Here is a 115343-nt window from a genome sequence, read left to right on the forward strand (position 1 = left end):
CCCACACCCGTCAATCACAAAATTTCAAAAAAATGACACCAACTCAAAAAAACTTCGAAAGCCGAGCATTCGTGAGGCCCTACCCACATAGCGGAAAGGGAGCCGCAGCTCCCTCTCCTTACCTTCACAATCTGCCATGTCCTTCAGAAGTCCACGCTTGCGGTGCCTCCGACGAAGAATGGCGATGCGACATAGTAGGTGGAACTCGCGGCTGAGATCTTGCTGCCATAAACGCCGGTCGTTGCCTTTCCGTTTGCCGTCACACCATTCACGAAGCCCAAATAATGATTATTCGTGATGTTCTGGATGTTCAGCTGCAGGACCGGGTTTTTCATGAAGGCAAAATTCTTGAAGCGATAACCCGCATGAACATCCATCGTGACATAGCTCGGGATCGAGGTGTCGTTGTTGAATGTCGCATATTGCTTGCCGACATATTTGAGCGAGAAGCCGCTAAACAGATGCCCGTCATCATAATCCAGATTAAATGCAACCTGCTGCTTCGCTGTCTGGGGCGCAAATTTGCCTTTGCTGTTGACGTAATCGCCGGTGCTACCTGCTGCGATATTACTGTCGGTGCGGGCGTTGATATATTCCGCCGAGACATAGGGGCGCAGATGGTAAAGGATCGGACGGGTTCCGATTTCGAAGTCGACACCATCGGCGTGTGACCCGCCACCATTGACGCTCTGCGAATAATAGGAGCCGTTTGGCAGCACCACAGTCTGGGAATAGAGGCGGTTCGTGAAGTTGTAGTGGAAGTAGGTCAGGGTGCTGTTGAAGAGACTCCCCTGATAGCGCACGCCAGCTTCTTCGGAGATCGAGATTTCCGGCTTCTGGTTGGGGTTCGCTTTCGTGCTGTAGCCCACGCCCTTTGTGTATGTGCCGGCGTCATAAAGGGACGTATTCATCGGAATACGGAAATTGGTCGTGCCTGATGCGAAAAGCTGGAACTGATCGTTCAGCTTGTAACGGATGGAAGCCGCTGGCAGAGGCTCATTCCAGTTGCCGTTGATATAGGGCCCCGTCGAGGTATCAGGCAGGTAGTTCTGACCCTGACGCGTGATCATTGCGTATTTGAGGCCGCCTTCAATGGTCAGACGATTGTTCAGCAGCGACAGCGAGTCATCAATGAAGAGCGTGTGGATGCGCGTCTGGGTCAGTGTGTCACGGTATTGCGCCGTCTGACCGTTCGAGAGGACAAGATTGGGGCCACCACCATATTCATCCAGCGGCGCGCCAGTTTCGGGATTCACAAGGCTGTAGGGTGAGGTCTGGATCTGCTTCGAATATTCGAACCAGTACCCGACCATGAGGCGGTTCGCGCCCGTGTGCAGGGCAAGCTTCGTTACCGCACCAGGACGGTAGGTCTGCGTGTTGGACGGGTTATAAAGCAGCAGGCTCTTGGTGTTCGATGTATTGTACTGCCCGATGGAGCTGCTCAGGGTCTGGGCGCCGTATTGCTGACTTGCCAGGCTCTCGCTGTAGGCACCACCGCCATTGCCGTTGCCGTACCAGAAATACGGTGTTTCGGTCAGAGTCAGATTATCGGTCAGAGTGAAGGTTGAGGGAGCGCTGGCATAGATGTTTGTAAACGGGTTCTGATGCAGCTTGTAATAGTTCCCGCTCGGACTCTTCGGATTCCACTTTGAGTCGTAAGTATAGCTCGTCCCGTATTTCTGCCAGTTTGCCAGAGACATGGATGGGAAGAGCGTGCTGTCGCTCTGATTGCCAACGATAGCGAGCGAAATGCGGTTGCCCTGCCCCCATTCATTGACCCATTTGGTCTCGCCATGCAGCTTTTTCTGCGCACCCGGCCCGCGCCATGAATCCTCATGCGCAGCCGAGAACGAGATATAGCCTTTCAGATGCGTATTGCCTATACGACCCGTATCAACACGGCCGAAGATGCGCCGGGAATTGTAGCTGCCATAGGTACCATCAAGGTGGCCGCCGAAACGCTCTGCGGGATCAAGCAGATACATATTGACCGCACCGCCCGACGCACTGATGTGCGGGCTGTCGAGATCGGCCGACCCCTGCTCTACATTAATCGTACGCAGGTTTTCTGAATCGACGATTTCCTGCGGATATACGGCGTAATTGCCGATATCGTTGATCGGAAAGCCTTCAAGCGTGAAGCCGATCTGACTGGCATTCAAACCGCGCAAGGTCAGATTGCCGCCGTTGAGGCCGAGCGGATCGACAGATGTTGTATTCACCCCGGGCAGCATGGCGATGAGCTGCATTGGGTTCAGCCCCGGCGTCTGCTTCGCAATAAACTCCTGTGTCACGGTCGAGCGCGATTTGGCTGCATCTTCATGCACCATCAACCCGCCACCCGGCGCCTTGTGTCGGCTGCCCCGCACCTGCACGGTTTCGTTACGCGCTGCATCGGTCGGTGCGGTGGACCCCATCATGGAAGGCCCCGTATCCGTGTTCTGAACTGCCTTTGGTGCGGCAGTCTTGCGCGTGGTCTGGCTTTGCTCCGCCTGAGCGGCGGAGACACTCAATGCAAGAACTGACGTCGCACATAAAAAGTAGCGGGCTCTCAAGCGCATCATATATCCCGAAGAACGTATTGGATGATTAACGAAAATTACTCGTTTCGTTAATGTGCCTATCACAGCAGCGAGAGAAAGACGGATGAAAATTTGATGACGATACGAAATATAAAAGTCGTTTTAGATCAGTTACGTACGGTTAAATTAAGATACAATCAGCTTTTTTCTGGAGAAGTATGAAATTATGGTCGCAATGAAATTAACGGAACTCGATGAATTTTACGTAGGGTATTAACGATATAAATTACAGATCATAATACAAGATTTCATATACAAAGTATTTTCTAGTATAATTTGTTTATAAACAGACTGTATTATTGTATTTTATTCACGTATCAGAAAGACGAACTGCAATGAATGCATAAGGATACTGACGTGCTTCTGATACTGCGCCGGGCGGCGCTCCTGACGGTCCTGTGTCTCTCACCTATCCCCGCCCTCGCTGACTCCCCTCCCGATAACACTGAAGCCACGTCCAACTCCCTGGGACAGCAGATCGCATCCCTTCCCTGGACCCACGGACCTGCCGCAGTGCACGTCAATGGCGGCTCTGTATTCAGCATACCCGCCGGTTACGAGATGCTCACCCCGCCTTTCGGCAAGAAGTTTCTCGCTCTGGTCGGCAATCTCGTCGATGCCTCAGATTCCATGAGCTACATCATGCAGCCAGAGGCGCAGGATAAGAGCTGGTTCATGGAACTTCGCTATTCCCCCTCCGGTTACGTCACGGACACGGACAAGATCGACGCCAAGGAACTCCTTGATTCCATGCGCCAGACATCGATCGAGACCAACAAGGCGCGTCGCGAAGCCCATCTTTCCGGCCTGACGCTGCTCGGCTGGCAGCTCGAGCCGCATTATGACCAGCAGTTGCATCGCCTGGAATGGGCCTACAAATTCCGCGACGATGACGGCTCACTCATCACTAACCTGAACACACGCATTCTGACGCGCGGTGGCTTCTATCGCGTCATGCTGGTGAGCGACGTTGAAACATTCCTGAGCGATCGCACCGACTTCAACACGGCCCTGCAGGGGCTTCAGCCCACCACGGGCAATCGCTACAGCGACTACAAAGCTGGTGACAAGATTGCCGAATACGGTCTGATGGGGCTGATCGGCGGCGGCGCCGCTGCCGTAGCCATCAAGACGGGCCTGGTGGGAGCGGCTCTCGCCTTCGTCGCCAAGATTTTTGGGGCGCTTGGTGCAAAGGGTCTCTTTGCAGCCATTTTCGGCTTCTTCGCTGTGCTCTGGACGAGCGTCAAGAAGCTCTTCGCACGCAAGAAACAGGACTGACCGTGCAGTATCTCACCGCCCCGATTGCTTTCTTCACCCGATTGCTTTCTTCATCTGTGCCGCCCTGGGATTCTGGGCGGTACTGCAACTCGTGCCCGCCAGAAGCCGTCCTCCGGCGCGTTTTTCAGTCAAAAGCGAAGAGAGCAATCCGGAACAACCCTGGGACGGAGGCAGTTCCCCCCCATCGGTTCGGCGACCACCCGGACGCGCACTGAAACCGGCACGGTTCGCACAGACGTCAGTCCGAGACCGGCATCGCAATCTGCGGTGCCGTAGAGTATACTTTTTTTCAGAAGTTTTGGCTGGGGGACCTGGATTCGAACCAGGGCTGACCGGGTCAGAGCCGGTAGTTCTACCGCTAAACTATCCCCCAGCATCTTTGCAGAAGCTGATTGCCTTGCGGTGGCGGTGAGATAGCACCCACCCGGATGGGCCGCAACCCCCTTATTCGCTTTTTTTTTCATAAATTGGACATGAGCAGCGCATAAAATGCTTGCTGCGCCACCGTGGCACTATCACATTGTTTTTGACGTAAGATTTCATGCCGCGATCAGGACAAGGGGAGGACGATCATGGGCTATAGCCGTAGCGAGACGCTGTCATCCCACACGCCTGAAGGCGCACCGTTCAGACATTTCGCTGCGCTGGACCTGGGCACCAATAATTGCAGGCTGATGATCGCGCGGCGCACTGCCAGTGGCGTGCAGATTCTCGACCGACAGAACCGCATGGTCTGCCTTGGAGAGGGCCTCATCGAGACGGGCGAACTGAGCGCACGGGCGATGGACCGGGCGGTGCGCACGCTCGATAGTTTCGCCGCGCGTATGAACGGCCTCCCCTCTCTGCAGATTCGGGCTGTCGCCACCGAGGCCTGCCGAAGGGCGCTCAACCGCGAGAGTTTCCTGTCGCGTGTCCGTTCCGAAACGGGTCTTTCACTCGAAATCATCTCTCCCAGAGAAGAGGTGGAACTCGCTGTCGAAGGGTGCCGTACGCTGCTGCATCGCGCACAGAAACCGGGCGAGCGCGCTATTGTCTTCGATATTGGCGGCGGGTCGACCGAAATCGCCTGGCTGCGCTTGAACCCTGAAACACGCGGGCATGAACTGGTCAGCCTTGTCAGCCTGCCCTACGGCGTCGTGACGCTCTCTGAGCAATTCGGTCGCCAGCGTCAGGCAGACTCATCCTCCGACAAGGACGATCTGTACGAGACCATGGTGGAGACTGTGCGCAAGCCGCTGCTCGCCTTTGAGGAGGTTCACCAGATCGGCAGGGAGATGCAACGCGGAGCTGTGCAGATGCTCGGCACCAGCGGAACAGTCACCACTCTGGCGAGCATTGCGCAGAACCTTGCGCGTTACAGCCGACACGCAGTCGATGGTTTTTCGCTGTCGGCGCAGGCGGCTCACGACGCTATCGCGCTCGTTCGTGGCGCATCCTCAGGGGCGCAACAACCTCCTTCATCCTTGCCGCCCGACAGGCAGCATTTCATGTTGCCGGGCTGCGCCATTTTCGAGGCGATCCACAGTTTCTGGCCGTCGCAGCAGATCATCGTCGCCGATCGCGGCCTGCGAGACGGCATGGTGGCGCGCATGGCAGCCCAGGCGCGCAACAGCCGCGTCATCTCGCATGGCCATTCCCGCCATGGCGTCAACCGCCGAAGCAGCGCGGATTATCGTGGCCATGTGGCACCGTCTTCCTTTATGTGACGCCCATGAGCAAAAACAGTGACAAGCGCGGCGGCAAGAGCGGCAAATCTTCCGAGAAGAGAGTTCCCGGAAAAGCCCTCAAGAGTTCGACCGCACCAGGCCAATCAGACAGCACGCTCGACGGAAGCTCTGTTCAGAACGCGCGCAACAAGACCGTCATGCTGCGCACGGCGCGGGGACGTTCGACCGCGCAGCAGCGCTGGCTGAACCGCCAGTTGAATGACCCTTATGTTGCAGCAGCCCGCAAGCAGGGCTGGCGCTCTCGGGCCGCGTTCAAGCTGATCGAGATTGACGACCGACTGAACCTGATCAAGCCGGGCATGAAGATTATCGATCTCGGCGCGGCGCCGGGCGGCTGGACACAGGTTGCGGTCAAACGCGGCGCAAGCGCCGTGGTCGGGGTTGATCTGCTGCCGGTCGATCCGGTGAGTGATGCCACGATCATCGAGGGAGATTTCACCGATCCCGACATGCCCGCACGTCTGATCGAGCTGCTGGGCGGCCCGGCCGATCTGGTCCTGTCCGATATGGCCCCCAACACTACCGGCCATGCACCGACCGACCATCTGCGTATCATGGGGCTTGCGGAAGGCGCACTCGACTTCGCCATGCAGGTGCTGGCAGTCGGTGGCGGGTTTGTTGCCAAGGTGTTCCAAGGCGGGTCGGAGCGTCAGATGCTCGAACCCATGAAGCTCGCCTTTTCGAATGTCCGACATCTGAAGCCGCCGGCATCGCGCAAGGAATCGAGCGAGCTTTATGTCGTAGCGACCGGGTTCAGACCCGATCGCCTCAATCAGGACTAATTATTCAGTAACATCCCACAGCCAGGCGGCTCCGCGCACGCCTGAGCTGTCGCCATGCTTATTGCGCACGATCGGCGTTGTGCAGGTCGGCGTAATGACATGGCGCGCCAGAAGCGGCGGCACACGCTCGTAGATGCTGTCGAGATTGGACACGCCACCGCCCAGCACGATGATGTCGGGATCGAGGAAATTGATCGCGAGCGCGCAGGCGCGTGAGAAGCGATCCATATAGCGGTCAAGCGCGCCGATAGCGGCGATATCGCCACTGGCCGCAGCCTCTTCGATACCCGCCGTGTTGTGGTGACCGATCCCCTTCCAGTCCTTGGCCAGTTCGGGGCCGCAGAGATAGCGCTCGAGACACCCCTCATTGCCGCAGAAACATTTCGGCAGCGGGAATTCCTCAAGGCGCGTCCAGGGAAGCGGCGTATGCCCCCATTCACCGGCGATGCTGTGACGGCCACCGATGACTTTTCCGTCGACAACGATACCAGCGCCCATGCCGGTGCCGATGATGATACCGAAAACGGTGCGATTGCCCTCGCCTGCACCATCTGCCGCCTCGGAAAGGGCGAAGCAGTTGGCGTCGTTCTCGACGCGCACGGAGCGACCGAGCGCACGGTCAAGGTCGATGCCGAAGGGCTGGTTGTTCAGCCACGTCGCGTTGGCATTCTTGATAAGGCCGGTCTCGGGCGAAATCGAGCCGGGGATGCCGATTCCAAGAGTCGAGCTAAGCTGGCCGGGCTTCGCAAGATGCGATGCAACACTGCCGAGGCGCTGGTCAACGCTCGCCACAAGATCGCGCACAGCGATCACGGCCTCCTCGTAAATTCCCGGGTTCGGGACACGCTCGCGCAGTTGCAGATCGCCAGCGCGATCAAGAACTGCGATTTCGATTTTCGTCCCACCGAAATCGATGCCGAGGCGATAATCAGCCATCTCATGCCTTACTGAATGTTGCTTCTGAAAACTGCGGCGCATGTTGCGGACGAATGCGGTCCGAGTAAAGATGTAATGGCAAAACAACGCCCGATCTTGAAACATGCCCTCGGCTGCGCGCATAATCTTCCCAATGACACTGCCGGCTTCCGAAACCCTCCTTGACGTGCGCGGGCTTGCCTGCCCCTTACCCGTGCTCCGCGCGCATCGCAGCCTTCGCGCCATGCAGGGCGGTGAACGACTGCGAGTTCTCGCAACAGACCGGGCAAGTGTTGCCGATTTTCAGGCATTCTGCCGCGAGACGGGACATGCATTAGTTGCATTCTCGGAAGACGGCGAAACGCTTTCTTTCGTGATCCGTCGCAAATTGGACACAGCTGTGTCATCTCCTGTTACGGAATAATCATAGTCATTACTTCCTTGGGCTTGGAGAATGGAGTGCGACACGCTATCCCTCCTCCCATCGAGCCGTTTTCCTTGACGGCGATTTTCCGAAACAGCGGAGCGGGACGGCATTTACGGCATGGACGCACAGCTTTCACAGCTCTCTTTCGAGGAGGCCCTGTCTGAACTCGACAGGATCGTACGCGGCCTCGAAAGCGGTCAGATGAAACTCGAGGACGCCATAAGCGCCTATGAGCGCGGTGCCGCCCTGCGCCGCCATTGCGAAACAAAACTCTCGGAAGCGGAAATGCGTGTTCGTGCCATCACACAACGTGACGGCACCACGACGACCGCACCCCTTTCCGAGTTTGACGAGAATTCTGGCGGAAAAGCCCAATGACCACCTCATCACCCACCCTAGTCGCGTCCCCCGAGGCGCTGGCCACCTCGCTGGGTACTGCAGCCCGCGCCATTGAGGGGACGATTGATCGTCTGCTTCCCATGGTCGATGGTGACGAATCGATGCTGCTCGAAGCCATGCGCTACGCCGCCCTTGGCGGTGGCAAGCGTCTGCGCGGTTATCTCGTAACCGAGGTCGCGGCGATCTTCGGCGCAGAGCTCGAGGGCGCGTTGCGCGTGGCAGCATCGGTCGAGATGCTGCACGCCTACAGCCTCGTTCATGACGATCTTCCGGCCATGGATGATGATGATCTGCGTCGCGGCCAGCCCTCGACGCACAAGCAGTTTGATGAGGCGATTGCCATTCTTGCGGGCGATGCCTTGCAGACGTCGGCTTTCGAGATCCTGGCTGACGAGGCGACTCATTCCGACCCGGCCGTGCGCATAGCGCTGGTTGCTGCCCTTGCGCAGGCTTCTGGCGCTGCCGGCATGGTCGGTGGGCAGGTTGTCGATATTCGTGGTGAGGGCAAGTCCCTCCCCCTCGATCAGGTGCGTCGTCTTCACGCCATGAAGACCGGTGCCCTCATCCGCTACGCTGCCGAAGCCGGTGCCATTCTGGGCGGCGCTGACCGCGTACAGCGCGATGCGATCATCGCCTATGGGCGCGATATTGGCACAGCCTTCCAGGTTGCCGATGACGTGCTCGACACGACGGCAAGCGCCGAAGAACTCGGCAAGACCGCCGGCAAGGACGAAGCCTCCGGCAAATCCACCTATGTCTCCCTGCTTGGAATTGACGGCGCACGCGCCGAGGCCGCGCGCCTTTCCGGGCAGGCCACACAGGCCCTGACCTCTTTCGGGACCGAAGCAGCCGCGCTCAGAGCCCTGGCACAATACATCGTCGAGCGCAGGAATTGAGAGAATGAGCGATACCACCAAGCCGAACCCCAACGCCTCTATCCCGACGATGGGCCGTTTTCCGCATCTCGATCGCGTGGTTGTTCCCGCCGATCTGAGGAACTTCTCGACCGAGCAGCTCAAGCAGCTCGCAGAGGAACTGCGCTCTGAAACGGTTGATGCCGTCTCGACCACAGGCGGGCATCTCGGGGCTTCCCTGGGCGTTGTCGAGCTGACGGTCGCCATGCATGCCGTGTTCAACACGCCTGATGATCGTATCATCTGGGATGTTGGTCATCAGGCTTATCCGCACAAGATCCTGACCGGACGTCGCGACCGCATCCGTACGCTGCGCCAACCCCATGGTCTGTCCGGCTTCACCCGCCGTTCGGAAAGCGAGTACGACCCGTTCGGCGCCGCGCATTCCTCGACGTCGATCTCGGCTGGCCTGGGCATGGCGGTCGCGCATCACCTGCGCGCCACCGAAGATCCCTCCTATCACGAGCGCAACGTCATTGCGGTCATCGGCGACGGGTCGATCTCGGCTGGCATGGCCTATGAAGCCATGAACAACGCAGCCGTGGCTGGTGCAGGCGCCAAGCGTCTGATCGTCATCCTCAACGACAACGAGATGTCGATCGCACCGCCAGTCGGCTCAATGTCAAACTACCTGTCGCGTCTCATGACGTCACGCAAGTTCCTGAGCCTTCGCGATCTGGCTGGCAAGCTGGCCAAGCGCCTGCCGGCTGGCCTCGAACGCACCGCCAAGCGCGCAGACGAGCTGACCCGCGGACTGATTACAGGCGGCACGCTGTTTGAAGAGCTCGGGTTCTATTATGTCGGCCCCGTCGATGGTCACGACATGAACCAGCTCGTGCCGATCCTGCGCAATCTGCGCGACGCAGATGAAGGCCCGGTCCTGCTGCACGTCATCACCGAAAAGGGTCGTGGCTACACGCCTGCTGAATCGGCCGGTGACAAGTATCATGCCGTCAGCAAGTTCAACGTCGTCACGGGCGAACAGAAGAAGGCGCCTGCTGGCCCGCCGAGCTACACCTCGGTCATGGCACGCGAATTGCTGCGTCATGCCGAAAAGGACGAGCGCATCACTGCCATCACGGCAGCGATGCCGTCCGGCACCGGTCTCGACAAATTCGCAACCAGACATCCTGACCGCTTCTTCGATGTGGGTATTGCCGAACAGCACGCCGTGACGTTCGCTGCGGGCATGGCCTCCGAAGGCCTGCGTCCGTTCTGCGCCATCTACTCGACCTTCCTGCAGCGCGCCTATGACCAGGTTGTGCATGACGTCGATCTGCAGAACCTGCCGGTGCGTTTCGCCATTGACCGCGCCGGTCTGGTTGGTGCGGATGGGGCGACCCATGCCGGTTCGTTCGACCTGAACTATCTTTGCTGCCTGCCCAACATGGTCGTGATGGCACCGAGCGATGAGGTCGAACTCACCCATATGACGGCAACGGCCTGCGTCTATGATGCCGGTCCGATCGCTTTCCGTTACCCGCGCGGCAGCGGCACGGGTCTTGAACTGCCGGAAGCTGGCGAGATTCTTGAAATCGGTCGCGGCCGCATTGTGCGGGAAGCCGTGCGCCAGCCGGGTACGAAATCGGGCGTCGCAATCCTGTCTCTGGGCACGCGTCTGACCGAATCCCTCAAGGCTGCCGATCACCTCGGCGCACAGGGTATCGCCGTGACCGTGGCCGATGCCCGCTTCGCCAAGCCAATCGACACGGCTCTGGTCGAGCGTCTGGCTCGCGAGCATGAAGTACTGATCACCATCGAAGAAGGTGCCGCCGGTGGCTTCAGCAGCCTGGTCGTGCGCCATCTGGCAGAAACGGCCCTGCTCGATCAGGTCAAGTTCCGCCCAATGGCTCTGCCCGACACCTATATCGACCACAACCTGCCCGACGTGCAGTACGATGAAGCCGGGCTCAATGCCCCGCAGATCGTCACGGTCGCCCAGGCGGCTCTGGGTGCGCAGAACGCTCAGCAGACGGCCTGATGGCAAAGAAGCGGGCTGACGTCCTTCTGGTTGAACGCGGGCTTGTCGAAAGTCGAGCCCGCGCGCAGGCGCTGATCATGGCGGGCCTTGCGTTCACCAAGGATCGTCGCATTGCCAAGGCGGGCGACATGCTCGCCGAAGATGCCCCGCTCGACCTGCGCGGGCAGGACCATCCCTGGGTGTCTCGTGGCGGGCTCAAGCTCGACCACGCTCTCGCCCATTTCGCCCTTGACCCAACAGGCGCCACGGCGATCGATGTCGGGGCCTCGACGGGTGGCTTCACCGATGTTCTGCTGACCAAGGGCGCGACCAAGGTGTTCGCCGTGGACGTCGGGCACGGGCAGATCGCCTGGAAGCTTCGCTCCGATGAGCGGGTCGTGGTGATGGAAAAAACCAACGCCCGCACGCTCGACGCGACAATGATCCCTGATGCGATTTCTGTTGTCGTCTGCGATGCCAGCTTCATCGGTCTGCGCACTGTTCTGCCTCCGGCACTGGCGCTCTGCCAGCCGGGCGGCTGGGCCGTCGCCCTCATCAAGCCGCAATTCGAGGCAGGTCGTGCCGAGATTGGCGCCAAGGGTGTCGTGCGTGATCCGGCAGTGCATGAGCGCGTCTGCGCAGACATACGCGGCTGGTGGGAAGGGCTTGAGGGTTGGGAAGTGCTCGGTATCGAGCCGAGCCCCATCACCGGTCCGGAAGGCAACCGTGAATTTCTGATTGCGGCAAAACGGGTTGCCTGAAGCGGGATAACCCCGAGCGAAAATACCTTCGGGCCTGTAGTTAACGTGCGTCGTCAGCGAGACGCCGACGGGCCTGGCCTATCCTGCGCCGCACTCCGGTCGATCAGACCGGACATGGCCGGGTGCTTCTCAAAAGCCGCGCATGGTTTTCCTTGCGTTTGAGGGGCTCTTCCATGATAGAGCAGCCCCATGTCCGACATTTCGACCCCTCTCGACCTGAATGAGCAGGAGCGCGCGCGCATCCTGGCCAAATCTGCTCTTTTCGCACCCCCGCCTGCGGTTCTGCCGGATGGACGTCGCGACCTCGTGGGCCTGTCACGCGAAGAGCTGATTGCTGAGATGGCTGCGTTCGGCGAGAAGCCGTTTCGCGCCAAGCAGCTCTGGCACTGGATCTATCATCAGGGCGCGACCGACTTCTCGCTCATGAGCAGCATCGCCAAGCCGCTCCAGGCAAAGCTTGCCGAACATTACGTCGTCGGGCGTCCCGCCACGTCTCTCGAACAGACCTCGAATGACGATACGCGCAAATTCCTGTTCCGCTTCCGTGACGGGCAGGAAGCCGAGACGGTCTATATCCCCGATCGTCGTGAAGATCGCGGCGCCGTCTGTATTTCTTCTCAGGTCGGCTGCACCCTCTCCTGCACCTTCTGCCATACAGGCACGCAAAAGCTCGTGCGTAATCTCGGCGCTGCCGAGATTGTCTCGCAGTTCATGGCTGCGCGCGATTCCTATGGCGAATGGCCGAGCCCCAGAGGGGAAACCCCTCGCCTGCTCTCCACCATCGTGCTGATGGGCATGGGCGAGCCGCTCTATAATTACGACAATGTGGCCAAGGCGATGCGCATCGTCATGGATGGCGAGGGCATCGCCCTGTCACGCCGACGCATCACCCTCTCTACATCGGGTGTCGTGCCCATGATGGATCGCTGCGGCGAGGAACTGGCGGTCAATCTCGCCATCTCCCTGCATGCCGTCACCAACGACCTGCGCGACAAGATCGTGCCGCTGAACCGCAAATATCCGATCGAGGAACTGATGGCGGCCTGCCGTCGCTATCCGGCCGCATCGAATTCGCGACGCATCACATTTGAATACATCATGCTGCGCGGGATCAATGACAGCGAAGCCGATGCCCGTGAACTGGTGCGCCTGATCAAGGGCCTGCCTGCCAAGGTCAATCTCATCCCGTTCAATCCCTGGCCGGGTTCGGAATTCAAACCTTCTACCCGTGAGCAGTTGCAGAAATTCGCGGCCATCGTGATGGATGCCGGTTTTGCCTCGCCGATCCGCATGCCGCGCGGCCGTGATATTCTTGCTGCCTGCGGTCAGCTGAAGACAGAAAGCGAGCGTCTTCGCCGCAATGTGACTGCCGAGGCTGAATAACAGGTCAGGGCCCGCCCCCAAGACTGGTCTGATCGGCTGACGGGTGGTAAGAAAGCCGCTGAACGCGTCATCTTTACAGAGGGAAGCTCGGCCTTATGACCGCCCGGGACATTAAAAAAGTCGTTCTCGCCTACTCGGGCGGGCTGGATACTTCCGTTATCCTTCGCTGGCTCCAGAAGGAATATGGCTGCGAGGTCGTGACCTTCACCGCCGATCTCGGCCAGGGTGAAGAGCTCGAGCCCGCACGCCGAAAGGCCGAAATGTTCGGCGTGAAGGAAATCTTCGTCGAAGATCTGCGTGAGACCTTCGTGAAGGATTTCGTCTTCCCGATGTTCCGCGCCAACGCGCTTTACGAGGGCCAGTATCTGCTCGGCACCTCGATCGCGCGCCCGCTAATCGCCCAGCGCCAGATCGAAATCGCCAAGATAGTTGGTGCCGATGCCGTTGCACATGGTGCTACCGGCAAGGGGAATGACCAGGTTCGCTTCGAACTCGGCTATTATGCCCTGCAGCCGGACATCAAGGTGATCGCGCCGTGGCGTGAGTGGAACCTCACGTCGCGTACCAAGCTTCTGGCATTTGCCGAAGAAAACCAGATTCCCGTCACCAAGGACAAGCGTGGCGAAGCGCCGTTCTCTGTCGATGCCAATCTTCTGCACTCGTCTTCCGAAGGCAAGATTCTCGAAGACCCCGCGATCGCGCCTGACGAGATCGTCTTCCAGCGCACGATCTCGCCCGAAAACGCGCCCGATGTCGCCACCGAAATCGCCATCGATTTCCATGAGGGCGATCCGGTCGCGCTCAACGGCGTCACGCTTTCCCCTGCCGAACTGCTGACGCGCCTCAACAAGCTCGGTCATGATAACGGTATCGGCCGTCTCGACCTGGTCGAGAACCGCTTCGTCGGCATGAAGTCACGCGGCATCTACGAGACGCCAGGCGGCACCATTCTGCTGACCGCACATCGCAGCATCGAATCCATCACGCTCGACCGCGAGGCCATGCACCTCAAGGACAGCCTGATGCCGCGCTATGCCGAGATCATCTATAACGGCTTCTGGTTCTCGCCCGAGCGTTACATGCTTCAGGCGCTGATCGATGCCAGCCAGAAATCGGTTACCGGCCGCGTCCGCCTCAAGCTCTACAAGGGCAATGTGATCTGCGTGGGTCGTGAAAGCCCGAACAGCCTGTATGATACCCGCGTCGTCACGTTCGAGGATGACGAGGGCGCCTATAATCAGGTCGACGCCCAAGGCTTCATCAAGCTCAATGCCCTGCGCCTGCGTCTTGGGGGCCAGATCGGCCGCACCGGCGGCAAGCCCTGATCGCAAGACGGCGATCAACTGCCCCCGCTGACCCTCTCCGCACTGCGCGAGGTCGGGCAGCGGGGGCTTCGCAAGTTTCAAGAGGTCCAGACATGCGTATGTCCCGCTCCATCAAGACCCTCGTTGCCGGGGCGTCTTTCGTCGCTCTGACTGCCTGTGGCGGCCCGAAAGAAGAGCCGGAGCTGACACCCGAGCAGTTCATGGCCAAGGTTCGTGCGGAACCCGGGGTCAAGACCCTGCCTGACGGACTGGCCTACAAGGTTCTGAAATCCGGGCCGAAGGACGGCGAACAGCCATCCAAGGGCCGTATGATGATGCTGATCTATGAAGGGCGTCTGCCCGATGGCGGCATTTTCGACAGTTCCGAGCAGCATGGCAACGGCGCCTATATGCAGATGGCGCTCGACGGTCTCGTGCAGGGCTGGATGGAAGCCCTGCCGATGATGCATGTGGGTGACACCTGGATGCTCTATGTCCCGCCCGCACTGGGCTATGGCAAGCGCTCCATGGGCATCATTCCGCCCAACAGCCCGCTGGTCTTCAAGATCCAGCTTCTGGGTCTGGGTGGGCAGGAGCAGTAAGACGCTCTCCATGCGTGCCCCCCTCGCTCTGGCGCTTATTGCCACGCTCGCTCTGGCGGGTTGTGGCAAGAAGAGCGCGGGGCAGAAGCTCTATGGCCCGAATTGCGGCATCTGCCATCACGGCGGCTCCGGCCTGCCCGGCGAGGTGCCGCCTCTGGCCGGACGCCTTGATATAATCGCGAAAACGCCTGAGGGCCGGGACTATCTGGCACGTGTCATGCTCAACGGGCTCGATGGCCCGATAACAGCCAATGGCGGCCATTATAACTTCTCGATGCCCAGTTTCCGTCGCCTGACTGACGAACAGCTGAGTCTGATCCTGAACTGGCTCATTTCCCGAGGCACCACGACACCTGCACCGGTCATCACCCCCGACATATTTGCGGCTGCCCGCAAGGAAGAAATCGGCTCGAACCGCGTGCATGATCTGCGCGAGCATCTGTCCACACAGGGCAAGATCCCCTGATATCTGCCTTCGACGAGCGGAACAGCGCCTAGTCGGGTGGCGCCCAATGAGCGTCGCAACGGGCCTCGTATAGATCGTCGTCGCCGGTTTCAAGCACATGGCCTGTCTGGCGCTTCTTTGCCGTCCATCGCGCAGGTGCTTCGCAGACATGACACCGTGCGGTGAGCGGCACGTAACGGTCTGCCAGAACACGAAGCCGGGCCATGACATCGAAATCATGCTGCATGAAATCCGTATCAAGCCCGGCCACGCTAATATCGATTCCTGCCTCCAGGCTTTTCGCAATATCGGCTACCACATCGCCCGTATAATGCGGCGCAATCATGAAATGCCCCTCATCGAGCAGAATATGCCTGAAGCGCGCAAAATCGCTGGGCCAACATGAGATTGAACGCGCAGGGCGGCGCAACCCGACACGGCTGTGAATGCTTGCCCCCGAGCGCGTGTCGAAGGCGGGTGCAAGACAGAGAGTGCCCTCCTGATCGGGGTGGTCCTGGAGTAGATGCGCCGATTTGCCGGCAAACATCGGACCCGCATAGACAGTCAGAATTCCCCTCGGCACCATGCTCTCCCCGTTCAGACACGCCGTTATGCAAAACGACGCCGCGCAGCCCTTACAGGCATTTGCGCTGGCTCGGCAATCTTTCCCCTTGACCGTTTGTCAGACGCATTCGACAACATCGGCCATGCAACGTGTATTTTCCGGCATTCAGCCGACCGGCGTCCCCCAGCTTGGCAATTATCTTGGCGCGATCCGCAACTGGGTGCGGTTGCAGGAAGATCATGACTGCGTGTTCTGCCTGGTCGACATGCACGCCCTCACCGTCTTTCGTGAGCCCGAGCAATTGCGACGCGACAATCTGGCCCAGGCCGCCTGTCTGATCGCCTCTGGTATCGATCCCGAAAAACATGTGCTCTACAACCAGTCTGCCGTAAGCGCCCATGCGCGCCTCGGCTGGATTTTCAATTGCGTCGTGCGCCTCGGCTGGCTCAACCGCATGACGCAGTTCAAGGAAAAGGCAGGCAAGGATCGCGAACAGCATTCCGCCGGGCTTTTCGTGTATCCCGCTCTGATGGCTGCCGATATTCACGCGTTTCATGCCACCCGCGTACCAGTGGGCGAAGACCAGAAGCAGCATCTCGAAATCGCCAATGATATCGGTGCCAAGTTCAACCATGATTACGGGGTCGATTTCTTCCCCATGATCGAACCCCTGATCCCGCCTTCGGCAGCCCGCGTCATGAGCCTGCGCGATGGCACCAAGAAGATGTCGAAATCCGACCCTTCCGCCCAGTCACGCATCGAACTGACCGACACAGCGGATGATATCGCCCTCAAGATACGCAAGGCGAAATCGGACACCGAGGCCCTGCCCTCCGAGGCCGCCGGGCTGGAAGGCCGCCCAGAAGCGCGTAATCTGGTGACGATCTACGCCGCCATGGCCAATCAGAACGTCGATGACGTGCTGGCACGTTTCGGCGGTCAGGGCTTTGGTCCCTTCAAGGCCGCTCTTGCCGAAGTGCTGGTCGAAACGCTGTCGCCGGTTGCCAATGAAACACGCCGCCTGCTTGAGGACCGCCCGCATCTGGAGAGCGTTCTGAGACAGGGGGCAGCACGCGCCAATGCCCTGGCCGAGCCGATTGTGAGCGAAGCGGAACGGCTGGTTGGCTATCTGCGCTGACACTGGAACCAGAGCGAGACAGGATACCCGACATGCAGCAGGCCTTTCACCGTCTTTCCATTCGTACACGGGGCAAGGGCCTGACCATGATCACCGGGCCGGTGCTCGACTGGGTCGCCTCAACCGGTATTGAAGACGGGCTCCTGACGCTCTGGTGTCGCCACACCTCGGCATCGCTCATCGTTCAGGAGAATGCCGATCCGACCGTCCAGCATGATATCGCCAGCTATTTCGACGACCTCGTTCCGGAAGCACGCGCCTATCGTCATGATTATGAAGGGGCGGATGACATGCCCGCCCATATCCGTTCGGTTCTGACCAATGTGCAGCTTACCATTCCTGTGATGGGCGGTGAGCCCGTCCTGGGCACATGGCAGGGCGTCTATCTTTTCGAGCATCGCCGTGCGCCGCATAGCCGCGAGATCGTGCTGCACCTGCTTGGCAACTGACATCGTGACCCGCGCGGGTGCTGCTCTTGGCGTCGCTATCGGGCTGTGGCTGGGTATCCCTGTTGCTGCACATGCTGAAACCGGTCTGGATGTCGCGCAATTCGGGGCGCGCTGCGATGACGCAACCGATGACACGAAAAGCTTTCAGGCCGCGATAGACGCCGCTACGACAAGGAATGTGCCGCTTTCCCTGTCCGGCACCTGTCGGGTGAGGACACTGAGAGCGCCTGCGACCGCGAAAACCTTCATACTGGAAGGCAATAACGGCACGCTGCGCTTTCTCGACGGGGGATTGGTGCTCAGTGCCCCGAAGCCTGGCACGGCGGTGATCCCCTATATCATTCGCAATCTGCGGTTGCGCTCGGTCAACGCCTACACGGATACAGCCATCAGCGTCACCGGCGCTTTCAAGGGAGTGGTCGAGAACGTCAATATCGATCGCTTCCGGAACGGCGTCGAGCTTATTGCGACTTCGGATAACGTCATCAGGGGGTCGTTCTTCGACTCCTTTGGCGATTCCAATGCAGTCGTGATCAGTGGCACCATGGCAGCCAACAACACCGTCTCGGCTTATGCCTCGAATAATACCGTGTCCGATGTGACGGATATCCACGGCACAGGAATCTTCATCGGGCCAGGCGTGCAAGGCACGAAAATCCGCAACCTGCGCGTGCTGGAGGCCTGGTACGGCATGTACGCTGTCGACGGCAAGGACGACGAAGATCTCAGCGTCTCCGATTCCTATCTCGAGGGGAAACGTGCCGGTATTTTTGCTGATGGGGTGGACCTGACCCGCGTGGTCAATTGCAGCGCCGACCTCCCCTCAAGCGGGGCCGACCCCGGCTGGGCCGGCTTTCATCTGGACCGCATGTATGGCGGTATCCTGGCCAATTCCTCTGTCTGGGGAGCCGCAGCTGCCCGGTCTCCGGTCATTGTTGCCGGAGGCAATATCAATGTGATCGGCAATCAGGTCACCGGCATAGCCAATGGCCCCTGCATGAGACTGATACCCTTTCCTAAGCCCGATGATTCACCTCTTCTGGTGTCGAACAACACTTGCTGGGCGTCCGGTGGCTATGAGGTGGTCGGGCACGGGCCCATAGCGGGCAGTAACAATCTCTGGTCACGACCCGGTGACCATCACCTCATGATACGCAACTTCCCCGCGCCCTGAGCGTGCCAAAACCGGGCACGCCCAGAGAAGGCTGTCACCAGTTTCTGAGCCAGAAACTTGCAGGGCAGTTATCCTGCATCTGAGGGGAGTCCAGATAACTTCCGGCGCTCGGGAATTGCCCCATCCGCTTCGGATCGAGCGTGAACCAGAGCTGTGTCAGCACCACGCGTTTGGCCTGATCCGTCTCGCAACGGAGCTGAAGCGCTCTTGGCTGGGTTGCGCCTGTCGCCGTGCGGAAAAACGCCAGCACCTCGTCATGTCCCACCACAGTACCGGCGCGGGCCGCCAGAAATTCCATCATGGGTGAGTGGGCGAAACGGCTCTGGAGCCCGCTCGCCTTTGCGAAGAAGGCACCTGGATCATAGCCGAAACAGGCCCCGTGCTTGACCCATTCATGGGTCAGCAGCGACGGGTTGGTATGCGGCATGATCTCGCCAAGCGTTTGCAGCATGGCGTTGTCGAGCACAGGTGGCGGCGCGTCAGGACCAAACAGGCCACAGCCTTCACGCCACCAACGCTCGACCGGCACGTTCTGCGCTTCGAGCGAATGGGGCTCGGAGGCCCATAGCCCGTGCAGACCGACAAGCGACTGGCGCGGCTGATCGGCGGTGCAGCCACTTCCGGCACTGCAGAACCCGGGCTGCCAGGTGAGCGCCAGCGTATTGTGATCGAAATCGCCATGCGCAAGCGGAACAAGCGCGGAGGGATGCGGCTCTGACCCGACACACCCTGCGAGAAACAGCACCGAGACGGCGACAAGCTTGCGTATCATGAACGCGCTCCCAAAAGCCGTGCGTGGTGAGCGACATGATCGCTGATCACACTCTGAATGAACCAGTAGGAATGATCATAACCCTCATGATAGCGCAGCGTCAGCGGCTGCCCCGCCTCCGCTGCGGCATTCTCGATGAGATCGGGACGCAGCTCCTGCGCCAGAAACTGGTCAGCAGTCCCTTGATCAATGAGGATCTCGTTCGGATGGCGCCTACCAGACGCGATCAGCGAAACAGCATCCCAGGCAGCCCAGCTTTCCCGGTCTTCACCGAGATAGGCCTTAAACGCTCTCGTGCCCCACGGTACCACTGAAGGATGCACGATAGGCGCAAGGGCGCTGACGGATTGCCAGAGGGAGGGGTTGCGCAGCCCATGAACGAGCGCCCCATGACCGCCCATCGAATGCCCCATGATACCGAAAGCCGATCCTTGCTGCCCGAAACGGGTGCGGATCAGCTCCGGCAACTCGTCCGCCACATAGCTGCCCATGCGATAATGCGACGCCCAGGGCTGCCGGGTCGCATCGAGATAGAAACCGGCCGCCGTGCCAAGGTCGTAGGTGTCATTTTCTCCCTCGACACCGGCACCGCGTGGCGAGGTGTCGGGTGCGACCAGCGTGAGGCCGCAAGCTGCTGCCTCGGCAATGATCGTGGATTTCTGCAGGAACGTCTCATGCGTGCAGGTCAGCCCTGCCAGCAGAAAAAGCACCGGCGTCCTGTCGCCGCGCAATGCCTCTGCAGGCTGGAACACCATGAGCTTCGCATCGAGGCCGAGACTGGTCGATTTATGCGCGACCGTGCTGACAGCCCCACCATGACATAGCTGCTTCGAGAGTATCTCGACGCTCATGCGTCGAATTCCACAACCGAGCGGATCGATTTGCCCTGACTCATCAGGTCGAAACCATGATTGATCTCCGACAGCTTGAGATGCTGCGTGATCAGGGAGTCGATATTGATCCGCCCTTCCATATACATATCGACGATCTTGGGCACATCGGTGCGTCCTCGCGCGCCGCCGAAAGCCGAACCGATCCAGCGACGCCCGGTGACAAGCTGGAAAGGACGCGTGCTGATTTCCTGCCCTGCTCCGGCCACACCGATCACGCAGGAAACACCCCAGCCGCGATGCGCGCATTCAAGCGCCTGACGCATGAGCTTGACGTTACCAACGCATTCGAACGTGTAGTCAGCGCCCCCACCCGTCAGTTCGACCAGATGCCCGACCACATCGCCATCGGGACCAAGATCAGCAGGATTGACGAAATCGGTCATGCCAAACTGACGGGCAATTTCGGCACGCTCCGGGTTGAGGTCGACGCCAACGATCTGGCGCGCGCCAACCATCTTCGCCCCCTGGATGACATTGAGACCGATGCCACCGAGACCGAACACGACAACCGTGGAATTGGCCTCGACCCTGGCCGTGAACAGCACTGCACCGATACCCGTGGTCACGCCGCAGCCGATGTAGCAGATCTTGTCGAGAGGCGCGTCGCTACGCACCTTCGCCAGAGCAATTTCGGGCAGCACGGTGAAGTTTGCGAAGGTCGAGCAGCCCATATAGTGGTGCACAGGCTTGCCGCGATAGGAAAAGCGCGTGGTGCCATCGGGCATGAGCCCCTTGCCCTGCGTTGCCCGGATGGAGGTGCAGAGATTGGTCTTGCGCGACAGGCACGACGGGCAGGAACGGCATTCGGGAGTGTAAAGAGGAATGACATGGTCACCCGGCCTGAGCGAGGTGACACCGGCACCGACCTCACGCACGATACCCGCCCCTTCATGCCCGAGGATCGCCGGAAACAGGCCTTCCGGGTCGGCGCCTGACATAGTGAACTTGTCGGTATGGCAGAGCCCTGTCGCTTTGATCTCGACCAGAACCTCGCCTGCGCGCGGCCCTTCCAGCTGAACGGTATCGATTTCAAGCGGGCGACCGGCCTCAAGAGCCAGAGCGGCAATCACATCCATTGACGGAAACTCCAGTGAAAGAAGATGATTCACGATACGTCACAAAACAGCGACAGTTTTAACGAGTTTTATGCACAGCGTCTTGGATAAGATGCCCCCTATTTCCAACATGTAGACTGAGGACCGACAAACCTTGATCGTCGACAAGACTTACGGCCTGTGGATTCTCCTTCGCGAGACTGCCCTGCCCCTTGGTATTCTCGCTCTGTGGGACCTCGTTGTCGTTATCCTCTATCAGGTGTTCCATCAGGAATGGATGGAACAGCCTGCCTTGCCGATCTCGCTCATGGGCTCGGCCCTCGCCCTGTTTCTGGGCGTGCGTAACAATGCCGCCTATGCACGCTGGTGGGAAGGACGCTCGCTCTGGGGCCTGATCACGAACAATTCCCGCTCTTTCGCCCGTGAGGCCGCAACGCTGCTGGGCGGTCGCCCCGACCTGGCAAAGGCCATGGCGGCTTATCCCTATCTGCTCCGCACGGCGCTCTCGAACACCGAGCAGGGCCCCGATGCAAAGCGCCTGCTTTCGCCGGAAATGTATGAGCGCATCATGGCGCGCACCAACAAGCCCAACGCGCTGCTCTATGAAATCGGCCTTTGCGTCGCAGAGGAAGTCGAGCGCAAGAAAATCGATGGCGCCGTTCATGGCACGATTGATCGCATTCTCTCCGATCTGGCCAATGCGCAAGGTGGCCTCGAGCGCATCAAGAACACCCCCCTGCCTGTGCAATACTCGGTGCTACCCCTGCTGGTCGTGCATGTTTTTTGCATCGTTCTGCCGTTTTCGGCCGTGCAGACACTTGGCTGGATAACCCCGCTCGGGTCGAGCCTTGTCGGCTTTCTGTTCCAGGCGCTCGACAAGAGCGGTCGCGATCTGCAGGAGCCTTTCGTGCCCAGCAGACATGCCCTGCCCATGCTGACCATGGCCCGCACCATCGAGATCGACCTGCTGCAGCCGATCGGTGAAGCCGTTGGCGGCCCCATTCCGCCGCAGGGCGGTGTTCAGCCCTGACGAGACCACAAGACAAGCTGTGGAATTTCTGATATAAGCTGTCGCCATGAGCACGTTCAAAACCCCTCCCAAGGGAGGCATGACAGACGCGATGGCGCGTAGCGCCGCTGCGCTGACCGCAACTCAGGCTGACTCTCATGGCGGAGATGATGATCCGTTTCAGGAAGGGGATTCCATCGTCTATGCCGCACATGGTGTGGGCCGCGTCGACCGCATCGGTGTAGACGAGATTGCCGGAACCAAGCTGGAGATCATCCAGATCTCCTTCCCCGGCAACCAGATGACCCTGCGTATTCCGCTTTCGAAGGCCCGCAAGTCCGGCCTGCGCAAGATCGTGACGCGCGATATCGTCGAAAAGGCGATGTCGATCATCAAGGGCAAGCCCCATGTCAGCAAGGGCATGTGGGCACGCCGTGCGGTCGCCTATCAGGAAAAGATCAATTCCGGCGATCTGATCCAGATTGCCGAAGTGCTGCGCGACCTGCGCCGCAACGTCGACAGCCTCGACGGCAGCTTCAGTGAGCGCAAGCTCTTCGAAGCAGCGCAGGAGCGTTTTGTCAGTGAAGTTGCCGTCCTTGAAAACAAGGACCCGACCGCTGTCCTGCAGGCTCTGACCGAGACCATGAAGGCAGCCTGATCCGTCAGGCATCCTTTTCCGTTCACCGGCGTTTCATCCTCCGATCTGATGCGACAGCCCTCTAAGGGCTGTCCTTTCCCACGGAAAAGGAGAGCGCCGCGTGACGGAGCACAAGACCAAACGGTTCGCGAACAAGAAAATCCTCATCACCGGGGCCTCTCAGGGCATCGGCGAGGATGCAGCCCTGCATTTCGCCCGTGAAGGCGCACAGGTCGCCATCAACGCGCGCAAGGCCGAAAAACTCCGCCCCCTTCTCGATCGCCTTCCCAAACCCGTCTCCGGCGAACATCTCATTGTCGCAGGTGATATGGCCGTGGAAGAAGATGTCGATCGCGTCGTGAGAGAGACGATCGAGGGCTTCGGTGGTCTCGACGTTCTCATCTGCAATGCAGGCATGCAGATCGAATGTCCGTCTGAAGATATTTCCCTCAAGGACTTCAACGCTGTCATGGCCGTGAATGTCACGGGCGTGGTGCTCTGCGCGCGTGCAGCCCTCAAATACTGGCGGGCAAACGACCAGAAGGGCAATATTCTCGTCAACAGCTCGGTCCACCAGCAGGTGCCAAAGCCGCATTATCTGGGCTACTCCGCCAGCAAGGGTGCGGTCGGCAACATCGTGCGTACCCTCGCGCTGGAATATGCCCGCTACGGTATTCGCGTGAACGCGGTCGCGCCCGGTGCCATCGTGACCCCCATCAACGATGCCTGGACCAAGGATCCGGAGAAATACGAGGCAACGGCAAAGCATATCCCGATGCGCCGCCCGGGTGAGTGCCGCGAAATCTCTGACGCAATGGCCTTTCTCGCTTCGGAAGAATCGAGTTATATTACGGGGCAGACCCTGTTTGTTGATGGCGGGCTCACGCTCTATGCCGATTTCGAGCAGAACTGGTCTTCCTGAACCGACCGAGATCCGCGCTTATGTCCACCCCGCCTACCGTCCTCGTCGTCGAGGACGATTTTCTGATCAGAACCTGTCTGATCGAATTCCTCGAAGACAGCGATGTGTCGGTGCTCGAGGCGGAGAATTGTGCGACGGCGCGCGGTTTCCTGCATAGTGACCGGGCGCTCGATCTTCTCATCATGGATATCTCCCTCCCTGATGGAAGCGGCGCCGACCTTGGCCAGGAAAGTCGGCAGATCCGCCCCGATCTGCCGATCATCTATACGACCGGCCATGGCATTAACCTTGATGGTGCCTCGCCGATCGACAGGGTCATGACAAAACCCTATCAGCTTGATGCCATTCTCAACGTCGTTCACGAGCTGGTGCCCACGAGCTGAGCCATGGGCATGCAGGAGCAGACGACGCAGGCCAGGCTGAGCGAGGCCTTTCTTTCCGGTGATCTGGAAAAATGCCTCGAAATGGCCCGGACCCTTGCGGTGGTTTCCGGTATCGGTCCGCACCCTCTGGAAACGCTGCTTCCTGTCGCAGAATCTCATGATCGCCGGGCTGAACTGCTCGCTCTGAGCGATCGTCTCGCCCAGGCTGCACCGCAGGATTGTCGCCTGCTTGAGCTTGGCGCGACACTCCTCATGCAGCTGGGCTTTCTCGATGAGGCCGAATCACGCCTCAATGACGCCCTGCAGAGACGACCCGGCCATCTTCCCGCCCTGAGCACGCTCTCCTGCGCGCTCACCCAGGCTGGCCGTTTTGCCGATGCCTGTGCCGTATTGAAGCGCATGCAGGCACTCGACCCCAGGGACCCGAGCGCTCTGTCGAATATCGCCTATATTACGGCCGCCAGTGGCGACGTTCATGAGGCGATCAATCTCTATCGTCAGGCGATCCAGATCAAGCCTGACCATCCGCAGATGCGCCTCAACTATTCCATCGCCTTGCTCAAGGCCGGGTATTTCCAGCAAGGCTGGTCCGAGCATGAATGGCGCTTTCGTCTGCCTGGCCATACCAGCCTGCCCATGGCCCAGCTCCTGCCCAACATCACCGAGAAACTCGATCTCCGCGGCAAACATGTTCTGGTGACGCAGGAGGAAGGCTACGGCGATACCTTCATGTATCTCCGGTATCTGCCCCTTCTGGCGCAGAAGGGGGCCATTATTCGTGTCTGGGGCGCTGACATCATGAGCGATCTCTGCGCACGGGTTGAGGGCGTCGATACTGTGCAAAGCGGTGGCACGACGCCCTATTATGACTATCACTGCCCCTTCATAAGCCTGCCGAGAGCCTTCGCGGCATCGCCAAATCCTTTTGGTGTCACCCCGCCCTATATCGCACCCGACGCAGTGAAGTCGGCGCATTTTGCAGCGCGCTTGCGGGACGACCATAACCTGAAGGTCGGGCTGGTCTGGTCGGGTGCACCAAGGCGCGACCAGACAGAGCCTTTCATGCTCGATCAACGCCGATCCATGACGCTCGAAACATTGCGCCCTCTGTTCGATCTGCCGAAAACGAGTTTTTACAGCCTGCAGAAGGGGGCTGCCTCCGGTCAGCTTGACGAGAGCAAAACCCCGATCATCGATCTGATGCCCGAATGCCTGACGATGGACGATACAGCGGCCCTGATCGATAATCTGGATATTGTCGTTTCGGTCGATACCTCAGCGGTTCATCTCGCAGGCGCCATGAACAAGTCTGTTCTACTGATGGACAGGGTCAATCCCTGTTGGCGCTGGATGACGGACCGCGCCGACAGCCCGTGGTATCCGTCGCTGCGCATTCTGCGTCAGACACGCGCCTGGGACTGGAGCGACGTCGTCTCTTCCGTGCGCGCCCTTCTTCACGACGAATCGGAACGAAAGAAATCATGACGTCCAGCTATCAGACTGCAAGACAGCGGCTCGACGCGCTTCTCTCCCGCCCCGGCCGGGTCATTCTCGGTCTCGTCGGCGCACCAGGCGGGGGCAAATCGACCCTCGCGGCTCGCCTTGCCGCAGATTATGCTGAGCACGCCATCGTCGTGCCGATGGACGGCTTTCATCTGGCCAATTGCGAGCTGAAGCGTCTCAACCGCGCAGGACGCAAGGGGGCTCCTGACACATTCGATGCGGCGGGCTTCACCTCGCTGCTCGACCGTATCCGTCATCAGCAATCCGATATCGTCTATGCCCCCCTCTTCGCCCGCGAGATCGAAGAGCCTATCGCAGGGGCCATACCGGTATTGCCTGATCGCAAGCTGATCATCGTTGAAGGTAATTACCTGCTCTGTGACGGCCCGTGGTCGGAAGTGCGCCGCTATCTCGATGAAAGCTGGTTTGTCGCAACCGATGAAGCGCTCCGCAATCAGTGGCTCGAAGCGCGCCATGTGCATTTCGGTCGCACGCCGGAAGAGGCCCGCCACTGGATTGCCGTCACCGATGCTCCCAATGCCCGGATCATCCTGCAGACACGAGACAAGGCAGACTGGCAGTACGTTCCGGAAACCGTAACGCTCTGACCGTTCCGCCCTCCGGGCCCTGAACGTGGAAGGAGGCCTTGTGCCCCCTCCCTGTTCTGCTCCTAGTAATCAAAGCCGTAGCTGAGGCCGACACTTGACCCCGGATCGTTTTCCGGCGTGGTAAAGCCGGTTACCTGCCCGCCCGTGCCAACGGTCGTATTGAGCTTGAGGCGCTTGGTGAGATCGACCTGCACCTGAGCCTGTGTACCCGATCCACCTGTTGCCTGTTTGGCGCCAACATAGACGCCCTTCATCACATATTTGCCAGCTTCAAGGCTCGCGCCGCCATTATTGACGCCGCTCCCGCCACCGACAGCAAGGCGATCAAGCCCGAGCAGACCGCGCACCTTGTTGAGCGGATCGAAGCTCGACCCACCCGTAATCTGGGCAACAGCCGCAGCGAGGCTCGCAAGCTGTGTCGGTGAAAGTGACGCGGTCGAGCTGCCGAAAAGCAGCATGGACAAAACCTGATCGCGCGGTAGCGACGGCTGCGACATGAAATCGATCTTCGGCGAACTGGCATAGCCCCCCACAACAAGGCTTGCGAGTGTGCCCTGCACATTGCGGTCTGCACGGAAATCGAGCGACGGATCGAGCTTGTGATCCACCCCAGATCCGTCAAAGGCCACACGCCCCTTTGTAAAGTTCAGATTCACCCCTGCGAGGTTGAAGAAGCCGCGCTTGAGATCGAAGCCGCCCGAAATATCAGGAGCTGTGCTGAGCCCGCCGATATGCAGCTTGCCGGACATTTCAGCATCCAGACCGTGACCACGCACGAAGAATTCGCCGGGCGAGAGCACCCCGATATCGAGCCCGATCACGAGCGCACCGGTGCTGCTTTCCCGTTTCTGGCCCGGTCTGATGACGGTGAGTTGTGGCACCGAAGCCGGCATGGAGCTCGGAATATTGACCACGACCGACGGCAGACGGATCGTGCCATCGACATCGAGACGCGTGGACAACTGGCCATGCGCGCGCAAATCGGTATCAATCACGGCGGTCAGCAGATCGCTCGTGATCGGCTGTGCCTTGCGGGCAACGATCCTGATGTCCAGCGGCAGGCCCGGACGCAGAAACCCGACCGAACCATTCAGCCCGATCACGCCCTTGCCCGCATGGGCCTGCACGTTCTGCAAGTTCAAACTGTCATCATTGGCGAGAATGACGCCATTGATATCGGTCAGCCTTACCCCTTGGCCGTAATGCGCGAAATTGATCGCCTCAAGCGTGATGCGTCCGGTCGCCTTTGGCGCCGTTGCCACGCCGTTCAAAGCCAGATCGATGGCCGTCTTGCCGCTCAATGCCATTCCCTGAGCGCCGATAACCGCATTGGCGACCGAGAGATCGAGCGCACCATTGACGTGCAGCCCAAGCGATCCAGTCGCAGAAAGCGGAACAGCGCCATTGGCACGCAGGGTAATCTTGCTTCCTGCATCGGCCTGCGCGGTCAGTTGTGCTGACTGCCCCGTCAGAAGCGCATTGGCCTGAAGCGAGAGCGGCGGCAGTGACTCACCTGGTCCGCTCCGTAGCTTGAATCCATGCAGATTGACCGCAACCGATCCAGTCGGTCGCGCAATCTCTCCCGTCAGATCGGCCTGAGCGGAAAGCACACCACTGGCATCGAAACCCGAGACGAATGGCCGTGCCAGCGCAGGTGTCACCTGCGCCACACGCAGATGCAGGTTGAGCCTGGGCTTGATTGTTCCTGCCAGATCGAGCGTTGCAGGGGACACACCCTGAGGAGCCACCGCGAGTTGCAGTCGATCGACGCCCTTTACCTCGCCAAAGTCCATCTTGCTCGCGCCGGACAGACGTATGGTCTCGCCCTTGACCAGAGCACTGAAGCGATTGAGCCGGACGCTTTTGCCGCTCAAATCGAGCAACAGCGCCGTGTCGATCGAGGCCGGGGCCGCCATGACATTCTGAAAAGCCCCGTTGAGCGACAGGGACAACGCATCTAGCGGTCCCTGAGCGGCAAGCTTCGCCGCACCCTTGATGTTCTGAGCGTCGATGCCGCTCAGCGCGAGCCTGAGATTGAGATCCGGCTTGTCGAGCGGATTATTGACCGTGCCTGACAGGTCGAGTGCCCCGAGACGGGCTTCCGTCGTGCTGACACCGCCCTTGACCGACAGGCTGACAACAGGGGGGACGGTCTCTGACGCCTCGCTCGTATGCACGTCCAGCACAAGTTTCCCGCCAAGGCGATGCCCCGCAAGAGCACTGAAATCGTTCAGATTTCCTGCCGTAATCGCCATGGTGCCCAGAGGCACCTTGGCAGAGGGTGGCAAGACGAGATGGGCCTTTCCGGTCAGGCTTGCCCAATCGAGCGCATTCAGAACAAGCTCGGCCGAACCATCGGCATGCCGGGCAAAGCTCGCATCGAGCGCAAGCTTGCGCCCGTCGAGCTTTCCATCGGCGCGCAGCGCCCCTTCAGGCGTCGCAGGGAGGTGCAGCAGGTTCAGATCGAGAGTGAGCGGCCCGGCAGGCACCTCACTCGCGCCGATCTCACCCTTGATCTGAGTCTTTGCCGCGAGATCCTGAAAGGGCCCCTCGGCATGAGCCGACAAGGCGAGATGACCATGCAGCTGAGGGGCTGCAGCCTTGAGATCAGGCAGAGCCAGAACGAGATCGCTTTCAAGAGATGGCGTTTTTCCCAACGAGACGGAGGCCTCGTCATGCAGATGCAAGGCCCGGCCGTCTATGGTCAAATCGCCGATGCGCACGACACGCCCATCTTCGCGTTCGGGAGATGCCGTGACATCGAGCGCAATCGTGGCATCGTCACCGATAAGGGAAACCGCCTGCTTCAGCCCGCCGGTTATCGAAAGGCGATCGCGCAGCGTGAGGCGCGTGTCTCCCTTGGGTCGATAGGTGAAATCGGCATGCGTGACGTTGTGGCCTGAAAGCGCGATCTTGCCGATGGCCGCCAGTGGCTTGAGATCGGGCAGCACGAGATCGAGCGCGCCACTTATTTCCGGCTTCAGCCGCGCTGTGGCACCGAGCTGGAACAATTCATGCGTGACGCTGAGCGTGACAGGCTGCCCTTCAGCATTTGGCTCCGCCTTGATCCGGGCTTCTACCGGGCTCGACGCCAGAAGCGCATTTGGTACACCCGGCACGCGCACCCCATCGGCGCGCAAGGTAAGCAGCAGATTATCGGCGCGGTTGCCCTTGCCCTCATCCCCCGAGAACCGGGCAGAGAGATGGGTCACCCCTGCGCCTGCAGCAGCAAGGGAGTCGAGATCAAGAGCCCCACTCCCTGAGGGGGCAAGCAGATCGCCATGGAGTTCCGCAGAAAGCGAAAACCCGTTCCAGGCGACACCTGCGAGCGGCGACATGGTGGGCGTCGAGGCCTTGAGGCCCAGATTGCCCTGATGCTGCAGCAGATCGAGCGTGCCCTGCGCGTGTGCCTTGACCTCGCCCGCCTGCATATCGAGCAGGAGATGGTTGGCACGCAGCGGACCCGACAGATCAAGCGACAGGGACAGAGGATCGAACGTTTCCATGCCTGCACACTGCGTCACGAGCCCCTGCGCACCGTCGTGAGCGGTCAGATGCAGGTTGATGGCGTCGCGTGGTGTCGCGAGGGTGACGGCGATTGTGGCGGGGCGATCGAGACGGGTGATCGTAAGACCCAGATCGGCCTTGGGCAGATGTCCCAGTGTCAGGCCATCGAGGATCGGCGCCAGATCGGCCAGAACGAGATGCCCCTGTGCCGAGGCACTGAGCGGAAACCCGACGAGGGATTTGCCCAGATCGATACGGGCAACATCCAGTTTCTTCAGGTTGATCCCGAGATGCAGACTTGACGGTGTGCTCGGCGTGGCAGGGGGCGTTGGTACAGCTGGATCGCTGACAGGCAGACGCTCAAAGCGCAGGGCCTGTGCCTGAAGCAGGGACGCCTTGACCGATTTATGCAAAAGCGCGAGCGGCGACCAGTTCAGGCGCAACTCGTCAATGGCCAGATACGGGCCCATATGATCATGAATGGTGAGCCGACGCAGATGCAGCCGATAGGGAAACGCCCCATCCAGCCCCTGCATCTGCACCATGCCCCCTGTCAGGCTTGCCGTCTCTCGTTCGATGAAACGCTGGCCGTATGGGATATTGGCGAAAACCAGAATACCAGCCAGCGCCAGCGTCACGAACGCCAGTGGTAGCCCGACAATCAGGGCCACACACCACAAGGCGACACGCTTCCAGCGCGCAAGGCGGGGTTTGGGGTCAGGCGCGGGCGTCTGCGGCAGGTCGCGTCGGGACGGATCGGTTACGGGGCGCGCGTTCATCAGAAAGTCTCCCCGAGACCGATATAGAGCTCCCATTTATCGCCATGGGGCGGCCTGTTGGCAGGAAGGGCGACATCGAGACGCACCGGCCCGATAGGGGTGTAATAACGCACACCCGCGCCATAACCGACGCGCAGCTTGCCCTGGAATGGCCGACTGCCGACACCCACCTGACCGGCATCGACGAATGCTGCGGCCCCAAAGCTTTTCAGGATACGCTGACGGAATTCCACCGATCCGGCATCGAGCGAGGTACCGCCAATGCCATATTTGCCGTTCTGCGGCCCCACGCCCTGATATCGGAAACCACGGACCGTCGCGGGGCCACCGGCGTAAAGTCTCTGATCGGGTGGTATCTGATAGGTCGACGCCCCCTGCACCGAGCCGACAAGCCCGCGCACCGCAATGACGGAGCGCCCCGGCGCACTCAACCCGATATGGTGCAGATCGAAATAGGTCGAAGCACTGGCGCTCATGATGGTGAAGAAGGCACTGCCATTTTCGAGCGATTCCGAAGGGGTGATGTTCACGGTGGCCCGCATGCCATGAGTCGCCGGATCGATCGGGTTTGACAATTCCGTGCTGTCATAAACTGCCCCAAGAGGCGCCTGCACGATCAGGTAGTCAGTCGAAACGCCGAATTGCTTGATGTTTTCCTGCTCGGCCAGAAGACTGCCATTGATGCTCCAGCGCTTGTTGAGCCGCCTGATCAGCCCGCCACGCACCAGAATGGCCGTCTGGTGATAGGAATAGAGCAGCTGCCTGATACCCTCGACGCGCAGACTCAGATTCTGGTCACGCCGCAGAAAATCCGGTTTGAGAAAATCCGCATAGACATCGTAACCAAGCCCCTGCTGGGCAGATCCACCCAGCCCGGTGACGAGCGCCGTCAGCTTAAGCTGCTCCGCCCCGCCAAGCAGATTGCGATGGGTCCAGCTTGCACCGACGCGGCCGCCAAGATCGGTCGAATAGCCGATCTGCCCGGAAACGGTGTGACGCTTGCCCTCGGCAAGCGCGAAACGCAGCGGCATGGCCTGCGTCACACCCGGCGTTGCCTGCCCGCGCGCCAGCGCCACAAGCGGCGGCGCATCATGCACCCCGACGGACGAAAAGATTCCTACACTGGCGAGATCCTGACGCGCGTCCTCGATCTTGCTCGGCTGATAGAGCTGCCCTTCGTGGATGAGCAGGCGACGACGCAGGAATTTCTCACGCGTGCGTTCCAGCCCCGTGAAACTGATCGGCCCTATATCGACAACTGGACCGACACCCACAGAGAACTCGAGATCGAGCGTCTGGGTGGCAGGTCGCAGATAGGCAACTGGCGTCGAGACATTTGCCTGGGCATGGCCCTCTTCCAGCAAGGCGTGAAGCAGCCCCGACTGCGCCGCCAGCACATCGGCTGCGATCGCCTTCTGTCCCGCCTGCAGGCCAAAGGCCTTGCGCGCTGCGTCGTCCAGCTCAACCGGGTGCGGTGGCTGCGTCGCCTTTGCCGCAACGGTTTTTCCGTTGGGCGGGGTTGATGTCGTGCCCGACTTGTCCGGCGCAGTTTCGGTTGACTGGCCGCTCAGCGGACCGGCAACCAGCGTGACCTTGCCAATGTGGAATTGTGGCCCGGTGACTGTCTTGATGGTGATCCGGAGCTTCTTGCTGCCAGCAGGCGTGTTTCCCAGCGCCGCCAGCCGGTCAGGCAGGGCAGGATCGCGACCGTCGATATTTCGCCCGTCTGGCAGGCGCACGGTGATAATGACCTTGCCAGCATAGAAGCCACGACTTTCGAGAGCCGTCTGGACACGATCGTAATCGCCCCTTATCCGCCCGGCGAGAGCATAAGGATCGACCGCCTTCGTCTTCTGCAATGACGCCAGGGTGGAGGAGGCCTGAACCATCGGATCGAGATCCGGATCGGACGATGGCAGGATCTCTACCTGATAGGCTTCGTCCTTCTCGGCTGCCTTATGGTCCGCCTTGCCATCCTGACTAGGCGCGGCACAGGCCCTGGAAAAAGCCGGCAGTGTACTCGCAAGACACAAGGCAAGAGCGGCATGGGCCAGAAGAACCGCCTTCAACTGCGGCGCCTTCCATGCAGAAAGAGAGAAACGGTAAGGCGAAACACGGCTAAACGACAGCAAAGGCACTCCTGCTGTTTGATCGGTCCTTGCAAGTGATGGCTGAAAAGCGTGTCGAGATCATGTCATGGCTGCGTCATCAAGAAAAGGCAGGGGGAGGCTCTTTTGCCTGTATTAACCGCGCATGGCAGAGTTTCGTTCAATCTTAATCAAATCATCGCTGTATCGCGGTTGTCCGAAAGAATGATTTCGCGTTAGGTATGGCCCAATGACTGACGCGATTACGCGCCGCCGTCCCGCGAGTGACGCTTCCGGCCCCGAACCCTGGACCGCCCCGCTTGAGCCTGCTCTGGGGAACCGCTTTCTATGTCGGCTGCGCGCGATCAGGCGCATGAGCCTCTCCATTCTGTGGACGATCGTCGCCAGCGTGCCGCAACGCGCCCTGCTGCGACGCAAAAGTGCGAACAAGATCGTGTTCGCCCGTTTTTACTGGGCAACAATCTGCCGCATCCTTGGCCTGCGCGTGCGCGTGGTCGGTGAGGCAGCCGGAACGATACGCGACAGCCTCGCTGTCAGAAACGGCGAGCGTCCGATCATTTTCGTCGCCAATCATTCCTCATGGCTCGATATCGCGGTTGCGGGCGGCATCCTTCCCACTGTTTTTGTTGCAAAACAGCAGATTGCCGACTGGCCGGTCATCGGCACGCTGGCGCGTCTTGGCAGGACGATCTTTGTCAGCCGCCAGCGCAACAATACAGGGCGCGAACTTCAGGCGATGACTGATCGCCTGAATAACGGCGATAATCTGATCCTTTTCCCGGAAGGCACTTCGACGGATGGCACCCATGTGCTGCCCTTCATGTCGTCCTTCTTCGCCATCGCCAAGCCGAGCCGTGTCGACCCTACCCTTCCGACGCCCCCTTCGGTGCTGATCCAGCCGGTCTCCATCGTCTATGACCGTCTCGATGGCCTGCCTATCGGGCGCGCGCGTCGCACTGCCCTGGCGTGGTACGGTGACATGGAACTGGCGCCGCATATCTGGTCGGTCACGCAATGGCGCTCGCTCGGTGCAACAGTCATTCTTCATCCTCCGGTCGATCCGGCAGATTTCCCGAGCCGCAAGGAGCTTTCTTCTGCGGTGCAGGAGATCGTGGCACTCGGCGTAGCCCAACTGCACCATAACCCCGACCAGCCCGAGGCGATCCAGCTCTGAGCGGCATGCCCGCCTTGCACCGCCCAGACGCCGGGTCGCATATGGCACAAATATTACCCATGCATTTGACGTGTCTTTCGGCTACAACGCATGGCAGTACATCCATAAAAGGGCATATGGGACAAACAGACAGGAGGAGGCCTGAGTTTCAGGCATTTTCCCTAGACATCCCACCCGCAGAGCATCGCCAGCAGGCAAGAGGTAAGGACACGTGACCGTCGAGGCTTCCAACGACAGCAGGATTACAGTGCAGAACGAGATGAACGCCAATACGCGCGGCCTGCATGTCATCACCTGGGGCTGTCAGATGAATGTCTATGACAGCGCGCGCATGACCGATGTTCTGGCGCCACTCGGCTATCGCGCTGTCACGACGCCCGAACAGGCCGAGATGGTCATACTCAACACCTGTCATATCCGCGAGCGCGCCGCCGAGAAGGTGTTCTCGGAACTGGGGCGCCTGCGAAAGATCAGCGAAGAACGCGAGGCCTCCGGTCTGAGCCGGTCGATCATCGCAGTGGCAGGCTGCGTGGCCCAGGCAGAAGGCGAAGAGATTCTCGCCCGCGCACCCTATGTCGATATCGTTCTCGGTCCGCAGACCTACCATCGCCTGCCCGAGATGGTGGCCCGTGCAGCGCGTGCCGGTGGCGCTGTGATCGACACCGATTTTCCTGTCGAGATGAAGTTCGACTTTCTGCCACAGGAAGCCGCCCCGCAGGTCGAGGGAAACCTGACAGCGTTCCTCACGATTCAGGAAGGCTGCGACAAGTTCTGCTCCTTCTGCGTCGTGCCTTACACACGTGGCGCCGAAACCAGCCGTTCGCTGCCCTCGGTCATCGCCGAGGCAAGACGCATGGTGGAAAGCGGCGTACGCGAGATCACCCTGCTCGGCCAGAACGTCAATGCCTATCATGGCGATGACGGACAAGGCGGTACGGCCGATCTGCCTCAGCTCGCCGAAGCGCTGGCGGCCCTCCCGGGCCTCAAGCGCATCCGCTACATGACATCGCATCCGCGTGACATGGACCAGACGCTGATCGACGCCCATCGTGACAATCCAGCGCTGATGCCTTTCCTGCATCTGCCGGTGCAATCAGGCTCGGATCGCATTCTCAAGGCCATGAATCGCGGCCATACGGCTGACGACTATCGCGCCCTGATCGCCCGCCTGCGCGAAGCCTGCCCCGACCTCGCCCTCTCTTCCGATTTCATTGTCGGCCATCCGGGCGAGACGGATGAGGATTTCGAGGCGACCATGCAGCTCGTGCGCGATATCGGTTTCGCACAGGCGTTCTCGTTCAAATACTCGCCCCGCCCCGGAACACCGGCAGCAGGTCAGCCCTTCCAGATCGACGAGGCGGTGAAAGACGCACGCCTGCAGCGACTGCAGGCGCTCCTGCGCGAGCAGCAGGACGCGTTCAACGCCGATATGGTCGGTCGCACCCTGCCGGTTCTCTTTACCGGACGTGGCCGCAAACCCGGCCAGATCTCCGGGCGTTCACCCTATCTGCAACCGGTCCATGTCGATGGTCCTGATGATCTTATCGGTCAGACAGTGCCGGTTGTGATAACCCAGCGTCTTACCAATTCGCTGGCTGGTACACTCTTACGGGAGAGAGTCTGCGCTTGAGCCACCCCACGGCACCCCAGTCGCATCCCGGACACGGGACCAATGACCGTAACTCCAGGCGGCAGCTTCCGCCTGATACCCCCCCTCAGGAACAGGGCCATCGCACCTCCGCGCTGCGCTTTGGCGATAATATCCTTCTCCAGCAATTGCTGGGTGATCATGACCGTCATCTGATCCGCCTCGAACAGGGTTTCGATGTGCGTCTGACCTGCCGTGGCAACAAGATTGCCATCACGGGTGAAGCCGCCTCTGTGGCCCGCGCTCAGGCAGCCATCACGGCGCTGTACAATCAGCTGGAACATGGCGGCAAAATCGATGGCCCTGTCGTGGATAGTGTCATCCGCCTCTCTGCCCTGCCCCGCCCGTCGCGACAGCCTGAACCGCGCGCGGCTCAGCCCCGTCCGGCCGAGCCAGGCAGAAGGGATACGGATAATCACGCACCGTTTCAGGACCTGCCTGCCATACGCACGAAGCGCGGGGCGATTGCACCACGCTCACGCGGGCAGGCTGCCTATATGGAAATGCTGGCCAGGACGGAGCTGACTTTCGGCATCGGCCCAGCCGGAACGGGCAAGACCTATCTGGCCGTTGCGCAGGGTGTTGCCATGCTTCAGGCAGGCCAGGTGGATCGCATTATCCTCTCACGCCCTGCGGTCGAGGCAGGCGAGCGCCTGGGCTTTCTGCCCGGCGATCTGCGTGAAAAAATCGACCCCTATCTGCGCCCGCTCTACGATGCGCTGAATGACATGCTGCCAGGCGATCAGGTTGCCCGGCGCATGGCCAATGGCGAAATCGAGGTGGCCCCGCTTGCCTTCATGCGCGGCCGTACACTGGCGCATGCCTTCGTCATTCTCGACGAGGCCCAGAACACCACACCGGCCCAGATGAAAATGTTCCTGACCCGCATGGGACAGGGTGCCCGCATGGTCATCACGGGCGATCTCAGCCAGATCGATCTGCCTTCGGGCGTCGCATCAGGCCTGCGTGAAGCCGTCGAGACCCTTGAAGGCCTGCCGGGAATTGGTATTACGCGTTTCGAGTCTGCTGATGTTGTCCGTCACCCGCTGGTGGCCCGCATCGTGGACGCTTATGATCAACGAGTGGCTGCGGCACGGGATTATTCCCGAGGCAGGTCGCGCCGGGAATACAATGGAACCTCGAAGTAGTCTTACCCCATCCGCCGAAGAGACGTCCTCTACAAACAGGGCGTCTCTTCGCAATCGCCTCGACCTGATCGTGACGGATCGTCGCTGGCGCGTTGCCGTGCCCGGTCTCGAACAGCGTGTCATGCGCTGCATCGAGGCAAGCCGCCCCTGGCTCGACCGGGATCGCGTGCCGGCTTTTCTTTTGGCCGACGATCGCGCGGTCAAGGAACTGAACGCCAGTTTCAGAGACAAGAACAAGCCGACGAATGTCCTCACCTTTGAGGAGAACGGCGCGTTCGGCGATGGCGATATCGCCCTCGCCTATGAAACGCTTCATCGTGAGGCCAAGGCGGGCAACAAGCGGTTTTCGCATCATTTTGCCCATCTGGTCGTGCATGGCCTGCTTCACCTTGCCGGTCATGACCATCACCGCCCCGATGAGGCACGACTGATGGAAATGACCGAAGCGCGCATTCTCTCGCGCCTCGGCATTCCAAACCCCTGGCGACTGGGTGGGAGGCGCGTCGCATGAGCGAGAGCGACGAGCATCAACAGCGACGCAACAAGGGGCTGTTCGGAATCTTCAACCGCAGGGGACGTGAGCAGGGCCTGAGGCTCTCCATCGCGGCCCTGGTGGAAGAAGCAGCAACACCCCACCCCGAGGCCGGAACACGCCCTGAACTTGATCGTCAGGAACGCGCGCTGATCACCAATGTGCTGCATCTGCGGGAAAAAACCGCCGATGACGTCATGGTGCCGCGCGCCGATATCGTCTCGATGTCAGCTGATATCACCCTGGATGAGGCGCTCGATTTCATGCGCCGCGAGAACCACTCGCGCGTGCCGGTCTATCGTGAGCATCTGGACAACGTCATCGGGATGATTCACGTCAAGGATCTGATCGCCTATATCGGCACGTCGGAAGCCTTCGATATCGAGCCTCTTCTGAGGCAGCCGCTCATGGTTGCCCCGCAGATACCAGTGCTGGATCTGCTGCTTCAGATGCGCCAGCGTCGCACCCATCTGGCGCTCGTGATCGATGAATACGGCGGAGTGGACGGTCTGGTGACGATCGAAGACCTGGTCGAGACCATCGTCGGCGATATCTCTGATGAGCATGACGAGCCGGTTTCCGCCATGATTTCCGAAAGAGCTGATGGCTCCTTCGATCTTGATGCCCGTCTGCCGGTCGATGAGCTTGAAGGCTTCATGGGGCCTGTGCTGACAGAAGCGGAGCGCGAAGCGGAAATCGAGACTGTGGGTGGGCTCGTGTTCCGCCTAGCCGGGCATGTTCCCATCAGGGGCGAGGTTTTCACCCATGAGAGCGGTCTCGTCTTTCGTGTGACCGATGCCGATGCGCGCCATATCCGCGCGCTGCGCATGAGGGTCCCGTCCGACTGGGTTCGCAGCGATGCGAAGCAGCCAGACCGCGACGCGGAAGCGCGCTGACGCAGCGCCCGACCCCGCGCCTTTCTGTGTGACAACGAAATCAGGTGCCGGAACCCTGTGCGTGAAGGGTCCGGCACTTGACGCAGGCGCCCCTTCCGGTCTTCAAAACTTTGACATCATTCAACGGGAGTGTTTTCCATGTCCGTCTACAGGCGCAGTTTCCTGGCAGCGATCCCTGCCCTCGCCCTCATGTCGAAAGCCCGCGCTGAAGACGCTCACACCAACGACATTCGCCTGACGCCGCGCACCCTGGGCAATCCCAAGGCGCCGGTCACGGTCAATGAGTGGTTCTCGCTGACCTGCACCCATTGCGCCCATTTCGAAATGACCGTCTTCCAGGAAGTGAAGACGAAGCTCATCGATACCGGCAAGGTGTTCTACGTCTATCACGACTTCCCGCTCGACCAGATCGCGCTTCTCGGCGCCATGGTGGCGCGCTCGCTTCCCGTCGAGCGCTACGTGCCCTTCGTCAATTCAATGCTCTCGACGCAGGATCGCTGGGCTTTCGCCCGCGACGTCGATCCGAAAAAGCAGATCCAGCAGATGGCGGCCCTGGCGGGTGTTTCGGCCGATCAGTTCAAAAAGATCGATGCTGACGACGCGCTTCGTCAGGCACTCGTGGCGCAGCAGGATGCCGATCAGGCCAAATACAATATCGGCGGCACGCCTTTCTTCATGTTCAACGACAAGCCGTATAATCAGGAACTCCTGACCTTCGATGCTTTCGAGGCAGAAGTCAGGAAGGCTGGCGGCTAAGGCCGCATTCGGTTACATGCGCGGGCGGTACGGGCAGCACTCAGCCCGCGCCGCCACCGCATTGCGCTCCTGACGGCCTTTTATTGCCGCAGGGAAGAACGCCCAGAAGAGGACCCCGCTTTTCGCGTATGTCAGCCAAGATCACGCGCCTGCGGATAGCGGGTTTCAAGAGTTTCGCCGATCCTGCCACGATTGATATTCTCCCCGGGCTGACTGGCATTGTCGGCCCCAATGGCTGCGGCAAGTCCAATGTCGTAGAGGCCCTTCGCTGGGCCATGGGGGAAAGCTCGGCACGCGCCCTGCGCGGTGGCGAGCTTGACGATCTGATTTTCGCGGGCACGAGTGCACGTTCGGCGCGGTCTCTCGCCGAAGTAACTCTCTGGCTCGAAGAGGCAACCGGCCTCGCTCCCGCCCCCTTCGCTGAAGCCGACGGGCTGGAGATATGCCGACGCGCTGAACGGGGTTCAGGCAGCGATTTCCGTCTCAACGGGCGCGCCCTGCGCGCACGCGATATCACGACACTTTTTGCCGATCTGTCCTCAGGCGCCCGAAGCTCTTCGATCGTCAGCCAGAACCGCGTCAGCGCGCTGATCAGCGCCAAGCCGGAAGAGCGCCGCTCGCTTCTGGAAGAAGCCGCAGGCATTACCGGCCTGCACGCCAGACGCCACGATGCCGAACTCAAGCTTCGTCAGGCTGAAAGCAATATGGAGCGGTCGGAAGATCTGCGTCAGCAGATCGAGAGTCGCCTCGAGCAGCTCGAGGCGCAGTCGACTCATGCGCGTGCCTATCGAAATCTCTCTGAGTCGATACGCAATGACGAACAGGCCCTGTCCTGGGTAACGTACAGACGTGCCGAACTTCTGGTGGAACGCACCACCGCCCTGTTGCAGGCAGCAGAAAAAGAGCGCGATGAGTCGGCTGCCGCAGCGAGCATGGCCGAGCAGGAGCGCACTGGTCAGAGAGCACTCATCCTTGAACTGCGAGAGCAGGTCGAAACCCTGCGTGAAGCACGGGACAGGCTGCGTGTGGTCGCTGAAACCACGCGTGAGGCCCTCGCACAGGCTCTCAATGCGGCAGAGCAAAACGCACAGCGTCAGGTCCAGCTGCAAGCCGACCAGCAGATCGCCCAATCGCGCCTTGACGAGGCACAGGCAAGGCATGCCGGGCTCACAGAGGCCATGGCAGAACTCGAAACCCTTCTGACAGGGTTTCCGGACAAGCTCACAGAGCTGACGCAGACCGCGCAGGAAAGCGCCGCCGCGCTGGTCGCGTCAGAAAAAACGCGTCAGGCCTTTTCGGATCGTCTTATGAGCGAGCGTCTGGCAGCGCAGAGCCTGCAGGCAGAGCACGAGACAACCACAAAACGGATCGCAGCCCTCAACGAAGAGGAGCATCAGCTGGCGAAGGCGCTGGATGAGGTGAAGTCCAGGCTCCCTGATGAAGCCAGTCTTTTTGCTCTTCAGACGTCACTCGATGAAAAACGGCGCCAGCGCAGTGCTCTGGAAGAAGAAACCGCCAGGCTGACCCGTGCCCAGCAGGATGCGCGTCTGGCGCTTTCACAGGCTGAACAGGAAGCCGATCAGGCCGCCCGTGAGGCCGGGCAGGCGCGCGAGACCCTGTCACGCCTTCAGACAAGGCTGCAGGCGCTTGAGGCGCAGTGCACCCGACATGAGACCGAACTCGAATCCCTAACCCGAGCTTGCCTCAGCGAGGCAGAGCTTCTCGAACTCGAGACAGAGGCTGCCCGGTTACTCGCTGCGCGCGACAAGGCACGCCAGGAGGCCGAGCAGGCCCGGGCAACGGTGAGCCAGCATCAGCAGGCCCTCTCACATGCCGAGGCTGAAGCGCAGGGCGTTGCCCGGCAACGGAGCCTGCTCCAGCGTGAATACGAACAGGCGAGTGAAGCGCAGGCCCGCCATGAGAGCCAGATAGAAACGCTCTCTGCCCAGCGTTGCGAACTCGTTGCGCAGATGCCTGCTGCCGAAGCGCTCGAAGCCGCCCAAACGGCCCATGCGCAGGCGCAAGCCACCGTCTCGACCCTGACAGCACAGAGTGAGACCCTTTCTGCCGAACGCAATCTCAGCCGTCAGCAGCACGAGATGCAGGAAAAAGCGCGACGGGAAACGGCCGCCAGCGTTCTCGCCCTGCGCGCGCGTCGTGAAGCTCTGGCGGCGACACATCAGGCAGAGGCCCTGCCTTCGCCGCTGATCGACTCGCTCATTATCCCGCCGGGTCTGGAGCGTGCGATCGCCTCTGCGCTCGATGCGACACTCGATGCCTCGCTCGACGAAAACCAGGATCGCGCCTGGGCACAGCTTCCGCCCCTGGCGGCGCAGCCTCTCCCGCAGCCTGCGCTGAGCCTGCTCTCTCTGGTTGATTGCCCGCCCGCCCTGCAGCGTTGCTTTGCGTCGATCGGGCTGGTCGATTCTGTCGAGGCTGGCGCAACGCTCCACCAGAGTCTGTCGCCCGGCCAATGCCTCGTCAGCAGGGATGGGGCCCTCTGGCGATGGGACGGCTATCGTGAGGCCGCCAATCTGCCATCAAATGCGCTGAGCCGCGTCGAGCATCTCAACGCGATCCGAGCGCTCGAAGCCGAGATTGAGCAGAAAGAGCGTGCGCTCGCTCCGCTGACAGAGCATGTGACGACACTTGAGCAGAAAGAGCGTTCTCAGACCGAGCAACTGGCCGAGTTGCGCGAAACCCTGCATCTGCAGGAAGCCGCACTCACGGCAAAACGCCATGATGAGACCATTCTTCTCACCCAGCGCGACCGCATCAGCAGCCAGCTCGATCGTCTCGACCAGACACGTGAAGAAGCCGCTATCCAGCGCGACGAGATGGCCAGACGCGTTGACGCTGCGAGAGAGGCGCTTGGGTCTCTCGCAGCGGAAAGCACGCTCAAGACGCAGATTGACAGCCTGCGCGAGACGCTCGCCAATACACGCCAGATAGCTGATCGCGCACTGAATGACGCCAGGCGTCTCGAATCGGACCATGGTGCCGCGCAGGAAAAGGCCACCCGCCTGAGACTGCAGGAAGAGTCCAACGCTACCAGATCGCGCACCCTGACGGCTGTACTGGCTCAGGCACGACAGGATCTCGCCGAGATCGTCTCGCAGAAAACGCAGATTGCGCAGACAGATCACGACGCGGCACTGACCCGATGCGCCGAAGCACGAGACAGACAACGTACGGTCCTGAAGGATTTCGACACACGGCTCAACGCATCCAGACAGGCGCTTGAAGCGCTCGGCAGGGAAATCGGCGCGACAGGAAGGGATCTGCAGACAAGACGCGACCTGAAGCTCAGCCTGTCCAGTCGCCTCTCGGCGCTGCTGCCCCAGCATGATTCCGTGAAGAAAGCCCGGGCTCAGGCAGAAGCGCAGCAGCGTGATCTTGCGCCCGTGCCTGACCTGACCCCCCTGGAGCAGGATTTCCAGAATGCACAGGCTCAGGAAGCGGCCCATCGCGAAGAAAGCGCTCGCCATCAGGAAGCACTCCGCGAGGCAGAAGCTGCCCATGACCGCGCAAAACAGGAAAAAACGCAGCTCTCCGTCCGACTGAGTGAAAACAACACGCAAAGCCTGGCCCTGCAGGACGATCTGACCCGGCTTCAGGCCCGCGTCGCGCTCGGTGAGACGGAATGTGCGCGGAGCGATGCCGAGAAGATCCGCCTCGAGGCCGCTTCGCAGGAGAGCAACGGTGCCCTTGAAACCGCCGAAGAGGCTTTCGCCGGTGCTGCAGCTTCACTCGCCGGTCTCGAGGCCGCCCTCGAGACGCTGGCAGAAACGCGGAGGGACGCCGAGCAACGCTGCGCCTCTGCCAGAGAGAACGCCATCCGCCTGCAGGAGCGCCTGACCCAGGCATGCGGCCAGCTCGAGAAGCTCACGGAAAGCCGGGAGACCGCTCCACCAGAGGATTTCGACCTGCCTCTGACGGAGCAGAGCGAGACCACCCTCAAGCGACGCCTGAGCCGGGCCCTCAAGGAACGAGAAGCCCTCGGACCTGTCAATCTGCTGGCTGATGAGGAATATAACGAGGCCCGCAACCAGTCGGATCATCTGATGCGCGAGCATGAGGAGCTGGGCTCGGCCATTGGCCGTCTGCGTGGTTCGATCAACATGCTGAAAAAAGAGGGGCGCGAGCGACTTCAGGCAGTATTTGTCGAGGTCGACCGGCACTTCCAGTCCCTGTTCAGCCGCATGTTCAATGGTGGCAAGGCCCATCTTGGACTGGTCGGCAGCGATGACCCACTTGAGGCTGGGCTGGAAATCTTTGCGCAACCGCCCGGCAAGAAACTGTCGACTCTCTCGCTTCTGTCTGGCGGAGAGCAGGCCCTGACGGCGCTGTCGCTCATTTTCGCAACGTTCCGCTGCCAGCCTGCCCCGCTCTGCATTCTCGACGAGGTCGATGCGCCGCTCGACGATGCGAATGTCGAGCGGCTGTGCGGGCTGCTCAAGGATATGGCCGAAGAAGCAGATACGCGTTTCCTGATCGTGACCCATCACCAGCTCACCATGGCCCATATGGACAGGCTTTTCGGCGTCACGATGCAGGAGCGCGGGGTCAGTCAGGTCCTGTCCGTCGATCTCAGCCTTGCAACCTCCTTCGCTGAAACGGGTTCTCTGGCTGTGGTGTCGTGATCGAATGCGGTTATAACCATGTCTTTATTGTGTTTTCCTGCCGATACCGCCCATAATGGTCGATTGACGCCCTAGCCCAGAAAGGCCGATCCGATTTCCTTTTCGCCCCCTCATCTTCCCGATCTGTCGAAGCTGAGCGCCGGTCGCGGTCTGCGCGTGGTGGGCGATGTGCATGGCGATCTCACCGCTTTCGAACATGCGGTTGCGACCGATCGGTTTATCATCCAGCTCGGCGATCTGGTGGATCACGGGCCTGACAGTGCCGGAACGTTGCGGCTCATGCTTGATCTGATCGATGACGGGCGTGGCCTGTTCATTCTGGGCAATCATGACCGCAAGCTGGGGCGCGCGCTCGAAGGCAGAAGGCTGAGACGCGACCCGCCTCTCGAGGAGACGCTGCGCCAGCTTTCGGGCCCGGTTCAGGCTGGTCTGCGCGAGCGTGCCTATGAGGCTATAGCCGAGGCCCCGGCATGGATCGTTCAGGGCAACATGATTTTCGTCCATGGCGGGTTTCACACCGATATGATGTTCGAAGCCCCGCCCCCGGCGCTTGGTGCCATGACCCCCCTGCTGTCACGCGCACTTTTTGGTGAAACCACAGGCCGTATGCAGCCTGACGGTTATCCCGAGCGCCGATTGCGCTGGATCGATCATATTCCTGCCGATCATATCGTCTATTGCGGTCATGACCGGCGCTCGACCGATGGCCGCCCCTGGATACGCGATGGACGCAACAGTGGTCGCGCCATCTTCACCGACCTTGGCGCCGGAAAAGGCGGCCATCTTGCCTGGATTGATCTGGATGTCTGAACAAGAAACACGTGCGCTCCTCGAACAGCATCGTCAGAGCATCGACAATATCGATGCGGCGCTGATCCATATGCTGGCAGAGCGCTTTCGCCAGACGCAGGCGGTAGGCGAACTCAAGGCCCGCTCGGGCCTGCCCGCTGCCGACCCTGCCCGCGAGGCGCGTCAGATCGAAAGACTGCGCCAGCTTGCCTCTTCGGCCCGGCTCGATCCTGACTTCGCGGAAAAGTTTCTTGCGTTCATCATACGGGAAGTGATCCGACATCATGACTCAATTGCCGGGCGCAGCCCGCGCTGAACCGGAGAGCGTGACATGACGGCGCATCATCTCATCCTCGTCAGACATGCGCAGGCCACGCACGACCTGTTCGGCGTTCAGGACCGTGACCGCCCCCTGACGGAGCGGGGCGCACAGGACGCAGAAAGCCTGGGCGAAAAGCTTTCAGCTATCGGGATCGATCTCATAGGCGCCCATCTGTGGCACAGCACAGCCAGACGCACGACGCAGACGGCCCACGCCATTGCCGGGCGCCTGCCGTCATCCTGCGTCGTGCATGGTCTCGATGCGCTTTACGATCTCGATCTCTACGGTATTCTCGAACTGATTCGCGAAACACCCGGCGCGGTCAAAACGCTGATCATCGTGGGGCACAACCCGGCAATCGCCGAGACCTGTCGTCATCTGGCAAGCGATGCGATTGATGGGCCAATCGCCCGGGAATTGATGAAAGGGTACGAGCCCGGCACCACGGCCCTGTTTACGGTCATCTCCGACTGGGTCGGTCTTTCACCTAATACGGCGACACTTGGCACCGTACTTCACCCATAAGTTGATTGCCTCTTCCTGGCTAAATTCCTAAGGCACGTCCATGGCTGATCACGACACAAACGGATCCACTCCCGAAACGGCGACCCTCAGCATAGGCGAGCGCTCTGCCGTATTTCCGATCCTCAAGGGCAACCTTGGCCCTGATGTGATCGATATCCGCAAACTCACTGCCGATACGCAGATGTTTTCCTTCGATCCCGGCTATGGTGAAACGGCGTCCTGCCGCAGCGCCATCACCTTTATCGATGGTGACGAAGGCGTGCTGCTGCATCGCGGCTATCCGATCGAGCAGCTGGCGACCGAAGCGAGCTTTACCGAGACGGCTTATCTGCTGGTCTATGGCGAGCTGCCCAGTCGTGAGGATTACGAACGCTTCCAGCAGGATCTGAAAGAACAGGCCCTGCTTCATGAGCAGATTCGCAATTTCTTCAATGGCTTCCGTCGCGACGCCCATCCCATGGCTATTCTCTGTGGCACCGTCGCAGCGCTCTCGGCCTTCTATCCCGATGCCGTTGATATCTCGCACGAGGCCTCGCGTGATCTCTCCACGCGCCGCCTGATCGCAAAAGTGCCCACCATCGCGGCATGGGCCTATAAGTATACGGTTGGTGAGCCTTTCGTTTACCCTGACAATAATCTCAGCTTCTCAGAAAACTTCCTGAAAATGCTGTTTGCCAAGCCGAATGCTGAATACAAGGTCAACCCGGTTCTGGCGCGTGCCATCGATCGCATTCTCATCCTGCATGCCGATCATGAGCAGAATGCCTCGACCTCAACCGTGCGCCTTGTCGGTTCGACGGGCTCGAACCCGTTTGCCTGCATCGCAGCCGGTATCGCGGCACTCTGGGGCCCCGCCCATGGCGGCGCGAATGAAGCCGTTCTCGGCATGCTGGCGCAGATCGGCACGCGTGAGAACATCCCGTCCTTCATCGCCCAGGTAAAGGACCGCGAAAGCGGTGTGCGCCTGATGGGCTTTGGCCATCGCGTCTACAAGAATTTCGACCCGCGCGCGAAAATCATGGAGCAGACCTATCACGAGGTCGTGGCCGAGCTTGGCCTCAAGCATGACCCGATGTTCGATCTGGCCGCAGAACTCGAAAAAATCGCCGTCAACGATCCCTATTTCGTGCAGCGCCGGCTCTATCCGAATGTCGATTTCTATTCAGGTCTGATCCTGAAGGCGATGGGCATCCCGACTTCGATGTTCACCGTGCTCTTTGCTGTGGCGCGCACAGTAGGCTGGGTCAGCCAGTGGCGCGAGATGATCGAGGAACCCGGCCAGCGTATCGGCCGCCCTCGCCAGCTTTATGTGGGTGAAGCCCGTCGCGACTATATTCCGCAATGTCGACGCAGCTGAGCGGCGTCACGCCCTGAAACGAAAAAAGCCGGAGATTTCTCTCCGGCTTTTTCTTTGCCTGGGCCAGAAAGCCCGGGCATCATATCTTCGATGAAAAACCAGACCGAAGGCTAGCAGTCACATCCGGGTGTGGCGCCCTTGTCCTGACGGACGATATGATGGTCGATCCATTCCGAAACCAGACGACGCGCCTCGTTCAGCGAGGCTTCGGGATGGTGAATGCGATAAAGGGTCGTGCATGCGGTAAAAGCCTGAATATCAGGCTGGCCCACATCCCGCAGCTCTTCATACGCTGTGATAACAGCGCGTTCGCACTTTCGGGAAATGCGGTTGAGGTCAACAGTCACGCAAACTGATCCTAGTTGAGAATTATTATCAATTAGCGCATTGTAAATCTTTTCCGATGGTAAATGCAAGCATCGCCTATCGAACGAAAGCGCGAGGATTTTCTCTTCTTATTTCTCTTACTTTTCTCGCAAAGGACGGATAATCCTGCACGCCAGTAAGATCATGGAGTAATAACAGATGGCTCTCAGCAACGAGATCAACGGTGGCGCAGTCCGTCAGACACAATGGGACAGGGATGCTGCGCTCACGACGGCGCGTATCCTGCTTGAAATCAAGGCCATCAATTTCCGCCCTGAAGAGCCCTACACCCTGACCTCGGGCTGGAAGTCGCCTGTCTATATCGACTGCCGCAAGATAATTTTCTTTCCCCGCGCCCGCGCCAAGATCGTCGAACTGGCTGTCGAGAAAATCGGTCGTCATATCGGCTATGAGAGCATCGACTGCGTGGTCGGCGGTGAGACAGCCGGCATTCCGTTTGCCGCCTGGATTGCAGACCGCATGATGGCCCCCATGGCCTATGTGCGCAAAAAGCCCAAGGGCTTTGGCCGTAACGCCCAGATCGAGGGCGATGTGCCGGAATCGATGCGCACCCTTCTGGTCGAGGATCTGACGACCGATGGGGCCTCCAAGGTTCGCTTCGCCAATGCCCTGCGTTCGGCAGGGGCGATCATCGATCACACCTTTGTCGTCTTCTTCTATGGTGTGTTCCCCGGCGCCCAGAAGACCCTTGCCGACATGAACGTCTCACTGCATTCGCTCTGCACCTGGTGGGATGTGCTCGAGGCCTGTTCGGGCGCGAACTACTTCTCCGAAAGCGACATCCATGAGGTCCGTCGCTTCCTCGAAGATCCCTGTGGCTGGTCGAAGGCCCATGGCGGCGTCGGCAGTGCTGAAGAAGCCGCGGCCCTCAAGGCCAAGGCGGAAGGCTGATTTGTCTCTCCCTCCGGGACGTGTGCTTGCCTTTGACTCGGGCATTGGGGGGCTTGCCGTTGTGCAGGCCCTGCGTACGACCCTACCGGAAAACACGCGCATCGACTATCTCGCCGATAACGCGCTGTTTCCCTATGGCGAGCAGGAAGATTCCCTGCTCGTCGCGCGCCTTCTCTCCCTCATGGAAGAGCGCATCACCCATCTGCGCCCTGATGTCGTGCTTATTGCGTGCAATACAGCCAGCACGATCGCGCTGGATGCGCTCAGAGCCCGGTTTGACGTGCCGTTCGTTGGCTGCGTACCACCGGTGCGCTGGGCGGCCCGAGTCAGCCAGAGCCGCGTCTTCGGGCTTCTGGCGACGCGAGGCACGGCGAGACGCCCGTATCTTCGCAGCCTGAGAGACAGCTACGCGGCTGATTGCGAAATGATCGTGCATGGCGCCCGCACTCTGGCAGATCTGGCAGAGCAGGCCTTTCTCGGCCGCTCTGTCGACGATGCTCTGGTTGCCGGAGAATTGCGCCATCTGTTCGAGGCCCCTCAGGGGCAGAAAATCGACACGATCGGCCTTGGCTGCACGCATTACACGTTTCTGACTGATGCCTTCCTGCGTCTCTGCCCGCCGGATATCAACTGGCTGGATCCGGCCGTACCTGTCGCCCAGCAGGTCAACCGGGTGCTCGAAATGCGTCGTGAGCAACCCGGACGCAGGGACCTGCCTGAGAGCCTTACGCTGACCGGGCCAGCCGCCGATAGTGCGGCGCTGAAACAGGCAATTGCCCGACTGGGCTATCACGACATCACCTTGCTGGAAGGTGCGCTCACGCCCTGAGAGCCGCCTCCTGACAGGCGGCGGAGAGTCTCAGTTGACGCGGCTGACCGTGTAGGAAGCGGCATCGATCATCAGCTGCCGTATCGGGCTGTCAGGGAAGATGGACAGTGCCTCGATGGCGGCTTCGGCATAAACGCGCGCACGGTCGATTGTTGTCTGGATGGCACCGCGCTTTTCGATGAGTGCGAGCGCATGGGGCAGATCCTCATCGGTCTGCTCTCCGGTCTCGATCACGCGCAGCCAGAAAGCGCGTTCGGCTTCGTCGCCGGCCTGGAAAGCCGCGAGAACCGGCAGGGTGATCTTGCCCTCACGCATGTCGTCACCGACGGTCTTGCCCAGAACCTGCTGGTCGGCAGCATAATCAAGCGCGTCATCGACAAGCTGGAACGCCATGCCAAGATTGGTGCCATAGGCATCAAGCGCAGCTTCTTCCTGCTCCGAGCGGTCGGCAACCACAGCACCGACACGGCAGGCTGCGGCGAAAAGCGCTGCCGTCTTGCCGTGAATGACTTCGAGATATTTTTCGATAGGCGTCGAGAGATCGTTCTGCGTTGCCATCTGCAGCACTTCGCCCTCGGCGATGGTTGCAGAGGCCGCTGAGAGAATGGCCATGACTTTCAGCGATCCATCAGCGGTCATGAGCTGGAAGGACCGGGCGAACAGGAAATCGCCGACAAGAACCGATGCCTTGTTGCCGAAAACCGCATTGGCCGAAGCCAGGCCACGGCGCAAAGTGCTTTCATCAACAACATCATCGTGAAGCAGCGTTGCTGTGTGGATGAACTCCACGCAGGCAGCGAGACCGACATGACGCTGGTTCTGTGCCGAGGGCACGTATCCACAGAGCCGGGCTGAGGCAAGGGTCAGGAGCGGGCGCAGCCGCTTGCCACCGGCCGCAACAAGATGCGCACCAAGCTGGGGAATAAGCGGGACGGGGCTTTGCATGCGCGCGACGATCTCGCGATTGCAGGCCTCCATATCCTCTTTAAGAAAGGCCGAGAGCGCGTGCAGGGCCGAGCTTTCACGACTTGATTCGCCGGACCCGTCTTGTGTCTTGATATCGGTCACGCTGTCGGCAGCACCCAAGGCAAATCTCCACTTCAAACTTGGCCACTGACGACCCTGATGCAGTATAAGGCACGAGCCGGGCTTCCTGCCGGCGCTATGAAACACCGTGGCAGAAATCGAACTTCATGCATGACCCAGCCAGACCGGAAGACCAGTTCTCGGACAGTCCAAACCATATGAGCGGCGCTGCGCCCACGGTCAACCCGGCCACCCTAAAAGCTGAGGCCGCAGCGGTGACGACAAGCGAGACGATGGAAGGATATCTGCTCGACCGACGTGTGCGTTACAGACAATTCACCCAGGGCTACCGCACGGGAATCGAACCTGTCCTGATGGCCGCTTTCGTTCCGGCCCAGTCAGGGCAGAGCGTACTGGAAGCCGGTTGCGGTGCGGGGGCCGGGCTTCTCTGCCTCACCTCGCGCTGTCCGGATGTCAAAGGAGTTGGGCTGGAAGCCGATGGAGCGACCGCGCAACTGGCCATGCAGAACATGCGTGACAACGACTGTGCCACGCGGGTGACGATCCTGCACGGGAGCATTCCTCATGTCCCGCCTGCCCTGCGGCAACTAACCCCAGGCGATAATGGCCGTTTCCATCACGCCATGGCCAATCCCCCCTGGCATCCGGCTGATCATACGGGTGCCAGCGATGCCAGAAGGCGTCTCGCCATGACGATGCCGGAAGGCGGCTGGGAAGAATGGATCACCACACTGGCACGCTGGGTGCTGCCCGGCGGTAGCCTGACCCTTGCGCTCCCGGCATCGGTCGTCGACCGTGCCTGCGAGGCACTGCGCCATTCGGGCTTCGGAAGCCTCACCTTGCTGCCGCTTTGGCCCAAACAGGGACGCGCCGCCAAGATTGTTCTCCTGCGGGCCATACAGGGCGGCAGAGGGATGTTTTCCCTCCTGCCCGGTCTGGTGCTGCATCGCGACGAGGGGGGATATACTGCGCAAAGCGAAGCTGTCCTGCGCGAGGCGAACGCTCTCCCGTGAGGAGCCTCCCCCAAGACCAGCTGACGGGAGGCCGTGAGGCCTCTCCGATAGAGATCAGCGTGGCGTGAAGACCGACGTACCGCCACCATCGACGACAAATTCCGAGCCTGTGAGATAGGCCGATTCATCAGCGGCAAGAAAGACGATCATGTTGGCGATGTCGGCGACATCGGCGAGGCGACCGAGCGGGTTGAGATGACGCCCCAACTCGTCCGCACTCACGCCAAGTGTCTTTTCGGCATAATCGGCCATAGCCGTTTTCACATAGGTGGGATGCACCGAGTTGACGCGGATATTCTGCGGCGCCAGCTCCGCAGCAAGATCCTTGGTCATGATCCTCACCGCCCCTTTGGAGGCGCCATAAAGCGCATGCCCGGTCGAGCCTCTTAAACCGGCGATAGAGGAGAGATTGATGATTGCTCCCCCTTTGCGCTCTGCCAGATAGGGCACGACATGCTTGGCGCCAAGAAAGACACCCGTGACATTGATCGCCATCAGGCGGTTCCATGTCTCGAGCGTGATCTCGGTAACGGGTGCGATAATGTAGATACCCGCGTTATTGACCAGTACATCGATACCGCCGAAACGCTCTTTCGCCTGGGCATAGGCGGCGATCCACTGCTCTTCTGATGTGACATCGTGCTGCAGGATCAGAATATCGCCCCCCGCCTGCTTTACGAGGGTCTGAGTTTCTTCCAGCCCGCTCATATCGACGTCGGTCGCAACGACTTTCGCCCCCTCCTTCGCAAAAAGGAGTGCCGCGCCGCGCCCGATTCCTGCGCCAGCCCCGGTGATGAATACGGTCTTGTTTTTTACGGTGACAGCCATTTTGTTCCTCTCCGGATCATGAAGATCACGACAGAAGAAGAACGTTCAGAACCAGAACCGAGTTCTGACACCATTACTTGATGTGATCACACCAAATATCACGCCATTTCTTTATCATAAATGAGAAATCTGCATTTTCACCACCAAGCAAGACGCCTCAGGCGAAGAAGATCAACGAAGTATATAAAAAAAGGGAGGGGTTTCCCCCTCCCCTGTTCTCAGGAGGCGAACACATCCGCCTCGAAAGCCTCTTCCCATGACCCCGTGGTGGATGCACGGGAGTATTCAGTGGCGCGGTTTTCGAAGAAATTCGCGTGCTCGACAGCATTGAGCATGTCGTCGAGCCAGGGCAGCGGATTTTCTTCGATGCCATAGAAAGGATCGAGCCCGAGCTGGGTCATGCGACGATCGGCAATGAAGCGGATATAGCGCTTCACCTGATCGGCGCTCAGCCCCTCGACATCACCCATCTCGAAAGCGAGATCGATGAAGGCGTCTTCATGCTCGACCGTCGTGGCACAGATCTCTGCCAGTTCAGCGCGGAAATCCTCGGTCCAGATCTCGCTGTTCTCACGCACGAACGTACGGAACAGGCGGATCATCGACAGGCAGTGCAGAGTCTCGTCACGCACAGACCACGAGACGATCTGGCCCATGCCCTTGAGCTTGTTGAAGCGCGGGAAGTTCAGCAGAATTGCAAAGGAGGCAAAAAGCTGCAGCCCTTCCATGAAGGCGCCGAACGCCGCCATGGTCTTGGCGATTTCGCGCTTGTTGTTGATGTTGAAGGACTGCATGAAATCATACTTGTCCTTCATCTCCTTGTATTTCAGAAACGCCGAATACTCCGTCTCCGGCATGCCAATGGTATCAAGAAGATGCGAATAGGCCGCGATGTGAATCGTCTCGATATTCGAGAACGATGACAGCATCATCAGCACTTCGGTCGGCTTGAAGACCTGGCTGTAATACTTCATGTAGGCCGAGTTCACCTCGACATCAGCCTGGGTGAAGAAGCGGAAGATCTGCGTCACCAGATGACGCTCGCCTTCGCTCAGCGTGCGATGCCAGTCTTTCACATCATCAGCCAGGGGCACTTCTTCCGGCAGCCAATGAACGCGCTGCTGGATCAGCCACGCATCATAGGCCCAAGGATACCGGAACGGCTTATAGACCGGATTGGCGGTCATGAGATCGAAATGCTGCTCCTCGGCGAGCGGCGCGCCCTGGTTCTGTGTCTCACTCATTGGCTTTTCCTGACTCTGGTATGCTTTGTCTGTGTCTTGGCGGCATGACCGCCGGTTTCGTTGCGGCTCAGGGTCAGAACCGTGCTGCCCTGCGCGTCATCAAGCAGAAGTCTGTCTTGCACCATACGCCAGGATTTGACCTGAGACGCTGCGGCAAAAACGGCATCTTCCTGCGTCATGCGTATGCCGGGGCAGGCCATGCGGGTTCCGGCAATCGGCCCGAAAGTGAAGCTCTGCCCGGTTGCGCTGACATGGCCCATCATGCGATTGCATCCGCCTGTGCCCGAAAGAAAACCGTCAGCCCGGAACACCATGAAAGCGGGCGCCTCGGCGCTGATCGGCTTTTCGCCTACGGCGTCGATCTTCCAGTTTCCGACCAATGCCGTCGGGAGAGGGATTGTCACGGGCTCGACAACGATCGTCCCTTCGGCGGGTACCGTGCCGGTCCCCATGATGGCTTCCTTGCTGATATAGAGAAGTCGGCCATCGGCACGGATTTCGGCACGCAACGCGTAGCGATGGCCCGGCTTGAAGGCTGCCGGATCATAGGAGAGCGCATAGCCAAAGCTCTGCGTGCCGACGGGCGCGAAAACGGTCTTGCTCAGCGTGATCGAAGGCGCATCAGCCAGGCTGACATCGTCGAGCATCACCGCCAGCTGGGCATTCGCAGGCAGGTCGACCCTGCCTTTTATCGTGACCAGGCCGCGCAGGATAATCGAGGCAGCAGACTGCGCCTCATCGGCCCATGCTGCCCCAGCAAGGCTTGCAGGCATGACCCCGAGAACACAGGCCGCGAGGGTGAAGGCTCTTACTGACATGACAGGCATTCTTCATAGCTTGTCGTCGCTACGGGCTTCTTGGCAGCTTCAGCCGCATTCGAGCTGTAGTCTTCTTCCTCGAGAATATTGGTCTTGAGGGCCATGTCGCTCACAGCATCAGCACGCTGGATCGAGAGCGAGCGGCAGTAATAGAGCGACTTCACACCACGCTTCCATGCCAGATAATGAATTTGGTGCAGATCGCGCTTATGGATATCGGCCGGAAGGAACACATTAATCGACTGTGCCTGGCAGATGAACTGCGCACGGTCGGCCGCATGTTCGATCACCCAACGCTGATCCAGTTCAAAGGCCGTCTTGTAGACATCCTTCTCATCCTGGGTGAGGAAATCCAGATGCTGGACCGACCCCTTGTTCAGTGTGATGGATGACCAGACCGCATCATTATTCTGGCCCTTCTGTTCCAGAAGCTTGAGCAGATGGCGGTTACGCACGGTGAACGAGCCGGAAAGCGTCTTCTGTAGGAACACATTGGCCGAGATCGGCTCGATACCGGGGCTCGCATTGCCGGCGATGATCGAGATCGACGCTGTCGGTGCGATGGCCATCTTGTTCGAGAAACGCTCCATAAAGCCATATTCCTCGGCGTCAGGGCACGGTCCCAGTACCTCGGCCAGATGCTTCGATGCCGCATCGGCCTGGGTCTTGATCTGCTCGAAAATACGCTTGTTCCATACGCGGGCCATCACGCTTTCAAACGGGATGTTGCGCGCCTGAAGGAAGGAGTGGAACCCCATCACACCCAGACCGACCGAACGCTCTCGCATGGCGGCATAACGCGCACGTTCCATGTCATCGGGTGCGCGGTCGATGAAGTCCTGCAGCACGCGATCAAGGAAAAGCATGACGTCTTCGATGAATTGCGGATTATCTTTCCACTCGTCCCAGGTCTCGAGATTGAGCGACGACAGACAGCAGACGGCCGTACGGTTCTTGCCGTGATGATCGAGGCCTGTGGGCAGCGTGATTTCCGCGCAGAGATTGGAGGTCTTCACCTCCAGCCCGGCAAGCTTGTGATGCTCGGGGCGCGCCTTGTTCACGTGATCCGAATAGATGATGTAGGGTTCGCCCTGCTCCATGCGGGCCGTCAGGATACGGATCCAGAGCTGGCGCGCGGAGATGCTGCGGACGATGGACATGTCCTTCGGCGAGCGCAGGCCCCATTCGGCATCCTGCTCGACGGCGCGCATGAAATCATCCGTGATCAGCACACCATGATGAAGATTGAGCGCCTTGCGGTTCGGATCGCCACCCGTGGGGCGACGCATCTCGACGAATTCCTCAACTTCGGGGTGCCAGACCGGCAGATAGACCGCAGCCGAACCACGGCGCAGCGAGCCCTGCGAAATGGCCAGTGTCAGGCTGTCCATGACGCGAATGAACGGAATGACGCCCGAGGTCTTGCCGTTCTTGCCGACATTTTCACCGATCGAACGCAGATTGCCCCAGTAGGAGCCAATGCCGCCGCCCTTCGACGCCAGCCAGACATTCTCGTTCCAGAGGTCGACAATACCGCGCAGGCTGTCATCCGCTTCGTTCAGGAAGCAGGAGATAGGCAGACCACGCGTGGTGCCGCCATTGGACAGGACCGGCGTGGCAGGCATGAACCAATGCTGCGAGATATAGTCATACAGGCGCTGCGCATGGGCTGCGTCGGCACCATAATAGGACGCTACGCGACCAAACAGATCCTGATAATGCTCACCCGGCAGCAGATAGCGGTTATCGAGCGTCGCACGGCCGAAATCGGTCAGAAGAGCATCGCGAGAGCGGTTGACGCGCACGGGATGATGGCCTTCAAGCTGCACTACATCGTCGAACATGTCCGGCTCGGCCTCGATCTGCTGCGGTGCGCGGTCACAAGGCTCGGGCAGCACGTCAGCCGATGCAGAAACAGTCTCACTGGTCGTGTCGTCTAGCAGGCTCACGGGCCATCTCCCCAAGATCTAACCGGGACCGAAATCCCAAATTCAGAGTGTCCTCTTGGCGCAAGAGCCGCCCCCGAGACAAGCAATATATCGGGTTAAATTTCACCCCCAACACTACATATGGTGTTGACAGGGCAAGAAGCCCTTGAGGAACCTAAGGTTCCATGGATGAGGTTTTTTCACTCCGTCAGAGAGCGTGGCCGCGATGTCACAGGATGCGCGATGAACATTTCGCGTTGCGCCGCGTTGGCTGAGCAACCGGCCCGGATCGGGCCCGGAAAAGCAGGAGATCTTGCAATGACGATCAAGAAATCAGCCAGCGCCCAGTGGAGTGGCGGCCTCAAGGATGGCAAGGGCAGCATCTCGACCCAGAGCGGCGCGCTGTCAAACCAGCCCTATGGCTTCAACACCCGTTTTGAAGACAAGCCGGGCACGAATCCCGAGGAACTGATCGGCGCAGCCCATGCTGGCTGCTTCACCATGGCGCTCTCGATGATTCTTGGCGAAGCCGGTATGACAGCCACCTCGCTTGAGACCAAGGCAACCGTCTCGCTCGACAAGACCGAGTCCGGTTTCGAGATTTCCAAGATCCATCTCGATCTCAAGGGCAGCGTTCCCGGCGCCGATCAGGCGAAGTTCGAGGAGCTTGCCACAAAGGCGAAAAACGGCTGCCCCGTTTCGCAGCTCTTCAAAGCTGAGATCACCCTGACAGCGACTCTGGGCTGAACAGGCGTCATGGCCACTTTCGAGAAAGTGGCCATGACCCGCAAAGCCAATTCAGCCGCGGTTACGATGCCAGCTGTTCTGGGCATGATCACGCAACAGATGATCGACCAGAATGCAGGCCATCATGGCCTCTGCCACCGGTACGGCCCGGATACCGATACAGGGGTCATGACGCCCCTTGGTCATGACATCGATGTTTTCGCCATGACGATTGACTGACGGCACAGGCACGAGGATCGAGCTGGTCGGCTTGATCGCAAAGCGTGCGGTAATGGGCTGCCCGGTAGAAATACCCCCGAGAATACCCCCCGCACGATTGCCCTCGAAATGTAGAACACCATCATGCATACGCATCGGGTCTGCATTTTCTTCGCCACGCAGGGCGGCCACACCGAACCCTTCGCCGATCTCGACAGCCTTGACGCCGTTGATGCCCATCAGACCCGAGGCGATATCCGCATCGAGCTTGCCATAGAGCGGTGCACCCAGACCGGCCGGGAAGTTTTCAGCAACGACTTCAACCAGCGCCCCAATGGAAGACCCGTCCTTGCGCACGCTGGAGAGCAGACCTTCCCACTCGATGGCCGTGATCGGATCAGGACAGAAAAGCGGGTTACGCAGAACCTCGTCCCAGTCCCAGCGGCTGCGATCGATAGCAAGCCCCCCAACCTGAACGAGAGCCGCCCTGATCTGAGCTTCCTCGCCGAGCAGTTCGGCTATTACCCGTCGGGCAACGCCCCCGGCGGCGACCCGGCAGGCCGTTTCGCGTGCGGAGGAACGCCCGCCACCACGATAGTCGCGATGACCGTATTTCAGATCATACGTAACGTCAGCATGCCCGGGTCGATAGCGCAAGGCGATGTCGGAATAGTCTTTTGAACGCTGATCGGTATTGTCGATCATCAGCGAGATCGGGGTCCCCGTCGTCCTGCCTTCAAACACACCGGACAGGATACGGACCTGATCGGCCTCCTGACGCTGTGTCGTGAATTTCGACTGGCCGGGTCGCCGACGATCCAGCCACGGCTGGATGTCGGCTTCGCTCAGGGCGATACCCGGAGGGCACCCATCAATGACGCAGCCAATGGCGGGGCCATGGCTTTCACCCCAGGTCGTGACCCGGAACAGCGTCCCAAAACTGTTATCCGACATCTCAGCCTTCTGAAGATGCGACGGCGATATCGGGCGCTGTCGGGTTCTTCATGCCAACCACGTGGTAGCCGCAATCGACGTGATGAACCTCGCCCGTGGTGCCCGAAGAGAGATCAGACAGGAAATACAGGCCCGAACCGCCGACATCCTTGAGCGACACATTACGCTCCATCGGCGCGTTGAGCTGGTTCCAGCGCAGGATGTAGCGGAAATCACCAATGCCGTTAGCGGCGAGAGTCATGATCGGACCGGCAGAGATCGCATTGACACGGATATTGTCCTTGCCCAGATCGGCGGCCATGTAGCGCACGGAAGCCTCAAGCGCTGCCTTGGCAACACCCATCACATTGTAATGAGGCATGACGCGCTCTGCACCCAGATAAGAGAGGGTCAGCAGTGAGCCGCCATCGGTCATGAGCGCAGCTGCGCGGCGCGCAACAGCGGTGAACGAGAAGCAGGAGATATCCATTGCCTTGAGGAAGGCATCGCGAGGCGTATCGACATAGCGCCCACGCAGGTACTGCTTGTCGGCCCAGCCAATGGCATGAACGACGAAGTCGATCTTGCCCCATTCCTTCTCGATTTCGTCGAAAGCGCGGTCAATATCGGCGTCATCGCTGACATCGCAGGGAATGACCAGCGATGCCCCGACGCTCTCTGCCAGAGGCTTGACCCGCTTGCCCAGCGCTTCACCCTGATAGGTAAAGGCAAGCTCTGCCCCCTGAGCAGCGCAGGCTGAAGCGATGGCCCAGGCAATGGAGCGGTCATTGGCGACGCCCATCACAAGGCCGCGCTTGCCCGTCATCAGCGTCCCGGTGGGGAGATCGAACGAAGCGGTGGACATGAGGCAGATCCCGGTTAATGTCAGCAAAAGAAATAATAACGAACCGCTACGTCGCACATGCCCGCTGCGCAAACAAGTCTGGAGATGACACGTTAGAGGGGGCGACAAAGACGGAACGAAGACAAGCAGGAGGCACATTACCATGCCCGACGAAACCACCCTTCCCCTTATCCCGCTCGACGCAGACCCGTTCGTGCTTTTTGCAGAATGGATGAAGGAAGCCGAGGCCAGCGAACCGAACGACCCCAATGCCATGGCCATCGCAACGGCTACCGCGTCTGGCGTGCCGTCAGTGCGCATGATCCTGCTCAAGGGGGCTGATGAGCGCGGTTTCGTCTTCTATACCAATCTGGAAAGCCGCAAGGGTGGCGAGCTTCTGGCAAATCCCCATGCCGCGCTGCTTTTCCACTGGAAGTCGCTTCGCCGTCAGATCCGCATCGAAGGCCCTGTCGAACCGGTAAGCGAGGAAGAGGCGGATCGCTATTTCGCCAGCCGCAGCCGCAATTCGCGCATCGGTGCCATCGCTTCCGACCAATCACGCCCGCTGGCCGATCGTGCCGAATTCGAAGACCGCATCAGACAGGTCACGGAGCGTTTCGAAGGACAGGAGCCCGTGCGCCCTGCCAACTGGTCCGGCTTCAGGCTCGTGCCACAGCAGATGGAATTCTGGCAGGACCGTCCCTACCGGATGCATGACCGCGCCACCTGGACACGACGGGAAAATGACTGGGCTGTGACGCGCCTCTATCCCTGAGTGACCTTCATACCGGGGAATGCTTGCGGGCGTTCCCACTCTTATCAGCGACCGATCATCAAGCGAGACTTTCCATGGCAAACGACGTCCGAAACATCCTCGTCCCGCTCAATGGCGCAGGCAATATCGATGCCGTTCTGCGCGTGGGGCTTCTCCATGCCCGTGCTTTCAATGCCCATCTCTCGACCGTGCTCGTCGGCGACGACCCCAATGAAATGGCAGCCCTGACCGGCGAAGGCCTGTCGAGTTCAATGATCAACGAGATGATGGAAGCCGCCGAGCACGAGGCGCACAGGCGCATGCTGCAGGTGCGGTTGAAATTCGACGCGTTCGTCAAGGAAAACGATATCGAGCCCAAACAGGGCTTCCTTGAAAATGACCCACTCACCCAGTCCCGCCTGAGCGCCTCTCTCGAATTCCTGACGGGCTCGGAGCATGAAGCCGTTACCTGGCGCGCGCGTCTGTCCGACATTACGCTGATGCCCCATCTCGGCCCGAATGATAACGCGCGCGCTTCAGAGGTTCTGCACGCCGTACTGTATGACAGTGGCTGCCCTCTTGTCATCGCCCCGCCCAGCCCGCCGGTCACTTCGGGCAACCGCCTCTGCATCGCGTGGAACGGGACGGCAGAAGCGGCGTCGGCCCTGCGCGGCGCCATTCCCTATGCCAAACGCGCCGAGGCGGTGCAGATCCTGACCAGCGTCGACTACCACCGGCGCGGCCCGGAAGCCGATACGGTGCAGGATTATCTTAGACTGCACGGCGTCAATGCCGAGATCAGGGTCTTCAAGGGGATCGACCGGGATGTCGGTGCGGGCATTCTGGCAGCCTGTGCCGATTTCGGTGCAGACATGCTGACAATGGGGGCCTACTCGCATTCCCGCCTGCGCCAGATGATCCTTGGCGGGGCCACACGTCATATTCTGGAACATGCTGAGCTGACCGTGCTCATGAGCCGCTGAGGGTTTTGCCATACTGCGTCGGACATGCTACCGCCGCATGATGCGTGCTTTGCTTTCAGACGCCGAATGAACCGCATCAGCCTGAAACGCGCGGCAGGTCGCTCTCTTCTCGTTCTGGCGCGCTTTTATGTCGACCTGACGATCCGCACGACGCGCTGGACAATCACCGGCGCGCCGGAATCTTTCCCGTCGCTCCTGCAAACGTCCGAACGTCCGGCAGATGGCTGCATCACCGCAGCATGGCACCGGACGCTTCTGATGCTGCCCGCCATGTGCCGCTGGGCGCATCATCAGAAGCCCGACCTGCCCATAACGGTCATGATCAGTCGCAACCGCGACGGTCGCTTCATCAGCGACCTCATCGCCCCATGGAATATTGCGAGCATCGAAGGCTCGAGCGACCGTAACGGCAAGAACAAGGGTGGCAGCCGTGCGCTGCGTGAGGCCTGCATCGCCCTCAAAAACGGTGCGATCTTCATGATCACCCCGGACGGTCCACGCGGCCCGGCCGAGACCGTGCAGGCGGGCACAGAAACCCTTATGCGCCTTACCGGCAAACCACTGGTGCCCATCGGAGCCGCCTGCACTGGCTTCACCCTGCCCAGCTGGGACCGGCTGAGGGTACCACTCCCTTTCGGGCGCGGCTATCTGCTTTACGGCGCGCCATGCACCTATCCCATGACGGGTGACGAGATAGCTGCAAAGCTGAAGACGCTCTCGGCTCGCGCAGAGAGCAGTCTCGCCCTAGGGCGCGCCACACTCGCCGATCGTCTGTGGATGGCGCTGGGTACGGTCCTGCTTCCTGCACTACGCGCCATGTCACTGATCCGTCTGCGCCGGGGGAAGGAACGGCTCGACCGGCTGCCGGAGCGACGCGGACGCACCGGACTGGCACGCCCGCAAGGCACGATTCTCTGGCTTCACGCCGCCAGCGTCGGAGAAACGCATTCGATCCTGCCGCTTATCGCGGCCCTGGCGGAACGCCACCCGACGCATCATTTTCTGGTCACCACCGCCACAACCAGCGGCGCGGATATCATCGCCGCCTATCAACGCCAGGCCGGTCCGCTGGCATCGCGGCTGATTCATCAGTTCATTCCCTACGACGTACCGCTCTGGACAAGGCGTTTTCTCGATCACTGGCGTCCCTCGGCCCTGCTCCTGACCGACAGCGAGCTCTGGCCGGGTATCATTCTTGCCTGTACGCGCCGCGCCATCCCCGTCGGGGTGCTCAATGGCCGCCTCTCCGTACGCTCCTGGCAGCGCTGGGAGAAAATGAAGCGTTTCGCGCCGCCACTTTTCAAACGTCTCGCTTTTGTCGCGGCCCGCGGCGCGGAAGATGCCCGCCATTTCGCCGCGCTGGGTGTGCGCGATGTCGTGTGTTTCGGCGATCTCAAGCAGAATGCGCCGCCCCCTTCGGTCGATCATGAAGAACTGGCCGCGCTTCGGGCCCATATCGGAAAGAGACCGGTTTTTCTGGCAGCCTCCACCCATGATGGCGAGGATGAAATCGTCCTGCGCGCAGCGGCCCTGGTGCGTCGCACCCTGCCTGACCTTCTGACGATTATCGCCCCCAGGCATCCCGTGCGGGGGGAGCAGATTGCCGCGCTCGTCACGCCGTCTCCGCCGCGACGGTCACTCGGACAAAAACCCTCTGACGCCGACCCGATCTGGATTGCCGATACGCTTGGCGAACTCGGCCTGTTCTATCGTCTGGCCCATTGCGCCCTGATCGGCAATTCACTCCTCCCTTCCGGCGGCGGCCATAACCCGTTCGAGCCTGTCCGTCTTGATGTCGTATTGGCGACAGGGCCCTACCATGGCAATTTTCGCCCTGCTTTCGAGAAACTCGGGGGCTTCGTGACAGCTATTAAGGGTGAAGAGGATCTGGCTGAGTGGATCGGAGCAGTGGTGGATAACCCGACAACATGGCAGGCCAAGACCCGGCAGGCGCAAGCCGCCATTGCCTCGCAGGAAACTGTCCCAGCAGCCCTGCTCGACAGGATTGACGCGCTGTGCGTCTGAAATTGGGTCCACCGCATTTCTGGAAAGAGCAGAATCCCGGCTGGCAGGCCCGGGCGCTTGCCCCTGCGTCTTGGGTCGTCGGAACCCTGGCGCATATCCGGACGCTGCGCGCCTCTCCTACTGTCTCGCCCCTGCCCGTTCTGTGCTGCGGCAATCTGAGCGTCGGAGGGACCGGCAAGACAATTCTTGTGCATGATCTGGCCCGTCGCCTCGAAAACCGTGGCGAGAAACCGCACATCCTGAGCCGGGGCTATGGCGGAAAATTGCAAGGCCCGTTGCGCGTCGACACCGCCCACCACACAGCGCAAGACGTGGGCGACGAACCATTCATGCTCGCCCAGCAATTTCCGGTCTGGATTGGCGCCAATCGGGCGGGGACAGCGAGGCTCGCCGCCGAATCAGGCGCTACATGTCTGGTGATGGATGACGGGCTGCAAAATCTCACCCTGCGCCAGACACTCAGATTGATCACGATCGATGGTGGCGCAGGCATCGGAAACGGACGCACCCTTCCCGCCGGGCCACTGCGCGAGCCGGCCTCCAAGGGGCTGAGCCGTGCAGATGCGGTCGTGCTTATCGGTCGCGACGACACAGCACTCGCGACACGCCTGCCCCCTCACCTGCCTTGCCTCGCCGCCAAGCTGATCCCCTCGGCTGCCATCAGGCGATTACAGGGCAAGCAGGTCATCGCGTTTGCCGGCATCGGGCGTCCGGGCAAGTTTTTCGACATGCTGTCAGATGCCGGGGCAGCCCCGATGCGCATGATCACCTTTGACGATCATCATGACTATACCGAGCGCGATTGCCGGCGCCTGTCCGTGCTTTCGCATCAGCCCGGCGCCGTTCTGGTGACCACCAGAAAGGACTGGGTCAAGCTTCCGGACTGGCTACGCAGCGATGTTGTCGTGATTGACGTCGAGCTGCTCTGGGCCGATCCTGAAGCACCGGAAAGGCTGCTGGACCTACTCCTGACGAATGTGTAGAGCCGCCTCATGAGCGAGAAACCTGCCGTTACCCTGCTACACCGTGCCGAATATGCTGCGGCGCGTCTCTGTCTGACCGGGCTTTCCTGCCTCAATCCGGCCACCGCCTCCAATCTGGGTGGGTGGCTGGCCCGCAGGATTGGTCCTCGCCTGCCGGTCTCACGTGTAGCCGATGCCAATATTGCCCTCGCCATGCCGAAAACCGCAGCAGCAGAGCGGGCACAGATCATCAGCGATGTATGGGACAATCTCGGCCGCACCGTTGCCGAGTTTCCGCATCTGGCTCGGTTGAAACAGGATACGGCAACCGGTCCGGGCTGGAGCATTGCCAATGCCCATATCCTCGAGGAAATGGCCGCGACAAGGAAGCCGGTCATTTTCTTTTCCGGTCATATTGGCAACTGGGAAATGCTTCCCCCGGTGGTGGCACGATATGGCCTCCCTTTTGCCTCTTTCTATCGCGCTGCGGGTAATCCTCTGATCGACAGGCTGATCATTGATCTGAGGGCAAAGGCAATGGGATGCGACGTGCCCATGTTTGCCAAGGGTGCCAAAGGCGCGAGGCTCGCTCTGCGCCACCTCGCGCAAGGCGGACATCTGGGCATTCTGGGTGACCAGAAGATGAATGATGGCATCGAGTGCCGGTTTTTTAACCTGCCTGCCATGACTGCGTCAGCTGCGGCGACCTTTGCGGTGAAATATGACTGCCCGATCGTGACCGGGCGAATCATCAGACTGGGGCCCGCCCGGCTTCATCTGGAGGTCGGCCCCGTGCTGATGCCCGATCAGTCTATGCCGAGGCAGGATGAGATCGGATCACTAACCCAGCAACTGAATGACCGTCTCGAAAAATGGATCAGGGAAATACCGGGATGCTGGCTTTGGCTGCATCGTAGATGGCCCAAAGAACTCTATGCTAGAAAATCGCGCTGAGGCGAAGCATCGGCCTCAAGGCAAGTGTCTCCCAACCGACGAGAGGCATGAATACAAGATACAAATTAGATGAATACTCTATATATTTCATGAACATGGAATATATCAGGTAAAAACCGGCCTTTTGGTTTCGCATACCCAATTTGCGCGTAGACGAAACAAACCATTGCTTTTATGCAACACCGCTTCAATCTCATGACAAAAAATGTGCGTTGGACGTAATTTAACGTTGAGACCGGCGGCTTTTGCCGTCTAGCCTCGGAGTTGCACCAGAAATGAGGACGCAACGTATGGCCCAGACGCTGCCGTTTCCCAAGAACGAAACTCCAGCACCTCTCAGCAATGTGATTCCACTGCGCTTTAATGTGTTGCCCCGTCATCGCGAGTATCTCTCGCAGTGGCTGCAGGCCGGTTTGGCCATGGGGCTGTGTGATGCCGATATCGAGACCGAATGCTTCGAAGGACGCGACGAAGCTGTGGCCCATATCCTGATCTGGGTTCGCGAGAACGCAGACCCTGCCTACATGATCAAGCCACGCGGACTGCGCTGGGTTCTGATCGACCATATCCGCGAGCACGAGCTGGGTGTCTATGCCAGCCTCGAACTCGCCCTGCACACGGTGCGCCCGGTCCTGCCGCTCAAATCCATCGCGGCAGCCTGAAAATCTCGCCTGTCGCCCCCAATCAAATACAGGGGCGATAAGGGAAACGGTAAAAGAAGGCCTGGCCCCTGACGACGTCAGGGGGCGTTGCGGACCAGTCTTTTAGGCGCCGCGGAGGCCATTTTCACACCGCCACCGGGAAGAATCTCGAAGACCGCCAGACCACGAGCGACAGTCCCGTCAGGCTGCAACACAAAAGTGCCATCCGAACCTGCAAACCCGTCTGGCCGCAGAAGCGATTTCTGCGAGAACCCATCAGGACTCTGGCTCAACACGGCAGCCATGGTTGCCGTGTCATAGGCGACATTGGCGAGTACGGAAGGCGCGTAGCCATAGCGACTGCGATAACGCTGAACGAAATCCGTACGCGACGTCGGATCGGGCGCGGCGAACCAGCTGCCCTGCAAAGCCCCGAGCTTCGCCGCAAAAGCGCTCCAGAGAGCCGGTCCGAGGATACGCGTCTGATGCGGATCGACCGAAGCCTGCTTGAGCCCGTCGATGACCGTGGCTAGTTGCAGCCCCGTATCGCCAAGCAAAAGTGCATCGAAAGGCGGAGGCGGCAGCGCAACAGGGCCGGGAACGGCCTGAGCCGGGGCGCCACCGGGGGTAGCAGGCGGCATTGCCGGGCGGGTAGGCGTCGCTGATGGGGTCGGAGCCTCTGCTGTGCCTAGAGGATTGACCGCGTCAGGTTCTTCCGCCTTCGCGGCGTCAGCTTGCTGCGCCACCTGCCCCTGACGGAACTGCAGATTGGCAAGCGTCTTGATCCCGCCCGTGATCGAATCGGGCGCCTCGGTGTGGAACACGATCTGCGGTGCGGCCAGTCCCTTGGCTGAACAGGCCTTGAGAAGCGCGTCGCCAAGAGCATGGCCGAGCGCATTATCGGGAAGGAAGGCAGCAAAAGTCTTGCGCCCTTCCTGGGCCGCCGCTTCGACAAGCCGCCCGATCTGCTGTTCGACCGTGACACCCATGACCCAGACACCCGGCTTCGCCTGGGCCTGATCACTGGTATAGGCAAATTCAGGGATATTGGCTGGCTGCGTGACAGAGGCCACCGCGGCAGTCTGGGGGGCGGTAAGCGGCCCCAGCACAACCATATCGCCATGATCGAGCGCTGCCCGGGCGGCGCCTTCGGCCGTCTGGCCCAAAGCATCAGTATCGCGGATATCGAGGGTTACGCCATGGCCCTCGGGCACTGCGATATGGGCGGCATTGGCCATTTGTTGGCCGAGCTTGGCGAAGCGTCCCGTGAGCGGCAGCAGCATGCCGATCTTTCGGGTCGTGTCCTGCTGGGCCGTGCCGGATGAAGGAGGGCTGATGGGCGGAGGCGTTTCCGGCCCGCTACAGGCATTCAGGGCGAGCAGCGCAACACCGGCAAGTGCGGAAACCTTGCATGCAGAGGCCGACCTGAGCGATGTGAAGGAAACCACGCGCTGACGGGGACCGAATGTCCGACTTACCATCTTGCACCCATACTCCTGTTGACGATTCGACCCTTGATGGTCCGCAGCATGCTTATGACACTTCCTCCCGTTCTGCGACCCTTGCGGCGGGAAGCCTGACACTGGTCGCAACGCCCATAGGCAATCTGGGCGATATCAGCGCCCGCGCCATTGCCACGCTGAACGCAGCGGACGTCATCCTGTGCGAGGATACGCGGGTAACAGCGAAACTGCTCAAGGCCTATAATGTTTCCACTCCGACACAGATTCTTCATGATCACAATGAAGAAGGCCGTATTCCCGGTCTGCTGAGCCGACTGCAATCCGGTGCGAAAATGGCACTGGTCTCCGATGCCGGCACGCCCTTGGTCTCTGATCCGGGCTTTCGTCTGGCACGCGCCGCCATTGCCGAAGGGCTGAATGTCGGCGCGGTGCCTGGCCCCAGTGCAGCGACCCTTGCCCTTACCCTGTCGGGTCTCCCACCTCATCCCTATCTTTTCAGTGGCTTCGCTGCCTCGCGGTCATCGGCGCGACGGAGCCAGTTCGCCGTGCTGCGCGCTGCAGAACAGGCAGGATTCAGCGCAACCCTGATCTGGTATGAGGCCCCTCACCGGTTGCTGGACATGATCGAGGATCTTATTGCGGTCTTCGGCGCCGAGCGTCAGGCGGCGGTGGCACGCGAACTGACCAAGCGTTTCGAAGAAGTAAGGCGCGGCACGCTGAGCGAGCTTCGGACCCACTTTACCCAGACCGACCCGCGTGGCGAGATCACCATCCTGGTTGGACCGACCGAAGAAGACACAGCGCTCTCGGAAGAAGATCTCGATGCCCGCCTGCGCACGGCCCTGAAGACGCATTCAATCAAGGACGCCGCCGCACTGGTCGCCGGGGCAATCAATCTGCCGAAGCGCGTCGTCTATGCCCGCGCCCTGGAACTCGGGAAGGAATAAGAGGCTCCCCGGCGTCACGCCGGGGGCAGGCGGTCAGTCCTGCTCTTTCGGAAGCGCAAAAAGCGTGTCCGGCAGGGTGGGATTGGCTGCGACATCAAAAAGATCGATCTGAGTCTCGCGCCCCTGCGCGTCTTTCACAACCCATGAGCGCAGAGTCAGCGGCGAGTCAGCGAAAATAAGCGTCAGACTGCCCTCGGAAGGTGTCGCGGTTCGCACGAGCGTGACCTGCACCAGCCCCTTGTCGTGTTGAAATCCTGTGACGGTCACATCCCCGGACAGGCGCAGATCAGGGCGCAGAAGCAGACCAAGCGGAGTGCGGTCGAGCGGTAATGTCGTTACCTGGCCCAGTTCACGGTCCTGATAGACGATCTGCCCCTGATTGGCGATCAGCAGCAGCGAGCTCGGCTTGTCATAATCAAAGCGCATGCGCCCCGGTCGATCGAGCCAGGCCGTTCCCGTCGTGCGCGCACCATCGGGCGCGATCTGCTGAAAACGCGCCTTGATGGCATGAGTGCCGTTCAACGCATCCTGAACGCGGGCAATCCAGCCTGCATCAGCCGGACGCAACACGGCAGGCTTGACCTGCGCCATGACCGGCACCGGAGCAAAAAGGAGACCGGCGAGGCCGGTGAACAGGCAGGCTGCGCGCAGTGTCATGGCCGATCCGTCAGATAGCAGCTTCGTTGAAAATAAACCTGACATCGCCCTGCCAGTCCCCATGATAGCGATCAAGCCAGTGTTCGGCCTGGGTTTTTGCGCCATCGGCGATGGCCTGAAGCGGGGCCAGATAAGTCTCCTCACCAAGCTTGCGTGCACGCAGGCCCTGCTCCGCCAGGGCAATCACGCGCTTTGCGAGCGCACGCAGCCCACCGGGGAAGGCAGCGTCCATGCCCTTTTCCGGCACGGCAGCGCGCAGGGCACGATAACTGTCCCAATCCTGCTCACGCACGAGTGCCTCTGCAGCAAGAAGCGTCGTAGGATCGTAGAGCAGGCCGACCCAGAGCGCAGACTGCGCCAGCATCATCGAAGGGCTGCCGGCATCGGCACCGCGCATCTCAAGAAACTGCTTGAGCCTGACATCAGGAAAAGCTGTCGTCAGGTGGTCTTCGAAGTCACCCATGGTCGGCGTAAGCCCGGCCAGCGCGGGCTGCGCCTTGCCCGCGAGCCAGTCACGAAACGACGCCCCAGCCACATCGCGTATCTCGCCATCGCGCATCACGAAATACATCGGCACGTCGAGCACCCAGTCGACATAATGCTCAAAGCCGAAGCCGTCTTCAAAGCAGCAGGCTGGCATTCCCGAACGGGCATTATCGGTATCGGTCCAGACATGCGCGCGGTTCGACAGCAACCCGTTAGGCTTGCCTTCATAGAAGGGCGAATTGGCGAAAAGAGCGGTGGCAAGAGGCTGAAGCGCCAGAGAGACCCGCATCTTGCGCGCCATGTCTTCCTCAGAGCCGAAATCGAGATTGACCTGCACCGTGCAGGTGCGCGTCATCATGTCGAGACCGAGCGTACCTACCTTGGGCATGTAACGACGCATGATGGCGTAACGGCTCTTGGGCATGATCGGCATGGCATCACGCGACCAGAGCGGCTGAAAGCCCAGCGGTGCGAAACCGAGACCCAGGGCCTGGGCAGGCGCACGCAGATCGGCGAAATGGGCCTCCATCTCGGCCCTGGTCTCGTGCAGATCGGCTGTCGGGCGCCCCGACAGCTCGAACTGGCCTGCGGGTTCGAGCGAGACCGACTCCCCCTTGTGAACGCCCCTGCCCTTCAGACCGATGAGCTTTCCGTGGTCCTCGATCGACTCCCAGGCACTGCCATCGCCCCTGAAGCTGTGCAGCAGCGATTCAATACCGTCCGGTGTATAGGCGGGCGGACTGTAGGCGACGCGCCCGGATTGATCGTCAGGCAGAACGAAGCCGAATTTCTCGTGTTCGGTGCCGATACGCCAGGAGGCTTGCGGCTTTGCGCCATCGGCAAGAAGCGTGACGAGCTGGGCCTTGCTCTCGATGGGCGTGTCGTTCAGGTCACCTGGATTGGACATGGGCGTTACTGGAGCCTCAGGGGTGTCTGGAAAAAGAAACTGATGAGTTTCGTCCTATATGGACTGCGAAGAGCGAAACGCCAACTGGGCAAGTCCTGCAACAACTGCTGTATCGGCCCTCAATATGCGTTTTCCGAGCGAAATCGGAATAATCGCCTCGTGGGTATTCAACAAACGACGCTCTGTTTCGGAAAAACCACCCTCCGGCCCGATGAGCAGTCCGTAATCACCCGGCACCACACCAACGCTTTCGCTTTCCTGTCGTTCCAGCGCAGCGTAAAGCGCTCTGCTTCCCTGCCATTCGGCCAGAAGCTGAGTGAGCGGCCTGAGCGGATCAATAAGGGGAATGTCGAGCCGCTCACATTGTTCTGCCGCCTCGATGGCGATGGCACGAAAACGCTCGGCATTGATTCTGTGGGTATTCGTACGCTCGGTGATCACCGGACAGAATCGTGTCACCCCCATCTCGGTCCCCATGCGCAGAACGAGATCAGTGGCATCACGCTTGAGCGGGGCAAAAACCAGCACCGGCCCAATCGGCTGCTCAGGCGCCCTGACCTGCGCAACAAGAAGCGCCTGCCCCCTGTCCTTGCGCTGGATCTCGAGACGCGCCTCCCATTCCCCGGCCGCCTCGTTGAAGACATGAAGCGTGTCGCCATTCTGCAGCCGCAGCACCGTGGCCAGATAGCGCATCTGGTCCGCATCAAGCGCCACCCCCTCGCCCTGGGGCGGAAATGGCAGATCGAGATATAGCCGGGGCGCGTCCTGCATGAGACCCTCTTGATGCGTGATTGACGTTCGACCCTCATAGACGCAATGAACCGTCATGACGACACGGAGAGCCTAATGATACGTCAGACCGCAGCCCATACCGATATCCGCGCTCACGGCTGGGTTGCCCGTCTGCCGGAGGGATTGCGCCCGTATGTGCTGCTGGCACGTCTGGACCGCCCTGTTGGAACCTGGCTTTTGCTTCTGCCCGGAATCTGGGGCATCGAACTTGCACAGGGCACGACGCCTTTGCACCGGGCGGTGCTGATCCTGCTTTTCGCCATCGGCTCTCTGGCCATGCGCTCGGCGGGCTGCGTCGTGAACGACATCTGGGATCGCAAGATTGATGCGCAGGTCGCCCGCACGGCAGGGCGCCCTCTGGCAAGCGGACGCCTTTCGGTCAGACAGGCGCTCGCCTTTCTGGCGGCCCTGCTGCTGATCGGCGCGCTCGTCCTGTTCCAGTTGCCGCTCATCTGCTGGGCGCTGGCGCCTCTGGCCCTGCTTCTGGTCGGGCTCTATCCAGCCGCGAAACGTGTCACCTGGTGGCCGCAACTTGTCATGGGTTTCACATTCGGCTTCGGCGCGCCCATGGGCTACGCCGCGAGCGCCGGGCATGTCGATTGGGTATGTGCCCTGCTTTATGCAGGCACGATCATCTGGCAGCTCGGTTTTGACACGATCTACGGCTTTCAGGACATGGATGACGATGCCCGTATCGGCGTGCGCTCAACCTCGCGTCTCTGGGCCTCGAAGGCGCGAGGTTTCATTGCAAGCTGCTATGGGGGCGCAATCGTGCTTTTCGCCGCAGCCATGGCTCTCGGTCATCTGCACTGGTCGGCCTGGCCTGTCGCCGCCTTCGCGAGTTTGATCCTCCTGACACAGATCACACGGCTCGATATTCACAATCCGGCTCTCTGCCTGAAACTGTTTCGTCAGAACGTGCCCTTCGGTCTCGTGCTGGCCCTCGCCTTCATTCTCGGGCGCAGTTTCTCATGAAAGACCCTGCCGCTTTCATTGTCAGCCAGACTTCCATCGAGACCGCCCCTCTCGTTTCTGAACTGCGCCTTCATCTGGCAACCGAAATCACCCCGATCTGGCAGGCAACCGAATCCCATCTCGCCGAGATGAATATCGAACCGCCCTTCTGGGCATTTGCCTGGCCCGGCAGCCAGCTTCTCGCACGCTGGATTCTCGATCACCCTGAAAGCGTTCGCGACAAGCGTGTGCTCGATTTTGCCTGTGGCGGTGGTCTTGCCGGGCTTGCCTGTGCAAAAGCCGGCGCGAGCGAGGTACTGGTCAATGACATCGATCCGCTCGCCCTCGACGCCGCCCAACTCAACGCCACACTGAACGGCCTGCGCGTGACGCCGCTCCAAGGCGATCAGATCGGCAAGGTTCCCCCGGTCGATCTGCTGCTCTGCGGGGATGTCTGCTACAATCAGCAAATGGCGGACCGCATCATTCCCTGGCTGCGCCACTGCGCTCAGGACATGGAAGTCTGGATGGCCGACCCCGGCCGCCCTTATGCCCCCAAAGTCGGCATCGACATCCTCAGTTCCGCCACGCTACCGACGACCATGGAACTGGAAGGCAAGACGACCCGAGAGACAAGGCTGTGTCGCATCTTGCCTTAGGAACGAGAACGTCGCCATTGACGCCCATGAAGTGCTGCACTTAACGCAACGGCCCCATTGCGGCTCAAAAGAGTGAGCAACCCGGTATCAACCTCGAAAGGTCAAATCACCTCCAGATCGAGAACAGATGTTCTATACGTATGGCAGATGAGATCGTCCCTCAGAGCACGATCAGGTTCGACGCCGACGAATGAGGTCGAGTCTGCAAGACGTTCGATCTCTATCATCAGAGCTTCGAGTTCCTGACCAACGCACTCGGCACTCACTTTCCCGCATTTGATCGCACGCAGATGGTCGGCCTCGGGTCTTGGAAAAGTAATATGACCCGTGCTCAGCAATTCCTTGGTCTGATAGCCCACCCGCAGCGCATGGCTGAGCGCTTTCCCGTCTGAACCGTTGCTCGACGCAGTGGCGCGGGCCCCGTAGCTCGCTGCAGCACGAGCCAGAAACGCCTCCGCATCACTCAACTTCGTCCTGAAAGGCGTCTTGCGCCCGGCACAGCTCAGATGCGCCACAGCCCCATTCGGGCCGGGCTGATCGATCATGACGACTGCCGTATGCGCGAAATTCGAGGCGGCGATAAAATCGCGCAGCCTTGTCTCGATATCTTCCAGACGCCCGGCGCCCCCGCGAGAGGCGCGCTCCTCTCCTATGAAGCGTGCCATTTGGGTCAACTCTGCCAGTCGCGCACCGCGCGCGCCATTGCGCTCTGTATGGGCACGGCAATAGCCCAGAAAACTCGCCGTACTCAGCCCGATCAGCGAAAGACGGGACTCAACGATTCGATGCCAGACAGGATGCGGCTCCTCCAGCCAGAATTCAGGAGGCGTGAAAACCATATCGAGTGCGACAATCTGGCCCTGCCCGAGAAAATCGAGAAAGCGATGGAGCGAGAAGCCGGTTTCGTCGACATCACCAGCCTGGTTACGCTCGCCGTGACCCTTTTCACGCTGCGTCACAACGACATCCTGACAGGATTGCAGCAGGATATCGCGTGCCGAGGGCAGAAAGACTGCCTTGAGATCGGTATCAGAAGCAGGCGTATCGGTGCCGTAGAGATGCGATCCCGCCACCATGCGAATGACGGGTGTCATGGCCGTGATTTTTCCCAGGCATCCAGCAAGTCGCCGAGTTCGCGATGAAGCCTGTGATCTCCCTTGGTCAGAAGCGGCATGAGCTGCTTCATCTCGCGCAGAAACGTCACGGCGAAATCCTTGTCGTGACGAACGATCGAACGGGCATTGTCCAGAAGGTCAGCCAGCTTGATCGTCTGTCCCTCGGCACTTGCCCGTGCCGAGTGGGCCCGGTCAATCGCCTTGCGCGTCTCGCGGTTACCATCCTCAGGGCGGCTCACATCTGTCAGCATCTCGACAAGGCTCCCGACATCGGAACCGAATACGGCGTCGATCTCGGCCTGGGTAACGGGTGTGTCTTCAACGACGTCATGAAGCCAGGCCGCAGCCACCGCCTCGGGCCGTCCACCCGCTGTCGCCACGATCAGCGCCACGGCCTCAGGGTGAACGATATAATCCTGGCCGTCATATTTGCGTTTCTGCCCGATCGAGGCATGGGCTCTGGTCGCGAATATCTTGGCGCGACGCACAAGGCCATTCATTGACGTGCTTCTTTCCTTCTTCTCCGCCGGACATTCCCGGTCAGGATGCCATCCTAGCCCGGGCACAGGCGGGAAGGCGCCTCACAGCTGAGCGATCAGCGCTCTGAACCGAGCCTTAGCGTCCGCCCGAGGCTGAGACCGGCACCGAGCCATGCAATGATCATCGCACAAAGCAGGCAAAGCGTTGAGGCATGGGTACTGAAACGAAAGACACTCGCCACCAGCAGCGCGCCCAGCGTCTGCCCGCCGAGCCGGGCGACTGAAACAAGCCCGCTGGCACTCCCCTCGCGGCCACGGGGGGCAGCAAGCATCATGACGCGATTATTGGGAGGCTGAAACATGCCAAAACCCGACCCAGCAAGCCATGTGCGCCAGATGATGTCGAAATTGGACGCATCGTTCGGCAGCATCCACAACAGGGCAAAGCCGCAACCTGTTATAGCAAGACCAAGGCTCGAAAGCTGCGCTGCCGGTATCCTGTCCGTCCAACGCCCGATCAGGAACGACATGCTGGCCACGCCCACGGCCCAGGGCGTAATCAGAAAACCCGTTACGGTCACGGGCCGCTGGAATACCGTTTCCAGCGTGAACGGCATGGCAATGATAAAGAAATTCGACGCGACGAAACCGGTCATGCCGACAATAAAAGCGATCAGGAAAGACGGCACGCCCAACAGATCGACAGGCACGACCGGCTCGCTGCTTCCCCGCTGATGCCGCAGCAGAGCCAACCAGCAGGCCATGCCGATGCCAGACAGTGCCAAGGCGCTGAAGAGACCGCCATGTACCAGATCATCAACGCCGATCACCGTGAAGGTAAAGGCTGCGACGGTCAGACAGATTGCGGCAAGATCGACCGCCTTCTCCGAACGGGGTGTCACCGGTAGGGCGAAACTGGCCATGCCAAGAGCAAACAGCCCAAGCGGCACATTGATCCAGAAAATCCACGGCCAGTCTGCCACTGACATGACCAGTGAGCCCACCGTCGGACCGAGCGCCACCCCGGTGCCAATGATCAGCCCGTTGAGCGCGAGGCCCTTGCCGAGCGCTTCCTTGGGATAGATGAAGCGGATAAGCGCGATCGCCACGCTCATGATACTGGCCCCACCAACCCCTTGAAGAGCGCGGGCCAGAGCCAGTTCAAGCAGGCTGTGAGACAGGGCGCACAGCACGGACGCCACGAGGAAGATCGCAATACCCACCCGGCACATGCGCGCAAAGCCGATGCGGGCGCCAAGAGAAGCCAGGGGCAGCAGCATCGATAATGACGCCAGCTGATAGGCATTGATCACCCAGATCGACTGCGACGAGGCGATATGCAGATCATGGGCAATGCTCGGCAAGGCGACATTGGCCACGGCATAATCGAGAACAGAGAGCAGTACGGCAAGCGCAACGGCGAGCATCGCCTTGGCGCGTTCCCAGCCGTAAAGCCCCTCACCGTGCTGCACCATGGCCATCGCTCAGGGCTGCGCCATGAAGACGCGCTGGAAAAGCGCATTGGTCCAGCTCATGCCCTGGAGGAACAGCGCCGCATCAAAACGAGGGGCACCGTCGCGCAGAAAGGCATGCTGGCCATCGACTTCGTGCCATTCAAGCGCCACTTCCGCCTGCTCCAGCGCATCGCGGATCTGGCGACGGCCCTCATAGGGCACATGCGGATCATGACGGCCCCAGACCATCATGATCTCGCCTTTGATCTCTGCCGCGCGGGCGAGCGTACCGTCATGGCGCTCACCGCCCAGCGTGCCAGTGTGCAGATCGGTCGCATAGAAACAGCCTGTCGCCTCAATGGCCGGATTCAGCGCCGCGCGGAAGGCAAGATGCCCCCCAAGGCAGACACCGAAAGCCCCAAAGCGGCCGCTGCACGCCTCATGACCGCGCAACCAGTCTATCAACGCGACATTGTCGCTGTCGAACTGCCCGACAGGCTTGGTGTATTTCAGCTCATTGCCGCGATCCGTGCCGGGCTTGTCATAGGCCAGAACGCAGCCCGCCGCCTCGTATTCGTGATAGACTTCGGGAACGGCCACCAGATAACCCTGCCCCGCAATCATGGCGGCCAGACGCTCGATCGGCGCCGTTACCTGATAGATTTCCGAAAACAGCAGAATGGCCGGGAAGCGCCCCTCTTTTGTGGGGCGGAACAGATGCACGCGCATCTTGCCGGTCGGGGTGTCGATATCCGCTTTCTCGTCGGTGCGAATCAGCATGCCAGATCTCCCTGTTCGGTCTTGGCGCCCCGGCTTTTTCGGGGTGAGAGAAACCACCCGACAGAAAAGAGGCATGACGCGGCGCCAGAAGCGAAATGATCCTTTTGCATAGTCCGGTTCAGGCCGGGGCGCCATGCCTGCCGGCCATCGCGACTCGTTTCACGGCTTTAGGAAGAGTTGGATCGATCCAGATTTTTTTTGACGCCAGACCAGCCCTGACGCGGCTTGTAAGATTCCTGCCCAATATGTGAACATCAGACGCGTCTCAACACGTTGACAGAAATCCGTTTCCGGTCCCGAGATCACGCCATGTCTGCGCTATTTGCCATCTCCCTCGCCACGGCCGCGATCCTCGCGATCGTCGTTCTCATCGCCTATTTCAGGCTCAACCCCTTCATTGTCCTCTTCACGACCTCGCTGGCTCTGGCCCTTGCCGCCGGTATGCCTGCCGACAAGGTCGTCAAATCCTTCGAAGAGGGCGCTGGCCATGTTCTGGGCCATGTCGGCACCGTCATCGCGCTCGGCACCATGCTGGGCAAGATGCTGGCGGAGTCTGGCGGCGCAGACAGGATTGCCCTGACCATATCGAGCTGGGCCGGACGATCGCGCGTCGACTGGGCCATGATGGTCATTGGTCTGCTGATCGGTCTGCCGGTCTTCTTCGAAGTCGGCTTCGTGCTGCTGATCCCGCTCGCCTTCGTGCTGGCGGCGCGTACCGATACGCCGCTTTTGCGTGTTGCCCTGCCTATGGGCGCGGCGCTTTCCGTCACCCATGCCATGATCCCGCCCCACCCGGCGACGCTTCTGGCGCTCTCGGCCTATCACGCCAATACGGGCCACACGATCTTTCTCGGCATCCTGATCGGCACGCCCATCGCGATTATTGCAGGGCCGCTCTATGCCCGGTTCATCGCGCCGCGTGTCCCCCTGACCGAGGAAAACCCGCTGGCGGAGCAATTCGTCAATCGCGAGCCGCCGAAGAACATGCCCGGTTTTGGCATCACGGTTTTCACGATCCTCTCACCCGTGGTTCTGATGCTGATCGCCTCGATTGCCGATCGCGTTTCCGCCCCCGGTACCAGCCTCAACACGGCGCTGCATTTCGTCGGCAATACCGATATCGCCCTGGTTCTGGCCGTCATTCTCTCCTTCTATGTGCTGGGTCTCGCCCGAGGATTCTCGCGCGACACCATTCTGAAGTTCACCAATGAGTGCCTTGGCCCGACCGCGCTTATCATGCTGCTGGTCGGCGCGGGCGGCGGCTTCGGGCGTGAGCTGGTCGATAGCGGTGTGTCCAAGGTCATCACCGATACGGCACTCGACTTCAATGTGCCCATTCTGGTGCTGGGTTGGCTTCTGGCGGTCATCGTTCGCGTTGCCTGCGGTTCTGCCACGGTTGCCATGAGCACGGCATCGAGCATCGCTGGCCCCATCCTGCTCAAGAGCCACGGCGTCTCGCCGGAGCTCATGGTGCTCGTGACCGGCGCCGGATCGGTCGCTTTCGGCCCGATGAACGATGCAGGCTTCTGGCAGATCAAGGAATATCTCGGCCTGACCGTGCCTCAGACCATCAAGACCTGGTGCGTTATCGAGACCCTGATTGCCTTCCTCGGCCTCGGCTTCTGCCTTCTGGCCTCAATGGTGATCTGACGGATCATCCTGCTCACTGGCATGCGCCCTTAAAACGAGGGGCATGCCAGTCTCGTAAGCTAGCCGACACAACAGCGAACTGCAGCAGAGCGCGACGCACTCAGCGTGCCGTGGGCCTGACGCATCGACCGAACGCATCTCGCGGTGCGGCCCGTCGATCAGCAGGTTCCGGCTGGGATAGCGTAAGTTACCGTGTCAGCTCGAAACTATGATCGATAAGATCGAATAGGGTTTCTCGCTTCACCCTGCCGTCGAGCAGGACACTCAGCCAATGGGTCTTGTTCATGTGATAAGCAGGCCGGTATCCGGGCTGGGTCTTCAGATCATCCACTTTCATGGGCGGAGATTTGACGTCGATTACGTTACACTCCCCTCTCCCTCAAGACCGAGCCGGTCTCTCGCGATAGTCATAAGCAGGCAGAACCATTTCTCGTCACCCGGATGACGGAAAACTGCATAATCCGGATATTTCGCGAAAGGATAATCGGGGCCGATACCGTAACGGCGCTGAATGTAGTCCAGTATTTCCGATCTTTTGACCATGTTCTTTCTCTTTCTGAGAGCAAAAACCTTCCTGAATGAAGCGTGCTGACGCAATTTCAGGCGCTCGCTTCAGACAAGATCAGTAACGCAGACGTTTGGTATCCGATGCAGGAATGCTCCCGTCAGGCGAGGATGGATCGGGTGAAATGATCGAGGCAGACGGACCGCCACGCCTCGCCTGCAGGTGACAGAACATGGTCGCGACGCGTTGCGAGGGCGAGTTCGAAACCCATGGTCGGTGCCAGCAGATGCAGCGCGTTGAGACCCTCCATCCAGCTTCCACGACACAGGGCGGAGGGCACGATTCCAAGACCCACACCGGCCCGCACCATGGCCATCAAAAGATAGATATCGCCTGTGCGCCCTGCCGCTCTGGGCACGGCACCATGCTCTGCATAGGCCTGGGCGATAAAGCTGTTGATCTTGAAGTCTTCCCTGAGCAGCACCACGCGCTCTTGCAGGATATCGGCCAGACAGCAGCTTTTGCTGTCGCTCAGGCGGTGCTGGTCAGGCACGACGAGACAGAGATGATCCCGCCCGAGTGGGTAGAGGTGCAGATCCTTTTCACCAATCGGGAGGATGAGCGCTGCAATTTCGGTCTGACCTCCGCGCAATCGGGGAATCAGCCTGTCCGACGGGCATTCGTCGATCTCGAGCATCACCCCTGGATACTGGCTGCAGAAACTCTCGATGATCGCCGGAAAACAGATCGAGGAGATGGCGGGGGGCACTGTCACGCGCAAAGGGCCTTCGAGGCTCTCCCTGTCAGCCGCAAGCATCTCGCGCAACGCAATTTCCTCGCGCAGGGTACGCTCGGCATAGCGGCGGAATATCTCGCCCTTCTCGGTCAGCAGCACCGCTTTCTTGCTGCGTATGATCAGCCTTGTTCCGAGCTTGGCTTCGAGTGCCTGAATGCTCTGGCTGATGGAAGGCTGACTGATGTTCAGGGCCTCACTGGCTTTCACGAAGCCTCCCTGACAGACGACACTCAGAAAATGATTGAGCTCACGAAAGGTGATCTGGGGCTGGGTCATAGTCAATCACCTATCTTCTCTATCAAAAGATCATATTATCTTATGTGTTGTCTTTTCGGTAGAGCCTTGGAAATCCAACCGATGGAAGGTTTCCGAGATGAGTTCGACCGTCATTGAGCATCTACTGGATAGACTTGCAGCCCTCGGCATAGACCATGTTTTTGGCGTTGCCGGCGATTACGCTTTCCCGATCGAAGATGCTGTCTGTGCCCGCGACGACATGCGCTGGGTCGGCAGCTGCAACGAACTCAACGCTGCCTACAGCGCCGATGGCTACGCGCGCATGAAAGGCATGGCCGCGCTCAGCACGACCTATGGCGTTGGCGAATTGAGCGCCCTCAACGGCATCGCAGGCGCGTATGCCGAGCATCTGCCGCTTATCCATATCGTCGGCATGCCTGCCTCTGTGGTCATGAAATCGGACCGCCTGGTGCATCACTCGCTCGGCAACGGGACATTCATGGCGTTTTATGAGGCCTGTGCGGCCTTCACCTGCGCTCGCGCCATTCTCACCCCTGAAAACTGCGTCGAGGAAATCGACAAGGCGCTTGCAGCACTCAAGACCCACCGTCGCCCGATTTATTTCGGGATCCCTTCAGATCATGCCGGAGCCGAGGCAAAACCAGCTACGCCCGCGCCTGTTGCAGCACCGGCGAGAGACGACGCAAGACTTGCGTCCGTCGTCGAGCGTATCACAGCGAAATTGCAGGCCAGTTCACAGAGCTGCATTCTGCCGGGTAATCTCTGCGACCGTTTTGGCGCACTGGCTCTGGCGCGTGAGTTTATCAGGCAATCCGGCCTGCCCCATGCCACGATGTTTGCAGACAAGGGGATGGCGCTCGAATCCTCCCCTCTTTATCTGGGCCTCTATTACGGCCATCTGCTTCACGAGAACATCGCGTCTTTCGTCGAGGCAAGCGAAGTCATCCTCGGTATTGGCGTCCAGCTTTCGGATTTCAACACAGGTGCCTTCACCGCACGACTGCCTAAAGCGCGTCTCATCAACATCCTGCCCGACCACGTCATGATCGGTGGGGAACGTATCGACGGCATTGCCATGGCTGATGTTCTTCAGGGGCTTATCGCCTCCTGCACGAACCTGCCCCGTTTTGGCGGGACCGTGCCACATCAGAAACTTCCTAAAGCGTCAGACGGGGCAGCGCTTTCTTCAGGGACGCTCTATCACGATATCCAGACCCTGCTGCGACCCGGCGACATCGTTGCGGCGGAGACAGGCAATGCCTCCATGGGCCTGTCTGAAATCCGTCTGCCGGATGGCTGCGCCTATCACAACCAGACACTCTGGGGGTCGATAGGCTGGGCTACTCCCGCCGCATTCGGCATGGCCATGGCCGAGCCCGACAGACGGGTCGTGCTCGTGACCGGTGAAGGCTCGCATCAGCTCACCACGCAGGAACTGAGCCAGTTCGCCCGGTTTGGCCGCAAGCCGGTTGTGCTCATCATCAACAATGACGGCTATCTCATCGAACGCCTGCTCTGCGCAGATGGCGAAACCTACTACAACGACCTCGCCCAGTGGCGTTACAACCTGCTGCCCGAGGCTTTCGGCTGTCATGACTGGGTTGTCAGCTCGGTCAGCACGCGTGAGGCCCTTCTGGCAGCTTTCGAGGCCTGCAATACCGACACGCATCGCGCGCATTTCATCGAAATCAAGATGAAGCGCTACGACGCCGCTCCTGTCGCCATGGCACTGCATGGCGCGATCGACACGCTCTATGACAGCTGAGCCACCTATCAACCAGACGGATTGACCCTGCCATGCCCCCCTGTGCCGCCTGCGCCACACTCGATACAGCCGACACACTGATGCCCGATAACGCACCTGACGCCAACGTAGCTGAGGAAACAGCAACGCCCTACGCGCCGGGGCTGCGTCACACCCTGGCTGAAGATGTCTATGCCTTTCTGATTGGCTGCTCGCTTATCGTCATGGGGCTGGTCTGTCTGCACAAGGCAGGGCTGGTGACAGGCGGCATGGCCGGCATCGCGCTGCTTCTGTCCTATCTGGTTCCGGTATCGCCTGGGATGTTGTTCACGCTCATCAACATTCCCTTCCTTGCCTTTGCGCTGCGTGCCATGAGCCCCGGCTTTGCCGTCAGGACCATGATCGCCAGTTGCGGCGTGACGTTTTTCGCAGGGCTGATGCCACGCGTCATTACGGTATCGGAAATCGACCCTCTGTTTTCTGCGCTCTTTGCAGGCACCATCATCGGGTTGGGTATTCTCTGCCTGGCACGCCATCAGGCAGGGGTCGGTGGTACCGGCATCGTCACGCTATGGCTTCAGAAAACGCGTGGTATCAATGCAGGGCGTGTGCAGATCTCGATCGATATCGTCATCATGGCAATCTCGGCGCTGTTCCTGCCAGCGCACAAAATCCTGCTTTCGCTCCTAAGCGCCGCTGCCACGAGCGGGATCCTGATCGTCTATCACCGCCCGGGTCGCTATATCGGGCACTGAAACAAAAAGGGGGCCGAAGCCCCCTTTTCGCATCGATCAGGGAAGCGTTTCGAGAAACACCTCTGAAGTCATCGGATGGGAAAACATGGGGTAGGTATAGGTAATGGCGGCCTCATGCTGCGCCTGAGACAGCGTGGCGGTGCAATCTGTCAGGGTCACCACGTCATAGCCACGCTCATAGGCGCTGCGCATTGTCGATTCGACACAGCAATCAGTCAGCAATCCCCCCAGGGCAATGCGCGTGATGCCATTCTGACGCAGCACAAAATCGAGATTGGTGCTGGCAAAGCCGCAAAGGCCGCGCTTGCCCGCAATCACGATATCGCTCTCATGGGGCTTCAGACTGTCGACAATCTGCGCGCCCCAGCTACCGAGACGAAAGGCATTTGTCGCCTTGACCCCGGCCAGAATACCATAGGGCGCCGCCGAGAGTTCAGGATATCCTGACGCAAACTCGATCGGGACCCAGATAATCCTGACGCCCTTATCACGCGCTTCTTTTACCAGCGCTTCAGTATGCGCCAGCATGTTGGTCCGGTTCAACTCGCTGCGCACGCCCTCATGCAGGGCGCCTCCCTCTGAAAGGAAGTCGTTCTGATATTCAATCAGGACAAGCGCGGACTGACTCATGACTTGTTCTCTGCATAAGGGTTTTTCGTGCCACGCAGCTGCAGACGGATAGGCGTTCCCGGCAGGTGGAACGTCTCGCGCAGCCCATTCACCAGATAGCGCTTATAGGCATCGGGCAGCATCTCGGCACGCGTGCCGAAAAGGATGAATGTCGGCGGACGCGACTTCGCCTGCGTCATGTAGCGCAGCTTGAGGCGGCGCCCATCCACCAGAGGCGGCTGGTGACGCTCGAGAGCGCCTTCGAACCAGCGATTGAGTTCGCCTGTCGTGACACGGCTGTTCCAGACCTCGTGTGCACGACGCACGGCGGGAAGCAGCTTGTTCACCCCTGCCCCGGTCAGCGCGGAGAATGTCACGACGGGGATGCCGCGCATCTGGGCGAGCGATGTCTCGATACGATCGGCAATGGCCTGACGCGTGGCGGCGCGATCTTCGACCGCATCCCATTTGTTCAGGGCCAGCACACAGGCGCGGCCTTCACGCTCGATCAGTCGGGCAATCTGCAGGTCCTGCTCATGCACACCGAGCGTGGCATCAAGCGTAAGGACAACGACCTCGGCCATCTTCAGGGCCTCGATCGAGGCTGAAACCGACATGCGCTCAAGATCCTGCTCGATACGGGCCTTGCGACGCAGGCCAGCCGTATCGACAAGCTGGATCGGGCCGATCTCGTCATGCAGCGACACGGCAATCGAATCGCGCGTCAGACCCGGTTCCGGCCCGGTGATCATGCGTTCTTCGCCCAGCAGGCAGTTCAGAAGCGTCGACTTGCCTGCGTTCGGGCGACCAACGATCGCGAGACGCAAAGGCCCTGCCGGACGCTCTTCAATCTCTTCGCTTTCGTCTTCCACGGGCTTGCTGCGCGAGCGGGTCTTGATCCGCACACGCTCGCCTTCGGGCAGACGGTCGGCAATCTCGCCCATGAGATGGGCAATGCCCTCGCCATGTTCTGCCGAGAGCGCCAGAGGCGTCCCCAGACCAAGCGAATAGGCCTCGATCACCTCATTGGTGGCTGCCGAGCCTTCGGCCTTGTTGGCCAGAAGCAGGACAGGCTTGTTCTGCTTGCGCAGCCAGGCCGCGAAATGCTTGTCGGCAGGTGTCACACCAGCGCGCGCATCGATGCAGAACAACACCAGATCGGCCTGCGCCACGGCAGATTCAGATGACGCACGCATACGCCCGTAAAGCGTATCGGGCGCGGCCTCTTCAAGACCAGCGGTATCGATCAGTCGGACCTTGCGCCCGCGAAGGAGCGCCTCTCCTTCCTTGCGATCGCGCGTTACGCCCGGCATGTCAGACACGATGGCCTGACGACGCCCTACCAGCCGGTTGAAGAGAGTCGATTTGCCGACATTGGGACGCCCGGCAATAACGACGAGCGGAAGGGAGAGAGAGTCAGTCACGGATTAACCATATGCGTTCAGATTGCCATCCGTAGACAGCACAAGCACCTTGCCGTCACAGATGATGGGTTCGACCAGCGTAGGCAGCTTGGTCTTGAGAGGGGCATCGGCCTTGCCGGTCACGGCGTCAACAACCTGCAGTCCGGTCTCTTCAAGCGACGAAACGCAAACCAGCTTGCCATCGCCCATGACCGGGCCAAGCCAGGTCACGGCGTATTTCTGCTTGGTCTCGTTCTTGAAGCGGCGCAGGTCATGAATCCAGCGCACATGGCCAGACAGACGATCAAGGCAGGCAAGCTGCTGATCGGACGAGATGATATAGAGCCAGTCACCCACGATCAGTGGCGTGTTCTGACCGCTGGCTTCGCGCTCCCACAGGCGACGGCCGGAGCGCATGTCGATGGCGACAAGCACCTTCGAGAGCGAAATTGCGTAAGCCGTACCGTCCTTGATGACCGGCGCCCCGCGGACACAGGCCAGATCGAGCATGGCGCCACGACCATTGGAACCACCGAGCGAATCGCTCCAGACCAGCTCGCCCGATTCGGCGCGCAGTGCCACGAAATCGCCACTGCCGAACCCGGCCACGACGACGCCATTCGCAACGGCAGGGGCGGCCTGACCGAAGATGACCGTATCGGCTTCAGTCGCCTGATAGGTCCATATCTGTTCGCCGGTTTCGGCATTGAGCGCGAACAGACGCTCATCGATGGTGCCGAAGAAGACGCGCCCATCGACGATGGTCGGCGCCGAACGCCCGGGTACCACTGTCTCGGCACGCCATTTGACCTTGCCCGTCTCGGCAACGACGGCAATCACCTGACCGACGCCGTCAACGATGTAGAGCGTGTCACCGGACACACCCAGACCGCCGCCGATATCGCTCGAACGCGATTTGCTGCCCTTGGGGATGAACGTCCAGAGAGGGCTCATGGCAGGCCAGGTCCAGGCACGCACGGTGCCGACACCGTCACGGGTATAGATGCGGCCTGCATCAATGACCGGCGGCGACTGGATGGCACCACGTCCGTTCGGACCGAGTGCTGCAAAATGCAGGAAAGCAGGCTCGGACACGCCATGGCCGATGGAACGCGACCAAGCAAGATGCGGCCCGGCCCAGTTCGTGTTGACCGAAAGATGGTCAGGCACACGCCCAACGACAGGATAGGCAGCGACAGGCTGTGCCGGCGGCAGAACGATCGGCGTATGATCTTCCTCGTCGATCACCAGACCGGCGCCGGTGGACAACACGTCATAGCGCTTGCCTGCCAGAACGGGCTTGGGATCATCCTTGAAAATGCCACAACCGGAAAGCAGGGCCGTGCCTGCCAGAGCCGAGCCCAGAAAAAAGCGACGGCCGGGCGCACGCACTATGGTCTTGTTCTCGATAGGCATCAGCCGGCTCCGCCAAAGGTTTGCAGAAGAATGGAAGCGCGCTGTCTTACACCGTCAGGCGCATCGGGAGACTGGGCGAGGCCCAGCAGAAGACTATGGGCTTCGTCACGCTGCTTGGGAGTCGCATCGGCGCGCAGATCAAGCGCGACGAGGCTCTCCTGAGCGAAAGCGCGCCACGGACCCGTATTGGCGGCGAGGAGTTCGAGCTGCTTGCGCGTCTCGGTCACATCGGCATCGTTGATATGGCTGTTGAGCAGAAGCAGACGGGCTAATGCCTTGAGTGACGGATTGGCGTCCTGCGTATCAATCACGCCCTGCCACGCCTTTCTGGCGCCTGCCATATCGCCTTTCTGGGCGAGAAGCTGTGCCAGCCTAAGAGCAGAAAAGCTGCGTGTCGCACCGGGCGCAGTCGAGGCGAGATCGGCCAGAATCGCCTGATTCTGCTTTTCGGATTGGGCGCGCAACGTCGCATCCGGCTGAGGCGCCTGGAGCGCCTCTATCGCCGTGAAATAGCGCCCCGAAGCCTCTGCCTGGGCCTGATGATGGCGATGGTTCTGCCACTGCCATCCACCGACGCCAATCAATGCGATCAGTGCCGCACCGATCGCTACACCTCCGAAACGCCGGGCGGTAGCGCGCAGCTCAGCTGCACGCATTTCCGCCTGGGCCTGACTGAAAAACTCGTCTGCCACCGTGATCCTCTTGCGACACTATCGCGGCGAGCATACAGACGCCGCGACAATGCGGCAAATCGCTTTGTCATTATGCTGTCGCATCGGTCAAACTTCGGCCACAAGCACTCCTTACAGAGACCATTTGTCACAGGAGAGACCCCTTCTATGCGTTCAGCGCCCGGTATGAAGATGGCGAGACGACGTTTTCTCGTCAGCCTTCCCCTGATCGGGATCACCACCCGCAGCGCCTTCGCAGCCGACGCGGCCGCAGTTCCCCCGCCGGAAGCACAGCATGACGCGCTCGCCGTTATCGCCCGACGCTTCGAGAAAGAGTCAGGCGGCCGCATTGGTGCTCATCTCTTCTGCCCGGAGACCGGCGCCGCCCTGTCATGGCGTGGCGAAGAACGCTTTCTGATGTGCAGCAGCTTCAAGGCGTCGCTGGTTGCCTGCGTTCTCGAACGCTGCGACAGGGACGTTGATGACCTGACTCATCGACTGGCTTTCGTCGATTCCGACTTCAAGGACAACTGGGCCCCAGTTGCCCGCGCAAACCAGGATGCGGGCAGTCTCAGCATCGCGGCGCTTTGTGCTGGCGCTGTCACCATGAGCGACAACATCTGTGCCAATATGCTGCTGCGCCATATCGGCGGGCCAGCCGCGCTGACCCGTTTCTGGCGTGAGAGCGGCGATGATGTGACCCGTCTCGATGCGTTCGAGCCCGAACTCAATCGTCCCTCTGCCGACCCGCAGGCCAACACCACAAGCCCTGTTGCCATGGCGCGCACGCTGCACCGACTGATCCATGGCACACTGCTGCACCCCCATTCCGCAGCGCTTCTGCGCGGATGGATGATCAGTTGCACGACCGGAACCCATCGTCTGCGCGCGGGGCTTCCACCACACTGGGTCGCCGGAGACAAGACCGGTAATAATGGCAAGGATATCAGCGCCGATATCGCTTTTGCCGCACCCGAAGGCCAGGCAGGAAAATCGGTCATCATGACCGCCTATACGGCGGGCGGAACACCGGACGAAACGCGGTTTCGCAAGGTGTTTCATGACATCGGCGCCCTGGCGCCCCAGCTTGTCGGCTGAACGCGAAAAGGGTGGGGTTGCCCCCACCCTCTCACAAAATTCTCAATGACGCAGCCTTGCGGCTTCGGTCCTGGCTGACAGCACTCAGTGCTTGGCGAGTTTTTTGCCAGCCGTCGTCAACTCGGCAGACATATGACTGAAATTGGCAGCAATGCGCTGCTGCACGCCAGTGCTGACCGCGTGGATCTTGGCAATACGATCGCGCGCATCTTCGCTGATTGCCTGCTCTTCCTTCTGGGCGGCTGACGCGACGCAGCTGTTATAGGCGCGCGCCTCCTTTTCGTAGGCCTGAAACTTGTCGACACTCGCATTGTAATGCGCCGTATCGGTCGCAGTGATTGCCGGAGCGGAAGGCTCCTGCCCGCATTTGGCACGCGGGTCAGCAAGCGCCGAGGAGGCGCTTATGCTGGCACAGGCAAACGAGGCGGAAAGAAGCGAAAAAACGATACGTTTCATGATCGAGCGGGCTGCCGGTTACAGATGAAGAACAGAAGAGGTATTTGCACAGTAATTACGGCGCAAATCGGGCCAGACGACCGATCGGCTTCGTGACGATTTCATCGTCTCGCATGACGATCGTCCCACGCACGATGGTACCAACCGGCCAGCCGGTTACGCGCTTGCCGTCAAAGGGTGTCCAGCCAACCGGGCTTGCAATCCAGTCATTGCGGATTTCACGCTGCGCCTTCAGATCGACCAGGGTGAAATCGGCGTCAAAGCCGACTGCCAGACGCCCCTTGGTCTGCAATCCGTAGATGCGCGCAGGCCCCGCGGCCATGAGATCGACCAGACGGGTCAGGCTCAGGCGCCCGGCATTCACATGGTCGAGCATCACGGGCAGAATCGTCTGCACACCCGTCAGCCCCGCCGGGCACAGAGGCCAGGGCTTTTCCTTCGCCTCGCGAGGATGGGGCGCATGATCGGAGGAAACCACATCGACGCGCCCGTCACGCACAGCTGCCCAGCAAGCGTCATAATGACGCTGGTCACGAATAGGCGGGTTCATGACTGCATAGGCGCCGAGCGTCTCATAGCATTCCGGCCCAACCTGAGTGAGATGATTGACCAGAATCTCGACGCTGACATGAGAGCGATGCGCTGCAAGCCAATCGAGCTCCTCAGCGGTGGAGGTATGCAGGATATGCACCGGTCGGCCGGTCTTGCGGGCGAGTGCCGTGATACGCCGCGTACCAAGAAAGGCGCATTCTTCATCGCGCCAGATCATGTGGTTCACATGCGGCATGCCGGTCTCGAAAAGCGGCTTGCGTGCCTGAAGACGATATTCATCTTCCGAATGGAAAGCCACGCGGCGATGCCCGCTGCGAAGCACCGCCTCAATGCCCTCGTCATCCTCGATCATCAGATCGCCGGTCGATGACCCGGCGAAGACCTTGATCGCGCACACGCCCTCTTCCTGCTCCAGCGCAGCCAGTTGCGGCGTGTTGGCGCGTGTGGCACCGACATAGAGCCCCATATCGATCAGGGCATTCTCGGCTACCGTGCGTCGTTTGTCGGCAATGGTTTCGGCGGAGGTAATCGAGGGTGAGGTGTTCGGCATGTCGAACACCATGGTGATACCACCCAGCGCTGCGGCGCGTGTTCCGGTGGCAATGGATTCGATGGCGGCATTGCCCGGATCACGCAGATGGACATGCGCATCGATCATGCCGGGCAGAACATGCAGCCCTGTTGCGTCAATCTCCTGGGCGGCGCTTTCCTCGGCGGTGACGGAAAGGCTCGCGATGCGGCCCTCTTTAACACCGAGATCGGCTTGCGCCTCTCCCCAGGGAAAAACACAGGTGCCGTGCCTGATGATCAGATCGTAATGCATGGTTTTCTCCTCAGTTCCGGGAGCCGGTGCCAGAATAGGCAAGGGTTTCGAAAACATCGCCTTCGAAAGACCCGGTCTCGATGTGAATGCGGTGCCACAGGGCATAAAACAATAGTGCCCAGGCCGCATGGCGCTCGCGCCGACCCTCAGCACGGGTGAAAAGCGCCTTGATGGTTTCAGGAGCAACAAGCCCCTTGAAGGCGGCACTGTCTGCGACGAGCGGCCCCAGACGAGCGCCCTGCGCCGCGATCCATTCCCCGACCGGCACGGTAAAGCCCTGCTTGGGCGCAAAGGGCGTTGCACCCGGCACGTTCTTCTCAACCCAGCGGCGCATAAGATATTTCCCGTGCTTGCCCTGAACCTTCAACGAATCCGGCAGAGACCACGCCAACGCCGAAACAGCCGGATCCAGCAGCGGGGTGCGCCCCTCTATGGCATGAGCCATCAGGCAGCGATCAAGCTTGATCAGCAGATCATTGGGCAGCCATTCCCGCAGATCGAGCGCCTGCACGCTGCGCAGCCGGGTCTCCTCGTATTGTGGTGCAAAGGCCTCACGCCACTTTCTGCCAGTGGCAAGCGGGCAAATTCCGTCCATCATCCCGCGACGCCATGGCAGACGCCCGCCACGCCACCACGGGCGCATGGCGCGCCGATAGCGGCCATAACCGCCGAATAATTCGTCACCCCCCTCACCGCTGAGAATGACTGTCACGTCCTTGCGCGCCTCACGTGCCAGAAACCAGCTGGGAATGACCGCATAATCGGCCACCGGATCATCAAGACAGGCGACGATCTGCGGCAGATGACGCCAGACCATCGCCTCCGTCACCGTCAGGACATGATGCTGCGCGCCGAGTGTACGGGCGAGTTCCGCTGCCTGAGCGCTCTCATCGATGGCACCCGTATCGAAACGCGCTGTCCATGCCAGAGGCGCGCCATTCCCCAGACGGGTCATGGCGGCGAGCACCGCGCTGCTATCGATGCCGCCGGAAAGAAACATGCCAAATGGCACGTCAGCGCGCTCATGCGCCTGAACGCTGTCCATAAGCGCCGCATCAAGACGGGCGAGCGCTGTTTCCTCAGTGAGGCTTTTGTCGATTTTACCGTGAAAGGCGGGCTGCTTCCTTGCCTGGTCGAGTACCCCATCAACAAAGCGCAATGTCTCACCGGGGAGCACACGCATGATGCCGGGATAGATCGTCTCACGCCCGGCAACGAATTGCGCCTGCAAAAGCTGGTCGCGCGCCTCGGGGCGAATGCTTCGCGGCAACAGATCGGTCGCCAGCAGCACCTGCGGCTCGGAGGCGAAAATCACCCCGCTCTGAATCTGGGCATAATAGAGAGGCTTGATACCGAACGGGTCACGGCTGAGGGCTACAACTGTCTGCGGGCCACCCCCGTCGAGCAGGGCGATGGCATACATGCCACGCAACTCAAACGTGTATTGGGTGTCGGAAAGCGGCCAGAGAAAAAGCGGAGACTCGCAATCGCTTCCCGTCTTGAACGGCTCATCGGCCAGTGTCTGGCGCAAGGCAGGATCATTATAGATCTCGCCATTGGCGACGAGGGCCGTCGCCCCCTGAATAAGCGGTTGCGCGCCTCCCTCGAGATCGACGATCGACAGACGTCGATGCACCAGGGCAGCAGACCCCGTCTCGTAAAACCCTTCACCATCGGGCCCGCGATGACGCAATGCCTGCGCCATACGCTTCAGAAGGACCGGGTCTGGCTTGTGGCCGGGTAGACAGGCAATGCCCGCAATGCCGCACATAGCCTAGCGCGCTCCGCTCTGACGGGAAGCCATGGCGGAAAGAAATTCATCCCAGCGCGCCAGAACCGTTGGTGCAGAGAACTCCCGCTCAAAACGCAGCCGCCCGTTATGGGCGAGGCGCGCGGCGAGTTCCGGTGTCTCCAGAACGCGCCCTATCGCTTCGGCCAGTGCCTGCGGGTCTTCCACCGGCGACAACAGGCCGTCTTCCGTACCTGACAGCACCTCCTCCGGCCCCTGAATGGCACTGGCCACAACCGGACGCGCGGCGGAGAGCGCCTCGATCACCACATTCCCCAAAGGCTCGATGCGCGACGGACAGACCAGAAGATCGCAGGCCTTCAGCCAGGCCCCACTATCCTGCACCCAGCCGGGCATGTGGACACGATCAGACACGCCCTCACCTGCAGCGAGTGCCGTCAGAGCCTCGCGTTCGGGCCCCTCACCTGCAATGACCAGATGAATGCCGGGCAGGCCCTTCATGGCCCGTATGAGCACATCGAAGGCCTTGTTGCGATGCAGGCGCCCAAGCGCCAGAATGAATTTCTGCCCCTCTGCCACGCAGGATGGGCGCTCAGGTGCCACGCCCGCCAGATCCGTCGCGAAATTGGGCAGATAATGCACATGATCAGCCGGCCAGCCCTCGGCGATCATCCAGCGTGCGAGCCCTCTTGTATTACCGATGAGGTCGGAACAGCGCTGGTAATTGGCCAGATCGTAATAGCCGCCCAGACGGCCTGCCATCGGCCAGGGGCCTTTGGGCAGCATGCGGGCGGCACGGCTCATCCAGGCAATCACGACCTGCGGCTCGAATTGCGTAAGGCTTCGACGCAAGCGTGGCGTTGTCATGAAATCGAGGCGCCCACCAAAACGCAGGGCTTCTGTTCTTACACCCTTCGCCGTCAAACGGGCTTCGCGGGCAGGATCACGACGCAGAATGGCCCGTACATCATGGGCCGATTCATGCTGCGCCATGCAAAGACGCTCGTAGAACAGTTCGGCACCACCGCTCGGTGCTCCGGCCATGACATGGGCAATACGCAGCGGAGAAGACGGAAGAAGACGCGTCTGGCTCATGGCTGATCTATCCTTCATCCACCAGAAGCGCACAAGCTTCCTGCACGACATGCTCGGTTGAAAGCCCTGCGATTGGCGCCTCACCCTCGGGGCCGGGTGCGGCGACAAAGCGGGCCCTGGGGCCAGTCGGGGCATATTCCGAAGCGCGGCTCGGGCCGAAAAGGCCGAGCGTTGGCACACCGGAAGCAGCCGCAAGATGCATCAGCCCTGAATCATTGCCTACAAAAAGCGCGCAGCGACGCAAAAGCGCCGTGACCAGACCCAGCCCGGCCTGTCCACCCAGATCGAGTGCACCATCGAGCGCAGCCAGAACCGGCTGGGCGCGCAGGCGCTCTTCCTCGCCCGGACCGTAGAAAATGACCGGCAACAGGCCCCTCGCCTGTATCGCCTGCCCGAGCACGACGAAGTTTTCGGCAGGCCAGATCTTGCCATCCCAGTTGGCTGTTGGTGCCAGAGCACAATACCGCCCCTCATTGGGCAGAATTTCGCTCGCGAGACGCTCCTGATCGGGGCGCGACCATGCCTGAGGCATGAGAGCGGGCCTGTCACGGAACAGGGCTGAGAGATGGCCGATACGCGCGCCCGGTCGACGCCCCCCGCGCAGGATGCGTCGACGCAGGGTCGGCAGAAAGAGAGACACGCCTGAGCCGCGCAGATCGACCACCATGTCCCACCACTGGCCGACGCATTGTGCCCACAGGCTCACCCAGTGCAGATCATAGCGTTTCTTGCTGATCACGATAACACGCTCGACGACGGGGCACGCCTCGAAATACGACGCGGCGACCGGCCCACAGGCAATCGTGAATCGCGCTGCAGGGTAACGCCGGATCAGCTCCCCCAGAGCCCCCGATGAGATGACCGCATCACCCAGACGGTTGGCAGTTATGAACAAAATCCGTTTCATCGCAGCCAGACAGGCTCCTTCAGACTGGCCACGAATTTTTCATGCGCCGCAGCGGTTTCGTCATCCGGCGGTGCCATGGGGCGCGGCTTGCGGTCGGGATTGGCGCGATAGGTCGCGACCCCGCCCCCACTGCCCGACACAGCAAGACCGAGCCCGCGCTGACGCCCTCCCATCAGCTCCAGATAGACCTCGGAGAGCAGCTTGCAGTCGAGCAGGGCATTATGGGTCGTACGGGCCGAGAGATCGATATCATGACGACGGCACAAGGCATCGAGCGAATTGGGCAGGCCGGGATACCGCTTCTTGGCCATTTCGAGCGTATCGACCATACGCTTGCGATCGAGCGCCGGCTTGCCACAGGCTTTCAGCTCGGCATTGATGAAGCCGAAATCGAAGGGCGCGTTATGCGCGATCATTTCGTCCTCGCCGATAAAGACGAGAAATCCGTCAACGATCTCGGCAAATTTCGGCTTGTCGAGCAGATCATCCAGCGTAAATCCGTGAACGCGGCTTGCCTCTGGCGGCACATCTCGCTCCGGATTGATCAGAACATGAAAATTCTCGCCTGTCGGCAGGTCATCGATCAGTTCGAGCGCCGCGATCTCGATCACTCGATCACCCGTTGCCGGGTCCAGACCCGTGGTCTCCGTATCAAAAAGGATCGACCGTTTCATCGGGCAGTCTCCAGATTCGTTATCAGGCGTTTCAATTGACGGGCGGTATGGCCGCGAGACAGCCCGTTGCGCAACAGATGATCGGCCCGTCTGTTGCGCTCGCGATCGCTCATCTGCCGGGCGAGAAGGTGACGGGCCTGTGCTTCACTGAGTGAGCGGCGCTTCATGACCCGACGCAGGCGCACGGCAAGAGGCGCCGTCACCACAATGACCGCATCGCAATCCCGATCGGCGCCGGTTTCGAACAAAAGCGGGATATCGAGCACGCAGATCCTTACCCCACGGCGCGCCATGGCCCGCAGGAAAGATCGACGTTCATCGCGCACCAGAGGATGGATGATTCCCTCAAGCGCCGCAATTTCCGCCGGATGGCCGATAACGGCCCTGCGCAATGCCACACGATCGACCACCCCGTCCCGAACCGCATCGGGCCAGAGCCGTGCAATGGCGGGCACTGCGCGACCGCCTTTTGTCTGAAGGGCATGCACGGCGGCATCGGCGTCAAAAGCCGGCCAGCCAGCCCGGCGCATGAAGCGTGCGACCGTGGTCTTGCCGGCACCCATGCCTCCTGTGAGACCCAGAACGATCATGCCTGATGCGTCTTCCTGTCAGTCCAGCGTTTCGACCAGCCGGGCACGCAGGGTCGCATCTGCCTCCGGATACGGGCCAAACCAGGCGGCGAAACCGGGCCGGGCCTGATGGATCAGCATGCCGAGACCATCGACCGCTTTCAAACTACGGGCATGCGCCGCAGCAAGCAGCGGTGTTTCGAGCGGCATATAGACAATATCCGACACAACGAGTGACGGGGATGCATGAGTCAGGCAGTCACCCCAGTCGAAACCCTCATGTCCTTTCATGCCAAGCGACGTCGTGTTCACCAGCAGTTCGACGTCTGGCAGATGTGCTGTCCAGTCCTCCCACGCGATGACGTCTCCCCCACCTAGCGCCGAGACGATCGCCTCCGCCCGGCTTTGAGTGCGATTGGCCAGGGTCAGCGTACACCCGGCATCGAGCAGCGCAGCGCAAACCGCGCGTGAGGCACCCCCTGCTCCCAGAACCAGCGCCCTGCGTGGCAGGCTGACACCGGCCTCCTTGAGGGAGTCGATATACCCCACACCATCGGTGCAATCACCTGTGACCGTACCGTCAGCCTCGAAGATCAGGGTATTGACCGAACCCGCACGCTGCGCCGGTGGGGTACGACGATCCACCAGCGCGAAGGCTGCTTCCTTGTGCGGAATCGTGACATTCAGCCCGGCGAAACCCAGCGCCTGCAAGGCACGAATGCCGGACTCAAAATCCTCCGGTGCCAGAGGAAGCCGCAGATAGAGCCCGTCGATACCGTAGCGCGCGCACCAGTAATTGTGCAGGATCGGCGAGCGCGTATAGGTCAGCGGCCAGCCCGTAACCGCCGCAAGCTTCGGCATCCCTGCCGGGAAAAGCGCCGCAAAAGCAGCCTTCGCCGCATCAAGGCTCAGTTCTCCCCGGAGATGGCGTTCCAGTAGAGCGGCAATAGCCGCGCCAGTCTCTGTGCCCACGATTTCTGTCCCGCCTCGTCTGCTATCAGATCCTGTCGGATCTCTATCTCCAGATAGGGCAGATTTGCCCGCTCTGCATGATAGGGCACGGTATAATCCGATGTCGCCGTCAGCACATAGGGCTCATTGTCACCGACGCAGAGATCACCCTCCTGCCGCAACAGATCAAGCATGATACGCGCCGAGCGTGTATCGCGATGATGCAGGATGCCCACATGCCATGGCCGGGCCACCCCGTTCATGACAGGCGTGAAGCTGTGCAGGGCAATCAGGGCCGTCGGGCCTTTTCTCGCGCCCAGAATTGTGGCGATGCAGTCATGATAGGGGTGAAGGATCTCACGCTCACGCCGCGCGCGGCAGGCCGCAGACAGGGCCTTGTTCCCGGCAATTTCCGTACGGTCAGACACCGCCGGGATGGATGTTGGATGGCCGGGTGCCCTGTTGCTGTCGATCACAAGACGCGAATAGACCTGTTCGACAAGATCGGCCCCAAGCAGGCCGGAGAGTGCGACACCAACGCCATGAATGCCGATATCCCAGGCGATATGACGCTCCCACTCCGCCTCTTCCACCCCCAGACGGTTGAGACATGACGGTACAGCTCGCCCTGCGTGATCGCTGACCAGCACGAAAGGCCCCTCGGCTGTCGCTTTCGTGATTCGATAGGGCGTCGGATCTTCGGGGCCGAGAAGAGGCAGAAATCCGGTCATGAATTGCGCGCACCATGCTGACTGACTAGGTTAGGTTCTTCTTGACCATAATCCCTACGCCATGGACAACCCCGTGACCGAGACCGAAACCAGACTGGCCAACCCGCAATGGGGTGGCCGCTTCGCCGCTGGCCCCGCCGCCATCATGGCCGATATCAATGCCTCGATCGATTTCGACCGGAAATTGTGGCGTCAGGATATCCGCGGCTCGCTGGCCCATGCCGCCATGCTGGCGCGCGTCGGCCTACTGACCGCTGCCGAAGAGCAGGAAATCCGTGACGGTCTTCATGGCATTGCCTCGGATATCGAAGCAGGGAATTTCGAGTTCTCGCAGGATCTCGAAGATATTCACATGAATATCGAAGCGCGCCTTTCAGAGCGTATCGGCGAGGCCGGAAAGCGTCTGCACACGGCGCGCTCGCGCAACGACCAGGTGGCGACGGATTTCCGCCTCTGGGTACGCGATGCCATTGACGGCATCAGTGGGCAGATCTCGGCGCTCATGCGCTCTCTGGCCACGCGCGCCTTGCTGCATGCTGCCGATGCCATGCCGGGCTTTACCCATCTTCAGGTGGCGCAGCCGGTGACGTTCGGTCACCATCTGCTCGCCTATGTGGAAATGCTGTCACGTGACCGCGACCGCCTGCGCGACGCACGGGCTCGGCTGAACGAATGCCCCCTGGGCTCGGCAGCTCTGGCCGGCACTTCCTTTCCGATCGACCGTCGCTTCACGGCGTCTCTGCTGGGATTTGACCGCCCCACGGCGAACTCGCTTGATTCGGTGTCCGATCGCGATTTCGCGCTTGAATATCTCTCGGCGCTCTCGCTGCTCGGCATGCATCTTTCGCGCCTGTCTGAAGAGCTGGTGCTCTGGTGTTCGGCCCCGTTCAGCTTCGTGCGCCTGTCTGACGGCTTCACGACCGGCTCGTCCATCATGCCGCAGAAGAAGAACCCCGATGCCGCCGAACTGGTGCGTGCCAAGGTCGGCCGCATTACCGGCGATTTCATGGGCCTGCTGATGGTGATGAAGGGCCTGCCCCTCGCCTATGCCAAGGACACGCAGGAAGACAAGGAACCGGTTTTCGATGCAACCGAAGCCGCCACCCTGTCGCTGGCTGCCATGGATGGCATGATCCGCGACATGACGGCGAATACGGACAAGATGCGCGCCCTGGCCGGGGCCGGGTTCGCCACGGCAACCGACCTGGCAGACTGGCTGGTTCGCGTGCCGCGCCTGCCGTTCCGCACGGCCCATCATGTCACGGGGCGCCTGGTTGGCATGGCGGAGGCCAAGGGATGTGACCTGGCCGATCTGACGCTCGAGGAAATGCAGACTGTCGAGGCGCAGATCGATGCCAGCATTTTCGATGTGCTGACGGTCGAATCCTCACTGGCCTCACGCACCAGCGAAGGCGGCACGGCGCCTGACAATGTCAGCCGCGCCGCACAGATCTGGCTGAGCCGTCTTGAGGAGAATGCGGCATGAGGTTTTCAACGCGGCTTTTCTGCCTCGCCCTTCTGGGTTCGGTCATGCTGACCGGCTGCGGCAAGAAGGGGGCGCCCCACGCCCCCGGCCCCGCAAGTGCCATCACCTATCCGCACTCCTACCCGCCGGAATAAGCGCGGCAAGATCCAGCGCCTTCCGCGCCAGAGCGATCAGCTCGGGTGCGGTAAGGCCCTTGGCCCTCAAGGCCCGCAGGCTCTCGGCCCCGTCACGCTTGGAGAGCTTGCACCCTGCTTCGTCAAGAAGCAGGCCGTGATGCGCGTAAAGCGGTTCGGGAAAACCCAGCAACTCCTGCAGCACGCGATGAACAGACGTCGCCTCGAACAGATCAGCACCGCGCGTCACCAGCGTGATCCCCTGACGTGCATCATCGCAGGTGACGCAGAGATGGTAGGAGACGCCGTTATCCCGACGCCCCAGCACCACATCGCCGAATGACGCCGCACGCCCAGCCACAGCCCCCTGACCAATCTCGCGCCATGACGGGCTGCCGCCAAGTCGACTGAGTGCTGCTGCCATATCGAGACGCCAGACATGCGGCTGGCCGGGCGCCTGGGTTCGGCCACGGCATCTCCCGCCATAAACCGGGCTGCCATCAGGGGCGACGCCAAGGGCGCGGGCTTTGACCTGAGCGCGTGAGCAGGTGCACGCATAGAGCAGCCCCTGATCACGCAGGCGCTCCAGAGTCGCACGATAATAGGGCAGATGATCGGACTGTCTGAGAACAACGCCGTCACTGACAAAACTGAGCCATGCCAGATCGTCCAGCAGCGCCGCTTCAAATTCGGGGAGACAACGCTGCGCGTCGATATCTTCGATACGAATCAGAAACTTACCCTGCGTGCCCGCCCTTTCGCGCGCATGGAACGCGGAAGCGACATGACCAAGATGCAGAAAACCGGTCGGGCTCGGTGCAAAGCGCGTGTGAAATCCTGTCATCAAACCTTAGCTTGCCCCGTTCACGGAAAGCTGAAATAGTCAGCTCTATCAGACAGACGGCGCGTATCTATAGGCGCTGGTTACCCGTCGCGCTTGAGATAATCCGATCGTGCTGCCCTGTAAAAGAGGATGCGATCGATGCTTGCCACCGCCCAGCATTTCCCTGCTCTTGTATTGAATGCGGATTTTTGTCCGCTTTCCTACTTTCCTCTCTCGCTATGGTCCTGGCAGGAGAGCGTCAAGGCGGTCTTTCTCGACCGTGTTTCGGTACTGAGTGAATATGACGATGTCGAGGTTCACTCGCCCAGCTGTGTGATGCGTGTGCCCAGCGTCATTGCGCTGAAGGAATATATCCCCACAGCCAGACGACCGGCCTTCACACGGTTCAACGTCTTTCTGCGCGATAATTTCTCCTGCCAGTATTGCCATGACCGGCTACCGACCCACGAACTGACTTTCGACCACGTCATTCCCCGCGCCAAGGGCGGTCGCACAACGTGGGAAAATGTAGTGACGGCCTGCAGCCCCTGCAATCTGATCAAGGGCTCTAAGCTGCCCCACGAAATCGGCATGCATCCGCGCATCAGGCCGGTACAACCCTCGACGAGGCGCCTGCAGGAAAACGGGCGCAGCTTTCCGCCCAACTATCTGCATGAAAGCTGGCGCGACTATCTGTATTGGGACAGCGAGCTGGAGGGCTGATCCTTCCAGCTCCAAGACTCCCCTGCCAGCTTCTCAGGGAAAAAGCTTCTCATAGAGTTCGGGCTTGAACCCGAGCGTGACGGAGCCTTCGCGAACAAGCACGGGGCGTTTGATGAGCGTAGGGTGCACAAGCATCAGCGACACCGCCTCCGCCTCGGTCGTCACCTGCTTCTCCGGCTCTGGCAATTTGCGGAATGTCGTTCCGGCACGGTTGACGAGCGCCTCCCACCCCACCGCCCGCACCCAGGCAATGAGGGTCGCTTCGCTCAGACCATCTTTGCGAAAATCATGGTAGGTAAAGCCTATCCCCTGGCCCTCGAGCCATTTGCGCGCCTTTCGGACCGTGTCGCACGTGGTAATTCCATAAAGGACCGGATTGTTCTGCATCACTCTCGCTGCCTGTACCGCCAACGTCATCGCGCGACGTGACTTCCAAAAGATGAACCAACTCACCTCATTCTTCGATCCGACGCAACAGACCCGCAAGCAGGTGTGGTGTCACTGATCAATCAGGAGTGGACAGCTCTCTTCGCTCTCTGCAGAAGACAGAAATATTTCCAACGACTGCCGCAATAGAGAGGCAGTTTTGCGCAAAAAACACCTCTCTTCTGCTCGCGACGCGCTTGTCGCCTAAGCGGGGCACCCGTCTCTGCGCCGATAGTCACCGTCTACAAGGACATATGTACTTGGATCGTATTGGGATCAAAAAGAGAATCTATGGCCATAAAACTGCAGAAAAATGACAATTACGTAAATATACGATAGTTCCGCTTTTTCCGGACTCATTCCAAGGAAGTTTTAATCTCCCTTTAACCGACCTGTGTCTCCCTCAAAAAGTCCTCGGCGTTATTTCCTTACGTTCCAAGGTCATGAATCCTGACCGATCTCTTTTTGAATGTGGTGCTCTGGAATGAAATGGTTTTCTGATTTGACCGTCTATCGCAAACTGGCGGTAGGCTTCGGCGGTATTCTTGTCATTCTGGCAATCAGTTCTGCGGTCATCTTTCAGAAATCGCGAGAAATCGCCAGAATTACGCATATGAATGCCGTCTCCGATCTGACGATCGATCTTCTCGATCAGGCAGACGCGGCTCTGACACGCCTTCCGGGTTCTCTGAGCCGATATCTGGCCACTCATCGGCCTGAGGATGGCAGGGCCATTCAGGATGATGAGGCGCGCGTTTTGCAGAAAGCAGCGCAGCTGCGTGCCATTCTTGGCAAGGAGAAGCCAGAATCTCTGAGTCAGATCGACGCTTACACCCAGATGTCGAAGCGCTATATCGACGAAGCGGCGACCCCTCAGGCCCAGCTGGCAGCCGATCCGGCCCGCCAGGCAGAAGCCATCGCCAGCATCATCTCAAGACAGAATGACCGGCTGCTCATGGACCAGAAAGCCGCCTCTCGCACACTGGACCGCACCTTGCGCGACTGGTCTGACGCCTGGACAGCCTTGGCCTTGGCCACAACAAATCAAGTCGAACTCATTGTGGCCGGAACAGCGGTTTTCGGGTTCATCCTCGCTATAAGCATTGCATGGTTTATCGCGCGTTCGATCGGGTCCCCTCTGGTCACCATGACCGAAGCCATGCAGCGCCTTGCCAGCGGCGATCTCACGGTCGACATACCGGCGCGCCAGCGTGGCGACGAGATTGGCCATATGGCTGGGGCTGTTCAGGTGTTCAAAGACTCTGCGCTCGAAAAACGCGCCCTCGAGGAAGAGACACGCAAGGCGCGCGCGGCTACCGAAGCAGAGAGAGAGAAGCGTGAGGCGCAGGAGGCGCAGGCCGCCGAGCGTCAGAATGTCGTGCTCAAGGCGCTTGCAACGGGTCTCGGCTACATGGCCGAAGGCAATCTGGCCGAACAGATCAGAACTCCATTCTCGCAGGAATACGAGCAGCTTCGAGCTGATTTCAATGCAGCACAGACCGCCCTTTGCCGTGCACTGGCAGAGGTTTCAGCCAAGACCGATGGCATCAGCGCCAGCGTGTCGGAAGTGGGATCTGCATCAGATGATCTCTCGCACCGCACAGAACAACAGGCGGCAGCACTCGAACAGACGGCTGGCACGCTGGAACTGATTACGAAACGCGTGGAAGGAACCGCAAAAGGCTCTGCCGAAATGCGACGCACGACCCGACTGGCGAGCGATGAGGCATCGCGCTCCACCTTGGTGGTGGACGATACCATGCAAGCTATGTCTCGTATCGAAGCCTCGTCGACAGAGATCGGCCAGATTATCGGCGTGATCGACGATATCGCAATGCAGACAAATCTTCTGGCGCTCAATGCCAGCATCGAAGCTGCACGGGCCGGAGACGCGGGGCGCGGCTTTGCGCTTGTCGCTGCTGAAGTACGCACCCTGGCGCAACGCTCGGCGAATGCTGCCAATCAGGTCAAGGATCTCGTCTCGAAAGCCCGCACCGAAGTGAGCGGCGGTGTTGTTCTGGCGCGAGAAGTCGGGACGGCCCTGCAGCGCATCGTCACCCAGATCAGCGCCATCAACGTCACTGTGGGCGAAATCGCCTCAAGCTGTGAGGAACAGGCAAGCGGACTGGCGCAGGTGAACACGGCAATCAGTGAGCTTGACCGTGCGACCCAGCAAAATGCCGCGATGGTCGAACAGAATACATCTGCCGTTCTGAGCCTTGGCAGAAATACAAGCGATCTGACGACCCTTGTCGGCCGCTTCAAAACCGCAGCCTGATCCAGCCAAACTGACGCATGCCTGCAACGCCCTTGCAGCATTCGTCAGAACACGTTTTCCCCTGACCTGATTGGGCGGATCAGAGGAGATGCGTTGGTAGCGCCAAGGTCACTTGTAGGCGCTCCACCCCGATGCGAGATCGGTTGTAAGGCAGGCGCCGCTCGTCTTTCCTGCTGCCTTGGGTCTGCCCGAATCATCTTGCCCATACCCAGGGCCATGCAGTGCGGCCAAAACAGCCTCATCCCCAACCGAACTCATATGAGGTCGCATCCGGTCGTGAGGCTTCACTCTCGATAATACCCCCAGCCGGAAAAGAACGTCGTCATTCGTTGTCAGGAAATACGGGGACCGAGAAAGACAACTCAGCTCGGAACGCACGTCAGACGCGGATAGGAAACAAAAAAAGCCCGCTCACCGAGCGGGCTTTTCCATAATCTGATCTATTAATGAGGGCAGTATGCGGCCCTTATTCCCATTCGATCGTGCCGGGGGGCTTGGAGGTGATGTCGTAGGTCACGCGGTTGATGCCACGCACTTCGTTGACGATGCGTCCGGCCACACGGTTAAGGAAGCCGAAATCGAACGGATAGACTTCAGCAGTCATGCCATCGGTGCTGGTAACAGCGCGCAGGGCGCAAGCCTGATCGTAGGTACGGCCATCACCCATCACGCCGACGGTGCGAACCGGCAGCAGTACGGCAAAAGCCTGCCAGATCGCGTCGTAGAGCCCGGCATTGCGGATTTCCTCGAGATAGATCGCATCGACCTTGCGCAGCAGATCAAGCTTTTCGCGATCAATCGCACCAGGGATACGAATAGCCAGCCCCGGCCCCGGAAAGGGATGACGGCCAACGATTGCCTCGGGAATACCCAGCTCGCGACCCAGCGCACGCACTTCGTCCTTGAAGAGCTCACGCAGCGGCTCGACCAGCTTCATGTTCATACGATCGGGCAGTCCACCGACATTGTGATGCGACTTGATCGTGACCGAAGGCCCACCGGTGAAGCTGATGGATTCGATGACGTCAGGGTAAAGCGTACCCTGAGCGAGGAACTGCGCCCCGCCGAGCTTGGTCGCTTCCTCTTCGAAGACCTCGATAAATAGGCGGCCAATCGTCTTGCGCTTCACCTCGGGATCGGTGACGCCCGCAAGCGCATTCAGGAACAGATCCGATGCGTCACGATGAACGAGACTGATGTTGAAGCGGCCACGGAAGGTCTTGACCACCTCATCGGCTTCACCCGAACGCAGAATGCCCGGATCGACGAAAATGCAGGTGAGCTGATCGCCGATCGCGTCATGGATCAGTTTGGCTGCAACCGAAGAATCGACGCCACCCGACAGGCCGCAGATCACGCGCCCCGTGCCAACCTGCTCGCGAATACGGGCGATTTCGAGATCGCGGAACCCGGCCATGGTCCAGGTGCCCTTGCAGCCCGCAACCTCGTGAGTGAAGTTTCTAATCAGCGCAGCACCATGCGGGGTGTGCACCACTTCGGGGTGGAACTGCACGCCATAGAGACGACGCCCCTCATCAGCGATAATGGCGAAAGGCGCACCTTCGGACCAGGCAACTGCACGGAAGCCCGGAGGCAGCGCCGTTACGCGGTCGCCGTGGCTCATCCAGACCTGCTCGCGATGACCGCGCGACCAGGCGCCACGGAACAACGCGCAATCTTCGGCGATCTCGATATGGGCGCGACCGAATTCGCGATGCTCGTGTGTTTCGACCTTGCCACCCAGTCGGGCGCACATGGCCTGCTGACCGTAACAGATGCCCATGACGGGAATGTTGAGGTCGAATACGACATCAGGAATCTGCGGCGCATTATCATCGTGCACGCTCGCGGGGCTGCCTGAAAGGATGATGCCTTTCGGGTGGAAGCCACGAATCTTCTCTTCGGTCGCGGTGAAAGGCCAAATCTCGCAATACACGCCGCTCTCGCGCACGCGGCGTGCGATAAGCTGGGTCACCTGGCTGCCAAAATCGAGAATCAGAATGCGATCCTCGTGAAGCTGCGTATCCAGAGTATCGGCGTTAGGCGGGGCGGTGTCGGTCATGGCGCTCTTTCAACACGTCGTGCATGGGCAAATTCTGTGGGCATCGTATAGGATGTTCGCTGGGCAACGTCATCCCAAACGACGCGTTTGAGCCCCTCTTAATGTCATGATTCCTTCATTCAGACGAGATCGTTATGTCGCATTCCCGTTTTCGCCACCTGACAGGCGCGGCTTTTCTGGGCGCAGTCTTTCTGCTGTCCGCCTGCTCAGGCCCTCAGCCGCCAAGCAAGGACCCGATTGGAGTCTGGACAGGCGCGCTCGTGACCGACCAGGGAAGCTGCCCCACCGATTCAAACTCGACCCTGCAGATTGGCACGAAGGCCATCAGCTTCACGCCGGGTGATAATGCGCTTGTGCTCAAGGGAGAGCGTGGCGCCGACAAACAGCATTTCCATGCGCAGCTCGACATGAAGGATGCACAGCGCAAGCCGTTCAGCATCGTGTTCAACGGCTATCCTGTCGGCAATGCCATTGGCGGTATCTACGGTTCACCGACCTGTCGCGCCCATGTCGTGATGACCCGTCCAAACCGTTGATTGAAAAAAATTCTTTTTCCCTCTTGCGGGGTTTGAAAACTCACAGTAGAACCCGCCCCACGACGCACCCGTAGCTCAATTGGATAGAGCACCAGACTACGAATCTGGGGGTTAGAGGTTCGAGTCCTTTCGGGTGCGCCAGTATAAATCGTGATCATGTGAGTGATCACCACGCACCCGTAGCTCAATTGGATAGAGCACCAGACTACGAATCTGGGGGTTAGAGGTTCGAGTCCTTTCGGGTGCGCCATTTCCTTTCAAGACAATTCAGCGACGACCAGATGTACGCCTGTGAGCGTCTGCACTGATATTAACGAGCTGATCCTCACTCCGCCTGAGACCGCTTGGTGCAGGCCGTATGCGCCTGCAGCCCCAACTACCCGCCAAGATATTTCGGCTGAGCTCCCTCCCCATTGAAATGTCGGCACGCAGAAAGTGGCACCGTGTGATGGCGGGATTATTGCGTGAAGCACGATCGTCACTCGAGGAGCGCCCGAACGCGCCTATTGCGAACAGCCGCACTGCAAACAGGAGTTGTGCCTAGTGCACCAGCTGAGCAAGCGCGGAACAGACATCGCTCTCCAGAAAAGGCTTTGACACGAAAAGGCCACGCGGTGGCAGCGCGAAGCCTTCCTCCATCTTGGCACCGGACGTCAGCACAAAAGCGACATCCGGACGCGTCCTGAACAGATAATTGCCGAGATCGAGCCCATTCATGACACTGGGCATCTCAAAATCGGAAAAGACCAGGCGAATTTCCGGGTTACTCGTGATCACTGAAAGCGCCTCATCGGCATTCTCAGCAGAGAGCACCGTATAGCCTGCCTCCGAAATCATTTCAGATACGTAAAGGCGGAGCAGAACCTGATCCTCGACCACAAGCACAGTCGGTGCCCTTGAGGCCGCTTTGCCAATGCCTGCGCTGTGAAGTTCCTCTACAGACATAACCGCCACGCCCTTCGGAAAATATTCTGCTTCCTTTAACGGTCCGGATGCGCGCGAGTTCAAAGAGCAGCGCCTTACTTCCCTTTAACGCTTTTGTTAGAAACCCCTTCATTCGTGAAACCGACCGCTGTTCCACCCTGCCCTTCACGTGCGGTCACATCTATACCTGCGATGCCCCATTTTCCGTCTGTCTGCACCAGGAGAGGCGCGCCGCTCGCCCCATGCGTGGCAGCACAGTCATGATCGACCAGTTGCCCGCGCACATGAACGACATGACAGGCAAGATCGCCCATTGCGAGCTCCATACGGTCTTGCTGGTACCCTGCCAGCATGGCTGGTGCGCCCGGCTCGGCAGCAAAGATCGGAAGCAATTCATTCGTTTTGACGAGCGCATGGTCGAGAATAACGGTCGCATGATCGGCCTGGCTGGTGCGCAGGGGGTGATAGGGATCATAGCTCGGCGCAATCACGAAACGCACCGCACGCGCCGTGGCACGCCACGACCCTGTGTCGTAGCCGAGCATGAAATGGATGCTTGAAGGCTGGACGAAATTCGCCGCCTCATCGCGCCAGAGACAATGCGCCGCCGTCATGATGACGGAAGGCGCCACCATAAAACCTGTGCAGCGGGCGCCAAGTTCGGTCTGCACCCGCCCCAGAATGCGCCACGGCTCGCGGTTGACGTCGATAACGTGACGCGCGCCCGCGCCAATTCCCGGCAGGACGATACGAGCCGCCTGAGCGGGCGCGCCAGCGCAGGTCGTCATCATGAGCAGCCCAAGACAGGCTGACCCCATAATTCGTTGAGCAGTCATAGAATACATCACGCGAGGTTTTCCGGCCCGAATGACCACGGCAACAACGCGCCAAGGGTGGTCTCGAGCAATATGACGCCCTGAGGATCCACCATCGTCACCTTCACGGTAGATGACGAAAATTCACGCAGACGCTGACGGCAGCCGCCACACGGCGTGCAGGCGGCATCACCCCCACCCACAATCACGATCTCGTCGATCTGCCGCCCACCAGCCAGAACCATGGCCGAGATTGCGCCCGCCTCGGCACAGCTTCCCTGCGGATAGGCAGCATTCTCGACATTGCACCCGCTATAGATCACACCGTCGCAACGCAACGCAGCCCCGACATGAAAGCGTGAATAGGGCGCATAGGCCTTCGCTCGCGCATCCAGCGCGGCACCGATCAGCACGTCTTTCATCATTATTCCCCTCTCCTGGCATATTCCCAGCTTGGAAGCTGCTGATTGCCCTTGTAATCTAACCGGCATGACACGCCACGATCCTGATATCATGAACCTTCTCGCGTCACGCCCCTCCCTGCATATGGACGGGCAGGATGGTCTGCTTTTCGAGGGCGTTCCCCTGCAGACCATCGCGAATCAGGTTGGCACCCCTTGCTGGGTAACAGGAGCGGGAACGCTGCGCCGGCGCACGCGCAATCTCAGGAAAGCCTTCACCGAGCGCAGGCTCGATATTGCGCTTCATTATGCGCTCAAGGCCAATGACCATCTCGCGACGCTCAGCGTGCTCCGACAGGAAGGCTGCGGTGCCGATGTTGTCAGTGGTGGCGAGCTGAAACGCGCCTGTCAGGCAGGAATTTCTCCCTCTGCCATCGTCTTTTCGGGCGTGGGCAAGACCGATTCTGAACTCACCCTGGCGCTGCGCGAGGGTGTTGGCCAGATCAATGTTGAGAGTGCTGAGGAACTGCGTCGCCTGTCCCGTCTCGCTCGTGAGCTTGGTCTGGATGCGCCGGTTGCCTTGCGGGTCAATCCGCATATCGACGCCGAGACCCATGACAAGATCAGCACAGGCCGTCTGGGTGACAAGTTCGGTATCGACTGGGCAGACGCTATCGCGCTCTACCGCGAAGCCAGCACATTACCGGGCATCGATATACGTGGTCTGGCCACCCATATTGGCAGCCAGATTCTCTCTCCCGCTCCGTTCAAGGCCGCTTACGCCCGCATCGCAGAGCTTGTGATCGATCTGCGTGCCCAGGGCCTGACCGTCAGCGTGGTCGATTGCGGTGGTGGTCTTGGTGTGCGTTATCGCGACGAACTGGCGCCGCCTCCGGCAGCACTGGCAGGCGCGATTGCCGAGACACTCGGCGGCCTCGATCTGAAACTGGCCATCGAGCCGGGCCGCTGGATCGCCGCACCCGCCGGGGTGCTGCTGACGTCGGTGATCGATCTCAAGGCTCAGCGTGACGGCGTCTCCGATTTCGTCATCGTCGATGCTGCCATGAACGATCTGGCTCGTCCCAGTCTCTACGGCGCCTGGCACGGCATTGTCCCCCTCGCCCCGGACCTCGCCTATGCGGAGACCGGTCCGCAGACGGTGGTCGGCCCCGTCTGTGAGTCGAGCGACGTGTTTGCAAAAGACCGACTCCTCCCAGCGGTTCGCCCTGGCGATACGCTCGCCCTGCTTGATACGGGGGCTTATGGCGCGGTCATGAGCTCGACCTATAACAGTCGCCCTCTGGCCGCGCAGGTGATGATCGAAAACGGTCAGTGGAAACTTGTGCGCCCCCGGCAGCGTGTGGAAGCGTTATGGGCCGATGACAGTGTTCCGGAGTGGCTGGATTCTGAATGAGCATGGCTCCGCCCGCGCCACAGTCTCCTTACATGCTTGAAAAGCGGGTCGAGCGTGCCCGCCACCGCGCGCGGCGCGTGCTTTGGGTCGAATCTGCATGGTCGGCCGTGCAATGGCCACTTGGGCTCGCAGGCGGTTATGCGCTGAGCGGCCTGCTGCGTATTCCGCAATCCCTGCCCGACACGCTGCATGCCTTTCTTCTTGCCGGGGTGGGGGGCGGCGCCATTGCTCTGGCGGCGCGCCATCTTTCCCGACTGCCGCCCCCGCGGCGCAGCGCCATCGACCGACGTATCGAATCCCGTTCCGGCCTCCGCCATCAACCGCTTGCTGGCCTCGATGACTTGCCTGCGGACGGGGAAGAGACGGCACTCTGGCAACGACATATGGAGCGCCTGCGCGCGAGCATAGGCCCGCTCCGTGCGGGCTGGCCACTTCTGCACTGGACCCTGGAGCGCAGGATCGGCTGGGCCGGTTTCGCCCTAGCCCTGCTTGGTGCCGTCATCCTTGCCGGACCCGCAGCCCCCTCCCGGCTTGAAGCCGCATTCCTGCCGGGCGTTGACGATATCGACGTCCCTCTGCCCCAGATAGAGGCCTGGGTCGATCTCCCGGATTACGCCCCCGGCGCCCCGATTTTCCTCTCCAGAGACACAACGCCGCCGCCAATCCCCCAGGACGCGAAGCTGACCATTCATATCACTGGCGCGCGTTCTGGCCCCCATCTGCTGGGCGTGGATATCAGCGATGTCGGGGTCAAGCAGCTCGACCCCGGCAGCTGGAGCTTTGTCACGCATCTGAGCCATAGCGGCAGGCTCTCGGTAAGGTCGCGGGGGCGGACGATTGGCGAATGGAATTTTACGATCGAGCCCGATCTTGCGCCTGAAGTCAGCTGGAAGAAGCCACCCTCCATAGCCACCGACAACCCGGAGGTCGTGCTCCCCTGGCAGGTATCCCAGGCTCACGGCGTGACACGGCTTGAGGCTCAGATCAGCCTTGCCGCCAAGCCAGCCCTGCCCCCGATCGATATGGCAATCCCCCTCAAAGGTGAGCCCAAAAAGGCGGAAGGCAGTTTCAAGGCCGATCTGACAGAGTCGCTCTGGGCCGGAGAGAATGTCACGATCAGGTTGCACGCCACGAGCCGGAGTGGCCGTCAGGCGAACAGCACGGTCGAGAAGCTCACCCTGCCCAGCCGGAGTTTTCACGATCCGATCGCCCGGGCTCTGGTTGCCTTGCGGCATCGCTTCGGGCTGGACCGTGAGACTGCAGCCCAGACAGCAGACGAGCTTAGGACCCTGGCCCAGACCCTGCCTTCCGGCGAAAAGGGAAGCACACTCGCTTTGCTCTACGCTGCGGCCCAGCTCGACGATCCGCTGGCAGAGCGCGCAAAAGAGAATACGCTCGGCCTGTGCTGGGCCGTCGCGCTCTATCTTGAAGATCTGCGCAATACAGACCGGGAAACTGCTCAGGCCAATCTTGAAATCCGGGCGGCTCAGAAAGCGGTCCAGGATCAGATCGCTCATATGCAGGCACTCGGCAAGGACGGGCATAGCGAAGCAGAGCAGCAGGAACTGGCAACGCGCATGAAGCGCCTGCGCGAGGCACTCGACCAGCGCTTGCAGGCACTGATGCAGCGCAGCATGCAGCTCGGCAGCGTCATTCCGGATATGGGCGCCGATGATGGCAGCGATCCCGTATCGAGGCTGATGCGGCGCCTGCAATCGGATGCAGCCAATGGCCATTCCGACGACGCTCTGAAACGCCTCGACGATCTATCGAAAATGGTCGAGCGCATGAGATCCGCCACGCCACAGGACCTCGCCCAGATTGCCCAGCAGATGCAGGCCCGCATGAGGGCACAGGCGCAAAAGGCGACACTGCACGATCTGGTACGGCGCGAGACCACTCTTCTCGACCATGTTCAGACACGCCTCGGCATCGGGCAGCGCAACGCGCGTGATACCCAGCAGGGACAGAATCAGGATGTCAGCACCATGTCGACAGCAGAATTGCTGAAACGGCTGGGCATGGCACCGCCTCCTGATATGGACGAACCGCAATCGGCCCCGCCGCCACAACCGCCTGTCCTGTCTCAGGAAGAAGCGACCGCGCAGCATGAGCAGCGACGCGATGACCACGCTGTTCAGCGCGCCCTGCAGATGGTAGCTCGGCTGCTCAATGACGACATCAAATCACTGACTGGCAAAACCCTCGAGGGGCTCACCAAGGCGGACAAGGACATGCATTCTGTCCGTCAGGCACTGGCCAGTGTTCAGGATGGCCCTGCTGAAAGTGCAATACGCAAGGTGCTGAAAGACCTCGCTGAGTCGGGGCAGCAAATGAGCGAAGCCCAGAAGGGCAAGAATCACGGTGGTGGTCCGCTCGCCCTTCTGCCGACCATGGGGACCGGCAACAGCGCTCAAGGCGGCAAAGGCAAGGGCGACCAGCATCAGGCCGACAGCGATGATGATGAGTCCGAAGGGGATGGCGGCAGCAAGGCTGATCGTGATCCCTTGGGGCGCAAGCTCGGCAAGGGACATTCGGGCGCCGATACGGACGGCACGATACCCGATGCCGATAGTCGTGAAAAAGCGCGTGAGATCGAACGCGAATTACGTCGTCGGGACGCAGACAGAACGCGTCCGCAGAGCGAACTGAATTATCTGGACAGGCTGCTGAAATCCTACTGAGTTGGCCTGCCCTTGAAAAAGCGCCTTACACACGCAACGATCAATTACGATCCTGCACAGGCCGCGCGGCGCGTATCCCCGCATGACAGGTCGAGCCAGGTCTCGAACTGTCACAGCGGCGAGGGAAAGTCTTTTCCCGTAAATAGTCTGCAAATACTGACTCTTTTCCGCTCACCTTCAGTACCAGGATGAGCACGTTAAAGAGCGTGACACGGAATGATGCAAATCTGCAACATCTCGACGCATTCTCGCGAAACAGAACGTCACAAAACGATAACGACCTTGCAATGATATGACAGAAACCGCAGCCTCGTGACACAGAGTCATTCCGAGGGTTAATCTCCATGAAAACCATTAAACTGCGAGGGCGAGCGCGTCTTTTTCTAGGTGCCGTGATTTTCCTCTCGCCTGCAGCGACCATGACGAGCGGCCATGCGCAGACCGCCTCAGCCAGCACGCCTCATCGTAAGGCGGTCAAATCGACCACCAGGCACAAGACCACTGTCACCAGGGACACGACGAGTGGCCCAATCGCTGGCGCACAGACCGCCCCTGTCGCTACGACAGTGCCAGGCCGCTCGCAGACGACGCTCCGTGATGTTTCGGCATCCAATAGCCTCTCCCTCGGCATGAGCGGCAAAGCTGAAGAGGTGGTCGTTGTCGGCTCGGCTCTCAGCACGGCAAACAACACCAGCGCCAACCCAGTGCAGATCGTTACAGCCAAGCAGATCCAGCAGACCGGTGCGACCACGCTGTCCGATTTCTTCCAGCGTCTGCCGTCTGTGGGTTCCTCCAGCCAGCAAAATACCGACACCAATGGTGGCGGCGGTGTCAGTTGCACCGATCTGCGTAATCTCGGCACCAACCGCGTTCTCGTCCTGATCGATGGCAAGCGTGCAGCGCTGAACAGCTCAAGCAACTGCTTCGACATGAACTCGATCCCTGTGCAGCAGGTTGCGAGCGTCGAAATTCTCAAGGATGGCGGCTCTGAGCTTTATGGTGCCGACGCTGTATCAGGCGTTATCAACATCAAGCTGCGGCATGATCTGGATACCGGCAACATCACTGTCCGCGGTGGTATCACGGGCCATGGCGATGCACCGCAAGGAATGATCTCGGGCTTCAAGGGCTGGAACTTCGATCACAGCAAGGGCAATATCAGCCTGTTCGGCCAGTATATGACGCAGGGCGGTGTCCGTCAGCGCAACCGATCCTGGTCGCGCAATGTGCAGATCGGTGACGATGCCGATCCGTCAAACAACCGCTTCGGCTCAAGCTACTCGCCCTACGGCTCCTTTTACGGACTGGATTCCGGGGCTGCCTATCGCAGTGACAATCAGGGCAATCTGGTAGCCGGTACAAAGCGCTTCAACTTCGCTCATGACAGCTTCCTGACAAACCAGCTGCAGGACTCCTCGCTGAGTGGCGATGCCCATTACGATTTCAACGACCATTTCACCCTGTATTCGAATGTTCTGTATTCACATAATACAAGCATGACCCAGATGGCGGCCGAGCCGGTTGCAGGGGCGGTTCCACAGAACGGTCCCTATCCGACTGCGATCACGATCCCGGCCGATTATCCGGGCAACACAGCAGGCGAAGATCTGCAGATGCTGCGGCGTATGACAGAATGGGGCCCACGCGAAACCCAGACGGCCAGCGATACGCTCACAGCCAAGGTCGGTGCACAGGGCCGTATTTACGCAGGTTGGAAATATGATCTGTCCTATACCTACGGCGCCAACATGTACAAATACCAGCAGAGCAACATGGGCAGCTATCCTGCTCTGCTGAACACCTATGGCCTGCAGCCCACCGCGTTCGGCGATCCGAATTCGGGCATGATCTACAACCCCAGTGTCTGTGACGCCGCTGCGGGATGTGTGCTGTCCAGCCCGTTTGCCAGCCTTTCACCTGCGGCAGCCCGCTATTCCAATCTCAACACCACCAGCAACGGCCACTCCCAGTTGCGCGACCTGAACCTGCGGATTCACAACGATCATGTCGCGACCATGCCATGGGCTCATGGTGGTGATCTGGGCATCGCACTTGGTATGGAGCATCGCGGCGAGCAGCTGACCTATGTTCCTGATCCGGCGCTTCAGTCAGGGGTTGCGCTGACGAACCCGCAGGGCGTGACCTCGGGTGGCTTCAACGTCACGGAAGGCTATCTTGAGGGCAAGGCAACGCTGCTGCGCGATACGTTCCTCGCGAAGGATCTGACCATCGACGCTCAGGGGCGCTATTCGTCCTATAATACCTTTGGCAGTGTCGAGAATTGGAAAGCCTCCATCAACTGGGCTCCGACACGCGATATCCGCTTCCGCGGCACAATCGGCACATCATTCCGCCAGCCCTCGGTCTATGAACTGTTCGGCGCCCAGTCTCTCGGCTATGCCACAGCGCTCGATCCTTGCGCTGGTGCCTCAAGCCCGACGATTGTCGCCAACTGCATGAAGGCTGGCATCGCCAGTCCGGGAAGCTTCCAGCAGCAGGGTTCGGGCCAGGTCGCGACTGTTTCGGGCGGCAATGCCAAACTGCAGCCGGAGGCCGGTCGAACCTACACATTCGGTACCGTCCTGACACCGCGCTGGATTCCGGGCCTCTCCACCTCGGTGGAATTCTGGCACTACAATGTCAGCTCATCGGTCGGAACACTCGCCACCAACTACATTCTCAACAACTGCTACAACGGGACCAATCCAGGGCTTTGCAGTCTCGTCAACCGCTCTGCCAATGGACAGATCTCACAGGTCTCGGCCGTGTTGCAGAATCTGGGTACGACAAACACGAGCGGCATTGACTGGGACTTCGATTACCGTATCCGCCTGACGCGCATGGATACGCTCACGATCAGCAACAGCCTGCAGAACCTCGTCAATTACTCGCAGCAGCTCGTTCCGGGCGGTCAGTACTACCACTACACGAACGCCATCTACTATCCGGGTGGTACCTCCAACCCGCGTTGGCGCGACTACGCTACCGTCTCGTGGCAGCATGGGCCGTTCTCCATCACCTACATGGCGAACTACACAGGCGGCGTTCACTGGAATGACAGCTCGTCCTTCATGCAGCTTTCCGATGGCTATGGTCGGGTAAAAACCCCTGCCATGGTTCAGCAGGACATCGCGCTCGGCTACCACGTCGAAAGCTGGAACTTTACTGGCGGCGTCAACAATATCGCCAACAAGAACCCGCCCTTCTTCGCAGATGGCGGCACCAACACCGATACCTCGACCTATAGCTCCTTCGTTCCAGGCCGGAATTTCTGGCTCCAGATCAGCAAGGATTTCTGATCTCTCGCTACTGGTTAAAAAAAAGGGGGCGCATTCCGCCCCCTTTTTTTATGCACAGCCAGTTCCCTGCCCTGGCTCCGTCCCCATTCGTCCAATACTGGAAAACTATTCACCTACGCCCGAGAGGCTGATCGCCAGCAACAGCCATTGGCGGCCAGACCAGGACATGACCCGTGGAAAACGGGTTGTTCAAGAAACCATGACAGGCCACGTCTCGAGAGCCAGCGCGTCCGATGCGCACTACCTTTCGCGAGCCGAAACAGATCGTGCTGTCAGGATGCGTCGGAGGGGTATGGTCCGCATAAGGCGCCTGCCGTCTTAAAAAGCGCCGTGACAAAAAGAGGGGAATCAATCCACCCGGTGAACGGCCTCATCGCTGGGAGATCGGACCGTCAGACGACCATGATCGACGCACCCTCCCGACAATTGCGTCGCACGACATCAGGAATACAGCTTGAAATCTGCCCGTTCTCAGCTACCGCGATAGGTCGAATACCCGAAAGGAGAGACCAGGAGCGGCACGTGATAATGACCCGCGCCTGTCATGCCGAAATCGATCTGCACCTCGTCCAGAAAAGGAGGTTCCGGCAAGACATGCCCATGCGCCCTGAAATATGCAGCCACGGCAAAGCGCAGCACATAAGCGCCTGCGGTCACACCAATGGCCTTCAGTTCGGCGCAACGTCCATCGCTATCGGTCATACCGGAAAAGAGAACGCGGTCGTCATGCAGCAATGTCACACGCATTCCTGCAGCGGGACGGCCGCTTGCCGTATCGAGAACATGAGTTGAGAGTGTGGTCATGATCCTGTCTTGTCCTTCAGGCGCAACAAGGCAATCTGATCGATCTGGTCGAGCGCCTCGGCCAGCTCTGCCTCGGGCGTCTGCTCGAGACGCCGTTCTATTTCCTGCCGAATCCGCTCCTTCGTGGCCCGACGCACGCAAATGACGAAGGGCATGTCGAAACGTGCCTGATAGGCATCATTCAGAGCCCGGAACGAGATGAACTCAGCCTCGGTCAGCCGGTCGAGCCCGGCCCCTTCCTGCTCGGAAGCGGAAAGCGCTCCAAGATCAGGATCGACACCGAATTTTCTGGCAAGCTCGGGATGCGCCTTTACCAGGGCTTTCTGCCTGTCAGACGACGCCTCACGCACGATACGCGACGTCGCTTCAATGAAAGCCTGCGCGCTGTCGAAAGGCGCCTGCGGCCAGGCGGCATCGACGATCCAGGGGCTGTGTTCATAAAGATCGCCGAATCGCGCGACGAAATTCTCGCGGTTTTCTGCGCCGATCATGCCGGGTGCTGCTCCAGCCAGTGACGCGCTATATCGAGGCGCGTTGCGACCCACACATCGTCATGCGCCCGCACATGATCCAGAAAGCGCTTCAGCGCCAGGGCACGCGCAGGGCGCCCTGCCAGACGACAATGCAGACCGACGGACATCATGCGCCCTCCTTCCTGATAGAGTATATCGAAGCTGTCACGCAGATAGCGGAAGAACTGCTCGCCTTCGGTAAAACCGTTGAGAGCCACAAGCTTCATGTCGTTCACATCGAGCGTATAGGGCACAATAAGCTGCGCCTTGCCGTAGCGGCGATCATAGTAAGGCAGATCGTCGGCATAGGAATCAGCATCATAAACAAAGCACCCCTCCTGTGCGACGATCCTGGCCGTGTTGGGGCTGGTGCGGCCCTGATACCAGCCTAGGGGAGCTGCCCCCGTGACTTCCTTGTGCAGCCTGATCGCCTCACGGATATGCTTGCGCTCCTCAGCCTCAGGAATATCCTGATAGTCGATCCAGCGCAGTCCGTGAGAGGCGATCTCCCAGCCCGCCGCCTGCATGGCAGCCACGGCATCCGGATTACGCGAGAGCGCCATGGCGACACCGAAAACGGTCAGGGGCAGACCCGCTTCGGTAAAAAGACGGTGCAGGCGCCAGAAACCGGCGCGCGAGCCATACTCGTAAAGGCTCTCCATCTGCATGCATCGCGCACCCGAAATCGACCGAGTGCCAACCATCTCCGAGAGAAACGCCTCAGACCCGTTATCGCCATGAAGAATGTTATTCTCGGCGCCTTCTTCGTAATTCAGCACGAACTGCACGGCGATACGTGCCTTGCCGGGCCAGTTCGCCTCAGGAGGATGGGCACCATAGCCCAGAAGATCGCGTGGATAACCCTCTTTCATGCCTCTGTCCCTTCCGTGGCTTACAGCGCTGCCACGCCGCCGTCGCTACGCGGGTCGGTAGCGCCTTCAAGCGTTCCGTCCTCATAGCGCCGAATGGCACCGGCATGACCCATTGCCGTGGCAAAAGGCGTCAGACTCTCGACGTCGTGACCAAGATCGCGCAGACCGTCGAGCAATTCCGGGGCGAAACGCGTTTCCATCTTGAGCGTGGTCGTTGTTTCACCCCAGGTGCGACCCAACAGCCAGCGCGGCGCGGTAATCGCCTCCT

At 60.2% G+C, this 115343-nt stretch carries 107 protein-coding genes and 3 tRNA genes (1 of these 110 running past the window's edge); 59 read left to right on the forward strand and 51 right to left on the reverse strand.

From position 1 onward, the window contains the following. Window positions 1–143: 143 nt before the first annotated feature. Entirely contained in the window at window positions 144–2420 is a 2277-nt protein-coding gene (locus AA105894_RS03540) for a TonB-dependent receptor (RefSeq protein WP_267310518.1), read from the reverse strand. A gap of 501 nt (window positions 2421–2921) precedes the next feature. On the opposite strand from AA105894_RS03540, the gene AA105894_RS03545 reads away from it, so the two are divergent. Beyond that, window positions 2922–3860 (forward strand): DUF2167 domain-containing protein, encoded by a 939-nt coding sequence (locus AA105894_RS03545; protein ID WP_267310519.1) that lies wholly within the window; start codon window positions 2922–2924, stop codon window positions 3858–3860. A 299-nt stretch (window positions 3861–4159) separates the two neighbouring features. Here AA105894_RS03545 and AA105894_RS03550 read toward each other — a convergent pair. Beyond that, window positions 4160–4233, reverse strand: a tRNA-Gln gene (locus AA105894_RS03550). A gap of 199 nt (window positions 4234–4432) precedes the next feature. On the opposite strand from AA105894_RS03550, the gene AA105894_RS03555 reads away from it, so the two are divergent. Both AA105894_RS03555 and AA105894_RS03560 read left to right on the forward strand, forming a co-directional pair. Beyond that, window positions 4433–5566 carry a Ppx/GppA phosphatase family protein gene (locus tag AA105894_RS03555; RefSeq protein WP_267310520.1) on the forward strand — a complete coding sequence of 378 codons (1134 nt, stop codon included), beginning with the start codon at window positions 4433–4435 and terminating at the stop codon, window positions 5564–5566. A 5-nt stretch (window positions 5567–5571) separates the two neighbouring features. Then, window positions 5572–6369: an RlmE family RNA methyltransferase gene (locus AA105894_RS03560; RefSeq protein ID WP_267310521.1), complete on the forward strand. Its 798-nt coding sequence runs from the start codon at window positions 5572–5574 to the stop codon at window positions 6367–6369. On the opposite strand, the gene AA105894_RS03565 is transcribed toward AA105894_RS03560, so the two are convergent. Then, complete coding sequence (locus AA105894_RS03565; protein WP_188425341.1) at window positions 6370–7305, reverse strand: ROK family protein; 936 nt, start codon at window positions 7303–7305, stop codon at window positions 6370–6372. A gap of 133 nt (window positions 7306–7438) precedes the next feature. On the opposite strand from AA105894_RS03565, the gene AA105894_RS03570 reads away from it, so the two are divergent. The 9 genes from AA105894_RS03570 (at window position 7439) to AA105894_RS03610 (ending at window position 15500) form a co-directional block, all read left to right on the forward strand. Then, on the forward strand, window positions 7439–7708 hold the full coding sequence (locus tag AA105894_RS03570) for a sulfurtransferase TusA family protein (protein ID WP_188425340.1): 270 nt from the start codon (window positions 7439–7441) through the stop codon (window positions 7706–7708). Window positions 7709–7828: 120 nt separating this feature from the next. Beyond that, window positions 7829–8089 carry an exodeoxyribonuclease VII small subunit gene (locus AA105894_RS03575; protein WP_188425339.1) on the forward strand — a complete coding sequence of 87 codons (261 nt, stop codon included), beginning with the start codon at window positions 7829–7831 and terminating at the stop codon, window positions 8087–8089. Next, window positions 8086–9006 (forward strand): polyprenyl synthetase family protein, encoded by a 921-nt coding sequence (locus AA105894_RS03580; RefSeq protein ID WP_267310522.1) that lies wholly within the window; start codon window positions 8086–8088, stop codon window positions 9004–9006. Before AA105894_RS03575 ends, AA105894_RS03580 begins: the two co-directional genes overlap by 4 nt. Window positions 9007–9010: 4 nt before the next feature. Beyond that, window positions 9011–11005: a 1-deoxy-D-xylulose-5-phosphate synthase gene (gene dxs / locus AA105894_RS03585; RefSeq protein WP_267310523.1), complete on the forward strand. Its 1995-nt coding sequence runs from the start codon at window positions 9011–9013 to the stop codon at window positions 11003–11005. Further along, window positions 11005–11745: a TlyA family RNA methyltransferase gene (locus AA105894_RS03590; RefSeq protein ID WP_267310524.1), complete on the forward strand. Its 741-nt coding sequence runs from the start codon at window positions 11005–11007 to the stop codon at window positions 11743–11745. The genes dxs and AA105894_RS03590 overlap by 1 nt, the downstream gene beginning before the upstream one ends. Window positions 11746–11934: 189 nt before the next feature. Next, window positions 11935–13128 (forward strand): 23S rRNA (adenine(2503)-C(2))-methyltransferase RlmN, encoded by a 1194-nt coding sequence (gene rlmN / locus AA105894_RS03595; protein WP_188425335.1) that lies wholly within the window; start codon window positions 11935–11937, stop codon window positions 13126–13128. A 95-nt stretch (window positions 13129–13223) separates the two neighbouring features. Continuing rightward, complete coding sequence (locus AA105894_RS03600; RefSeq protein ID WP_267310525.1) at window positions 13224–14453, forward strand: argininosuccinate synthase; 1230 nt, start codon at window positions 13224–13226, stop codon at window positions 14451–14453. A 92-nt stretch (window positions 14454–14545) separates the two neighbouring features. Beyond that, entirely contained in the window at window positions 14546–15034 is a 489-nt protein-coding gene (locus AA105894_RS03605) for an FKBP-type peptidyl-prolyl cis-trans isomerase (RefSeq protein WP_188425333.1), read from the forward strand. 10 nt (window positions 15035–15044) lie between these two features. After that, window positions 15045–15500, forward strand: a complete 456-nt coding sequence (locus AA105894_RS03610) for a c-type cytochrome (protein ID WP_267310526.1) — start codon at window positions 15045–15047, stop codon at window positions 15498–15500. A 28-nt stretch (window positions 15501–15528) separates the two neighbouring features. Here AA105894_RS03610 and AA105894_RS03615 read toward each other — a convergent pair whose 3' ends face one another. Continuing rightward, window positions 15529–16065 carry a thymidine kinase gene (locus AA105894_RS03615; protein WP_267310527.1) on the reverse strand — a complete coding sequence of 179 codons (537 nt, stop codon included), beginning with the start codon at window positions 16063–16065 and terminating at the stop codon, window positions 15529–15531. 121 nt (window positions 16066–16186) lie between these two features. Between AA105894_RS03615 and trpS the strand changes: the two genes are divergently transcribed. Genes trpS through AA105894_RS03630 form a run of 3 tightly spaced genes read left to right on the forward strand, consistent with a single transcriptional unit; the run spans window position 16187 to window position 18805 of the window. Beyond that, complete coding sequence (gene trpS, locus AA105894_RS03620) at window positions 16187–17182, forward strand: tryptophan--tRNA ligase (protein ID WP_267310528.1); 996 nt, start codon at window positions 16187–16189, stop codon at window positions 17180–17182. A gap of 32 nt (window positions 17183–17214) precedes the next feature. Beyond that, window positions 17215–17631, forward strand: a complete 417-nt coding sequence (locus AA105894_RS03625; protein ID WP_267310529.1) for a secondary thiamine-phosphate synthase enzyme YjbQ — start codon at window positions 17215–17217, stop codon at window positions 17629–17631. 4 nt (window positions 17632–17635) lie between these two features. Continuing rightward, on the forward strand, window positions 17636–18805 hold the full coding sequence (locus AA105894_RS03630; protein ID WP_267310530.1) for a right-handed parallel beta-helix repeat-containing protein: 1170 nt from the start codon (window positions 17636–17638) through the stop codon (window positions 18803–18805). 34 nt (window positions 18806–18839) lie between these two features. On the opposite strand, the gene AA105894_RS03635 is transcribed toward AA105894_RS03630, so the two are convergent. Genes AA105894_RS03635 through AA105894_RS03645 form a run of 3 tightly spaced genes read right to left on the reverse strand, consistent with a single transcriptional unit; the run spans window position 18840 to window position 21546 of the window. Further along, window positions 18840–19577, reverse strand: a complete 738-nt coding sequence (locus tag AA105894_RS03635) for a ribonuclease T2 family protein (RefSeq protein WP_267310531.1) — start codon at window positions 19575–19577, stop codon at window positions 18840–18842. After that, window positions 19574–20428 carry an S-formylglutathione hydrolase gene (gene fghA, locus AA105894_RS03640; protein ID WP_267310532.1) on the reverse strand — a complete coding sequence of 285 codons (855 nt, stop codon included), beginning with the start codon at window positions 20426–20428 and terminating at the stop codon, window positions 19574–19576. The genes AA105894_RS03635 and fghA overlap by 4 nt, the downstream gene beginning before the upstream one ends. After that, window positions 20425–21546 (reverse strand): S-(hydroxymethyl)glutathione dehydrogenase/class III alcohol dehydrogenase, encoded by a 1122-nt coding sequence (locus AA105894_RS03645; RefSeq protein ID WP_267310533.1) that lies wholly within the window; start codon window positions 21544–21546, stop codon window positions 20425–20427. The genes fghA and AA105894_RS03645 overlap by 4 nt, the downstream gene beginning before the upstream one ends. A gap of 133 nt (window positions 21547–21679) precedes the next feature. On the opposite strand from AA105894_RS03645, the gene AA105894_RS03650 reads away from it, so the two are divergent. From AA105894_RS03650 to AA105894_RS03675, 6 genes are all read left to right on the forward strand, one after another. After that, a complete protein-coding gene (locus AA105894_RS03650; protein ID WP_267310534.1) occupies window positions 21680–22555 on the forward strand; it encodes a bestrophin family protein in 876 nt (291 codons plus the stop codon). 46 nt (window positions 22556–22601) lie between these two features. Then, complete coding sequence (locus tag AA105894_RS03655; RefSeq protein ID WP_188425325.1) at window positions 22602–23192, forward strand: CarD family transcriptional regulator; 591 nt, start codon at window positions 22602–22604, stop codon at window positions 23190–23192. 100 nt (window positions 23193–23292) lie between these two features. Next, window positions 23293–24093: a glucose 1-dehydrogenase gene (locus AA105894_RS03660; RefSeq protein WP_267310535.1), complete on the forward strand. Its 801-nt coding sequence runs from the start codon at window positions 23293–23295 to the stop codon at window positions 24091–24093. Window positions 24094–24113: 20 nt separating this feature from the next. Then, window positions 24114–24476: a response regulator gene (locus AA105894_RS03665; protein ID WP_267310536.1), complete on the forward strand. Its 363-nt coding sequence runs from the start codon at window positions 24114–24116 to the stop codon at window positions 24474–24476. A 3-nt stretch (window positions 24477–24479) separates the two neighbouring features. Next, window positions 24480–25961 carry a tetratricopeptide repeat protein gene (locus AA105894_RS03670; RefSeq protein ID WP_267310537.1) on the forward strand — a complete coding sequence of 494 codons (1482 nt, stop codon included), beginning with the start codon at window positions 24480–24482 and terminating at the stop codon, window positions 25959–25961. Further along, the gene (locus AA105894_RS03675) at window positions 25958–26587 is read left to right on the forward strand and encodes a nucleoside/nucleotide kinase family protein (RefSeq protein WP_267310538.1); all 630 of its coding nucleotides are present in this window, start codon (window positions 25958–25960) and stop codon (window positions 26585–26587) included. Before AA105894_RS03670 ends, AA105894_RS03675 begins: the two co-directional genes overlap by 4 nt. 62 nt (window positions 26588–26649) lie before the next feature. Here AA105894_RS03675 and AA105894_RS03680 read toward each other — a convergent pair whose 3' ends face one another. Together AA105894_RS03680 and AA105894_RS03685 are read right to left on the reverse strand one after the other, a co-directional pair. After that, window positions 26650–30873, reverse strand: a complete 4224-nt coding sequence (locus tag AA105894_RS03680) for a translocation/assembly module TamB domain-containing protein (RefSeq protein WP_267310539.1) — start codon at window positions 30871–30873, stop codon at window positions 26650–26652. Then, window positions 30873–32888: an autotransporter assembly complex protein TamA gene (locus AA105894_RS03685; RefSeq protein ID WP_267310678.1), complete on the reverse strand. Its 2016-nt coding sequence runs from the start codon at window positions 32886–32888 to the stop codon at window positions 30873–30875. The genes AA105894_RS03680 and AA105894_RS03685 overlap by 1 nt, the downstream gene beginning before the upstream one ends. A 322-nt stretch (window positions 32889–33210) precedes the next feature. Here AA105894_RS03685 and AA105894_RS03690 point away from each other — a divergent pair, with 322 nt between their 5' ends. From AA105894_RS03690 to AA105894_RS03740, 11 genes are all read left to right on the forward strand, one after another. Next, window positions 33211–34155: a lysophospholipid acyltransferase family protein gene (locus AA105894_RS03690; protein ID WP_267310540.1), complete on the forward strand. Its 945-nt coding sequence runs from the start codon at window positions 33211–33213 to the stop codon at window positions 34153–34155. Between the two features lie 259 nt (window positions 34156–34414). Continuing rightward, entirely contained in the window at window positions 34415–35785 is a 1371-nt protein-coding gene (gene miaB / locus AA105894_RS03695) for a tRNA (N6-isopentenyl adenosine(37)-C2)-methylthiotransferase MiaB (RefSeq protein WP_267310679.1), read from the forward strand. Window positions 35786–35898: 113 nt separating this feature from the next. After that, window positions 35899–36951: a PhoH family protein gene (locus tag AA105894_RS03700; protein WP_267310680.1), complete on the forward strand. Its 1053-nt coding sequence runs from the start codon at window positions 35899–35901 to the stop codon at window positions 36949–36951. Next, window positions 36935–37462 (forward strand): rRNA maturation RNase YbeY, encoded by a 528-nt coding sequence (gene ybeY, locus AA105894_RS03705; protein WP_267310541.1) that lies wholly within the window; start codon window positions 36935–36937, stop codon window positions 37460–37462. Before AA105894_RS03700 ends, ybeY begins: the two co-directional genes overlap by 17 nt. Further along, complete coding sequence (locus AA105894_RS03710) at window positions 37459–38379, forward strand: hemolysin family protein (RefSeq protein WP_267310542.1); 921 nt, start codon at window positions 37459–37461, stop codon at window positions 38377–38379. The genes ybeY and AA105894_RS03710 overlap by 4 nt, the downstream gene beginning before the upstream one ends. A gap of 138 nt (window positions 38380–38517) precedes the next feature. Continuing rightward, entirely contained in the window at window positions 38518–39135 is a 618-nt protein-coding gene (locus tag AA105894_RS03715) for a DsbA family protein (protein ID WP_267310543.1), read from the forward strand. A gap of 128 nt (window positions 39136–39263) precedes the next feature. Continuing rightward, window positions 39264–43778 carry an AAA family ATPase gene (locus AA105894_RS03720; RefSeq protein ID WP_267310544.1) on the forward strand — a complete coding sequence of 1505 codons (4515 nt, stop codon included), beginning with the start codon at window positions 39264–39266 and terminating at the stop codon, window positions 43776–43778. Between the two features lie 93 nt (window positions 43779–43871). Next, on the forward strand, window positions 43872–44588 hold the full coding sequence (locus AA105894_RS03725; RefSeq protein ID WP_373316723.1) for a metallophosphoesterase: 717 nt from the start codon (window positions 43872–43874) through the stop codon (window positions 44586–44588). Beyond that, window positions 44581–44883, forward strand: coding sequence for a chorismate mutase (locus tag AA105894_RS03730; protein ID WP_188425314.1), 303 nt, complete (start codon window positions 44581–44583; stop codon window positions 44881–44883). Before AA105894_RS03725 ends, AA105894_RS03730 begins: the two co-directional genes overlap by 8 nt. A gap of 15 nt (window positions 44884–44898) precedes the next feature. Continuing rightward, the gene (locus AA105894_RS03735) at window positions 44899–45414 is read left to right on the forward strand and encodes a SixA phosphatase family protein (RefSeq protein WP_267310545.1); all 516 of its coding nucleotides are present in this window, start codon (window positions 44899–44901) and stop codon (window positions 45412–45414) included. A gap of 40 nt (window positions 45415–45454) precedes the next feature. Next, window positions 45455–46771 carry a citrate synthase gene (locus AA105894_RS03740; protein WP_267310546.1) on the forward strand — a complete coding sequence of 439 codons (1317 nt, stop codon included), beginning with the start codon at window positions 45455–45457 and terminating at the stop codon, window positions 46769–46771. Window positions 46772–46881: 110 nt separating this feature from the next. Here AA105894_RS03740 and AA105894_RS03745 read toward each other — a convergent pair whose 3' ends face one another. After that, window positions 46882–47118, reverse strand: a complete 237-nt coding sequence (locus tag AA105894_RS03745; RefSeq protein ID WP_025841883.1) for a hypothetical protein — start codon at window positions 47116–47118, stop codon at window positions 46882–46884. A 178-nt stretch (window positions 47119–47296) separates the two neighbouring features. On the opposite strand from AA105894_RS03745, the gene AA105894_RS03750 reads away from it, so the two are divergent. Further along, window positions 47297–48049 (forward strand): orotate phosphoribosyltransferase, encoded by a 753-nt coding sequence (locus AA105894_RS03750; protein WP_267310547.1) that lies wholly within the window; start codon window positions 47297–47299, stop codon window positions 48047–48049. Between the two features lies 1 nt (window position 48050). Beyond that, window positions 48051–48878, forward strand: a complete 828-nt coding sequence (locus AA105894_RS03755; protein WP_267310548.1) for a glutamate racemase — start codon at window positions 48051–48053, stop codon at window positions 48876–48878. Window positions 48879–48908: 30 nt separating this feature from the next. Here the strand turns inward: AA105894_RS03755 and AA105894_RS03760 are convergent, their stop codons facing one another. Next, entirely contained in the window at window positions 48909–49964 is a 1056-nt protein-coding gene (locus AA105894_RS03760; RefSeq protein WP_267310549.1) for a polyprenyl synthetase family protein, read from the reverse strand. A 107-nt stretch (window positions 49965–50071) separates the two neighbouring features. On the opposite strand from AA105894_RS03760, the gene AA105894_RS03765 reads away from it, so the two are divergent. Next, window positions 50072–50938, forward strand: a complete 867-nt coding sequence (locus AA105894_RS03765) for a tRNA1(Val) (adenine(37)-N6)-methyltransferase (protein WP_267310550.1) — start codon at window positions 50072–50074, stop codon at window positions 50936–50938. A gap of 54 nt (window positions 50939–50992) precedes the next feature. Here the strand turns inward: AA105894_RS03765 and AA105894_RS03770 are convergent, their stop codons facing one another. The 4 genes from AA105894_RS03770 to AA105894_RS03785 all read right to left on the reverse strand — a co-directional run bounded on the left by AA105894_RS03770 (window position 50993) and on the right by AA105894_RS03785 (window position 55777). Then, complete coding sequence (locus AA105894_RS03770; protein WP_267310551.1) at window positions 50993–51766, reverse strand: SDR family NAD(P)-dependent oxidoreductase; 774 nt, start codon at window positions 51764–51766, stop codon at window positions 50993–50995. A gap of 218 nt (window positions 51767–51984) precedes the next feature. Next, a complete protein-coding gene (locus tag AA105894_RS03775) occupies window positions 51985–53010 on the reverse strand; it encodes a ribonucleotide-diphosphate reductase subunit beta (protein WP_267310552.1) in 1026 nt (341 codons plus the stop codon). Further along, entirely contained in the window at window positions 53007–53828 is an 822-nt protein-coding gene (locus tag AA105894_RS03780; protein WP_267310553.1) for an META domain-containing protein, read from the reverse strand. Before AA105894_RS03780 ends, AA105894_RS03775 begins: the two co-directional genes overlap by 4 nt. Continuing rightward, window positions 53819–55777 carry a ribonucleoside-diphosphate reductase subunit alpha gene (locus tag AA105894_RS03785; RefSeq protein WP_371869818.1) on the reverse strand — a complete coding sequence of 653 codons (1959 nt, stop codon included), beginning with the start codon at window positions 55775–55777 and terminating at the stop codon, window positions 53819–53821. The genes AA105894_RS03780 and AA105894_RS03785 overlap by 10 nt, the downstream gene beginning before the upstream one ends. A gap of 297 nt (window positions 55778–56074) precedes the next feature. Here AA105894_RS03785 and AA105894_RS03790 point away from each other — a divergent pair, with 297 nt between their 5' ends. After that, a complete protein-coding gene (locus AA105894_RS03790) occupies window positions 56075–56503 on the forward strand; it encodes an OsmC family protein (RefSeq protein WP_267310554.1) in 429 nt (142 codons plus the stop codon). A 51-nt stretch (window positions 56504–56554) separates the two neighbouring features. Here the strand turns inward: AA105894_RS03790 and aroC are convergent, their stop codons facing one another. Both aroC and fabI read right to left on the reverse strand, forming a co-directional pair. Then, a complete protein-coding gene (gene aroC / locus AA105894_RS03795) occupies window positions 56555–57655 on the reverse strand; it encodes a chorismate synthase (RefSeq protein ID WP_267310555.1) in 1101 nt (366 codons plus the stop codon). 1 nt (window position 57656) lies between these two features. Further along, window positions 57657–58499, reverse strand: coding sequence for an enoyl-ACP reductase FabI (fabI, locus tag AA105894_RS03800; RefSeq protein WP_188425303.1), 843 nt, complete (start codon window positions 58497–58499; stop codon window positions 57657–57659). A gap of 142 nt (window positions 58500–58641) precedes the next feature. Between fabI and pdxH the strand changes: the two genes are divergently transcribed. The 6 genes from pdxH (at window position 58642) to AA105894_RS03830 (ending at window position 64818) form a co-directional block, all read left to right on the forward strand. Continuing rightward, window positions 58642–59253: a pyridoxamine 5'-phosphate oxidase gene (gene pdxH / locus AA105894_RS03805; protein ID WP_267310556.1), complete on the forward strand. Its 612-nt coding sequence runs from the start codon at window positions 58642–58644 to the stop codon at window positions 59251–59253. A 74-nt stretch (window positions 59254–59327) separates the two neighbouring features. After that, window positions 59328–60215 carry a universal stress protein gene (locus AA105894_RS03810; protein WP_267310557.1) on the forward strand — a complete coding sequence of 296 codons (888 nt, stop codon included), beginning with the start codon at window positions 59328–59330 and terminating at the stop codon, window positions 60213–60215. 66 nt (window positions 60216–60281) lie between these two features. After that, window positions 60282–62240 (forward strand): glycosyltransferase N-terminal domain-containing protein, encoded by a 1959-nt coding sequence (locus tag AA105894_RS03815; RefSeq protein WP_267310558.1) that lies wholly within the window; start codon window positions 60282–60284, stop codon window positions 62238–62240. Further along, a complete protein-coding gene (lpxK, locus tag AA105894_RS03820) occupies window positions 62237–63223 on the forward strand; it encodes a tetraacyldisaccharide 4'-kinase (RefSeq protein ID WP_306414305.1) in 987 nt (328 codons plus the stop codon). Before AA105894_RS03815 ends, lpxK begins: the two co-directional genes overlap by 4 nt. Before the next feature lie 9 nt (window positions 63224–63232). Continuing rightward, complete coding sequence (locus AA105894_RS03825) at window positions 63233–64156, forward strand: lysophospholipid acyltransferase family protein (protein ID WP_267310560.1); 924 nt, start codon at window positions 63233–63235, stop codon at window positions 64154–64156. A gap of 290 nt (window positions 64157–64446) precedes the next feature. Beyond that, window positions 64447–64818: a hypothetical protein gene (locus AA105894_RS03830; protein ID WP_025841896.1), complete on the forward strand. Its 372-nt coding sequence runs from the start codon at window positions 64447–64449 to the stop codon at window positions 64816–64818. Between the two features lie 77 nt (window positions 64819–64895). Here AA105894_RS03830 and AA105894_RS03835 read toward each other — a convergent pair whose 3' ends face one another. Continuing rightward, the gene (locus AA105894_RS03835) at window positions 64896–66278 is read right to left on the reverse strand and encodes a penicillin-binding protein activator (RefSeq protein ID WP_267310561.1); all 1383 of its coding nucleotides are present in this window, start codon (window positions 66276–66278) and stop codon (window positions 64896–64898) included. On the opposite strand from AA105894_RS03835, the gene rsmI reads away from it, so the two are divergent. Continuing rightward, on the forward strand, window positions 66263–67207 hold the full coding sequence (gene rsmI, locus AA105894_RS03840; protein WP_267310562.1) for a 16S rRNA (cytidine(1402)-2'-O)-methyltransferase: 945 nt from the start codon (window positions 66263–66265) through the stop codon (window positions 67205–67207). The genes AA105894_RS03835 and rsmI overlap by 16 nt on opposite strands. A gap of 33 nt (window positions 67208–67240) precedes the next feature. Here rsmI and AA105894_RS03845 read toward each other — a convergent pair whose 3' ends face one another. The 3 genes from AA105894_RS03845 to AA105894_RS03855 are packed head-to-tail and all read right to left on the reverse strand — an operon-like array spanning window position 67241 to window position 70028. Then, on the reverse strand, window positions 67241–67864 hold the full coding sequence (locus AA105894_RS03845) for a LolA family protein (RefSeq protein ID WP_267310563.1): 624 nt from the start codon (window positions 67862–67864) through the stop codon (window positions 67241–67243). A 10-nt stretch (window positions 67865–67874) separates the two neighbouring features. Further along, window positions 67875–69257, reverse strand: coding sequence for a glutamate--cysteine ligase (locus AA105894_RS03850; RefSeq protein WP_267310564.1), 1383 nt, complete (start codon window positions 69255–69257; stop codon window positions 67875–67877). Window positions 69258–69311: 54 nt separating this feature from the next. Beyond that, the gene (locus AA105894_RS03855) at window positions 69312–70028 is read right to left on the reverse strand and encodes a 16S rRNA (uracil(1498)-N(3))-methyltransferase (protein ID WP_267310565.1); all 717 of its coding nucleotides are present in this window, start codon (window positions 70026–70028) and stop codon (window positions 69312–69314) included. Between the two features lie 75 nt (window positions 70029–70103). Here AA105894_RS03855 and ubiA point away from each other — a divergent pair, with 75 nt between their 5' ends. Continuing rightward, window positions 70104–71024, forward strand: coding sequence for a 4-hydroxybenzoate octaprenyltransferase (gene ubiA, locus AA105894_RS03860; RefSeq protein ID WP_373316713.1), 921 nt, complete (start codon window positions 70104–70106; stop codon window positions 71022–71024). Next, window positions 71021–71662 carry a class I SAM-dependent methyltransferase gene (locus AA105894_RS03865; RefSeq protein WP_267310566.1) on the forward strand — a complete coding sequence of 214 codons (642 nt, stop codon included), beginning with the start codon at window positions 71021–71023 and terminating at the stop codon, window positions 71660–71662. The genes ubiA and AA105894_RS03865 overlap by 4 nt, the downstream gene beginning before the upstream one ends. 101 nt (window positions 71663–71763) lie before the next feature. Here the strand turns inward: AA105894_RS03865 and AA105894_RS03870 are convergent, their stop codons facing one another. The 4 genes from AA105894_RS03870 to AA105894_RS03885 form a co-directional block, all read right to left on the reverse strand. Further along, complete coding sequence (locus AA105894_RS03870; RefSeq protein ID WP_267310567.1) at window positions 71764–72756, reverse strand: DNA polymerase beta superfamily protein; 993 nt, start codon at window positions 72754–72756, stop codon at window positions 71764–71766. Then, window positions 72753–73277 (reverse strand): HD domain-containing protein, encoded by a 525-nt coding sequence (locus AA105894_RS03875; RefSeq protein ID WP_267310568.1) that lies wholly within the window; start codon window positions 73275–73277, stop codon window positions 72753–72755. The genes AA105894_RS03870 and AA105894_RS03875 overlap by 4 nt, the downstream gene beginning before the upstream one ends. Before the next feature lie 95 nt (window positions 73278–73372). Further along, on the reverse strand, window positions 73373–74731 hold the full coding sequence (locus tag AA105894_RS03880; protein WP_267310569.1) for an MFS transporter: 1359 nt from the start codon (window positions 74729–74731) through the stop codon (window positions 73373–73375). A 9-nt stretch (window positions 74732–74740) separates the two neighbouring features. Then, on the reverse strand, window positions 74741–75490 hold the full coding sequence (locus AA105894_RS03885; RefSeq protein WP_188425287.1) for a dienelactone hydrolase family protein: 750 nt from the start codon (window positions 75488–75490) through the stop codon (window positions 74741–74743). Window positions 75491–75799: 309 nt separating this feature from the next. On the opposite strand from AA105894_RS03885, the gene AA105894_RS03890 reads away from it, so the two are divergent. After that, window positions 75800–77140: a GntP family permease gene (locus AA105894_RS03890; protein WP_267310570.1), complete on the forward strand. Its 1341-nt coding sequence runs from the start codon at window positions 75800–75802 to the stop codon at window positions 77138–77140. 187 nt (window positions 77141–77327) lie between these two features. Here AA105894_RS03890 and AA105894_RS15930 read toward each other — a convergent pair whose 3' ends face one another. The 3 genes from AA105894_RS15930 to AA105894_RS03900 form a co-directional block, all read right to left on the reverse strand. Continuing rightward, window positions 77328–77498, reverse strand: coding sequence for an MmcQ/YjbR family DNA-binding protein (locus tag AA105894_RS15930; RefSeq protein ID WP_373316724.1), 171 nt, complete (start codon window positions 77496–77498; stop codon window positions 77328–77330). Further along, complete coding sequence (locus AA105894_RS03895) at window positions 77498–77683, reverse strand: hypothetical protein (protein WP_267310571.1); 186 nt, start codon at window positions 77681–77683, stop codon at window positions 77498–77500. Before AA105894_RS03895 ends, AA105894_RS15930 begins: the two co-directional genes overlap by 1 nt. A gap of 122 nt (window positions 77684–77805) precedes the next feature. Then, the gene (locus tag AA105894_RS03900; protein WP_267310572.1) at window positions 77806–78717 is read right to left on the reverse strand and encodes a LysR family transcriptional regulator; all 912 of its coding nucleotides are present in this window, start codon (window positions 78715–78717) and stop codon (window positions 77806–77808) included. A 97-nt stretch (window positions 78718–78814) separates the two neighbouring features. Between AA105894_RS03900 and AA105894_RS03905 the strand changes: the two genes are divergently transcribed. Then, window positions 78815–80464: an alpha-keto acid decarboxylase family protein gene (locus AA105894_RS03905; protein WP_267310573.1), complete on the forward strand. Its 1650-nt coding sequence runs from the start codon at window positions 78815–78817 to the stop codon at window positions 80462–80464. A gap of 32 nt (window positions 80465–80496) precedes the next feature. Further along, window positions 80497–81198, forward strand: a complete 702-nt coding sequence (locus tag AA105894_RS03910; RefSeq protein ID WP_267310574.1) for a YitT family protein — start codon at window positions 80497–80499, stop codon at window positions 81196–81198. A gap of 36 nt (window positions 81199–81234) precedes the next feature. Here the strand turns inward: AA105894_RS03910 and AA105894_RS03915 are convergent, their stop codons facing one another. Genes AA105894_RS03915 through AA105894_RS03930 form a run of 4 tightly spaced genes read right to left on the reverse strand, consistent with a single transcriptional unit; the run spans window position 81235 to window position 85318 of the window. After that, window positions 81235–81828, reverse strand: coding sequence for a cysteine hydrolase family protein (locus AA105894_RS03915; RefSeq protein ID WP_267310575.1), 594 nt, complete (start codon window positions 81826–81828; stop codon window positions 81235–81237). After that, window positions 81825–83231 (reverse strand): ribosome biogenesis GTPase Der, encoded by a 1407-nt coding sequence (gene der / locus AA105894_RS03920; RefSeq protein ID WP_188425281.1) that lies wholly within the window; start codon window positions 83229–83231, stop codon window positions 81825–81827. Before der ends, AA105894_RS03915 begins: the two co-directional genes overlap by 4 nt. Before the next feature lie 3 nt (window positions 83232–83234). After that, complete coding sequence (locus AA105894_RS03925) at window positions 83235–84626, reverse strand: PQQ-binding-like beta-propeller repeat protein (RefSeq protein ID WP_267310576.1); 1392 nt, start codon at window positions 84624–84626, stop codon at window positions 83235–83237. Next, the gene (locus AA105894_RS03930; RefSeq protein ID WP_267310577.1) at window positions 84626–85318 is read right to left on the reverse strand and encodes a tetratricopeptide repeat protein; all 693 of its coding nucleotides are present in this window, start codon (window positions 85316–85318) and stop codon (window positions 84626–84628) included. The genes AA105894_RS03925 and AA105894_RS03930 overlap by 1 nt, the downstream gene beginning before the upstream one ends. A 147-nt stretch (window positions 85319–85465) precedes the next feature. Here AA105894_RS03930 and bla point away from each other — a divergent pair, with 147 nt between their 5' ends. Beyond that, on the forward strand, window positions 85466–86395 hold the full coding sequence (gene bla / locus AA105894_RS03935) for a class A beta-lactamase (RefSeq protein ID WP_267310578.1): 930 nt from the start codon (window positions 85466–85468) through the stop codon (window positions 86393–86395). Window positions 86396–86479: 84 nt separating this feature from the next. Here bla and AA105894_RS03940 read toward each other — a convergent pair whose 3' ends face one another. From AA105894_RS03940 to AA105894_RS03980, 9 genes are read right to left on the reverse strand one after another with little or no spacing between them, the layout of a single operon-like run. Continuing rightward, complete coding sequence (locus tag AA105894_RS03940) at window positions 86480–86851, reverse strand: hypothetical protein (RefSeq protein WP_267310579.1); 372 nt, start codon at window positions 86849–86851, stop codon at window positions 86480–86482. Between the two features lie 55 nt (window positions 86852–86906). Beyond that, window positions 86907–88226 (reverse strand): dihydroorotase, encoded by a 1320-nt coding sequence (locus AA105894_RS03945; protein ID WP_267310580.1) that lies wholly within the window; start codon window positions 88224–88226, stop codon window positions 86907–86909. A gap of 10 nt (window positions 88227–88236) precedes the next feature. Further along, window positions 88237–89997, reverse strand: a complete 1761-nt coding sequence (gene asnB, locus AA105894_RS03950) for an asparagine synthase (glutamine-hydrolyzing) (RefSeq protein WP_267310581.1) — start codon at window positions 89995–89997, stop codon at window positions 88237–88239. Between the two features lie 3 nt (window positions 89998–90000). Continuing rightward, window positions 90001–91071: a glycosyltransferase gene (locus tag AA105894_RS03955; protein ID WP_267310582.1), complete on the reverse strand. Its 1071-nt coding sequence runs from the start codon at window positions 91069–91071 to the stop codon at window positions 90001–90003. 7 nt (window positions 91072–91078) lie between these two features. Continuing rightward, window positions 91079–91978, reverse strand: a complete 900-nt coding sequence (locus tag AA105894_RS03960; protein ID WP_267310583.1) for a glycosyltransferase family 9 protein — start codon at window positions 91976–91978, stop codon at window positions 91079–91081. Continuing rightward, window positions 91975–92652 (reverse strand): DNA polymerase III subunit epsilon, encoded by a 678-nt coding sequence (dnaQ, locus tag AA105894_RS03965; RefSeq protein WP_267310584.1) that lies wholly within the window; start codon window positions 92650–92652, stop codon window positions 91975–91977. The genes AA105894_RS03960 and dnaQ overlap by 4 nt, the downstream gene beginning before the upstream one ends. Next, window positions 92649–93242: a dephospho-CoA kinase gene (gene coaE, locus AA105894_RS03970; RefSeq protein ID WP_267310585.1), complete on the reverse strand. Its 594-nt coding sequence runs from the start codon at window positions 93240–93242 to the stop codon at window positions 92649–92651. Before coaE ends, dnaQ begins: the two co-directional genes overlap by 4 nt. Before the next feature lie 18 nt (window positions 93243–93260). Further along, window positions 93261–94082, reverse strand: coding sequence for a shikimate dehydrogenase (locus AA105894_RS03975; RefSeq protein ID WP_267310683.1), 822 nt, complete (start codon window positions 94080–94082; stop codon window positions 93261–93263). A 47-nt stretch (window positions 94083–94129) separates the two neighbouring features. Then, window positions 94130–94903, reverse strand: a complete 774-nt coding sequence (locus AA105894_RS03980; protein ID WP_267310586.1) for an N-formylglutamate amidohydrolase — start codon at window positions 94901–94903, stop codon at window positions 94130–94132. A 61-nt stretch (window positions 94904–94964) separates the two neighbouring features. On the opposite strand from AA105894_RS03980, the gene argH reads away from it, so the two are divergent. Together argH and AA105894_RS03990 are read left to right on the forward strand one after the other, a co-directional pair. Next, window positions 94965–96389, forward strand: coding sequence for an argininosuccinate lyase (gene argH / locus AA105894_RS03985; protein ID WP_373316714.1), 1425 nt, complete (start codon window positions 94965–94967; stop codon window positions 96387–96389). Beyond that, entirely contained in the window at window positions 96386–96523 is a 138-nt protein-coding gene (locus AA105894_RS03990; protein ID WP_188425271.1) for a hypothetical protein, read from the forward strand. The genes argH and AA105894_RS03990 overlap by 4 nt, the downstream gene beginning before the upstream one ends. On the opposite strand, the gene gluQRS is transcribed toward AA105894_RS03990, so the two are convergent. Then, entirely contained in the window at window positions 96492–97346 is an 855-nt protein-coding gene (gene gluQRS / locus AA105894_RS03995) for a tRNA glutamyl-Q(34) synthetase GluQRS (RefSeq protein WP_267310588.1), read from the reverse strand. The genes AA105894_RS03990 and gluQRS overlap by 32 nt on opposite strands. A 138-nt stretch (window positions 97347–97484) precedes the next feature. Between gluQRS and AA105894_RS04000 the strand changes: the two genes are divergently transcribed. After that, on the forward strand, window positions 97485–98048 hold the full coding sequence (locus AA105894_RS04000) for an HNH endonuclease (RefSeq protein ID WP_267310589.1): 564 nt from the start codon (window positions 97485–97487) through the stop codon (window positions 98046–98048). A 33-nt stretch (window positions 98049–98081) separates the two neighbouring features. Here AA105894_RS04000 and AA105894_RS04005 read toward each other — a convergent pair whose 3' ends face one another. Beyond that, the gene (locus AA105894_RS04005; RefSeq protein WP_267310684.1) at window positions 98082–98435 is read right to left on the reverse strand and encodes an arsenate reductase; all 354 of its coding nucleotides are present in this window, start codon (window positions 98433–98435) and stop codon (window positions 98082–98084) included. Between the two features lie 523 nt (window positions 98436–98958). On the opposite strand from AA105894_RS04005, the gene AA105894_RS04010 reads away from it, so the two are divergent. After that, complete coding sequence (locus AA105894_RS04010) at window positions 98959–100752, forward strand: methyl-accepting chemotaxis protein (protein ID WP_267310590.1); 1794 nt, start codon at window positions 98959–98961, stop codon at window positions 100750–100752. 466 nt (window positions 100753–101218) lie between these two features. On the opposite strand, the gene guaA is transcribed toward AA105894_RS04010, so the two are convergent. Beyond that, on the reverse strand, window positions 101219–102814 hold the full coding sequence (guaA, locus tag AA105894_RS04015; protein WP_267310591.1) for a glutamine-hydrolyzing GMP synthase: 1596 nt from the start codon (window positions 102812–102814) through the stop codon (window positions 101219–101221). Between the two features lie 134 nt (window positions 102815–102948). Between guaA and AA105894_RS04020 the strand changes: the two genes are divergently transcribed. The 3 genes from AA105894_RS04020 (at window position 102949) to AA105894_RS04030 (ending at window position 103600) form a co-directional block, all read left to right on the forward strand. Further along, window positions 102949–103350: a hypothetical protein gene (locus tag AA105894_RS04020; RefSeq protein ID WP_267310592.1), complete on the forward strand. Its 402-nt coding sequence runs from the start codon at window positions 102949–102951 to the stop codon at window positions 103348–103350. Between the two features lie 64 nt (window positions 103351–103414). Next, window positions 103415–103491, forward strand: a tRNA-Arg gene (locus tag AA105894_RS04025). Window positions 103492–103523: 32 nt separating this feature from the next. Continuing rightward, a tRNA-Arg gene (locus tag AA105894_RS04030) sits at window positions 103524–103600 on the forward strand. 290 nt (window positions 103601–103890) lie between these two features. On the opposite strand, the gene AA105894_RS04035 is transcribed toward AA105894_RS04030, so the two are convergent. From AA105894_RS04035 to AA105894_RS04045, 3 genes are all read right to left on the reverse strand, one after another. After that, the gene (locus tag AA105894_RS04035) at window positions 103891–104295 is read right to left on the reverse strand and encodes a response regulator (protein ID WP_267310593.1); all 405 of its coding nucleotides are present in this window, start codon (window positions 104293–104295) and stop codon (window positions 103891–103893) included. Window positions 104296–104369: 74 nt separating this feature from the next. Beyond that, complete coding sequence (locus AA105894_RS04040) at window positions 104370–105065, reverse strand: trypsin-like serine peptidase (RefSeq protein ID WP_267310594.1); 696 nt, start codon at window positions 105063–105065, stop codon at window positions 104370–104372. A 53-nt stretch (window positions 105066–105118) separates the two neighbouring features. Next, complete coding sequence (locus AA105894_RS04045) at window positions 105119–105514, reverse strand: cytidine deaminase (RefSeq protein WP_267310595.1); 396 nt, start codon at window positions 105512–105514, stop codon at window positions 105119–105121. Window positions 105515–105602: 88 nt separating this feature from the next. On the opposite strand from AA105894_RS04045, the gene lysA reads away from it, so the two are divergent. The 3 genes from lysA to AA105894_RS04060 all read left to right on the forward strand — a co-directional run bounded on the left by lysA (window position 105603) and on the right by AA105894_RS04060 (window position 112887). Next, the gene (lysA, locus tag AA105894_RS04050) at window positions 105603–106904 is read left to right on the forward strand and encodes a diaminopimelate decarboxylase (protein ID WP_267310596.1); all 1302 of its coding nucleotides are present in this window, start codon (window positions 105603–105605) and stop codon (window positions 106902–106904) included. Continuing rightward, entirely contained in the window at window positions 106901–109588 is a 2688-nt protein-coding gene (locus tag AA105894_RS04055) for a DUF4175 domain-containing protein (RefSeq protein ID WP_267310597.1), read from the forward strand. The genes lysA and AA105894_RS04055 overlap by 4 nt, the downstream gene beginning before the upstream one ends. A gap of 344 nt (window positions 109589–109932) precedes the next feature. Further along, window positions 109933–112887, forward strand: coding sequence for a TonB-dependent receptor domain-containing protein (locus AA105894_RS04060; RefSeq protein WP_267310598.1), 2955 nt, complete (start codon window positions 109933–109935; stop codon window positions 112885–112887). 471 nt (window positions 112888–113358) lie between these two features. On the opposite strand, the gene uraH is transcribed toward AA105894_RS04060, so the two are convergent. The 4 genes in view from uraH to AA105894_RS04080 are tightly spaced (at most 20 nt apart) and all read right to left on the reverse strand, a layout consistent with a single transcriptional unit that may run on beyond the window. Then, window positions 113359–113691, reverse strand: coding sequence for a hydroxyisourate hydrolase (gene uraH / locus AA105894_RS04065; protein ID WP_025841837.1), 333 nt, complete (start codon window positions 113689–113691; stop codon window positions 113359–113361). Further along, on the reverse strand, window positions 113688–114182 hold the full coding sequence (gene uraD, locus AA105894_RS04070; protein WP_267310599.1) for a 2-oxo-4-hydroxy-4-carboxy-5-ureidoimidazoline decarboxylase: 495 nt from the start codon (window positions 114180–114182) through the stop codon (window positions 113688–113690). The genes uraH and uraD overlap by 4 nt, the downstream gene beginning before the upstream one ends. Further along, window positions 114179–115075, reverse strand: a complete 897-nt coding sequence (gene puuE / locus AA105894_RS04075; RefSeq protein WP_267310600.1) for an allantoinase PuuE — start codon at window positions 115073–115075, stop codon at window positions 114179–114181. The genes uraD and puuE overlap by 4 nt, the downstream gene beginning before the upstream one ends. 20 nt (window positions 115076–115095) lie before the next feature. Next, window positions 115096–115343: the final stretch of a gamma-glutamyltransferase family protein gene (locus AA105894_RS04080; RefSeq protein WP_267310601.1), read on the reverse strand. Its footprint extends 1330 nt past the window's final position; 248 of the gene's 1578 nt are visible here — the last part of the coding sequence; its start codon lies beyond the right edge, outside the window — the gene reads right to left on this strand; the stop codon is at window positions 115096–115098.

The organism is Asaia spathodeae NBRC 105894 (assembly GCF_025994195.1).
In the GTDB taxonomy this organism is placed as follows: domain Bacteria; phylum Pseudomonadota; class Alphaproteobacteria; order Acetobacterales; family Acetobacteraceae; genus Asaia; species Asaia siamensis.

Bases quoted from the DNA above. Each gene is read 5' to 3' on its own strand.
- AA105894_RS03960 (WP_267310583.1), bottom strand. From the start codon at position 91,978: ATGAAACGGATTTTGTTCATAACTGCCAACCGTCTGGGTGATGCGGTC.
- AA105894_RS03810 (WP_267310557.1), top strand. From the start codon at position 59,328: ATGGCAAACGACGTCCGAAACATCCTCGTCCCGCTCAATGGCGCAGGC.
- AA105894_RS03915 (WP_267310575.1), bottom strand. From the start codon at position 81,828: ATGAGTCAGTCCGCGCTTGTCCTGATTGAATATCAGAACGACTTCCTT.
- AA105894_RS03565 (WP_188425341.1), bottom strand. From the start codon at position 7,305: ATGGCTGATTATCGCCTCGGCATCGATTTCGGTGGGACGAAAATCGAA.
- AA105894_RS03910 (WP_267310574.1), top strand. From the start codon at position 80,497: ATGCCCCCCTGTGCCGCCTGCGCCACACTCGATACAGCCGACACACTG.
- bla (WP_267310578.1), top strand. From the start codon at position 85,466: ATGCGTTCAGCGCCCGGTATGAAGATGGCGAGACGACGTTTTCTCGTC.
- AA105894_RS03555 (WP_267310520.1), top strand. From the start codon at position 4,433: ATGGGCTATAGCCGTAGCGAGACGCTGTCATCCCACACGCCTGAAGGC.
- AA105894_RS03830 (WP_025841896.1), top strand. From the start codon at position 64,447: ATGGCCCAGACGCTGCCGTTTCCCAAGAACGAAACTCCAGCACCTCTC.
- AA105894_RS03835 (WP_267310561.1), bottom strand. From the start codon at position 66,278: ATGGTAAGTCGGACATTCGGTCCCCGTCAGCGCGTGGTTTCCTTCACA.
- uraH (WP_025841837.1), bottom strand. From the start codon at position 113,691: ATGACCACACTCTCAACTCATGTTCTCGATACGGCAAGCGGCCGTCCC.
- AA105894_RS03710 (WP_267310542.1), top strand. From the start codon at position 37,459: ATGAGCGAGAGCGACGAGCATCAACAGCGACGCAACAAGGGGCTGTTC.
- pdxH (WP_267310556.1), top strand. From the start codon at position 58,642: ATGCCCGACGAAACCACCCTTCCCCTTATCCCGCTCGACGCAGACCCG.
- AA105894_RS03900 (WP_267310572.1), bottom strand. From the start codon at position 78,717: ATGACCCAGCCCCAGATCACCTTTCGTGAGCTCAATCATTTTCTGAGT.
- AA105894_RS03780 (WP_267310553.1), bottom strand. From the start codon at position 53,828: ATGTCAGTAAGAGCCTTCACCCTCGCGGCCTGTGTTCTCGGGGTCATG.
- AA105894_RS03735 (WP_267310545.1), top strand. From the start codon at position 44,899: ATGACGGCGCATCATCTCATCCTCGTCAGACATGCGCAGGCCACGCAC.
- AA105894_RS03790 (WP_267310554.1), top strand. From the start codon at position 56,075: ATGACGATCAAGAAATCAGCCAGCGCCCAGTGGAGTGGCGGCCTCAAG.
- AA105894_RS03845 (WP_267310563.1), bottom strand. From the start codon at position 67,864: ATGACACTGCGCGCAGCCTGCCTGTTCACCGGCCTCGCCGGTCTCCTT.
- AA105894_RS04010 (WP_267310590.1), top strand. From the start codon at position 98,959: ATGAAATGGTTTTCTGATTTGACCGTCTATCGCAAACTGGCGGTAGGC.
- AA105894_RS03905 (WP_267310573.1), top strand. From the start codon at position 78,815: ATGAGTTCGACCGTCATTGAGCATCTACTGGATAGACTTGCAGCCCTC.
- AA105894_RS03580 (WP_267310522.1), top strand. From the start codon at position 8,086: ATGACCACCTCATCACCCACCCTAGTCGCGTCCCCCGAGGCGCTGGCC.
- coaE (WP_267310585.1), bottom strand. From the start codon at position 93,242: ATGATCGTTCTGGGTCTCACAGGAGGCATGGGTGCCGGCAAGACCACG.
- AA105894_RS03575 (WP_188425339.1), top strand. From the start codon at position 7,829: ATGGACGCACAGCTTTCACAGCTCTCTTTCGAGGAGGCCCTGTCTGAA.
- miaB (WP_267310679.1), top strand. From the start codon at position 34,415: ATGAACGCCAATACGCGCGGCCTGCATGTCATCACCTGGGGCTGTCAG.
- AA105894_RS03945 (WP_267310580.1), bottom strand. From the start codon at position 88,226: ATGCATTACGATCTGATCATCAGGCACGGCACCTGTGTTTTTCCCTGG.
- AA105894_RS03825 (WP_267310560.1), top strand. From the start codon at position 63,233: ATGAGCGAGAAACCTGCCGTTACCCTGCTACACCGTGCCGAATATGCT.
- AA105894_RS03600 (WP_267310525.1), top strand. From the start codon at position 13,224: ATGACCGCCCGGGACATTAAAAAAGTCGTTCTCGCCTACTCGGGCGGG.
- AA105894_RS03815 (WP_267310558.1), top strand. From the start codon at position 60,282: ATGAACCGCATCAGCCTGAAACGCGCGGCAGGTCGCTCTCTTCTCGTT.
- AA105894_RS03955 (WP_267310582.1), bottom strand. From the start codon at position 91,071: ATGAGCCAGACGCGTCTTCTTCCGTCTTCTCCGCTGCGTATTGCCCAT.
- uraD (WP_267310599.1), bottom strand. From the start codon at position 114,182: ATGATCGGCGCAGAAAACCGCGAGAATTTCGTCGCGCGATTCGGCGAT.
- AA105894_RS03875 (WP_267310568.1), bottom strand. From the start codon at position 73,277: ATGAATGGCCTTGTGCGTCGCGCCAAGATATTCGCGACCAGAGCCCAT.
- AA105894_RS04005 (WP_267310684.1), bottom strand. From the start codon at position 98,435: ATGCAGAACAATCCGGTCCTTTATGGAATTACCACGTGCGACACGGTC.
- AA105894_RS03690 (WP_267310540.1), top strand. From the start codon at position 33,211: ATGACTGACGCGATTACGCGCCGCCGTCCCGCGAGTGACGCTTCCGGC.
- AA105894_RS03610 (WP_267310526.1), top strand. From the start codon at position 15,045: ATGCGTGCCCCCCTCGCTCTGGCGCTTATTGCCACGCTCGCTCTGGCG.
- AA105894_RS04045 (WP_267310595.1), bottom strand. From the start codon at position 105,514: ATGATGAAAGACGTGCTGATCGGTGCCGCGCTGGATGCGCGAGCGAAG.
- fabI (WP_188425303.1), bottom strand. From the start codon at position 58,499: ATGTCCACCGCTTCGTTCGATCTCCCCACCGGGACGCTGATGACGGGC.
- AA105894_RS03980 (WP_267310586.1), bottom strand. From the start codon at position 94,903: ATGACCGGATTTCTGCCTCTTCTCGGCCCCGAAGATCCGACGCCCTAT.
- asnB (WP_267310581.1), bottom strand. From the start codon at position 89,997: ATGTGCGGCATTGCGGGCATTGCCTGTCTACCCGGCCACAAGCCAGAC.
- AA105894_RS03715 (WP_267310543.1), top strand. From the start codon at position 38,518: ATGTCCGTCTACAGGCGCAGTTTCCTGGCAGCGATCCCTGCCCTCGCC.
- AA105894_RS04055 (WP_267310597.1), top strand. From the start codon at position 106,901: ATGAGCATGGCTCCGCCCGCGCCACAGTCTCCTTACATGCTTGAAAAG.
- gluQRS (WP_267310588.1), bottom strand. From the start codon at position 97,346: ATGACAGGATTTCACACGCGCTTTGCACCGAGCCCGACCGGTTTTCTG.
- rlmN (WP_188425335.1), top strand. From the start codon at position 11,935: ATGTCCGACATTTCGACCCCTCTCGACCTGAATGAGCAGGAGCGCGCG.
- AA105894_RS03625 (WP_267310529.1), top strand. From the start codon at position 17,215: ATGCAGCAGGCCTTTCACCGTCTTTCCATTCGTACACGGGGCAAGGGC.
- AA105894_RS03880 (WP_267310569.1), bottom strand. From the start codon at position 74,731: ATGGTGCAGCACGGTGAGGGGCTTTACGGCTGGGAACGCGCCAAGGCG.
- AA105894_RS03870 (WP_267310567.1), bottom strand. From the start codon at position 72,756: ATGACACCCGTCATTCGCATGGTGGCGGGATCGCATCTCTACGGCACC.
- AA105894_RS03680 (WP_267310539.1), bottom strand. From the start codon at position 30,873: ATGAACGCGCGCCCCGTAACCGATCCGTCCCGACGCGACCTGCCGCAG.
- AA105894_RS03925 (WP_267310576.1), bottom strand. From the start codon at position 84,626: ATGCCTATCGAGAACAAGACCATAGTGCGTGCGCCCGGCCGTCGCTTT.
- AA105894_RS04020 (WP_267310592.1), top strand. From the start codon at position 102,949: ATGTCGCATTCCCGTTTTCGCCACCTGACAGGCGCGGCTTTTCTGGGC.
- AA105894_RS03890 (WP_267310570.1), top strand. From the start codon at position 75,800: ATGTCTGCGCTATTTGCCATCTCCCTCGCCACGGCCGCGATCCTCGCG.
- AA105894_RS03720 (WP_267310544.1), top strand. From the start codon at position 39,264: ATGTCAGCCAAGATCACGCGCCTGCGGATAGCGGGTTTCAAGAGTTTC.
- AA105894_RS03560 (WP_267310521.1), top strand. From the start codon at position 5,572: ATGAGCAAAAACAGTGACAAGCGCGGCGGCAAGAGCGGCAAATCTTCC.
- AA105894_RS03750 (WP_267310547.1), top strand. From the start codon at position 47,297: ATGGCTCTCAGCAACGAGATCAACGGTGGCGCAGTCCGTCAGACACAA.
- AA105894_RS04060 (WP_267310598.1), top strand. From the start codon at position 109,933: ATGAAAACCATTAAACTGCGAGGGCGAGCGCGTCTTTTTCTAGGTGCC.
- AA105894_RS03635 (WP_267310531.1), bottom strand. From the start codon at position 19,577: ATGATACGCAAGCTTGTCGCCGTCTCGGTGCTGTTTCTCGCAGGGTGT.
- AA105894_RS03655 (WP_188425325.1), top strand. From the start codon at position 22,602: ATGAGCACGTTCAAAACCCCTCCCAAGGGAGGCATGACAGACGCGATG.
- lysA (WP_267310596.1), top strand. From the start codon at position 105,603: ATGAACCTTCTCGCGTCACGCCCCTCCCTGCATATGGACGGGCAGGAT.
- aroC (WP_267310555.1), bottom strand. From the start codon at position 57,655: ATGTCGGATAACAGTTTTGGGACGCTGTTCCGGGTCACGACCTGGGGT.
- trpS (WP_267310528.1), top strand. From the start codon at position 16,187: ATGCAACGTGTATTTTCCGGCATTCAGCCGACCGGCGTCCCCCAGCTT.
- AA105894_RS03975 (WP_267310683.1), bottom strand. From the start codon at position 94,082: ATGCCGAAGCTTGCGGCGGTTACGGGCTGGCCGCTGACCTATACGCGC.
- AA105894_RS03670 (WP_267310537.1), top strand. From the start codon at position 24,480: ATGGGCATGCAGGAGCAGACGACGCAGGCCAGGCTGAGCGAGGCCTTT.
- dnaQ (WP_267310584.1), bottom strand. From the start codon at position 92,652: ATGAAACGGTCGATCCTTTTTGATACGGAGACCACGGGTCTGGACCCG.
- ybeY (WP_267310541.1), top strand. From the start codon at position 36,935: ATGGAACCTCGAAGTAGTCTTACCCCATCCGCCGAAGAGACGTCCTCT.
- AA105894_RS04040 (WP_267310594.1), bottom strand. From the start codon at position 105,065: ATGATGACGACCTGCGCTGGCGCGCCCGCTCAGGCGGCTCGTATCGTC.
- AA105894_RS03570 (WP_188425340.1), top strand. From the start codon at position 7,439: ATGACACTGCCGGCTTCCGAAACCCTCCTTGACGTGCGCGGGCTTGCC.
- AA105894_RS03940 (WP_267310579.1), bottom strand. From the start codon at position 86,851: ATGAAACGTATCGTTTTTTCGCTTCTTTCCGCCTCGTTTGCCTGTGCC.
- AA105894_RS03675 (WP_267310538.1), top strand. From the start codon at position 25,958: ATGACGTCCAGCTATCAGACTGCAAGACAGCGGCTCGACGCGCTTCTC.
- ubiA (WP_373316713.1), top strand. From the start codon at position 70,104: ATGATACGTCAGACCGCAGCCCATACCGATATCCGCGCTCACGGCTGG.
- AA105894_RS03885 (WP_188425287.1), bottom strand. From the start codon at position 75,490: ATGCTGATTCGCACCGACGAGAAAGCGGATATCGACACCCCGACCGGC.
- AA105894_RS03545 (WP_267310519.1), top strand. From the start codon at position 2,922: ATGCATAAGGATACTGACGTGCTTCTGATACTGCGCCGGGCGGCGCTC.
- AA105894_RS03665 (WP_267310536.1), top strand. From the start codon at position 24,114: ATGTCCACCCCGCCTACCGTCCTCGTCGTCGAGGACGATTTTCTGATC.
- AA105894_RS03770 (WP_267310551.1), bottom strand. From the start codon at position 51,766: ATGGCTGTCACCGTAAAAAACAAGACCGTATTCATCACCGGGGCTGGC.
- AA105894_RS03850 (WP_267310564.1), bottom strand. From the start codon at position 69,257: ATGTCCAATCCAGGTGACCTGAACGACACGCCCATCGAGAGCAAGGCC.
- puuE (WP_267310600.1), bottom strand. From the start codon at position 115,075: ATGAAAGAGGGTTATCCACGCGATCTTCTGGGCTATGGTGCCCATCCT.
- AA105894_RS04035 (WP_267310593.1), bottom strand. From the start codon at position 104,295: ATGTCTGTAGAGGAACTTCACAGCGCAGGCATTGGCAAAGCGGCCTCA.
- AA105894_RS03775 (WP_267310552.1), bottom strand. From the start codon at position 53,010: ATGAGTGAGACACAGAACCAGGGCGCGCCGCTCGCCGAGGAGCAGCAT.
- fghA (WP_267310532.1), bottom strand. From the start codon at position 20,428: ATGAGCGTCGAGATACTCTCGAAGCAGCTATGTCATGGTGGGGCTGTC.
- argH (WP_373316714.1), top strand. From the start codon at position 94,965: ATGGACAACCCCGTGACCGAGACCGAAACCAGACTGGCCAACCCGCAA.
- AA105894_RS03615 (WP_267310527.1), bottom strand. From the start codon at position 16,065: ATGGTGCCGAGGGGAATTCTGACTGTCTATGCGGGTCCGATGTTTGCC.
- guaA (WP_267310591.1), bottom strand. From the start codon at position 102,814: ATGACCGACACCGCCCCGCCTAACGCCGATACTCTGGATACGCAGCTT.
- AA105894_RS03645 (WP_267310533.1), bottom strand. From the start codon at position 21,546: ATGGATGTGATTGCCGCTCTGGCTCTTGAGGCCGGTCGCCCGCTTGAA.
- AA105894_RS03865 (WP_267310566.1), top strand. From the start codon at position 71,021: ATGAAAGACCCTGCCGCTTTCATTGTCAGCCAGACTTCCATCGAGACC.
- AA105894_RS03740 (WP_267310546.1), top strand. From the start codon at position 45,455: ATGGCTGATCACGACACAAACGGATCCACTCCCGAAACGGCGACCCTC.
- AA105894_RS03590 (WP_267310524.1), top strand. From the start codon at position 11,005: ATGGCAAAGAAGCGGGCTGACGTCCTTCTGGTTGAACGCGGGCTTGTC.
- AA105894_RS03895 (WP_267310571.1), bottom strand. From the start codon at position 77,683: ATGGTCAAAAGATCGGAAATACTGGACTACATTCAGCGCCGTTACGGT.
- rsmI (WP_267310562.1), top strand. From the start codon at position 66,263: ATGTCCGACTTACCATCTTGCACCCATACTCCTGTTGACGATTCGACC.
- AA105894_RS03855 (WP_267310565.1), bottom strand. From the start codon at position 70,028: ATGCAGGACGCGCCCCGGCTATATCTCGATCTGCCATTTCCGCCCCAG.
- AA105894_RS04000 (WP_267310589.1), top strand. From the start codon at position 97,485: ATGCTTGCCACCGCCCAGCATTTCCCTGCTCTTGTATTGAATGCGGAT.
- AA105894_RS03605 (WP_188425333.1), top strand. From the start codon at position 14,546: ATGCGTATGTCCCGCTCCATCAAGACCCTCGTTGCCGGGGCGTCTTTC.
- dxs (WP_267310523.1), top strand. From the start codon at position 9,011: ATGAGCGATACCACCAAGCCGAACCCCAACGCCTCTATCCCGACGATG.
- AA105894_RS03540 (WP_267310518.1), bottom strand. From the start codon at position 2,420: ATGATGGGGTCCACCGCACCGACCGATGCAGCGCGTAACGAAACCGTG.
- AA105894_RS03990 (WP_188425271.1), top strand. From the start codon at position 96,386: ATGAGGTTTTCAACGCGGCTTTTCTGCCTCGCCCTTCTGGGTTCGGTC.
- AA105894_RS03765 (WP_267310550.1), top strand. From the start codon at position 50,072: ATGCATGACCCAGCCAGACCGGAAGACCAGTTCTCGGACAGTCCAAAC.
- AA105894_RS03730 (WP_188425314.1), top strand. From the start codon at position 44,581: ATGTCTGAACAAGAAACACGTGCGCTCCTCGAACAGCATCGTCAGAGC.